107 protein-coding genes, 4 tRNA genes, 1 pseudogene and 1 riboswitch (1 of these 113 running past the window's edge) are annotated in these 115,343 nt (G+C 47.4%); of the genes and pseudogenes, 56 read left to right on the top strand and 56 right to left on the bottom strand.

Features of this window, described 5'->3' with window-relative positions; genetic code table 11:
* The 7 genes from MTO69_RS08105 to pspF form a co-directional block, all read right to left on the bottom strand.
* Window positions 1-439: the 5' portion of a DUF2927 domain-containing protein gene (locus MTO69_RS08105; protein WP_248328182.1), read on the bottom strand. Its footprint begins 344 nt before the window's first position; the window shows 439 of its 783 coding nt (coding positions 1-439); it begins with the start codon at window positions 437-439; its stop codon lies beyond the left edge, outside the window.
* 6 nt (window positions 440-445) lie between these two features.
* Window positions 446-1,231: a peptide ABC transporter ATP-binding protein gene (locus MTO69_RS08100; protein ID WP_248328180.1), complete on the bottom strand. Its 786-nt coding sequence runs from the start codon at window positions 1,229-1,231 to the stop codon at window positions 446-448.
* Window positions 1,228-2,226, bottom strand: a complete 999-nt coding sequence (locus MTO69_RS08095) for a peptide ABC transporter ATP-binding protein (protein WP_248328178.1) — start codon at window positions 2,224-2,226, stop codon at window positions 1,228-1,230. The genes MTO69_RS08100 and MTO69_RS08095 overlap by 4 nt, the downstream gene beginning before the upstream one ends.
* Window positions 2,226-3,113: a putrescine export ABC transporter permease SapC gene (gene sapC, locus MTO69_RS08090; RefSeq protein WP_248328176.1), complete on the bottom strand. Its 888-nt coding sequence runs from the start codon at window positions 3,111-3,113 to the stop codon at window positions 2,226-2,228. Before sapC ends, MTO69_RS08095 begins: the two co-directional genes overlap by 1 nt.
* Complete coding sequence (locus MTO69_RS08085; RefSeq protein ID WP_248328174.1) at window positions 3,100-4,062, bottom strand: ABC transporter permease; 963 nt, start codon at window positions 4,060-4,062, stop codon at window positions 3,100-3,102. Before MTO69_RS08085 ends, sapC begins: the two co-directional genes overlap by 14 nt.
* Entirely contained in the window at window positions 4,062-5,675 is a 1,614-nt protein-coding gene (gene sapA, locus MTO69_RS08080) for an ABC transporter substrate-binding protein SapA (RefSeq protein ID WP_248328172.1), read from the bottom strand. The genes MTO69_RS08085 and sapA overlap by 1 nt, the downstream gene beginning before the upstream one ends.
* A gap of 136 nt (window positions 5,676-5,811) precedes the next feature.
* Window positions 5,812-6,798, bottom strand: coding sequence for a phage shock protein operon transcriptional activator (pspF, locus tag MTO69_RS08075; protein WP_248328169.1), 987 nt, complete (start codon window positions 6,796-6,798; stop codon window positions 5,812-5,814).
* A gap of 201 nt (window positions 6,799-6,999) precedes the next feature.
* On the opposite strand from pspF, the gene pspA reads away from it, so the two are divergent.
* The 7 genes from pspA (at window position 7,000) to MTO69_RS08040 (ending at window position 14,397) form a co-directional block, all read left to right on the top strand.
* The gene (pspA, locus tag MTO69_RS08070; RefSeq protein ID WP_248328167.1) at window positions 7,000-7,668 is read left to right on the top strand and encodes a phage shock protein PspA; all 669 of its coding nucleotides are present in this window, start codon (window positions 7,000-7,002) and stop codon (window positions 7,666-7,668) included.
* A 136-nt stretch (window positions 7,669-7,804) separates the two neighbouring features.
* Window positions 7,805-8,038 (top strand): envelope stress response membrane protein PspB, encoded by a 234-nt coding sequence (gene pspB, locus MTO69_RS08065; protein ID WP_248328165.1) that lies wholly within the window; start codon window positions 7,805-7,807, stop codon window positions 8,036-8,038.
* Entirely contained in the window at window positions 8,031-8,420 is a 390-nt protein-coding gene (pspC, locus tag MTO69_RS08060) for an envelope stress response membrane protein PspC (protein WP_432715633.1), read from the top strand. The genes pspB and pspC overlap by 8 nt, the downstream gene beginning before the upstream one ends.
* A 139-nt stretch (window positions 8,421-8,559) precedes the next feature.
* On the top strand, window positions 8,560-9,591 hold the full coding sequence (locus MTO69_RS08055) for an efflux RND transporter periplasmic adaptor subunit (RefSeq protein ID WP_248328161.1): 1,032 nt from the start codon (window positions 8,560-8,562) through the stop codon (window positions 9,589-9,591).
* Window position 9,592: 1 nt separating this feature from the next.
* Window positions 9,593-10,681, top strand: coding sequence for an efflux RND transporter periplasmic adaptor subunit (locus tag MTO69_RS08050; protein ID WP_248328159.1), 1,089 nt, complete (start codon window positions 9,593-9,595; stop codon window positions 10,679-10,681).
* A complete protein-coding gene (locus MTO69_RS08045; RefSeq protein ID WP_248328157.1) occupies window positions 10,674-13,775 on the top strand; it encodes an efflux RND transporter permease subunit in 3,102 nt (1,033 codons plus the stop codon). The genes MTO69_RS08050 and MTO69_RS08045 overlap by 8 nt, the downstream gene beginning before the upstream one ends.
* Before the next feature lie 55 nt (window positions 13,776-13,830).
* On the top strand, window positions 13,831-14,397 hold the full coding sequence (locus MTO69_RS08040; protein WP_248328155.1) for a DNA-3-methyladenine glycosylase I: 567 nt from the start codon (window positions 13,831-13,833) through the stop codon (window positions 14,395-14,397).
* Here the strand turns inward: MTO69_RS08040 and MTO69_RS08035 are convergent.
* The 4 genes from MTO69_RS08035 to cls all read right to left on the bottom strand — a co-directional run bounded on the left by MTO69_RS08035 (window position 14,394) and on the right by cls (window position 19,106).
* A complete protein-coding gene (locus MTO69_RS08035) occupies window positions 14,394-15,260 on the bottom strand; it encodes a lipase secretion chaperone (RefSeq protein ID WP_248328154.1) in 867 nt (288 codons plus the stop codon). The genes MTO69_RS08040 and MTO69_RS08035 overlap by 4 nt on opposite strands.
* Before the next feature lie 5 nt (window positions 15,261-15,265).
* On the bottom strand, window positions 15,266-16,162 hold the full coding sequence (locus MTO69_RS08030; RefSeq protein WP_248334441.1) for an esterase/lipase family protein: 897 nt from the start codon (window positions 16,160-16,162) through the stop codon (window positions 15,266-15,268).
* Window positions 16,163-16,382: 220 nt separating this feature from the next.
* Complete coding sequence (locus tag MTO69_RS08025; RefSeq protein ID WP_248328152.1) at window positions 16,383-17,588, bottom strand: cystathionine beta-lyase; 1,206 nt, start codon at window positions 17,586-17,588, stop codon at window positions 16,383-16,385.
* Between the two features lie 63 nt (window positions 17,589-17,651).
* Entirely contained in the window at window positions 17,652-19,106 is a 1,455-nt protein-coding gene (gene cls / locus MTO69_RS08020; RefSeq protein ID WP_248328150.1) for a cardiolipin synthase, read from the bottom strand.
* 427 nt (window positions 19,107-19,533) lie between these two features.
* Here cls and MTO69_RS08015 point away from each other — a divergent pair, with 427 nt between their 5' ends.
* From MTO69_RS08015 to MTO69_RS08000, 4 genes are all read left to right on the top strand, one after another.
* On the top strand, window positions 19,534-20,904 hold the full coding sequence (locus tag MTO69_RS08015; protein ID WP_432715657.1) for a sodium-dependent transporter: 1,371 nt from the start codon (window positions 19,534-19,536) through the stop codon (window positions 20,902-20,904).
* 133 nt (window positions 20,905-21,037) lie between these two features.
* The gene (locus tag MTO69_RS08010) at window positions 21,038-22,651 is read left to right on the top strand and encodes a methyl-accepting chemotaxis protein (protein ID WP_248328146.1); all 1,614 of its coding nucleotides are present in this window, start codon (window positions 21,038-21,040) and stop codon (window positions 22,649-22,651) included.
* Between the two features lie 65 nt (window positions 22,652-22,716).
* Window positions 22,717-23,412, top strand: coding sequence for a TIGR01621 family pseudouridine synthase (locus MTO69_RS08005; protein WP_248328144.1), 696 nt, complete (start codon window positions 22,717-22,719; stop codon window positions 23,410-23,412).
* A gap of 14 nt (window positions 23,413-23,426) precedes the next feature.
* Window positions 23,427-24,359, top strand: a complete 933-nt coding sequence (locus MTO69_RS08000) for a class I SAM-dependent methyltransferase (RefSeq protein ID WP_248334440.1) — start codon at window positions 23,427-23,429, stop codon at window positions 24,357-24,359.
* Between the two features lie 39 nt (window positions 24,360-24,398).
* On the opposite strand, the gene MTO69_RS07995 is transcribed toward MTO69_RS08000, so the two are convergent.
* From MTO69_RS07995 to MTO69_RS07955, 9 genes are all read right to left on the bottom strand, one after another.
* Entirely contained in the window at window positions 24,399-24,794 is a 396-nt protein-coding gene (locus MTO69_RS07995) for a hypothetical protein (protein ID WP_248328142.1), read from the bottom strand.
* 6 nt (window positions 24,795-24,800) lie between these two features.
* Complete coding sequence (locus MTO69_RS07990; protein WP_248328140.1) at window positions 24,801-25,418, bottom strand: CDP-alcohol phosphatidyltransferase family protein; 618 nt, start codon at window positions 25,416-25,418, stop codon at window positions 24,801-24,803.
* On the bottom strand, window positions 25,408-26,058 hold the full coding sequence (locus tag MTO69_RS07985; RefSeq protein WP_248328138.1) for an ATP-binding cassette domain-containing protein: 651 nt from the start codon (window positions 26,056-26,058) through the stop codon (window positions 25,408-25,410). The genes MTO69_RS07990 and MTO69_RS07985 overlap by 11 nt, the downstream gene beginning before the upstream one ends.
* Window positions 26,024-27,733, bottom strand: coding sequence for an ABC transporter permease (locus MTO69_RS07980; RefSeq protein WP_248328136.1), 1,710 nt, complete (start codon window positions 27,731-27,733; stop codon window positions 26,024-26,026). Before MTO69_RS07980 ends, MTO69_RS07985 begins: the two co-directional genes overlap by 35 nt.
* A gap of 8 nt (window positions 27,734-27,741) precedes the next feature.
* Entirely contained in the window at window positions 27,742-28,890 is a 1,149-nt protein-coding gene (locus tag MTO69_RS07975; protein WP_248328134.1) for an ABC transporter substrate-binding protein, read from the bottom strand.
* A 211-nt stretch (window positions 28,891-29,101) separates the two neighbouring features.
* Window positions 29,102-29,779, bottom strand: coding sequence for a TVP38/TMEM64 family protein (locus MTO69_RS07970; protein ID WP_248328132.1), 678 nt, complete (start codon window positions 29,777-29,779; stop codon window positions 29,102-29,104).
* An 89-nt stretch (window positions 29,780-29,868) separates the two neighbouring features.
* The gene (locus MTO69_RS07965; RefSeq protein ID WP_248328130.1) at window positions 29,869-30,636 is read right to left on the bottom strand and encodes a (Fe-S)-binding protein; all 768 of its coding nucleotides are present in this window, start codon (window positions 30,634-30,636) and stop codon (window positions 29,869-29,871) included.
* A gap of 4 nt (window positions 30,637-30,640) precedes the next feature.
* A complete protein-coding gene (locus tag MTO69_RS07960) occupies window positions 30,641-32,434 on the bottom strand; it encodes an FAD-dependent oxidoreductase (RefSeq protein WP_248328128.1) in 1,794 nt (597 codons plus the stop codon).
* Window positions 32,435-32,451: 17 nt separating this feature from the next.
* Window positions 32,452-33,438, bottom strand: coding sequence for a sulfurtransferase (locus MTO69_RS07955; protein ID WP_248328126.1), 987 nt, complete (start codon window positions 33,436-33,438; stop codon window positions 32,452-32,454).
* A 341-nt stretch (window positions 33,439-33,779) separates the two neighbouring features.
* Between MTO69_RS07955 and MTO69_RS07950 the strand changes: the two genes are divergently transcribed.
* Together MTO69_RS07950 and MTO69_RS07945 are read left to right on the top strand one after the other, a co-directional pair.
* Window positions 33,780-35,522: a sensor histidine kinase gene (locus MTO69_RS07950; protein ID WP_248334439.1), complete on the top strand. Its 1,743-nt coding sequence runs from the start codon at window positions 33,780-33,782 to the stop codon at window positions 35,520-35,522.
* Window positions 35,512-36,108, top strand: coding sequence for a response regulator transcription factor (locus tag MTO69_RS07945; protein WP_248328124.1), 597 nt, complete (start codon window positions 35,512-35,514; stop codon window positions 36,106-36,108). The genes MTO69_RS07950 and MTO69_RS07945 overlap by 11 nt, the downstream gene beginning before the upstream one ends.
* A gap of 48 nt (window positions 36,109-36,156) precedes the next feature.
* Here MTO69_RS07945 and MTO69_RS07940 read toward each other — a convergent pair whose 3' ends face one another.
* Window positions 36,157-36,603 carry an META domain-containing protein gene (locus MTO69_RS07940; RefSeq protein WP_248328122.1) on the bottom strand — a complete coding sequence of 149 codons (447 nt, stop codon included), beginning with the start codon at window positions 36,601-36,603 and terminating at the stop codon, window positions 36,157-36,159.
* 241 nt (window positions 36,604-36,844) lie between these two features.
* Between MTO69_RS07940 and MTO69_RS07935 the strand changes: the two genes are divergently transcribed.
* The gene (locus tag MTO69_RS07935) at window positions 36,845-37,093 is read left to right on the top strand and encodes a DUF1289 domain-containing protein (RefSeq protein ID WP_248328120.1); all 249 of its coding nucleotides are present in this window, start codon (window positions 36,845-36,847) and stop codon (window positions 37,091-37,093) included.
* A 120-nt stretch (window positions 37,094-37,213) separates the two neighbouring features.
* On the opposite strand, the gene MTO69_RS07930 is transcribed toward MTO69_RS07935, so the two are convergent.
* The 8 genes from MTO69_RS07930 to MTO69_RS07895 form a co-directional block, all read right to left on the bottom strand.
* Complete coding sequence (locus MTO69_RS07930) at window positions 37,214-37,438, bottom strand: hypothetical protein (RefSeq protein ID WP_248328118.1); 225 nt, start codon at window positions 37,436-37,438, stop codon at window positions 37,214-37,216.
* A 248-nt stretch (window positions 37,439-37,686) separates the two neighbouring features.
* Window positions 37,687-38,247, bottom strand: coding sequence for a VC2662 family protein (locus MTO69_RS07925; RefSeq protein ID WP_248328116.1), 561 nt, complete (start codon window positions 38,245-38,247; stop codon window positions 37,687-37,689).
* Between the two features lie 188 nt (window positions 38,248-38,435).
* Complete coding sequence (locus MTO69_RS07920) at window positions 38,436-38,843, bottom strand: GspS/AspS pilotin family protein (protein WP_248328114.1); 408 nt, start codon at window positions 38,841-38,843, stop codon at window positions 38,436-38,438.
* 2 nt (window positions 38,844-38,845) lie between these two features.
* Complete coding sequence (locus MTO69_RS07915; RefSeq protein WP_248328112.1) at window positions 38,846-39,142, bottom strand: YciI family protein; 297 nt, start codon at window positions 39,140-39,142, stop codon at window positions 38,846-38,848.
* A gap of 105 nt (window positions 39,143-39,247) precedes the next feature.
* A complete protein-coding gene (gene yciA / locus MTO69_RS07910) occupies window positions 39,248-39,640 on the bottom strand; it encodes an acyl-CoA thioester hydrolase YciA (RefSeq protein ID WP_248328110.1) in 393 nt (130 codons plus the stop codon).
* A gap of 170 nt (window positions 39,641-39,810) precedes the next feature.
* Window positions 39,811-40,038 carry a hypothetical protein gene (locus tag MTO69_RS07905; protein ID WP_248328108.1) on the bottom strand — a complete coding sequence of 76 codons (228 nt, stop codon included), beginning with the start codon at window positions 40,036-40,038 and terminating at the stop codon, window positions 39,811-39,813.
* A gap of 233 nt (window positions 40,039-40,271) precedes the next feature.
* The gene (locus tag MTO69_RS07900; RefSeq protein ID WP_248328106.1) at window positions 40,272-42,803 is read right to left on the bottom strand and encodes a hybrid sensor histidine kinase/response regulator; all 2,532 of its coding nucleotides are present in this window, start codon (window positions 42,801-42,803) and stop codon (window positions 40,272-40,274) included.
* Entirely contained in the window at window positions 42,796-43,989 is a 1,194-nt protein-coding gene (locus MTO69_RS07895) for an acyl-homoserine-lactone synthase (protein ID WP_248328104.1), read from the bottom strand. Before MTO69_RS07895 ends, MTO69_RS07900 begins: the two co-directional genes overlap by 8 nt.
* A 532-nt stretch (window positions 43,990-44,521) precedes the next feature.
* On the opposite strand from MTO69_RS07895, the gene ihfA reads away from it, so the two are divergent.
* Window positions 44,522-44,818, top strand: coding sequence for an integration host factor subunit alpha (gene ihfA / locus MTO69_RS07890; RefSeq protein WP_004413569.1), 297 nt, complete (start codon window positions 44,522-44,524; stop codon window positions 44,816-44,818).
* Between the two features lie 127 nt (window positions 44,819-44,945).
* Here the strand turns inward: ihfA and MTO69_RS07885 are convergent, their stop codons facing one another.
* Together MTO69_RS07885 and efpL are read right to left on the bottom strand one after the other, a co-directional pair.
* Complete coding sequence (locus tag MTO69_RS07885) at window positions 44,946-45,266, bottom strand: HI1450 family dsDNA-mimic protein (protein ID WP_248328102.1); 321 nt, start codon at window positions 45,264-45,266, stop codon at window positions 44,946-44,948.
* Between the two features lie 2 nt (window positions 45,267-45,268).
* The gene (gene efpL, locus MTO69_RS07880) at window positions 45,269-45,835 is read right to left on the bottom strand and encodes an elongation factor P-like protein EfpL (protein ID WP_248328100.1); all 567 of its coding nucleotides are present in this window, start codon (window positions 45,833-45,835) and stop codon (window positions 45,269-45,271) included.
* Window positions 45,836-45,968: 133 nt separating this feature from the next.
* Between efpL and MTO69_RS07875 the strand changes: the two genes are divergently transcribed.
* Window positions 45,969-46,736, top strand: coding sequence for a nucleotidyltransferase domain-containing protein (locus tag MTO69_RS07875; RefSeq protein WP_248328098.1), 768 nt, complete (start codon window positions 45,969-45,971; stop codon window positions 46,734-46,736).
* A gap of 93 nt (window positions 46,737-46,829) precedes the next feature.
* Window positions 46,830-48,896, top strand: a complete 2,067-nt coding sequence (locus MTO69_RS07870) for a PTS sugar transporter subunit IIC/EAL domain-containing protein (protein ID WP_248328096.1) — start codon at window positions 46,830-46,832, stop codon at window positions 48,894-48,896.
* Here the strand turns inward: MTO69_RS07870 and MTO69_RS07865 are convergent.
* On the bottom strand, window positions 48,893-51,256 hold the full coding sequence (locus MTO69_RS07865) for a DNA polymerase II (protein WP_248328094.1): 2,364 nt from the start codon (window positions 51,254-51,256) through the stop codon (window positions 48,893-48,895). The genes MTO69_RS07870 and MTO69_RS07865 overlap by 4 nt on opposite strands.
* A 308-nt stretch (window positions 51,257-51,564) precedes the next feature.
* Between MTO69_RS07865 and uvrY the strand changes: the two genes are divergently transcribed.
* From uvrY to MTO69_RS07820, 9 genes are all read left to right on the top strand, one after another.
* On the top strand, window positions 51,565-52,209 hold the full coding sequence (uvrY, locus tag MTO69_RS07860; RefSeq protein WP_248328092.1) for a UvrY/SirA/GacA family response regulator transcription factor: 645 nt from the start codon (window positions 51,565-51,567) through the stop codon (window positions 52,207-52,209).
* Between the two features lie 43 nt (window positions 52,210-52,252).
* Complete coding sequence (uvrC, locus tag MTO69_RS07855; protein WP_248334438.1) at window positions 52,253-54,085, top strand: excinuclease ABC subunit UvrC; 1,833 nt, start codon at window positions 52,253-52,255, stop codon at window positions 54,083-54,085.
* A 77-nt stretch (window positions 54,086-54,162) separates the two neighbouring features.
* Window positions 54,163-54,720, top strand: a complete 558-nt coding sequence (gene pgsA, locus MTO69_RS07850; RefSeq protein ID WP_248328090.1) for a CDP-diacylglycerol--glycerol-3-phosphate 3-phosphatidyltransferase — start codon at window positions 54,163-54,165, stop codon at window positions 54,718-54,720.
* Between the two features lie 348 nt (window positions 54,721-55,068).
* Window positions 55,069-55,142: transfer RNA gene (locus MTO69_RS07845), tRNA-Cys, on the top strand.
* A gap of 3 nt (window positions 55,143-55,145) precedes the next feature.
* Window positions 55,146-55,221, top strand: a tRNA-Gly gene (locus MTO69_RS07840).
* Window positions 55,222-55,289: 68 nt separating this feature from the next.
* Window positions 55,290-55,376 (top strand) — tRNA-Leu (locus MTO69_RS07835).
* Between the two features lie 18 nt (window positions 55,377-55,394).
* Window positions 55,395-55,470 (top strand) — tRNA-Gly (locus MTO69_RS07830).
* 299 nt (window positions 55,471-55,769) lie between these two features.
* The gene (locus MTO69_RS07825) at window positions 55,770-56,270 is read left to right on the top strand and encodes a hypothetical protein (protein WP_248334437.1); all 501 of its coding nucleotides are present in this window, start codon (window positions 55,770-55,772) and stop codon (window positions 56,268-56,270) included.
* Window positions 56,271-56,272: 2 nt separating this feature from the next.
* Window positions 56,273-57,760: a sensor domain-containing diguanylate cyclase gene (locus tag MTO69_RS07820; RefSeq protein WP_248328088.1), complete on the top strand. Its 1,488-nt coding sequence runs from the start codon at window positions 56,273-56,275 to the stop codon at window positions 57,758-57,760.
* Between the two features lie 28 nt (window positions 57,761-57,788).
* Here the strand turns inward: MTO69_RS07820 and MTO69_RS07815 are convergent, their stop codons facing one another.
* A complete protein-coding gene (locus MTO69_RS07815) occupies window positions 57,789-58,865 on the bottom strand; it encodes a PQQ-dependent sugar dehydrogenase (RefSeq protein WP_248328086.1) in 1,077 nt (358 codons plus the stop codon).
* 341 nt (window positions 58,866-59,206) lie between these two features.
* On the opposite strand from MTO69_RS07815, the gene MTO69_RS07810 reads away from it, so the two are divergent.
* A complete protein-coding gene (locus tag MTO69_RS07810; protein WP_248328084.1) occupies window positions 59,207-60,337 on the top strand; it encodes a GGDEF domain-containing protein in 1,131 nt (376 codons plus the stop codon).
* Here the strand turns inward: MTO69_RS07810 and MTO69_RS07805 are convergent.
* Window positions 60,323-60,805, bottom strand: a complete 483-nt coding sequence (locus MTO69_RS07805) for a GNAT family N-acetyltransferase (protein ID WP_248328082.1) — start codon at window positions 60,803-60,805, stop codon at window positions 60,323-60,325. The two genes, MTO69_RS07810 and MTO69_RS07805, sit on opposite strands and share 15 nt — an antisense overlap.
* Before the next feature lie 257 nt (window positions 60,806-61,062).
* On the opposite strand from MTO69_RS07805, the gene pheS reads away from it, so the two are divergent.
* Both pheS and pheT read left to right on the top strand, forming a co-directional pair.
* Window positions 61,063-62,046: a phenylalanine--tRNA ligase subunit alpha gene (gene pheS, locus MTO69_RS07800; RefSeq protein WP_004413586.1), complete on the top strand. Its 984-nt coding sequence runs from the start codon at window positions 61,063-61,065 to the stop codon at window positions 62,044-62,046.
* Between the two features lie 18 nt (window positions 62,047-62,064).
* Window positions 62,065-64,470: a phenylalanine--tRNA ligase subunit beta gene (gene pheT, locus MTO69_RS07795; RefSeq protein WP_248328080.1), complete on the top strand. Its 2,406-nt coding sequence runs from the start codon at window positions 62,065-62,067 to the stop codon at window positions 64,468-64,470.
* Between the two features lie 156 nt (window positions 64,471-64,626).
* On the opposite strand, the gene MTO69_RS07790 is transcribed toward pheT, so the two are convergent.
* On the bottom strand, window positions 64,627-66,066 hold the full coding sequence (locus MTO69_RS07790) for a sucrose-specific PTS transporter subunit IIBC (RefSeq protein ID WP_248328078.1): 1,440 nt from the start codon (window positions 66,064-66,066) through the stop codon (window positions 64,627-64,629).
* Between the two features lie 220 nt (window positions 66,067-66,286).
* Here MTO69_RS07790 and MTO69_RS07785 point away from each other — a divergent pair, with 220 nt between their 5' ends.
* The 3 genes from MTO69_RS07785 to MTO69_RS07775 all read left to right on the top strand — a co-directional run bounded on the left by MTO69_RS07785 (window position 66,287) and on the right by MTO69_RS07775 (window position 70,343).
* Entirely contained in the window at window positions 66,287-67,276 is a 990-nt protein-coding gene (locus MTO69_RS07785) for a LacI family DNA-binding transcriptional regulator (RefSeq protein WP_248328076.1), read from the top strand.
* A gap of 152 nt (window positions 67,277-67,428) precedes the next feature.
* Entirely contained in the window at window positions 67,429-69,060 is a 1,632-nt protein-coding gene (locus tag MTO69_RS07780) for a glycoside hydrolase family 32 protein (RefSeq protein ID WP_248328074.1), read from the top strand.
* 26 nt (window positions 69,061-69,086) lie between these two features.
* Window positions 69,087-70,343 (top strand): EAL and HDOD domain-containing protein, encoded by a 1,257-nt coding sequence (locus MTO69_RS07775; RefSeq protein ID WP_248328072.1) that lies wholly within the window; start codon window positions 69,087-69,089, stop codon window positions 70,341-70,343.
* A 73-nt stretch (window positions 70,344-70,416) separates the two neighbouring features.
* Here the strand turns inward: MTO69_RS07775 and MTO69_RS07770 are convergent, their stop codons facing one another.
* Window positions 70,417-71,340, bottom strand: coding sequence for an aminoimidazole riboside kinase (locus MTO69_RS07770; RefSeq protein ID WP_248328070.1), 924 nt, complete (start codon window positions 71,338-71,340; stop codon window positions 70,417-70,419).
* A gap of 249 nt (window positions 71,341-71,589) precedes the next feature.
* On the opposite strand from MTO69_RS07770, the gene MTO69_RS07765 reads away from it, so the two are divergent.
* Window positions 71,590-72,597: a substrate-binding domain-containing protein gene (locus MTO69_RS07765; protein ID WP_248328068.1), complete on the top strand. Its 1,008-nt coding sequence runs from the start codon at window positions 71,590-71,592 to the stop codon at window positions 72,595-72,597.
* Here MTO69_RS07765 and MTO69_RS07760 read toward each other — a convergent pair.
* A complete protein-coding gene (locus MTO69_RS07760; RefSeq protein WP_248328066.1) occupies window positions 72,542-73,030 on the bottom strand; it encodes a hypothetical protein in 489 nt (162 codons plus the stop codon). The genes MTO69_RS07765 and MTO69_RS07760 overlap by 56 nt on opposite strands.
* Before the next feature lie 254 nt (window positions 73,031-73,284).
* Between MTO69_RS07760 and MTO69_RS07755 the strand changes: the two genes are divergently transcribed.
* The 3 genes from MTO69_RS07755 (at window position 73,285) to MTO69_RS07745 (ending at window position 77,088) form a co-directional block, all read left to right on the top strand.
* Window positions 73,285-74,913 (top strand): methyl-accepting chemotaxis protein, encoded by a 1,629-nt coding sequence (locus MTO69_RS07755; RefSeq protein WP_248328064.1) that lies wholly within the window; start codon window positions 73,285-73,287, stop codon window positions 74,911-74,913.
* Window positions 74,914-75,063: 150 nt separating this feature from the next.
* Entirely contained in the window at window positions 75,064-75,408 is a 345-nt protein-coding gene (locus MTO69_RS07750) for a YajD family HNH nuclease (RefSeq protein WP_248328062.1), read from the top strand.
* A 114-nt stretch (window positions 75,409-75,522) separates the two neighbouring features.
* Window positions 75,523-77,088 carry a sensor domain-containing diguanylate cyclase gene (locus MTO69_RS07745; RefSeq protein ID WP_248328060.1) on the top strand — a complete coding sequence of 522 codons (1,566 nt, stop codon included), beginning with the start codon at window positions 75,523-75,525 and terminating at the stop codon, window positions 77,086-77,088.
* A gap of 15 nt (window positions 77,089-77,103) precedes the next feature.
* Here the strand turns inward: MTO69_RS07745 and MTO69_RS07740 are convergent, their stop codons facing one another.
* The gene (locus MTO69_RS07740) at window positions 77,104-78,444 is read right to left on the bottom strand and encodes an MATE family efflux transporter (protein WP_248328058.1); all 1,341 of its coding nucleotides are present in this window, start codon (window positions 78,442-78,444) and stop codon (window positions 77,104-77,106) included.
* 103 nt (window positions 78,445-78,547) lie between these two features.
* Here MTO69_RS07740 and MTO69_RS07735 point away from each other — a divergent pair, with 103 nt between their 5' ends.
* Complete coding sequence (locus MTO69_RS07735) at window positions 78,548-79,501, top strand: LysR family transcriptional regulator (RefSeq protein WP_248328056.1); 954 nt, start codon at window positions 78,548-78,550, stop codon at window positions 79,499-79,501.
* 48 nt (window positions 79,502-79,549) lie between these two features.
* On the opposite strand, the gene MTO69_RS07730 is transcribed toward MTO69_RS07735, so the two are convergent.
* The gene (locus MTO69_RS07730; protein WP_248328054.1) at window positions 79,550-80,452 is read right to left on the bottom strand and encodes a LysR family transcriptional regulator; all 903 of its coding nucleotides are present in this window, start codon (window positions 80,450-80,452) and stop codon (window positions 79,550-79,552) included.
* Between the two features lie 219 nt (window positions 80,453-80,671).
* Here MTO69_RS07730 and MTO69_RS07725 point away from each other — a divergent pair, with 219 nt between their 5' ends.
* The gene (locus tag MTO69_RS07725; RefSeq protein WP_248328052.1) at window positions 80,672-81,880 is read left to right on the top strand and encodes a YadA C-terminal domain-containing protein; all 1,209 of its coding nucleotides are present in this window, start codon (window positions 80,672-80,674) and stop codon (window positions 81,878-81,880) included.
* 742 nt (window positions 81,881-82,622) lie between these two features.
* Here the strand turns inward: MTO69_RS07725 and MTO69_RS07720 are convergent.
* Window positions 82,623-83,516, bottom strand: coding sequence for a LysR family transcriptional regulator (locus tag MTO69_RS07720; protein ID WP_248328050.1), 894 nt, complete (start codon window positions 83,514-83,516; stop codon window positions 82,623-82,625).
* 87 nt (window positions 83,517-83,603) lie between these two features.
* Between MTO69_RS07720 and MTO69_RS07715 the strand changes: the two genes are divergently transcribed.
* Window positions 83,604-84,506, top strand: coding sequence for a PhzF family phenazine biosynthesis protein (locus MTO69_RS07715; protein ID WP_248328048.1), 903 nt, complete (start codon window positions 83,604-83,606; stop codon window positions 84,504-84,506).
* 13 nt (window positions 84,507-84,519) lie between these two features.
* Window positions 84,520-85,059, top strand: coding sequence for an isochorismatase family protein (locus tag MTO69_RS07710; protein ID WP_248328046.1), 540 nt, complete (start codon window positions 84,520-84,522; stop codon window positions 85,057-85,059).
* A 26-nt stretch (window positions 85,060-85,085) separates the two neighbouring features.
* On the opposite strand, the gene MTO69_RS07705 is transcribed toward MTO69_RS07710, so the two are convergent.
* Window positions 85,086-86,114, bottom strand: coding sequence for a metal-dependent hydrolase (locus MTO69_RS07705; protein WP_248328044.1), 1,029 nt, complete (start codon window positions 86,112-86,114; stop codon window positions 85,086-85,088).
* A 225-nt stretch (window positions 86,115-86,339) separates the two neighbouring features.
* On the opposite strand from MTO69_RS07705, the gene MTO69_RS07700 reads away from it, so the two are divergent.
* A complete protein-coding gene (locus MTO69_RS07700; RefSeq protein WP_248328042.1) occupies window positions 86,340-87,245 on the top strand; it encodes a sensor domain-containing diguanylate cyclase in 906 nt (301 codons plus the stop codon).
* Window positions 87,246-87,399: 154 nt separating this feature from the next.
* Here MTO69_RS07700 and MTO69_RS07695 read toward each other — a convergent pair whose 3' ends face one another.
* Window positions 87,400-87,867: a hypothetical protein gene (locus tag MTO69_RS07695; protein ID WP_248328040.1), complete on the bottom strand. Its 468-nt coding sequence runs from the start codon at window positions 87,865-87,867 to the stop codon at window positions 87,400-87,402.
* A gap of 279 nt (window positions 87,868-88,146) precedes the next feature.
* On the opposite strand from MTO69_RS07695, the gene MTO69_RS07690 reads away from it, so the two are divergent.
* On the top strand, window positions 88,147-88,521 hold the full coding sequence (locus tag MTO69_RS07690) for a hypothetical protein (RefSeq protein ID WP_248328038.1): 375 nt from the start codon (window positions 88,147-88,149) through the stop codon (window positions 88,519-88,521).
* A 98-nt stretch (window positions 88,522-88,619) separates the two neighbouring features.
* Entirely contained in the window at window positions 88,620-89,183 is a 564-nt protein-coding gene (locus MTO69_RS07685) for a porin family protein (RefSeq protein ID WP_248328036.1), read from the top strand.
* A gap of 114 nt (window positions 89,184-89,297) precedes the next feature.
* Here MTO69_RS07685 and MTO69_RS07680 read toward each other — a convergent pair.
* Window positions 89,298-89,567: pseudogene (locus MTO69_RS07680) on the bottom strand (carboxypeptidase M32); the annotation flags it as partial.
* 94 nt (window positions 89,568-89,661) lie between these two features.
* Here MTO69_RS07680 and MTO69_RS07675 point away from each other — a divergent pair.
* Together MTO69_RS07675 and MTO69_RS07670 are read left to right on the top strand one after the other, a co-directional pair.
* The gene (locus MTO69_RS07675) at window positions 89,662-89,937 is read left to right on the top strand and encodes a hypothetical protein (RefSeq protein WP_248328035.1); all 276 of its coding nucleotides are present in this window, start codon (window positions 89,662-89,664) and stop codon (window positions 89,935-89,937) included.
* A gap of 3 nt (window positions 89,938-89,940) precedes the next feature.
* Entirely contained in the window at window positions 89,941-90,270 is a 330-nt protein-coding gene (locus MTO69_RS07670; protein WP_248328033.1) for a type II toxin-antitoxin system RelE/ParE family toxin, read from the top strand.
* 47 nt (window positions 90,271-90,317) lie between these two features.
* Here MTO69_RS07670 and MTO69_RS07665 read toward each other — a convergent pair whose 3' ends face one another.
* Window positions 90,318-91,799 carry a carboxypeptidase M32 gene (locus tag MTO69_RS07665; protein ID WP_248328031.1) on the bottom strand — a complete coding sequence of 494 codons (1,482 nt, stop codon included), beginning with the start codon at window positions 91,797-91,799 and terminating at the stop codon, window positions 90,318-90,320.
* Between the two features lie 144 nt (window positions 91,800-91,943).
* Here MTO69_RS07665 and MTO69_RS07660 point away from each other — a divergent pair, with 144 nt between their 5' ends.
* Window positions 91,944-92,612, top strand: coding sequence for a LysE family translocator (locus tag MTO69_RS07660; RefSeq protein WP_248328029.1), 669 nt, complete (start codon window positions 91,944-91,946; stop codon window positions 92,610-92,612).
* A gap of 59 nt (window positions 92,613-92,671) precedes the next feature.
* On the opposite strand, the gene MTO69_RS07655 is transcribed toward MTO69_RS07660, so the two are convergent.
* Both MTO69_RS07655 and MTO69_RS07650 read right to left on the bottom strand, forming a co-directional pair.
* Window positions 92,672-94,045, bottom strand: a complete 1,374-nt coding sequence (locus tag MTO69_RS07655) for an alanine/glycine:cation symporter family protein (protein WP_248328027.1) — start codon at window positions 94,043-94,045, stop codon at window positions 92,672-92,674.
* 103 nt (window positions 94,046-94,148) lie between these two features.
* Window positions 94,149-94,242, bottom strand: a riboswitch (glycine riboswitch).
* 270 nt (window positions 94,243-94,512) lie between these two features.
* The gene (locus MTO69_RS07650) at window positions 94,513-94,851 is read right to left on the bottom strand and encodes a 50S ribosome-binding protein YggL (RefSeq protein ID WP_248328025.1); all 339 of its coding nucleotides are present in this window, start codon (window positions 94,849-94,851) and stop codon (window positions 94,513-94,515) included.
* Between the two features lie 229 nt (window positions 94,852-95,080).
* Here MTO69_RS07650 and MTO69_RS07645 point away from each other — a divergent pair, with 229 nt between their 5' ends.
* The 3 genes from MTO69_RS07645 to MTO69_RS07635 all read left to right on the top strand — a co-directional run bounded on the left by MTO69_RS07645 (window position 95,081) and on the right by MTO69_RS07635 (window position 97,921).
* Window positions 95,081-95,239, top strand: coding sequence for a hypothetical protein (locus MTO69_RS07645; protein WP_176287706.1), 159 nt, complete (start codon window positions 95,081-95,083; stop codon window positions 95,237-95,239).
* Between the two features lie 16 nt (window positions 95,240-95,255).
* A complete protein-coding gene (locus MTO69_RS07640) occupies window positions 95,256-95,990 on the top strand; it encodes a chromosome partitioning protein ParA (protein WP_248328023.1) in 735 nt (244 codons plus the stop codon).
* Between the two features lie 140 nt (window positions 95,991-96,130).
* On the top strand, window positions 96,131-97,921 hold the full coding sequence (locus MTO69_RS07635) for a putative bifunctional diguanylate cyclase/phosphodiesterase (protein ID WP_248328021.1): 1,791 nt from the start codon (window positions 96,131-96,133) through the stop codon (window positions 97,919-97,921).
* 65 nt (window positions 97,922-97,986) lie between these two features.
* Here MTO69_RS07635 and MTO69_RS07630 read toward each other — a convergent pair whose 3' ends face one another.
* Window positions 97,987-99,093 carry a M20/M25/M40 family metallo-hydrolase gene (locus tag MTO69_RS07630; RefSeq protein WP_248328019.1) on the bottom strand — a complete coding sequence of 369 codons (1,107 nt, stop codon included), beginning with the start codon at window positions 99,091-99,093 and terminating at the stop codon, window positions 97,987-97,989.
* A gap of 396 nt (window positions 99,094-99,489) precedes the next feature.
* On the opposite strand from MTO69_RS07630, the gene hppD reads away from it, so the two are divergent.
* The 4 genes from hppD to maiA are packed head-to-tail and all read left to right on the top strand — an operon-like array spanning window position 99,490 to window position 103,356.
* Entirely contained in the window at window positions 99,490-100,563 is a 1,074-nt protein-coding gene (gene hppD, locus MTO69_RS07625) for a 4-hydroxyphenylpyruvate dioxygenase (protein WP_248328017.1), read from the top strand.
* Window positions 100,556-101,686 carry a homogentisate 1,2-dioxygenase gene (locus MTO69_RS07620; RefSeq protein ID WP_248328015.1) on the top strand — a complete coding sequence of 377 codons (1,131 nt, stop codon included), beginning with the start codon at window positions 100,556-100,558 and terminating at the stop codon, window positions 101,684-101,686. The genes hppD and MTO69_RS07620 overlap by 8 nt, the downstream gene beginning before the upstream one ends.
* A 13-nt stretch (window positions 101,687-101,699) precedes the next feature.
* Window positions 101,700-102,713, top strand: coding sequence for a fumarylacetoacetate hydrolase family protein (locus MTO69_RS07615; RefSeq protein WP_248328013.1), 1,014 nt, complete (start codon window positions 101,700-101,702; stop codon window positions 102,711-102,713).
* Window positions 102,706-103,356: a maleylacetoacetate isomerase gene (gene maiA / locus MTO69_RS07610; RefSeq protein ID WP_248328011.1), complete on the top strand. Its 651-nt coding sequence runs from the start codon at window positions 102,706-102,708 to the stop codon at window positions 103,354-103,356. The genes MTO69_RS07615 and maiA overlap by 8 nt, the downstream gene beginning before the upstream one ends.
* A gap of 64 nt (window positions 103,357-103,420) precedes the next feature.
* Here the strand turns inward: maiA and MTO69_RS07605 are convergent, their stop codons facing one another.
* The 5 genes from MTO69_RS07605 to MTO69_RS07585 all read right to left on the bottom strand — a co-directional run bounded on the left by MTO69_RS07605 (window position 103,421) and on the right by MTO69_RS07585 (window position 107,243).
* On the bottom strand, window positions 103,421-103,606 hold the full coding sequence (locus MTO69_RS07605) for a hypothetical protein (protein WP_248328009.1): 186 nt from the start codon (window positions 103,604-103,606) through the stop codon (window positions 103,421-103,423).
* Window positions 103,607-103,776: 170 nt separating this feature from the next.
* The gene (locus tag MTO69_RS07600; protein WP_248328007.1) at window positions 103,777-104,766 is read right to left on the bottom strand and encodes a J domain-containing protein; all 990 of its coding nucleotides are present in this window, start codon (window positions 104,764-104,766) and stop codon (window positions 103,777-103,779) included.
* A 162-nt stretch (window positions 104,767-104,928) separates the two neighbouring features.
* On the bottom strand, window positions 104,929-105,597 hold the full coding sequence (locus MTO69_RS07595) for an OmpA family protein (protein ID WP_248328005.1): 669 nt from the start codon (window positions 105,595-105,597) through the stop codon (window positions 104,929-104,931).
* A gap of 142 nt (window positions 105,598-105,739) precedes the next feature.
* Window positions 105,740-106,423, bottom strand: a complete 684-nt coding sequence (locus MTO69_RS07590; RefSeq protein WP_248328003.1) for a DUF2786 domain-containing protein — start codon at window positions 106,421-106,423, stop codon at window positions 105,740-105,742.
* Between the two features lie 139 nt (window positions 106,424-106,562).
* Window positions 106,563-107,243, bottom strand: a complete 681-nt coding sequence (locus tag MTO69_RS07585; protein ID WP_248328001.1) for a DUF3334 family protein — start codon at window positions 107,241-107,243, stop codon at window positions 106,563-106,565.
* A gap of 203 nt (window positions 107,244-107,446) precedes the next feature.
* Here MTO69_RS07585 and ydiJ point away from each other — a divergent pair, with 203 nt between their 5' ends.
* Window positions 107,447-110,479 (top strand): D-2-hydroxyglutarate dehydrogenase YdiJ, encoded by a 3,033-nt coding sequence (gene ydiJ, locus MTO69_RS07580; RefSeq protein ID WP_248327999.1) that lies wholly within the window; start codon window positions 107,447-107,449, stop codon window positions 110,477-110,479.
* A 76-nt stretch (window positions 110,480-110,555) separates the two neighbouring features.
* Window positions 110,556-111,017 (top strand): methyltransferase family protein, encoded by a 462-nt coding sequence (locus tag MTO69_RS07575; RefSeq protein ID WP_248327997.1) that lies wholly within the window; start codon window positions 110,556-110,558, stop codon window positions 111,015-111,017.
* A 46-nt stretch (window positions 111,018-111,063) separates the two neighbouring features.
* Here the strand turns inward: MTO69_RS07575 and manA are convergent, their stop codons facing one another.
* Together manA and MTO69_RS07565 are read right to left on the bottom strand one after the other, a co-directional pair.
* Window positions 111,064-112,251, bottom strand: a complete 1,188-nt coding sequence (gene manA / locus MTO69_RS07570) for a mannose-6-phosphate isomerase, class I (RefSeq protein ID WP_248327995.1) — start codon at window positions 112,249-112,251, stop codon at window positions 111,064-111,066.
* Window positions 112,252-112,313: 62 nt separating this feature from the next.
* Window positions 112,314-113,081 (bottom strand): phytanoyl-CoA dioxygenase family protein, encoded by a 768-nt coding sequence (locus MTO69_RS07565; RefSeq protein WP_248327993.1) that lies wholly within the window; start codon window positions 113,079-113,081, stop codon window positions 112,314-112,316.
* A gap of 247 nt (window positions 113,082-113,328) precedes the next feature.
* Here MTO69_RS07565 and MTO69_RS07560 point away from each other — a divergent pair, with 247 nt between their 5' ends.
* Complete coding sequence (locus MTO69_RS07560) at window positions 113,329-114,198, top strand: helix-turn-helix domain-containing protein (protein WP_248327991.1); 870 nt, start codon at window positions 113,329-113,331, stop codon at window positions 114,196-114,198.
* Here MTO69_RS07560 and MTO69_RS07555 read toward each other — a convergent pair.
* Together MTO69_RS07555 and MTO69_RS07550 are read right to left on the bottom strand one after the other, a co-directional pair.
* Window positions 114,195-114,530 carry a PTS fructose transporter subunit IIB gene (locus MTO69_RS07555; RefSeq protein WP_348983330.1) on the bottom strand — a complete coding sequence of 112 codons (336 nt, stop codon included), beginning with the start codon at window positions 114,528-114,530 and terminating at the stop codon, window positions 114,195-114,197. The two genes, MTO69_RS07560 and MTO69_RS07555, sit on opposite strands and share 4 nt — an antisense overlap.
* Window positions 114,531-114,650: 120 nt before the next feature.
* Complete coding sequence (locus MTO69_RS07550) at window positions 114,651-115,328, bottom strand: transaldolase family protein (protein WP_248327989.1); 678 nt, start codon at window positions 115,326-115,328, stop codon at window positions 114,651-114,653.
* Window positions 115,329-115,343 lie beyond the last annotated feature (15 nt).

Below are 115,343 nucleotides of genomic sequence, written 5' to 3'. Positions count from 1 at the left end.
TAGCTCCATCGTTGCCGACCTGATAGCCTGCCTTGCATATCGCCCCATAGACGTGTTTCAGTGCGCCAGCGCCAAAATGTGCTTCGATGTCTTCGCGCCATTTTGATTCACGAGTATAAATCCAGGTGACGTTGGCTTGATCGGCAGAGTTGACTCGTCGTATCAGGTGCCCGGTGACTTGTTCGAGGTGACGAATATGGGCGTTGGTCAACTCATCGTGCAAATCGCTATCGCCGACCTTATGTTCTACCCATATTTTGACTGGTTGCTGCCATTTCACCAGAGGCTTACTGCCGCGTGAGTATTCATTACGCAGCGCGACGTTGATAAAAGCGGTTTCGATAAACTTAGGATCACGCCAAGTCTGGGCAATTTGGTTGGCCAACAGCTCACTGCTGGTCACAAGCGAAACGAGAAATAGGGCGGCTATCCTTAGCATAACGATTTACCTAAAGCAGGTGGCTTTATTGAAATGACTCTCAACCAAACGCTGGGTGATTGGGTGCTCGGGACGTGACAGCACTTGATGAGTTTCACCACTTTCAACCACTTGACCTTCATGCATCACCATCACTTTGTCGGTGATGTGTTTAATGACGCCGATATGTTGAGACACATAGATAAACGACACCCCCATCTCTTCTTGGAGCTCAAGAAACAAGTTAATGATCTGCGAGCGCATCGCCATGTCTAACCCATTTAGCGCTTCATCGGCGACAATCACCGACGGCTGCAAAATTAAAGCTCTAGCCAAACAGACACGTTGCTTCTGACCGGTCGCCAGCATTTGCGGATAGAAGTAAGCGTGCTCAGGAAGAAGCCCGACCCGCAGCAGTGTCTCTTTAACCCGCTTGATACGCGCCTCTGGTGGCATGCTGGTGTTTCTTTTTAACGGCCCTTCGAGGATACGCCCAATTTGAATCCGCGGATTCAACGACGTGTTAGGGTCTTGGAAAATCATCCGAATCAGCTTACAGCGCGTCGAATAGTCTTGATGTTCAAGACGTTCGCCATTAACGCGAATTTCCCCGGATGTGGGCTCGACCACACCTGCCAGCATTCGCGCTAAGGTCGATTTACCCGAGCCATTTTGTCCGATAAAGCCAATGGTTTGGCCCGCCTCTAGGCTAAAGCTCACCGGTTTGACCGCTTCGTGGATCTTTTTGCGCAGTAGCCCCGAGCGCGTTACAAACGATTTAGATAAATCTTGAACTTCTAACAGCGCACTCATGCTTTTTTCTTCTCCGTATTGAGCGGGAAATGACAGGCGAACTTGTGGTTCTTGATTCTTCGGGTCATTGGGATCTCGACACATTGGCGCTGCGCATAGGGACAACGGGGCCCAAGTCGACAACCAATCGGTAAATGTTGTAACGGTGGAATCGAGCCCGGTAGCGACTGGAGCTTCTCTTTGTGAGGAATCCAATCATTAAAATCGGGCATCGCCTTCAATAGAGCAAACGTGTAAGGATGCTTAGGTTTAGTCAGGATCTTTTTCGTATCTGCAGACTCTACCGATTGGCCGCAATACATTACCGTAATGCGGGTTGCCCATTGGGTAATAGTTGTCAAGTCATGACCGATCAACAAGATTGACGTGTTGTTTAACTGATTCATACGGCTCAGTAGACGAAGGATCTGAGACTGAGTAATGGGATCGAGGTCGTTGGTTGGCTCGTCCGCGATCAGCAGTTTAGGCTTGGCGGCTATCGCCATCGCAATCATGATTTTTTGACACTCACCGTCAGTCAGCTCGTAAGGGTAGCTACTCATGATTTGTTGGTGATCTTTAATCCCAACCTTATGCAGCAAACCTACCGCTTGTTTCTTGCGCCATTTAAAACGTTGCCACCAACGGCCAGTAAACGAGTGTGCGGGAATCGACTCGATTAGCTGCTTACCTACCTCTTCAGATGGATCCAAGCAGGTTGATGGTTCTTGGAAAATCATCGCGATGTCGCGGGCAATGACGCGCCGACGCTCTTTGGGAGTTAACTGCAGTAAGTCGATATTGCCGAGACGCATTCGGTCAGCGGTGACTTTCCAGTTGTCTTTGCACACACCAACGATCGCTTTTGCCACCAAGCTTTTGCCCGAGCCTGATTCACCCACTAAGCCACGTATTTCACCTTCGTTTAAAGTTAAACTCATGCGGTCGACCGCTTTCACCAAGCCATGTGGTGTTTCAATCTCGATAGTTAAGTGGCGAATATCAAGTAACGGCATTATTCGATCCCCGCGTTGAGTGCTTGACGAACGCCTTCGCCAACAAGGTTAATCACAATCACGGTAAACATGATAGCCAGACCAGGTAAGGTGACCGTCCACGGAGCCAGATAAATCAGCTCAACAGAGTCGCCGAGAATCGCGCCCCACTCAGTGCTTGGCGCTTGAGCGCCCAAGCCAAGGAAGCCCAGCGCAGTAATATCGAGAATCGCAATCGAGAGTGCTAAGGTAACTTCTGAAGCGATCACCACCAAGATATTGGGAATGATAGAGTTCCACAGCAGGTAGAAATCATTGGCCCCGTCAAGTCGCGCGGCCATAATGTAGTCTTTTTCGACTTCGGTATGAACCGCGATATACACCGAGCGAACAAAACGTGGAATCAGCGCTAAGCAGATCGCGAGTAAAATATTGAACTCACCAAACCCGAGAAAGGCGACGAAGATAATCGCCAGCAGCAGTGACGGGATAGACATGACGGTATCAAGAAGGTGGTTGAGAGTACTGGACAGCAAACCTTTGGTCATCCCCGCCAGCACGCCAATCATACAGCCTATTATGGTCGCGACTAAGGTGATCAAAACCGCGGCACCAAAAGTGAGGCGTGAACCATCAATCAAACGTGACAAGATGTCGCGGCCCAAGTCATCGGTGCCAAGAAAGTATTCCACCGTTCCTTGAGGGTTCCATGAGGGCGGCAGTAGTAACGCGCCGGTTTGTGCTTGTGGGTCATGGGGTATTAACCAAGGAGACACTAAGGTGAGTATTACGATCAGCACCAAACACCATAAGCCGAACATGGCGAGGTTATTGGCGCGATAACTGCGCCAAAAGCGTTCAATCTGAGTTGGAATGCGATCTTCTTGATAGACGTTATCGGTTAGCATACCACTCTTTCCTTACCAATGGGTTGACCATAGCACCTATTAGATCAGACAAAATATTCGCCGTCAGCACCAAAGACGCCACCACAATAACACCGGCTTGAATCGCCACGTAGTCTTGATTGGATAGGGCATCAATTAACCAACGGCCAATACCTGGCCAGTTAAAGATGGACTCAGTAATAATCACCAGCGTCAACATACTCGACAACTGAACACCAATTTTGGGGATGATCGGCGGAATCGCGTTACGCAAAACATGCTGAGTGACGATTTCATGGGTGGACAGGCCTTTAATTCGTGCCGCACGAATATAGTTTTGTCCCATCACTTCAGAGACAGAGGCTCGCATTAGACCGATAACTTGGGTGGTCGGTGCTAGGGCTAATACGATACAGGGCAGAATGAGGTGCTCAATGACACTTTGCAGTGCGTGTGCACGGTACTCACCACTAGCAAAAAAAGCGTCGATCAGAGCGAAACCCGTCACGTGATCAATTTGATACAGCAAATCGTAACGACCGGCCACTGGCACGACTTCGAAGTGAAGAGAAAAGACCATGATCATCAGCAGCGCTATCCAGTAAATAGGTGCTGAGTAGCCAGACATCGAAGTAAAAGATATCGCCGTATCGATCCATTTGCCCTGTTTCATCCCGGCTAAGGTGCCAATCGGGATACCAATCAGCAGTGATATGATAAAGGCGATTAAACACAGCTCGAGTGACGCTGGGAACACCACTTTTAACTCATCCACTATCGCCACGCCTGATTTACTGACGCCGAAGTTGAGTTGCATCAACTCACCAATGTAGGTGAGCCAACCACTCCAAAAGTCTTGCAGAGCCCAAGGGGAGTTCGGTTCGAGGCGCAGAATGCTAAAACCGACCATGGTTAAGATAAGCAAGGTAATAATAAACAGATTGAGTCTGCGGACACTATACAACAGCACTATTTTACCCTCTCTACTTGATCAAATGGTTGGGCATTAAAGGGGCTCACCTTAAATCCTGTCAAAGAGCGATGCTGCGCCTGCAGTTGCATGCCATGATTGAGTGGGATGATCGGAAACTCCTCATTGAGAATGTTTTGTGCCTGTTTGTACAAGTTGATGCGATAGCGCGGCTTGTCGACTTCCAGTGCCAGATCTAGCAGAAAGTCAAAGTCAGGATTACACCAGCTTGATACGTTGAGACCAACCCGATTCGAGCCACAAGAGAGTAACGGTCTAAGAAAGTTATCCGGGTCACCCGTGCTGGCTATCCAGCCTGTGAGGTACAGGTCGAGATTACTGTCTACGTCGCCTCGGTCAAAGCGGTCTTCGGTGACCAGATTCAATGTGATCCCCACATCGGCGAAATTGGCTTGGATGAGTTCGGCCGTCTTACGTGGGCTCGGGTTGTAAGCGCGAGGTTCAAGCGGCACAGACATGCTGAGCTCTAAACCTTGACTGAATCCTGCATCACGCAATAAGGCTAGAGCATAGTTGCGATCGTAGCGCAGTTGCACGGCATCTTTTTGATAGGCCCACGATGAAGGAGGAAGAACGGAATAGGCTTGGCTACCGGTACCGTAGTAGACAGAATCAAGGATGTTTTGCCGATTGATAGCGTAATTGAGCGCTTTTCTGACTCGAGCATCATTTAAAGCGGGGTGTGAAGTGTTCACTGCAACAAAGGAGATATTCATCGCAGGCTTGGCCATCACCTCAATATCGCTGTCTTTGGTGATCACTTGCAACTGGCTAGAAAGCGGAGAGTTGAGTACATCGCATTCATTGCGCAGCAGTTTGGCCAGTGTGCCTGTGCCGCGCTGGGAGATATCAAACACCACTTGATTCATGTTTGGAACGTGTTTCCAGTATGCGTTGTGGCGCTTGAGGCGAATAAAATCGTTGAACTGGTATTCAGCGAGATAAAACGGCCCTGTTCCCACAGGATGAGTATCGAGCATACCTTTGTCGTCACGAAGCTCTAGCTGATTGGCGTACTCTTTGGAGTGTATTACTGCGTGGCTGGTAGCGATGTTGGATAAAAATGTGTTGTCAGGGCGACTAAGAATAAAAGTCACTTGATGATTATTGAGTGCCACAACGTCAGTGACTAGATTTTGGAAATCAATACCGCTAAACCAAGGATACAGGCCGCTACCGACATAATGAAACGGGTGAGTGGTGTCTAGGATGCGACGAAAACTGAACACAACATCAGAGGCGTTCAACGCTCTCGATGGCGTAAACCAAGCGGTGGTTTGAAACTGGACATTTTGCCGCAAGGTAAAGGTATATTCAGTGCCAGCTTCATTGACGCTCCATTCGGACGCTAAGTTTGGAACCGGGCGGTAGTTGTCTGAGTCGAGGGTCAGTAAAGTGTCAAATATCTGTGGGCTGAGCGTCTCAGTGGTGATGCCGCTGTCGACCAACTGTGGGTTAAATGTCGCAGGAGTTCCCTGACCACAATAGACAAATCCCTTTTGACGAATTTTGTCGTGGTCGAGCTCTTCACCACATCCGGTCAACAAAGCGATGCCGACCAAGCTTAATGTAAACTGTATCAATGCTTTCATAGAAAGAACAATTGTCCGAGACAAAGCGGAAATGAACTGATCATTATGCCTTAAGATCCTAATAATTTACCACTAAATCTCTGTGGTCACCAAAGTAAAACCTTAGATTTTATAGGTTAGCGAAATAGAGCAAGATTCAACTCAAGTTGTTGAGTTCGTATTTCCTTACCATTCCTCTAAATTGATGGTAGCTGAGGTTGAGCAGCTCTGCGGCCTTGCGTTGATTATATTGCCCCTGCTTTAACGCTTGCTTAAGTATCACTTGATCTTGCTGCTCTTGCCATCGCTTGTAATCGATAGGCAGTTCGATGCTCGTAGACTGAGGAGTGTCAGAGCTTGCTTCAGGCTGTTGACTCCAGCTAGAAACGAAAGGGTCAAATACTAACTGTTCTATCGGGCTAGACTGCGCACCATGTTGATAGACAGCCCGCTCAATAACATTCTTGAGTTCGCGCACGTTACCGGGCCATTGGTATTCGAGTAAACTCTGCTCGGCCTGCTTGCTGAAACCAGAGAAATAATCCAGTCCGAGTTCGCGACACATTTTAATCGCGTAGTACTCGGCCAAGAGCACAATGTCTTCCTGTCTTTCTCTCAATGGGGGAAGGTGAATGACATCAAAAGCGAGCCTATCGAGTAGATCTGCGCGAAAATCGCCTTGCCTTGCCATTGCGGGTAGGTCGGCGTTGGTGGCACACACTAGGCGCACATTGGCGTTAAGTTGTTGATGCCCCCCAACGCGCTCATACTGACCATATTCAATGACACGCAACAGCTTTTCTTGTACCAGCAGCGGCGCGGTAGCCAGTTCATCGAGAAATAGAGTGCCGTTCTCTGCACGCTCAAAGCGCCCTTTATGCCTACCTTTGGATCCAGTAAAGGCACCTTGTTCATGGCCGAACAGTTCAGAGTCAATCAGCCCCTCACTAAGGCTCGAACAATTCAGTGAGATTAGCGGCTGATCCCAACGTTTGGATAAGTAGTGTAAACGCTGAGCAATGAGCTCTTTACCTGTACCGCGCTCACCAATAATCAATACCGGACGTTCAATCGCAGCGAGTTTAGAGACTTTATCCAGTACAGACAGGAATAGAGGGGACTCGCCAATCAGATTTTGTTGCATGTGGCACTCCTTGGTGAAATTTACCAAACCTTGGTTAAATTCATCATACCTTAATCTTGATCTCAATACTGATTAATTTAATCTATTGATTTATATGGGTTAAAAACTTGGCATGTAAATTGGAATAGCAATAATCAAAGGTAACATGATTCATCAGAGTGGCTTAGCTTCACTCTCAGCTAGAAGATAAAGGAGCTCATTATGGGTATTTTTTCGCGATTTGCAGACATCGTTAATTCCAACATCAGTGCTCTACTCGATAAAGCCGAAGATCCAGAGAAAATGATCCGTCTGATTATCCAAGAAATGGAAGATACTTTGGTTGAAGTCCGTACCAATTCAGCCAAAGCAATTGCAGACAAAAAAGAATTGGCGCGTAAGGTGGAGTCGATTGAACATGCCATTGAAGAGTGGCAGCAAAAGGCAACCTTGGCACTCACCAAGCAGCGTGAAGATCTTGCGCGCTCGGCATTAATTGAGAAGCAAAAACTGCAAGAAGTATTGAAAGGTCTTCACACCGAGCAGACCTTGGTGGAAGAGACTATCGACAAGTTAACCGGCGAAATCAGTAAACTTGAAACCAAGATTTCCGAGACTCGCGCCAAGCAGCAAGCGTTAGCCATTCGTAGCCAAAGTGCTTCAAATCGTCGCGATGTGCAAAAGCATTTGCATACGTCACGAACTCACGAGGCGATGGCTAAATTCGAGCAGTATTCACGTAAGATTGATGAAATGGAAGCTGAGGCAGACATCTATGCGCAAAGCGGTCAAGCCAAGTCATTGGAGCAAGAGTTTGTAGAGCTGCAAGCTGAAGATGAAATCGAAAAAGAGCTCGCCAAACTCAAGCAGCAGATGGAAGAGAAGAAATAGCCATCAGTTCATCTTTGCAGCTATACCAAATGGGATAAATAGTTGAGTAGATATTTATGCTGTTTGGTATGGTTATTGTTCAGTCGGGCAGTGAGGGGCTTAATGCCTTGCTCACTGCCTAGTTAAGGAGTTCTCTATGTCATCATTTCTGATCGCCGGCCCGTTGATGGTCTTTCTGATTTTCGTCGCGCCACTGTGGGTGTTTCTACACTATCGCAGTAAGAAACATGCCAGCAGTGGTTTGTCTCAAGACGATCTTCAGCGGCTACAAGCCTTGTCGCAAAAAGCCGAACAAATGCAGCAGCGTGTCGATACCTTGGAACGCATCCTAGATGCAGAGACACCGAGTTGGAGACGACGTTATGAATAGGTCTGAGCTTTATCGTGATACGGTGAACGGTAAGATAACGGGCGTGTGTGCTGGCCTCGCCAATTACTTTGCATTAGAGGTGTGGTTGGTTCGCATCTTGGTAATTTCGGCGGCATTACTCGGCGGGAGCTTTCTGGTTCTACTGGCGTATGTGGCGATGACCTTGATGATTGAAAAACAGCCCGACAACTATGTGGAATCGATACGCGCTCAACAAGAGCACAAGTTGAAAAACAAGCCTTGGCAGCAAGGTCAAACGCCAGATTCACTATTGAATACCATCGAAAAAGACTTCGCTCTGCTTGAAGGCAAGGTGCGTGATATCGAAGCGTACGTGACCTCGGATCGATTTAAGGTAGACCGAGAGTTTAAGTCGCTGTAACCTCCTGACGCGAAATGCGACTTTTGACTCAAAATCAAGGCAAATGATTAATTTACATAGTAATTTGAACTAAGGCTGGTGGAAGTCCAGCGTCCCTTCATCTATCTTGTATCTAATTGATGCAATTGGATGATCTATTATGTACAAGCTTGCCTTGTTACTTGCCATAGGCGCAGTTCTAAGCGGTTGTGGCAAGGAACTCCCTCCTATTCCTGAACCCGAATCACGACCCGCCAAGCTGTTCACCGTTTCTCTCGGCAACTCAAAGTTTGAGCGTAGTTTCCCTGCCATCACAGAAGCCGGAGACAAAGTCATTTTGACCTTTCGTGTTCCCGGCCAAATGCAATCTATTGATGTCGTCGCTGGGCAATCAGTCACCAAGGGCCAAGTACTAGCAAAACTCAACCCAGACGAATATTCACTGCTCGAAAAACAAGCTCGAGCTCAATTTCGCTTGGCCGACGTTCAGTATCAGCGCTACAAAAAGCTGCGCGAGGACCAAGTGGTATCGGAACAGGATTTTGACCAAGCAAAAGCCAATCACAACTCTGCAAAAGCGACGTTGGAGCAAGCTCAAGCCAATCTAAGATACACTCAGCTTGTCGCTCCTTATGATGGGACAATCTCGTTAGTACCCGCGGAAAATCATGAATACATTACTGCCAAGCAGGCGGTGATGAACATTCAAACCAATCGGCTACTGAAAGTCATGTTCTTGTTACCTGATCACTTACTTAACCGTTTTTCAAGTGGCGTCAATGTTAGCGCCAAAATGGTCTTCGATGCTTTCCCCAATAATCAATATGATTTGACCTTCCAAGAAGTCGACACGGAAGCAGACCCTAAAACCGGTTCCTATAAAGTGACCATGGTGATGGAGCGTCCCTTGGATGTGGGTATTTTACCTGGCATGGCAGGGACGGTGAATGTGCAGGTCGAGTCGACCGGGGCAACCAAGATCCCATCTTCAGCATTAATGGAACAAGATGGCCAGTATTATGTTTGGCATGTGAATGAGGAAGGTGTGGTTAGCCAAGCAGAAATAGAGCTCAATCAGCAAGGCCAGGTGATCAGTGGCCTCAATGACGGTGACCAGATCATCATTTCAGGGGTTAATGGCATTACATCAGGCATTAAAGTGCGTGAGTGGATCAAGGAGCGAGGGCTGTAAGATGAAGCAATGGTTAAAGTTGTGCGCTCTGTCGGCCAGCGCAGTTTTACTTGGCTGTAGCGGTGAACCTGAGTATGTGGATTTTGGGTTACCAAAGGTCAAAGTAGTGGATTTATCAACTAAGGATGAAACCGTTGATAAGCTCTATTTCCCAGCAGTTGCCAACGCAGCGCAGCGATCTCATTTGAGCTTTCGTGTCGCAGGAGAGGTGAGCAAAATCTATGTCAAAGAAGGCATGAGGCTTGAGAAAGGAGACATCATTGCTGAGCTGGATACCACCGACTATCAATTGGCGGTAGACAATGCCACCGCGCGCTTTAGCGTGGTAGACAGTCAGTTTAAGCGTTCAAAGCCTTTGGTCGACAAGGGGCTGTTGGCCAAGTCTCAGTTTGATGAAATCGCCGCCAACCGGCAAATTGCCTTGGCTGAACTAGAGCTGGCGGAGCTGCGCCTTTCGTTTACCAAATTGTATGCGCCGATGGATGGTCTGATCTCGCGAGTCAACATCGATCAGTTTGAGAACGTTCAGGTTGGTCAGCAAGTGGTCAATATTCATAGTGTTGAAAACGTAGAAGTGCTTATTCAGCTTCCAGATAGGCTATACACCAGTCAGCCAAGTCAACAAGAGTTGTCCAACATAGATACGCTGGTCAAGGTACCGAGTGGCAACGTATATGCAGCCAAGGTTAAGGAGTACACCACCGAACCGGATCCTGCAACCGGAACGTTTACCGTAACCCTATCACTACCCATGCCAAAACAAGAGTTTATTCTTGATGGCATGGCAGTGGAGGTGACAGCGAATACCGGTCAAGGTGGGCTAAAGATCAGCCAAGGTGTCCAGGTACCCATTGGTGCCATTTTTAATGATGATGGAACACCTATCGAGCGTGAAAATAAGTATGTGTGGTTGGTTAACCCAGATAACACAGTGACCAAACAGCGCGTGGTGACAGGCAAGGTTAGTCGCCAGCGAGTACAAATACTTGATGGATTGTCCAGCGATAAGCAGATCGTAATCGCGGGCGTCTCAGCATTGAGGGAAGGGATGAAAGTGCAAGTGGTTGAGCAGGAGGCGCACAATGAGTGAACAGTCAAATAACTCGCCTCAGAATGACGAAGATGTAACGGGCATCGCCGCCTACTTCATTCGCAATCGCGTAATAAGCTGGATGATCTCGCTGATCTTTTTAATTGGTGGAGCGGCGGCGTTTTTTGGGTTGGGCCGTTTAGAAGATCCCGCTTTTACTATCAAAGATGCCATGGTGGTCACCTCTTATCCAGGGGCGACGCCGCAACAAGTCGAAGAAGAGGTCACTTATCCCATCGAAAAAGCGATTCAACAGTTGACCTATGTCGATGAAATAAATTCGATTTCGAGTCGTGGCTTGTCACAAATCACCGTGACGATGAAGAATAATTATGGTCCAGACGATCTGCCACAAATTTGGGATGAGCTAAGACGCAAAGTCAACGACCTCAAAGGCCAACTGCCTCCAGGAGTCAATGACCCGCAAGTGATCGATGACTTTGGCGATGTATATGGCATTTTGCTGGCGGTGACCGGCGACGGTTATAGCTATAAAGAGTTGCTGGATTATGTTGATTATCTGCGTCGTGAGCTTGAACTGATCGATGGTGTAAGTAAAGTGTCGGTCTCTGGACAACAGCAAGAGCAAGTGTTTATCGAAATTTCGATGAAACGCTTAAGCAGCTTAGGTCTGGCTCCGAAAACTGTGTTTAACTTGCTTTCAACCCAAAACGTGGTGTCGAGTGCTGGGGCTATACGTATTGGGGATGAATACATTCGTATCCATCCAACGGGTGAGTTTCAAAGTGTCGACAAGCTGGGCGACCTCATTCTCACTGAAGCGGGTGCTCAAGGGCTGATTTACCTGCGAGATGTAGCAGAGATCAAACGTGGCTACGTAGAAGTGCCGAGCAACATCATCACTTTCAATCGAGAGCTTGCGTTAAACATCGGGGTGTCTTTTGCCCAAGGTGTTAACGTAGTGGAAGTGGGGCAACGTTTTGATCGCCGTCTAGCTGAACTCAAATACCAGCAACCTGTCGGTGTCGAGATAGCAGAGATATACAGTCAGCCTAAAGAGGTCGATAAGTCCGTGAGCGGATTTGTTGTCAGCCTTGGTCAGGCGGTGGCGATTGTAATTATTGTACTGCTGTTCTTTATGGGGTTGCGTTCGGGGCTACTAATCGGACTGATTTTGTTGTTGACTGTGTTGGGTACCTTCATCTTTATGAAGTACTTTGCCATCGACTTGCAACGGATCTCTCTTGGCGCTTTGGTTATTGCACTCGGGATGTTGGTCGACAACGCAATCGTGGTGGTCGAGGGGATCCTCATCGGCACCCAAAAAGGCCGAACGCGATTGCAGGCCGCCACAGATATCGTGACCCAGACAAAGTGGCCACTGCTAGGGGCGACAGTGATTGCGGTGACAGCATTTGCGCCCATTGGTCTGTCTGAGGATGCGACAGGTGAGTACTGTGGTACCTTGTTCACTGTGTTATTGATCTCTCTGATGTTGAGTTGGTTTACCGCGATATCACTGACCCCATTTTTCGCCGATATCTTCTTTAAAGGTCAAAAAATAAAGCAAGATGGTGCAGAGAGCGACCCGTACAACGGGATGATCTTTGTTGCCTACAAAGGCTTTCTCGAGTTTTGTATGAAACGCGCCTGGATGACGGTGATCGTGTTGATTTTAGGATTGGCAGCAAGCATCGTAGGATTTACTCATGTGAAGCAGTCCTTTTTCCCATCGTCCACAACACCGATTTTCCAGACCGATATCTGGTTACCGGAAGGCACTGATATTCGTGCGACCAATACTAAACTGAAAGCCTTGGCCTCTTGGCTGTCTGAGCAAGACGGTGTTGAGCACATCACGACCACCGCGGGTAAGGGTTTGCAGCGCTTTATGCTGACTTATGCGCCAGAAAAAAGTTACGCTGCGTATGGCGAAATTACCACGCGAGTCTCTAGTTACGAACAACTTCATCAGTTGATGGGTGATTTCAGAGCTCACCTTGAACAAGGTTTCCCAGAACTCAACTACAAACTCAAACAGATAGAACTTGGGCCTGGGGGAGGAGCAAAAATAGAAGCGCGCCTTATCGGATCAGATCCAACGGTACTGCGCGGTATTGCTCGTCAAGTTGAGGACATTATGCGCGCCGACCCGGCTGCGACCAATATTCGTCATGATTGGCGCGAGCGAACTAAAGTGTTGGAGCCGCAATTCAACGAAAGCCAGGCGCGACGTTACGGGATCACCAAAGCCGATGTGGACGAGTTTTTGGCGATGTCTTTCTCTGGTAAGACAGTGGGTGTTTATCGTGATGGTACAACCTTAATGCCGATTGTTGCGCGGTTACCTGAAGAGGAGCGAGTGGACATTCGTAACATTGAAGGGATGAAAATTTGGAGTCCTGCTCTTAGTGAGTATATTCCTCTGCAACAAGTGACACTGGGCTACGACTTACGTTGGGAAGACCCCATTATTGTGCGTAAGGATCGTAAGCGGATGCTGACCGTGATGGCTGACCCTGACATTCTTGGCGAAGAAACTGGGGCTACGTTGCAAAAGAGGTTGATGCCGTTAATTGAAGCGATTGAGCTACCTCCTGGTTATTCACTTGAGTGGGGCGGGGAGTACGAGTCGTCTGGAGATGCGCAAGAGTCACTGTTTACCACCATGCCAATGGGATATTTGTTTATGTTCTTGGTCACGGTATTCCTATTTAATTCGGTCAAGGAGCCTTTGATTATTTGGCTAACCGTGCCACTGGCGATTATTGGTGTGACCACGGGACTTCTCGCGCTCAATACTCCGTTTGGGTTTATGGCGTTGCTCGGTTTCTTGAGTTTATCGGGCATGTTACTCAAGAACGGGATTGTATTGCTCGATCAGATAGAGATTGAGATGCAGTCAGGCAAAGACCCTTATATTGCAGTTGTTGACGCAGCGCTAAGTCGTGTTAGACCTGTGTGCATGGCGGCGATTACCACTATTCTGGGGATGATCCCATTGCTGCCAGACATTTTTTTCAAGCCAATGGCGGTAACGATTATGTTTGGTCTAGGGTTTGCCACGGTACTGACACTTATTGTCGTACCTGTGCTTTATCGTCTATTCCACAAAGTAAAAGTGCCAAACTAATCGCAGGAGCGCCCCGAACTCTGTTGGGGGCGCTCATTGTTAAAGGAGAACAATGATGAGTAAGGATACAACCTGCGCTTGGGCGATGAACCATGAACTAGAGCGTGAATACCATGACACCGAGTGGGGCGTGCCCGTTTATGACGATACCGTTTTGTTCGAGTTCATCACTCTAGAAGGCGCGCAAGCGGGCCTCAGTTGGATAACGATTCTTAAAAAGCGAGAGGGTTATCGAGCAGCATTTGAAGGTTATGACTTAGCCAAATTGGCCAACTACGACCAGTCAAATGTAGAGCGCATCATCGAAAACTTCGATGTCGTGAAGCATCGCGGCAAAATTGCTTCTGTATTCAGTAATGCCCGAGCTGCTTTAGCATTGATTGACGAGTACGGCAGTTTGTCCAATGCATTGTGGCAGTTTGTCGACGGGTCACCTGTGATCAATCAGTGGCAAGAGATGAGCGATGTGCCCGTGGCAACCGAACAGTCGAAAGCGATGAGCAAGTTTCTGAAAAAACGCGGCTTTAAGTTTGTCGGCGAAACCATCTGCTATGCCTTTATGCAGGCAGTCGGTATGGTGGATGATCATCTAATGATGTGCCCCAAAAAGCGCACGATTTAGCTGTCATTGCCAACAGTGATGCCTTGATCATGTAGCCGCTCTAATGCTTCAACCCGCTTTAACTGTTTAACCTCAAAATACTCAGCTTTGAGCTCGGCGAGTTGCTGTTCGAGCTCGGAATCTAATCCATCATTAAGCAGTTGGTCGCGCTTGGACAAATACGCCATAAGATTTTTCTGGAATGTTGCGCGTTGCTGGTCAAGTTCGCTCAAGCGCTGCGCCCCCTGCTCTCCAACGAGCTCAACTCGCCGAGCGTAGCGTTGCTGCTCATTCAGTGACGTCACGCGGTGTAACTCATTTACAAACTTGGCGTTTTTCTCTGCGTCTTGAATATAGTCTGGCATTTGCATGAGTTTGTCATCAACTAAGTATTGCTTTTGCATCGGGTCTAACTGACTTTGCGCTGCCCAGGCTTTTTCTATCGCAAGCTCACGCAGTAGGTTGTCGTCATTAAATAGCAACGCTATCTGTTGCGGAGTGAAAAACTGCTGTTGTAACTGGCTGATATCGAGGTGAAGCTGCTCAAGATCGAGCGGGCTAATCTGCCCTGAGGGTAATGCGGGTAACTCCGCTAGGGCCGCCTTATATTGGATATAGAGATCGAACAACTCGGCAGAGAGTGTCAGTTCGGTTTGCTGCTGGGCTTGCTGACTGACGTTTTGCTGGATTTGTTCTAGATTGGCTTCGCCAAGAGCAGACAAGGCAAAATCATAATAGCTCTTGGTCGAGCTGAGGTCGGGAGCAACATCTTGCTGTGAAGACGCGGAGCTTGTGTCTGGGAGCGCCTTTGATGAGTGCAACCAGAACGCACCAACAGCGATGAGTGACAGGGTTATGCATGTTAGTGCGATTCTGTGTAGCATGTGGTTTACAGTCCTTGTCGTTTCAAACGGTTTGCATGTTGACGATAGAGCGTCACCGGATCGGTCTCAAACAGGTGATGGATGCCTAACAGTCCATTGATCTCATCCAAATGATTCATTTTGTAGTCGTCGCGAATCACTTTCCCCAAATGGGTGCTGCACGTGCCGACTAAGCCATCGTTGGGTTCATCAAAGGCAAGACCCAGCACCATCATCGCACCATCGGTCGGATCGAGTACGTTGCTAAAGTTCGATGACCCTGTCCATGAGTAATAGTAAACCCCATTGCTGGCGAGCCATTCTCCATCGCCACACGCGCTGGTGGGGACGCCTTCAGGATAATACTGGTTAAACGCCAATGAGCCTTCGGTGGTGAGCGCGTCGAGTGAGGCGAGGGCATCTTGTTCGAGATCGCGACCTCCTGACAACAGACCAATTAAGGAAGTCAGCCCATCTGCCAACTTAACCGCAAGACTTTCTAACCCAGAACCTTGCTCGACATTACCGCGAACAAGATCCGCCACTTTAGAGCCCTTATGTACGCCGCCAACACTGGTTACTGAAGCCACCAAATCTGGACGAACCGAAGCCACGTATCGCGCGGTAGGCCCGCCATGACTGTGCCCGATTAGGTTGACCTTCTGCGCGCCTGTTGCGGCAACCAAGGTTTCCACTTGAGCGAGTAACTGCTCTCCCCGTGCTTCGCTGCTATTGGTGGCGGAGACTTGGGCTACATACACTTTGGCACCGTCTTTGGTGAGCGCATGAGGAATGCCGTAGAAGTAATCAATACCCGCGAGCTTATCAAAGCCAAATAAACCGTGTACCAATACGATCGGGTAGTGCGTTTGGGTGTAGTTCGCTGCATGAGCGGTCAATGAAAATAGTGGTTGAGCGAGGATTAATGCGCCGCCGAGTACAAATGAGTAGATGCGTTTCAAGTTAAGTTCCTTCTGGTTAGACCTCTTATTAGATGTTTAACACTAGAAGAAAACGATGCACTGGAAAAATTGAGGAGAGCAATGAAATGTTAAACAATGATTTTGTGCCGAAATTAAACAAAAATCATAAACATAACAGCAAGATAAGCAATTAAGCCCCGAACGGCGGGGCTTATTTGTGTTACGCGGTGGCGGCTTTTTCTGCAATCAAGGCGTTGTAGCGTTCAAAGCCTGCTTGTAGGTCTGCAATGAGATCGTCAACGTTCTCTAGGCCGATGTGAAGACGAATCAGTGTGCCAGAAAAGTTCGGGTTAGCCACAGTGCGTAGGCTGTTAAAACTCTTCGGCTCGTTGGCTAAAATGAGGCTTTCAAATCCGCCCCATGAATAGCCCATGCTAAAATGTTTCATCCCATCAAGCAGTGCGGTAGTCGCTCTTGGGTAACTGGTTTTCAGCACGAATGAGAACAGCCCGTTCCCTCCAGTGAAGTCTCGCTCAAAGTACTCATGTCCCGGGCAGGTTTCCAGTGCCGGGTGGCGAACATGATCGACTTCTGGGCGATTCTTTAGCCACTCGGCCACCTTCAAGCTGTTTTCAGCGTGCTGGCGAAGCCTAACATCTAAGGTGCGAATGCCTCGTAAACCTAAGTACGCATCGTCAGGGGAAATACATTGGCCCATCAAGTAGCTGTGTTCACGCAGTTGATCCCAATACGCTTCACTTGCGACTGCGGTGCCAAGCATGACATCAGAATGGCCGACAATGTATTTGGTCGCCGCTTGAATAGAGATATCGACCCCGTGTTCAAACGGTGAGAAGTTGACGCCCGCCGCCCAAGTGTTATCAAGCATGACGACAATGTCGTGTTGGTGCGCCGCGGCGGCCATGGCTGGGACATCTTGAACTTCCATGGTAATCGAGCCCGGCGACTCTAAAAACAACACCTTGGTATTGTCTTGGATTAGGTCACCAATACCTGCGCCAATCGTTGGGTCGTAATAGGTGGTTTCCACCCCCATTTTCTTTAGTACTTTTTCACAGAAGTCGCGTGTTGGTTCGTAACAGGTGTCGACCATCAAAATATGATCACCCGTGGCAACGAAAGCCAAGATGGCGTTAGAGATAGCGGCCGTACCACAAGGGTAAAGGGCGCAGCCTGCACCGCCCTCGATTTCGGTCATTGCATCCTGGAAGGCAAAATGAGTATGGGTACCACGGCGACCGTAAAAGAGGGTTTTGTTGGCTCGGTTGACCGTCGCGTGATGCTTTTCTGCGACTGTCTCAAATACGACGGTGGACGCTCTTTGTACCGGAGGGTTAACCACTCCATTGGTCCATTTTTTATCACGACCAGCGGTCACATACTTAGTCTGCTTACTTTCTGACATTGGAAATCCTTATCTATTACCTTGCCTTATTTAAAACATGGCAAGGTTGGAATAGCAAGGGCTTCAGAGCAGTGGGTTGAACAGATAGAACACTCGCTCTAAAAAGCGCGAATAGATCGAGCGCTGTTTCCAAACGTCTAGCTTTACTGGATGGGCTTGGTCGATATAACTTTGTTGCAGCCAGTACATCTCTTTGGTGAACGCTTGGTCATCAATCGCTAAGGTAAGTTCGAAGTTGAGCCATAAACTTCTCATGTCCATGTTGACGGTGCCCACCAAGCAGAACTCTTTATCGATGACCACCGACTTGGTATGAAGAAGCCCACCATAAAATTCATAGATTTTTACCCCCGCGGCAAGCAGTTCACTATAAAAAGCGCGAGATGCCCACTGCACCATTATTGAGTCATTTTTGTGTGGGATGATGAGCTCGACCTCGATACCACGTTGAGCCGTCATTTTTAGTGTTTCTAACAGATCGGAGCTAGGTACGAAATACGGGGTGGTGATCCGAACCGAGTGGTTAGCCTGATTAATGGCCAAGGTCAGCACTTGCGAGATCAAGTGTTCAGGCATACCAGGGCCTGAGGGGACCACTTGCACTGGATGTTGCGGCTGGTTCGGGTCTATCCGACACTCTGGTAGCTTAGGAAAGGTGCGTGAACCGGTTTCTACTTCCCAGTCCCAACAGTGTATCGCCGATAACACGTTCACCGTTGGTCCGGTAATTCTGACCATGATATCAATCCATTGACCTACGCCTGAGTCTTGTTTGAAAAAGGCCGGGTCGACCAAATTCATCGATCCGGTGTAAGCTATTTTTTCATCAATGACGATAATCTTTCTATGTTGTCTTAGGTCGAGACGACGTAAAAAAATCCGCCATGGGCTCACTTCAAGCGCCTGAATGACATCGATGCCAGCATGACGCATCATTTTGTACCATTCACTACTGAAAAAACGCGGACTTCCGGCAGAGTCGAGCAATAGTTTGACACTGACACCTCGCTTGGCCGCACGAATCAGTGCTGAGGCGACGGAATCGGCCAAACCACCCGGGTGCCAGATGTAGAACACCATTCGAATGCTCGACTGAGCGTTTTCGATATCTTCAATAATTGAGTGCAGTATTTGTTCTGGGGAGCTCTGAAGAGACAGTGAATTACCCGAAAGTGCAGGTAGGCCAAGTCGATTGTTACACAACTCATCAATGCGATATATGTGGCGACCAAAACTCTCAGGAGAGTGGGCATGGCAGTCATTGAGATTGGAAAACCACTCGGCAAACGGCGCGAGCATTTCCTTGGCGCGTTCTGCGCGAGTTCGGCCTAGATTGAGTTCACCAAACAAGAAGTAACAGGCGACACCGACGATAGGAATGATATAGATGATCATTAGCCAAGCCAGAGAGACACTCACGGCGCGGCGCTTAAGCACCACGCGTATTGTCACCCCAGCGACCAAAATCCAATATAAGCCGATCCCAGCCAGTGTAAGAAAGTGATAAAACTTTTCCATTCAGTAACCTAGGTAAAAAACTGCTCTTCAATCTTAGAACTGACAGGCAGCAAGAACAAGCTCGATTTACCGGCTAAGGAGTACAGTGGCCAAATTGCTTAGAAAAAGCACAAATATGTTATGTAAATGTAAAAGGTGGAGTATAGTGGAAGTTAAAGGCTAAAAAAGCAGCATTTAAACATATTAATTACATTTTTGATGGGAAAATGTACTAATTGGGGCTTCCAATTTTAATCTTAAACTGCTTTACTTGCCATAACGTTAGCGTCACTGATAATTTTATTAAGTGTAAAAATAATTATACACCACTTTTGAAGACGCCTAACAGAAGCAAACACAACTTAAAAAACGATTTAATGGAGTAACCGTGGCTACTAGTTCAAGTGCACAGGCCCGTGATACGTGGGGGTCTAAATTAGGCTTCGTTATGGCTGCAGCAGGTTCTGCTGTTGGTCTGGGCAATATATGGAAATTTCCTTACACCGCAGGTGAGAGCGGCGGCGGTGCATTCGTTGCTATCTACCTTCTTTTTGTAATCTTTATCGGCTTTAGCGTCATGCTGACTGAGTTCGCTATTGGTCGTAAGACAGGTCTGTCAGCCGTTGGTGCGTTTAAGTCAACTGACCGTCGCTGGGCATTTACCGGTGTTTTAGGTGTGCTAAGTGGCCTACTCATCATGGGTTTCTACCCGGTTGTGGGTGGTTGGGCACTGGCTTACATCTTTAAAGTCGGTGGTGGTCTACTGAGCACACCAGAAGCAATTGGTGACAGCTTTGGTGGTTTCATCACCGATCCTGTACAGCCTTTGATGTGGATGGGTATTTACTTGGTGCTTAACATCGTTATCGTAATGAAAGGTATTTCTGGCGGTATCGAAAAAGCAGGTAAAGTACTGATGCCTATGCTATTCCTTATCCTGATTGTTGTATCAGTGAAAGGTCTAATGCTACCAGGCGCGATGGCAGGTCTAGAGTTCCTGTTCATGCCAGACTTCTCTAAAGTTGACAGCAGTGTCGTGTTAGCGGCGCTAGGACAAGCTTTCTTCTCGCTCAGTCTAGGTATGGGTTGTATGCTTACTTACGGTTCTTACTTGAAGAAGAAAGAGAACCTAGTTCAGACAACCGGCATGGTAACCGCAATGGATACAGGTGTTGCAATCCTTGCTGGTGTTGCAATGTTCCCAGCAATGTTCGCATTTGGTATGGAGCCAGCGGCAGGTCCTGGTCTGGTCTTCGTTGTTGTACCTCAGCTATTTGCCGAAATGGGCGGCGTGATTGGCCTTCTATTTGCGTTGATGTTCTTCCTAGGTCTAACGGTAGCGGCTCTGACTTCTTCAGTATCACTGCTTGAAGTTGTGGTGTCTTACCTGATTGATGAGAAGGGCCTGAAGCGTTCTACAGCAGTTATCGGCTCAAGTGTGGTAATGGCAACATTGTGTATCATCGCTTCACTATCTCTTGGTGGCGTAGGTCCAACTCTGTTCGGCACTGGTGCATTTGATATCTTCGACCTTCTAACAGATAAGATCTTCCTAGCTGTGGGTGGTATGTTGGTATGTATCTTTGCTGGCTGGCGTCTATCTCGCTCCGAGCTGGAGAAAGAAATCACTAACGATGGTGAAGTTTCTTTCCCACTATTTGGCCTATGGTACAACCTAGTTAAGTTTGTTATCCCAGTTGCTATCGCAATTGTTGCCTTCATGGGTATCAAATCTGGCTTTGATAGCGGCAAAGGTGAAATCATGCTACTTGGTATTGGTATCATCGCGCTAGCAGGTATCTTCTCTAAGAAGCTGTAATTTAAAGCTCGGAAATACAAAAAAAACCTCCCATTTGGGAGGTTTTGTTGTTTCTATCAGCTACTTTTATTAAAGGCTTTTATCAATAGACCGATACAAATGTATCTGGGTTCATATTATTGGAAGGTGCGATGTGAAATTGTCTGTGGGGAAGAAACTGTACGCGGGCTTTGGCTGTGTTATGGCCATTATGACTGTAATGTCCGGTTTGATTTGGCTCGAGGTTAATCAATCGCTGGATATTGCCACCGAAATCAAAGAAGACGATGTGCCTGAGTTGGTGGGTTATCTCGTGTTGGCCGATCAAGCTGCAGATGTCTATCGGGATGCAACAGGCGCTATCATTGGAACGCCTGGTTCACTCGAAGATTACCAAAGAAACAAGCAAGAGTTTGCTGATGCGATTGTTGTGGTTAAGAGTCTCGAAACTCCAGGAGGTGAAGACTACCGACGCATTGAACAAGTAGAACGCTACATGGCCTCTTTTGTTAGCGCATTCGAGCGCGATATTGTTCCCGCCATCGGTACCAGTAACATATCAGAGCAAGCTGCTGTACTCAGAGGTTTGTATGGGCAACATATCGAGCCGATAGAGATGCTTTTGGATGATGTATCTGATTCGGTGCAAGAAGGTGTCGATGTCGCGCTTGCGGACCTGACCAATTCGTTTGCTACGATAGAGACGACAATGCTATCGCTATTCGTCGTTGCTTTGCTGCTGACGTGTGGTATCGCATACTGGCTATCCAACTCTATCACTACCCGTTTGACTAAGCTTGATGAAGTGGCTCAGCGCGTGGCCGAGGGTGATTTGACGGCCAAAGACATCCAAGATGATTCAGGTGACGAGTTGGCGAACTTGGCTCTATCGATCAATAAGATGCAATCGTCGCTCAAAACCCTGATTGGTTCGATCTACTCTGTGTCAGAACAGGTCAAAACCGTGACCGGAACCCTTTCAGAAACCAGCCAAGACATAGTAGCGGGTGCGTCAGCTCAAGCAGACAAGGCTAACCTGATTGCCACCGCAGCTGAAGAGCTGAGCCTCACCATATCAGAAGTGGCCCAGCAAGGCTCTGCGACCTTCGAAGAGGCCAAAAGATCGGAACTCAGTGCGGAGTCTGGACGAAGCGTTATCACTGAAATGGTCAATTCTATCCAGCAAGTGAGTGTGCAAATGACAGAAATGTCGACTCAGATGAACGAGCTCGGCGCTCACAGCGAGCAGATAGGGTCAGTGATTCGTGTGATCGAAGGTATTGCAGAGCAAACCAATCTGCTAGCACTGAATGCTGCCATTGAGGCTGCCCGAGCTGGCGAGTTCGGCCGTGGGTTCGCTGTGGTCGCGGATGAGGTCCGCGCGCTGGCAGAGAGAACCACACAGGCGACCCAGGAAGTGGCCGGTATCATTCAGCAGATCCAATCGGGAACTCAAGATGCCGTCAACTATACCCAAGAAAACTGCAGGTTGGTCGAAGTGGGTGTTGAGCGCAGCTCTGGTGCGGTGTCTGCACTTGAAGAGATTGTGACTGGGGCTGCAAATGTTCAATCTATGGTCAACTCGATTGCCACTGCGGCGGAGGAGCAAACCGCGGTAACCAAAGAAATCGCAGCAGATATTACCTCCATCAGCGATATTTCTGAGCGTTCGTTGGCGCTCGCCAACAGCAGTTCGGAAGATGTTAACGGACTGAACATGAAAGTCGGCGAATTAGAAAGCCTCATCGGTCGATTCAAACTGAGTTAAGCTCAGCGAAACTGGCTTTCACTATGAGAATGGGTATACTCTCCCATCCATAGTGGAGCCAGCAAATGTTTGATATTCAATACACCTGTTCAGATTTTCTCGTCATCAATAAACACCCCAATGTATCCGTCCACAAAGATGACGGTGACACTATGTTGCTGCAAGAAGTGGCGAAAGTCAGTGGCGACAAACAGCTCTACTTAATTCACCGCCTCGACAAAATGACGTCGGGATTGTTGCTGCTCGGTCGCAATGCACAAGCCGCCCGTGAGTTGAGCGAGCAATTTGCCGAGCGTAAGGTCGACAAGTTCTACCTTGCGATCGGCAGCAAAAAGCCGAAAAAAAAGCAGGGCTTAATTCGTGGTGACATGGAGCGCTCACGCCGCTCTAGCTGGAAACTGATCAATCGTTATCAAAATCCAGCCGTGACTCAGTTTTTCTCTTCAGCGTCGGAGCCTGGGGAGCGCCTGTTTCTTTGCAAGCCCTTAACCGGAAAAACCCATCAGATTCGTGTGGCGTTAAAGTCGATAGGCTCCGCGATAGTTGGCGATCCTATTTACAACCCATCCAGCGATGCCGACCGAGGCTATTTGCACGCGTTTGCCCTTTGTATTGAATACCAATCTGATCATTACCGCTTTGTCTGTGATCCGCGCAAGCAGCATTCACTTGGTGACAAGTGGAACCAAGACACGACCAGCCAAGCGATCGATGCTTGGCTAAAACCATGGGAGCTATCATGGCCGACAATACACAATTGAATACAGAATATATGATGCAACTGTCTCAGTTACCTGTGTTTTTTGAACAGATCACTCAACAACTGGCTTTGGCACCGAATGAAGTGCGCCGCTTATTTCATGGTCGAGGACGACGCTTTGTCGGCCTTGAGCAGCTAACCTGTGATTGGATTCAAGGCCAACTGATTGTCAGCGTGTTTAAAGGGGTAGACCAAGCCTTTATCGACACCCTAAAAGAGGGGCTGGATCAATTGGCTCACTCACCTCTTTGGCAGCAGAAGAGCGGACGTTCGATTGTTTTACAGCATCGTTACGCACCAGGTGCACCATCAGAGCTCCTCTATGGTGAGCTAGAACAGCGGCCTGTGGTTGAAGAGTCGGGGTTGAAGTATCAACTCGATATTGGTCGCAATCAGAATTTTGGTTTGTTTCTCGACATGCGTTATGGCCGTGACTGGGTAAAGGCTAATGCGAGCAATAAAAACGTGCTCAACTTGTTCGCTTATACCTGCGGGTTTTCTGTGGCAGCCATCGAGGGTGGGGCAGACCAAGTGGTCAACGTCGACATGGCGCGCTCATCCCTCAATAAGGGGCGAGACAATCACAAGCTCAACAACCACAACCTCAATCAAGTGAAGTTTCTGGCTTACGACATTTTCCGTTCATGGGGAAAAATTAAGCGCTTAGGTCAGTACGATTTGGTGATTATCGATCCGCCTTCTTTTCAAAAAGGCAGCTTTGCTCTAACCAAGGACTACAAGCGTATTCTACGTAAGTTACCAGAGTTACTCGCGCAGGGCGGCGAAGTGATTGCCTGTGTTAATTCTCCGCAAGTGAGCTGCGAGTTTTTGATTGATGGTATGAAAGAAGAAGCGCCAACACTGAGCTTTGTTGAGCGCCTAGACAATCCGCCAGAGTTTGCGGATGTCGACAGCGAGGCCGCACTTAAGGTCCTTCGCTTTAAATAACAATTCTCAATGGGCGCTCTCTGCGCCCATTGCTGTTACTTATGGACGATAATAACGACTCTCGTTAAATACATCGCGCTCGCGCGGATCATTGGCAAGAAATAACCACACCTCTTTTTGCATTTGCTCGACGCTATCCGCCTCAAAAATAACCATAGACTCATGTGTCGATAGAGCATCGGCATAGTGCTCCAATCGGTCAAATCCTATCGCTTCGATATCGCTGACGTCGATCACCACTAAGCGTTTGTGGGCCTGTGCTAGTGTTTGTCCAAGCTTGGGCAGCGTTGCTTGCTCTAAGCAAGAAAAATCGAGCTCAACGCATAGCTCGGTACGATTATGACGTAACAGATAGGTCGAATGGAGTTGCGATACGATGGAATAGTTCAACTGGTCAAAATAGTTGAGCAAAGAAGCTTGAGCGATGGGATACATAGGAGGTTACTCGTGAGTTTGAGCGAGTGTTCTAAAGCCGAAGATAATGCGCATGGCGGTCGTAAGCCAACATGCCGCCCCAAACAGGTAGGCAATCACAGCGAAGTACTGTGGAAAAAGGCAAATGAGCACAAAGCAGGCAATGGTTTCAGTGCCTTCAGTTAGGCCACTCATGTAGTAAAGGGATTTGTGTTGATAAACCGGATTCTCGATTTGGCGTTTACTGGCCATGACAGCGAAAGCCAAGAAGCTTGAACCTGTGCCAACGAAGGAGAAAATCAAAAACGCACCCGCGATGGCATTGTGCTCCGGATTAGCGACAACAAATCCAAATGGAATCAGCGAGTAGAAAAGAAAGTCGAGGCTAATATCAAGAAAGCCACCGGCATCACTGATCCCTTGAATCCGAGCGATAGCGCCGTCTAGGCCGTCGAAAACGCGGTTGAGCAGAATAAAGCCTAACGCCCAGTCGTATTGTTGCATCGCCAGCGCTGGAAACGCGCCGCAGCCAAGCAAAAAACCCAACACAGTAACATGGTTGGCTCGTACGCCCAGTTTGTTTAGTTGGTTTGCCACTAAGGTCAGAGGCGGTCGGACGAGTTTTATACTCAGTTTATCTAGCATGAATACTCTCCCAAGGCCAAATAAGGCAGCGACTATCGGCGGGCACGTCATCTTCGTCGTGGGTCACCATTAATGCGGGGATGTTCGCTTGCTGCAATTGTTCGACGACCCAAGTGCGAAACTGAGCGCGAAGATCTTTGTCGAGCTTGCTGTAAGGTTCATCAAGCAGCGCGACTTTGGGCTGTGCTAATAGCATTCTTGTTAACGCAATTCGGGCGCGCTGCCCGCCTGAAATTTGATCAGGATAGGAATCGGCGAGCTTGGTCAGGCTAATATGCTTAAGCGCTTGCATCGCTTGTTGTCTGCGCTCACTCCCCTTGATGTTATCTGGCAGGGCAAACGCGAGGTTCTCCCAAACCGTTAGATGGGGAAAGAGCAAATCGTCCTGAAACAGGATACCCACCTGTCGCTGATGTGCCGGCAGGGCATCGATTCGTTGCTCATCGACCAAGATGTTGCCTGAATAGGTGAACTCATCAGACAGATGTCCTGCGATGGTATCCAATAGCGTCGATTTTCCGCATCCGCTTGGCCCCATAAGTGACACGATCTCGCCTTTTTCAACCTTGAGATCAACCGCAGGGACGAGGTTTTCACCGCTGGTTTTATGGATGGCGAGGTTTTTGAGATGGAGACTCATTAGGCAGTAAACCTTTTATTGTTAGTCGGCGATATTTAACGTGCAAACGACTGATGATCATTGCGAGTGAGAAAAATAGCAGCGGCAGTAGGGCTTGCCAAATCGCATAGATCGCGGTGACACGGCGATCAAAGCCACTCGATAGCGCTACCGCTTCTGTGGTGATAGTGCTGACACGCCCCGCCCCGAGCATCAAAGTCGGTAGATATTGCGCCAGACTGACACTAATCCCCACCGCCCAAGCAAAGGTAATTGCAGGCAGTAAAATAGGCAATTTCACTCTGGCCCATGCTTGCCACGGTGTTTTACCTAAGCTTAGCGCCACCCGAGTAAGACCCGGATCAAAGCTACGCCAAGGTCCGTCTAACGACAAATAGACAAAAGGAAAGGCAAAGAACACATGTGCCCAACATACCCAGAAAAAATAGCTACTGCTATCTAGGTAGAGGGTGGCCACCTGCATTCCAAAGAGCACCGAGAGTTGAGGAATCAGCATCGGGATAGCGATGATATAACCCGGAACCTGCCAACGATAGCGAAGGCGGTACTCGTGGGCTATCAATGCCAGTACTAGCGCTAAAGTTGCGCTGATCACAGCAATTAACATGCTGGTTTGTAAGGTGCCAGCAATACTCTGCCACTCATATTGCCAAAAGCGCAGGCTATATTGGCTCGGCATTAGATCGGGAAAGCGCCAACGTTGGGCAAAGCTCCACACAACCATCAAAGGCACCATAGTAAACGCGATGGTGGCGACGGTCAGAAACAGCGTCTTGCCGGGTAGGGCGATGCCCGAACGTCCTGAGTATTGCCAACGTTTGAAGCCTTTGGTGAAGGTCCACTCGACAACGCGCGCAAATACGATTAACCCACTGGCCAGTGCGAACAGTACCACGGCGCCGGCGGCGGCGCGGGGGAGCAAAGAGAGGTCGGGATCGTTAAACCATTGCCAAACTAACACGGCGAAAGTAGGCGGGTTAGTTGGGCCGATGATTAAAGCGACGTCTACGACCGATAAGCTGTAAGCGATCACAGCGAGCATCGGAAACCGCAATTTGGCAAACCATTGAGGAAAAATACACTTCCACCAGACTTGCGCGGAACTGTAGCCCATCGAATGGCTAATTGTATGCAGTTTCTCGACTTTGAGCTGCTGCAAAATAGGGATACTCATTAACAGCAGAAACGGCACCTCTTTTAGTGCCAGCATTATGATTAGCCCCAGGGCGTATGGGTCTTTAATCAAAAGGGCGGCATCTTGAGAAGTCGGTGCATTAACTTCAATACTGAACCACTGCTCAATAAAACGAACGCCGAGACCTGTTGGGGCGAACAGAAAAGCGAAGCCGATAGCAAACGCCACATGAGGCATGGCGAGCAGTGGCGCCAGGCTAACTTCGACTTTACGCCAGAATCGTAGCCCCCAGCTTGCTTGCAAAATCGCAAAGGTGATCGTGGCTGCCAGATAACTGCTGGCAATTGCCGATACTAGAGTGAGTCCCAGAGAAGTCCAAACGCCCTGCCATTCAAAAACGGCTCGAAAGCCGTCTAATGAAAATTGATAAAGGCCAATCGGAGGTACATAGCCAAATGCCGATAAAGCCACACCCATCACTCCAGGTACGGTTGGCAATATGCACACAACGATGATCAGTATATAGAGCGCTCTTAGCATAATTGGGACTAGTTTCCGTAACGTTTCAACCACTCTTGCTCAAGCGCAGCTTGCCAACTAGGGTGTGGTTCAGAAATCGATTTAAACTGCTGGGTATTCTTGGCACTTCCGCTCAAATATTGCCGACTCAGCACCGATGGATCGCCCCAAACGGTTAGGTCACCCTTACGAGATTGTGCCTCTGGGCTAAGCAAAAAGTTGATCGCCACTTGAGCGCCAGCTTTGGCATTGGCATTCCATGGAATGGCCAAGAAGTGGATATTAGACAGCGCGCCAGCTTGCATCGCGTACACATCTGTGGTGTTAGCCAGTTGGCCACTGGTTTGCGCCGAGAACACCGCGTTAGGGTTAAATGTAATGGCTAGGTCGAGTTGACCGTCGTCGAGCAACTGAATGCTTTCGGCTGTGCCCGCAGGGAACTGCTTGCCTGCACGCCAAGCCACACTGTGGAACTCGTCAAGATAGCGCCACAACGGGGTCGTTACAGCAGTAAATGATTGTTCAGAGACAGGCTCTTGCAGGGCAGGATCATTGTCGGTGAGTTCAATCAATAGGGCCTTGAGGAAACTGGTGCCATGAAACTCCGGTGGGCGAGGGTAGCTAAGACGATTTGGAAACGCTTTGGCATAACTGAGTAGCTCAGAGAATGATTGCGGCGGATTATTGAGGGTCAGTTTGTCGTGAATGAAAACCAGTTGTCCTACTCCCCAAGGTGCCTCTAAGCCTTCGGTTGGCTCAGAAAAATCGACCTCAACCGGCAAAGATTTATCAACGTATTGCCAGCTTGGTAGTTGGTCAACAAAAGGGCCAAATAGCAGTTGGTTATCTTTCATTGATTTGAAGTTTTCGCCATTGATCCAAACCATGTCTACGCTGCCGCCGCTCTCTTTGCCCGCGGCTTTTTCAGCCAATAGGCGAGTAGCGGTTTCAGAAATGTCACTCACCTTGACGTGATTGAGCGTCACATTGTAACGAGTTTTGAGCTCTTGGCCTGCCCATTGAATATAACGATTGATCTCTTGGCTTCCACCCCAAGCATGAAAGTAGACGGTTTGGCCGTCTGCCTGCTGCTCAATTTGTTGCCAGTCGTTGGCCATCGTGAGGCCTGATACTGATGTTGCCAGCAATGCCAGCGTGCTAAGTAACTTTGTTTTCATAATGATTCCGTGCACATTCATAAATACAAAAGTCGCTTTGGGCAAAAAAAGCGACTTTGTTCCTGTCTCAAGATAGTAATCCATGTCTGGTCAATATCAATGTCACATTGATAATAAATTCAGTGAATTAACCTGTTTTGAGCACTCATCAGATACGCGTCACGATAACCGTTCGATCGTTTCTATCTGTTAAGTTGATATAGAGACCGAGTTAGTTGGCCAATTCTTCCATGTTGATGCCTTTTTTCTTGGCAATGTATTTTGGAATAAGTGACATTCCAAACAGTACTAGGCCAGCACCCGCAAATTTAACCAGTAGCATCGCAGACACGCCGTTGGTAGCAATATCACCGGCCATGTAAGCAAAGATAAATGCGCCTGGCGCCATGGTGAGTAATGATACGCCAACATAGGTCCACAAGTTTAGGCCAGTAATACCGTAAGCGTAGTTCTGTAAGCTAAATGGGAACACAGGCACTAGACGTGTCAGAATCAGAAAGCTTGAGCCGTTTTGTGCAACGCCGTCATCGATCTTTTTGAAGATAGGGTTGTCGCCAAACTTGCTCAGGATAAGGTTACGGAACACAAAGCGAGCACACAGGAACGCAACGGTTGCGCCTAACGTGGCAGAGAACAGCGCCAACAGTGCCCCTTTTACTGGTCCAAACACGATGCCAGCCACGATAGTGAATGCACTGCCAGGTAACATGAAGACACAAGCAAATACGAATGCCAACACGAACACTAGGTAGCCCCAAACCCCAAAGCTCGCAATCCACGATTGAAGGCTGTTGATATCCGTAATGATCTCAAGCAAGCCTGTCTGCTTAGCACCAAAAATAACCGCCGCAATCGCCGCGATGGCTAGGAGTATTTTAACAAATTTCATAACAATGATTTCCAATTAGGGAACAAGCGTGGCTGAGCACGCCTGTTCGAATCGATTTATCTACTGGCAACACGCCAATCAGAGGATAACTACACGGTCATGCACTTAATTAGGCCCGCTTTCGATTTGTAGCGGTTGAACCAAGATTTAACCGGACTTGCCAATACGTTGGCTGGTGGCGCAGTGTCTTGCATAACGACAGGGCCAAACATCAAATCTAGGATGTGCCACGCTTTGGCCTCGACCCCCATCATTGATGCGCGACACGCCGCGCAATAAACCACTACGTGTTCAGTTTCAAACTCTTCTACACGGCGCTGGATAACACGGTTAGCGACATCTGGGTTGGCGGGCACCACCATGCCACCGAAACCACAGCAACGGGTGTTTTCTTTGGTGTACTTTGGCTCCACCGTTTTGTATCCCAGTTCGTTGAGGATCCAACGAATGCCCTCTTGCAGCTCACGCTCGTGACGTGTCGAACAAGAGTCGTGAATGGTAAACACCACATCACTGTGCTTGGCTTTGCCGACTAGCTCTTTTGGCAAGCCAATCTCAGGAAGCAATGTCCAAAGTGAACGAGGCTGCTGACCATCAGCGAACTTTTTGATCATGCCAAAACAGCTTTGGCACGCTACGATGACTTCTTCCGCTTTGACTTTGCTAAAGTCGCTTTGCAGCATGCCAAAGCGCTCTTTAAACAGCTCAGTTTGACCCAGAGCCGCGGTCGGTTTACCACAACACTTTTGTACCGCGCCCATCTCTGGGAACACTTGTTTAAGATAGTGAGCAATCCCTGCCACGCCTTCTGGTGAGTAAGATGGAAGGCTACATCCTGGCATAAATACTTTAGACATTTGATTACCCTTTAACCGCGCTTTTCGCCATAGTGAAGAACTTTGAGAAGCCAAGCTTCTGGTGCATATTGATGGCTTTGTGTCCTGCGATCGGCGAGTTGCCATCGTTCGCTTTGACAAAGTCAGCACGCGCGCCCATAAACACTTCTTTCATCGGGTAGTCTTTTGGACATACCAAGGTACATTGGTCACACGCATTACATGAGTATGAGAGCAGTGGATCCATGTCTTGGTTATCGATGAACTCTTTCATCAACGTCTTCGGACAGTCACCAAAGTCATTCATCATGATGCACTCGCTCATACACAGCTTACAGGTGCACTGTAGACAGCGAGTCGCTTCTGCTTTGATGTCTTCTGCTTTAAAGCCAAGGTCAACTTGTTTGAAATCGCGCTTACGTTCATCCGCATCACGCAGCTCGCCGTGTAGGCGAGGAAGGTCAACCGTGCCCTCTGGCAATGGAATCTCTAGGCGAGATGAGTAGCTATACTCAAGCGTAAAGTCACGTCCCTCGGTTAGAGGGCGTTTCGCCAACTGACGCTCGATACTCAGTGCCGCTTTATGGCCAAGGGCCATCGCCTCAACCACGATGTTGCCGCCACACGCATCGCCGGCTACGTAAACACCTTCGACTGAAGTTGCTAGGGTTTCTTTATCAACCACGTAACGACCGCCGCGAGTTTGCTCTAATGCGCCGTCTGTAATGTCCGCCACAACTTGACCGGTTGCAAATACCACGGTATCCACTTCGATGGTGCGAGTCTCGTCGGTGTATTGCGGTGCGAAGTTACCTTCAGCATCAAAAATAGAGGCCACTTTTTTCAGCGTGATAGCAACGACTTTGCCATCTTTTGCTTCGATAGACGCAGGACCCCAACCAGCATTGAATGAGACACCTTCTTCTTCAGACTCGTCTATCTCAATTTGGCTTGCTGGCAAGTTTTCCATTGACTCTAATGAGCATTGGTGAACTTCGTCAGCACCTATGCGCCATGAAGAGCGTGCACAGTCCATCGCAACATCACCGCCGCCGATAACCATGACGCGCTTGCCAGCGCGCGGAAATGCTTGAGTTTCAGAAATCTCTTTTAGGTATTCAACCGCAGAGAAAACGCCGTTTGACTCGTGACCCGGCAGTGGGATGATAGAGCCTACGTGCGCACCGTGTGCTAAAACCACGGCATCGTGTTGTTCGCGCAAGTCAGCAAAGGTAATGTCTTTGCCGATTTCAACGCCAAAGCGCGTCTCGATACCTAGCATATCTAAGTAGCTGTACTCCGAATCGATAACATCACGCGGTAGGCGGTATTCAGGAATACCGACGCGCATCATGCCGCCGTATACATTGAGTTTTTCAAAAATGGTAACGCTATGTCCTTGACGGCGCAGTTCGATAGCGGCTTGAGCGCCCGCAGGGCCCGCGCCAACGATGGCGATTTTCTTGTCTGTGTCAGGTGCGACCGTCAGATCCCACTCTTTAGCATTGTCTGTTTGCTCTGCGATAAAGCGCTTGATACCAGCTACACTGATTGGCTGTTGATATTCAGTGTTACGACGACAGGCTGCTTCACAAGGGTGGGCACAGATACGACCAAGCGTTTGCGGCAAGAAGAGTTTGCTGCGAACCACGTCGAGCGCTTGTTTATATTTGCCTTCGCCCGCTAAGCGAACGTACTGCTTAACATCTGTGTGCATCGGACATGCGGTTTGACATGCCGGATCGGCATCGCCCATACAACCATCCACAATATCTTGTGCGGTGTCGTAGAGCTTTTGACTAAAAATAACTTTGTTCATATCGGGCTCTACTCTTTTTAGCCTTTACCGTTGATGACATTCACTTGTGGGTGATTTTTCTCGTAATGTGCGTGACTGTATTCGATCCAAGAGCCGTCATAGTTGTAGACTTCTTCAGCGCCGAGTACTTCGGTTAACACCATGCTAGTGTGTGCCGAACGGACACCTGACTGACAGTAAGCGATAACTTTCTTACCTTGGATGACATCACCGTAAAGTGCTTTTAGTTCGCTAGCCGACTTTAGTGTCGTGTCGTCGTTGAGTGCTTGTGTCCAGTTGATGTGAACGCTACTCGCAATAGTGCCCGGACCGTAAGCGCCAGACTTGGTCGCACTGCCATCAAACTCATCGTTACCACGGGTATCGATGATCACCCATTCATCTGTGTGCTGCTGGGCATTCAGTACCATGTCAAGAGTCGCAAGTGCTTGCGACTCTTGTTGTGGTTGCGGGGCTTTATATTGAGTAGCGGTTACGACTGGCTCACTCTTGCCAGTTGGGAGACCGGCACCGATCCAAGCATTCAAACCACCGTCAAGGTAGCGTACGTCTTGGTGGCCTAAGTTTTTGATTTGCCAATACAGGCGCGCAGCATCATGGTGTGCGTTCGCTGCGTAGACCACGATCGTTGATTCTGGCGTAGCGCCATACTGGCTGAGAATAGATTCCATCTCTTCAGTGCTGTTACGCATGCCACCAAAATCGTACGCCCCATCTTTTGCTGAGTAGTCAGAGCGCCACATAGAGAAAGACCCCGCGATCGGCTGATCTGGTTTCAGCGGGTTCAACGCGCCAATCACAACCACATCTTGGCCCGAATGCATCATTTGGTTGAGTGATTGGGCGGTGATGAAACTGTCACTATGATGATACTCGGCAAACTTGTTTACTTGCGCAGACTCGCTCACCTGAACCGCTTTTGCGCCCAATAGACTATTGTATAGTGGGTAGCCGATTGCCACTGAAGCAGCGAGAACGCCGAGTGCAAGGGTGGATTTTTTCATGTTTATGCTTCCATAACGATTTTAAAAGTTTGCTACTCAGTGCAACACTGCGCAGCTTGAATTTGGTTTGGGTCGAGGCGCGGTAAGGTTGTTGTTTATTGTTCTACCCGCTTCTTACATAGCGTGTTGTCGGCCTAGCCCTTTATGGGTATGGCATTTTGGGGAAATTGGAATTGGTGCTCTATTGTGGTTTTCCACAATAATGATGTGTGATTGATCTAACGCAACAAAGCCAAGGGACGCCACGGTGGAAAATAGTTGATGAGAGCAGTCGAGCTCTAAAATGAATACAGCGGGTAAAACGAGTGCGAGTGAGTCTAATAGTTCTAGTATTAACCTTGATGACCAGTAGTGTCTTTGCTCAACGCACTGATGAGCGTCGAGAGTTTGATGTTGGTATCTTAGCGTTGCGGGGCCACCACCATACCCAGCAGCAGTGGCAGCCCACTATTGATTGGCTCAATGACCACCCTGAATACCATTTCAACTTGCATACCTACGATTTCAAGCAATTGGATGAGGCATTTCGACAGCAAAAGCTCGACTTTATACTCACGAGTCCGGGGCAAGCGACCAAACTGGCCCGTGAATTTCCCGTGAGTTGGCTGGCGACGCAAAAGACCGCATTTAGCGATATTCCTAACAAATCCATTGCGTCGGTCGTGATCGTTGCAAATAACTCGCGTTTTAAGCAATTGGCCGATATTGACCGTGCGAAGATTGCGGCGGTCTCTGAACAGGCTTTTGGTGGCTTTTTGGTGTTGCGTTATGAGCTTGACCGACTCGGGTTATTCCACAATAAGTTTTTCAATAATATTCAATGTACTGGCCCGCCCACAGACAACATCATTCTTGACATGCTTGCGGGGCGTTTTGAAGTGGCGATCGTGCCAGCCTGTACGCTCGAAAGCCTAGTCTCTGAAGGCAAAGTCTCGCTCGACCAGGTTCGGGTGCTCAATGAAAAACGACCCGCCAATTCGGTATGTCGAGTTAGTACGCCCTTATATGCAAATTGGACCTTTGCGATGAGTGAACGTTGTTCGACCGAAGTGGGACAGTATGTGATGCAACGTTTATTTAGCCTTGAAGCCGATAGTCCGGCTGCGTTGGCGGCAGGTAACCTTGGTTGGATGCTTCCGGTGCCGAGCGTGAGTGTTGACAATGTATACAAACATCTCGACTTACATCCATTGCAAAAAACACTTCAACAAAAGATTTATCATTGGTTAGATCATAATCGGCCGATGGCACTGTCGTTTATTTTGTTGCTGCTGCTGGTGACGCTTTACCACTTTTGGTTGCAGTGGCGCTTTAAGCGCAACCAAGCGAGGTTGACTAAAGTCGATGACGATTTACGCCGCAAAAGTGCGTTATTAGAGCATGCACAACGGGTGACAATTGTCGGTGAATTGGGTAGCAGTCTCGCTCATGAACTAAATCAGCCGTTGGCGGTCATTAAAAACTATAGCCAAGGGGCGAGCAAGCAGTTAGAGCAAGGGATCGCCCCTGAACAGTTAGAGGTGGTACTGCAAAAGATCCAGCAGCAAGTAAACTCAGCGAGTGATATTGTTCAGCGCTTGAGAGGGCTGATCAATAAAAAGCCCACTCAGAAACGGAATGTAGATATGATCGCTCTGATCAATGAGTCGATTGCGCTAGTGAGTTATGAGTATGATAGGGCGGGTGTCGAAATTCACTTTGAATACTCAGGATTGCCGAAAGCGGTGTTTGGCGATGCGATAGGTCTGCAGCAGGTAGTGATTAACCTTTTAACCAATGCCAAAGACGCTTGTGTGAGTCGTCAGCCGCTATCGCAACGACTTATTGTTGAAGTTCATCTGATCTATACCCAAGAGACGGTTTACGTCGAAATCATTGATAATGGGATCGGTTTTGATAGCAGTGCTATCCCACTCGAAACGGCTTTCTATACCACCAAGCCCCATGGGATCGGTTTGGGCTTAGCCATCTGCCGTGACGTTATCGAAAGTCATCATGGTTCTATTCGTTATCGGCCTATACAGCCATCGGGTTGTCAAGTGTCAGTCGAACTGCCATACAAGGAGCAGAACAATGCAAAATAGTGGTCGCTGTGTGTACCTAGTTGATGATCAGCCGTCAGTGCTCGAATCGATGGAGTTTATGCTTAATAGCTATGGCTATCGTATTGTTTCGTTTGAACGTGGTGAAGACTTTCTTAAGCAAGCCAAACTGGATCAAGCTGGCTGTGTCATTTTGGACAGCAGAATGCCTGGCTTACGAGGTCAAGAGGTTCATCAATTATTGAATGAGCAAGCCAGCCCACTTAGTGTGATCTATTTGACTGGCCATGGTGATGTACCGATGGCAGTTGATGCCTTAAAAGCTGGAGCCTACGATTTTTTCCAAAAACCGGTTAATGGCGATCAACTTGTTGCAGCCATTGATAAAGCCTTGGCCGAGTCGGAGCGCAGGATGGAAGAAATCGCGCAGCGCCAGATATTGGAAGTGCTAACGAACCGCGAGAAACAAGTTTTGGCGGTGATTGGTCAAGGATTAAAAAATCAACAGATCGCAGATAAGCTGTGTGTATCGTTAAGAACCGTGGAAGTGCATCGGTCAAATATCATGAAGAAGCTTGAAGTCACTAGTGTGGCCAGCTTAATGGTCAAAGTCGGCCATTTATTATAGAAAAAGCAGCCGACTCGACTGCTTTTTGCATCTACTGAACGGGTAGTATTAGTACTTCCAGTCGTTAAGTTTGAACGTGAGTGTATGAACGTCGTTCTTCAACACCATAGTGTCCTTGGTCAAAGACATGTCGCTCCAGTCAGAGAGCGTTTGAGAAAATGCTTGCTCAATGTCCATGATGTCGCCGACACACATCTTCATCGTCATGCCCATCTTTTCGATGCGGAACTGATTGTCTTTGAGCTCTGCTTGACCAAAGAAGTTATTGCACCCTGCGTTACCGTTGGCCGTCATTTTTTCACCTACTTCAAGACGCGGGGCCTTTTGCTTCTCAGATAACTCAAGCGCTTTACCATCGATGCTCACCAACTCCCAGTTGTGATGCTGTAAATCTTGAGCGGTTATTGCTTTCATATCGTCACCATTACTTGCACATGCTGTAACGATCAAAGGAAGGGAAATTGCGGCAAATAGCGTTTTTAGGCTAAGCTTCATATAGTTCAACTCCAATGGATGAATAAGTAAGTCAAGCTGCGACTTTGATGGGTGCAGTATAGTTAAATGGCACGCTCATTTGTCAATATTAAGTCATAGTTTGCTACTAGTCACATAATGGAATTCATTGATAAGCCAAGCAATAAAATGCGCGTAGAGTAATGGCAATTAGAAGAACTCGGTGTTTTGATAACTAGTCTGATTGGGATAGCACTTGGGGTTGGTATTTGAGGGAGAGAGTTTGGAGCAACTAGAGTTTTTTACCGTTCCCAGTCCTTGTGTTGGCGTTTGTACCGTTGACGACAAAGGTTACTGCCAGGGTTGTATGCGCAAAAGAGAAGAGCGCTTCAACTGGCTAAACATGACTCCAGCCCAGCAATTGCACGTGATAAAACTATGTCGTCAGCGCTACTTGCGAAAAATCAGAAAAAATCAAACCCCGAGTGATGAGTCAACGACAACCAGCGATCCGCAGCAAACTTTGTTCTAGAGCAGAGTTTCGTTTTGGTCAGAACAATACTCGGTCATTCTGGATAGTTTAAATCCCTAGTGGCGTGATTTAAATTGTCGTCGACACAGTCGTTTTGTGGCCAAAGTGGATGGCTTTCAGCTACTTCATTCCCCAGCGATCACTGATCCAGCCGCCTGCACTTTCATCAAAATGCGTACCCGCAAAGCGATGATTGACTTCGTTATTACTGCGCTCATTTTTCGGTTTATCATCAAGTAGATGCTGAATATAGTTCGCCATCGGATCACCGCTGTGCAGTCGTTGCTGACGAGTTGCTACTTCTTTGATTAGTTGCAGACGGTATGAGTTGCTTGCGCGTTTCATGCGGTGATCCTCCTTGTTATGACACTAATATGAAAAGTTAGAAGTTGAACTACAAAGCGTCAATGAAAGTTGGTTAAAAAGTGCTCGTTTTTAACAGGTGAGACTGAGGGATAGGGTCTACAAGTGGAGCGGGGGCAACGTAGGTCGCTGATTTTATGTTGGTCAAGGTATAAAGAAGAGGAACTAGGCGTTCATAAAAAATTCATAAAAACAAAAAGCCTCGTAAGGCTTTTTGTTTTTTAGCGAGGTTACATACCGAAGTTGATAATCGGGAAGCAGGGCAGAAAGCCGTTGTCGGCGCAGTTAATCAAGCCAACTTGAACCCCTTCAATCTTTGAGGTTTTATTGAAAATGCCCACTTGGACTGCCGACTCGCTCGACATATTTACAGCGCCCACATCTACCATGGTATTGCCTTCAGAGTAGTTAACAACACTAATATTGGCACCTTTCACGTCGTTAGTTAGGTTGACTGCGCCTAGGTTTAGACCAGTGGTTAAACCTTCATTCCAGTTCAATAAACCAAGAGATGCTCCGGTCATCTCCTGATTCACTTTTGATGCGCCAAGAAACAGACCAAAATTCACCCCTGTCGTTGTGTTGGTTTCAGACATACCCACAACTGAGAAATCGACACCTTTCACGCTGTCTACTTTGCCGTGAAGGGCAGACAGGCGTACGCCAGAAACTTGGCTATTATCTGGTGCGTTGAACTCATTGATCGATGAAAACATCACTGGTGAGGCTGCAAAAGCCAGAGAGGAGCTCAATGCGGAGGTTATTGCCACTGCGGTTAATACTTTTTTCATAGTTACTCCAAGATTAGTGATTAACATTTATTATGTCAGCATATGCTCACGATAGCTTACGCAAACAGTATAGATGCATTGTTAAAACGCGGTGAGAATAGCGGTAAAAATCTGATTGCTTAGTGAGTTAATCGCAAACTTGAAGCAAAAAACCTTGCGGCTGCAAGGTTTTTATCTATGAGGCGTGTTTAGTTGATCGAACCACAGCGTTGTTTGGTGATGAGTTCATCTGCCATCAATTGGCCGCGGCTATTGCGCATTTTTACACGGTAGCTCAGCCCTACATCGAGATTTTTTTGGGTATCAGGATGGGTGCAGTAGGTACGAATACTACTATTGAGCACCTGTTTAATCGGCTTGGCCCCTTTAGCATCTTGATTGTAAACCATCATAATTTCGATAGTGGTTTGGTTGGCGTTGGCGCGCAAAATGGACAAAGGACCTGCTTCAATCGGCAGCTCTGCCGCCAACAGGTTAGCGCGGCTCTCTGCTACCATCGCTAAGTGGCGTTGCCTCTCTGCATCGGCGCTGGAACAGCCAGCCAGTAACATACTCGCTAATGCTATGCAGGCAACAGGGCGGAGGGAGAAACGCATGGTTAGAACACTTTCTTAAACGGTTTGACGATCACGTTCTGATAGACCCCTGCGGCGACGTATGGGTCGGCATCAGCCCAAGCTTGTGCTTGTTGCAATGATTCAAACTCGGCGATCACGGTTGAACCAGTAAAACCGGCTGTGCCTGGATCATTAGAGTCGATGGCTGGCATTGGGCCTGCAGTGAGCAAACGTCCTTCATCTTGGAGTTTTTGTAAGCGTTCTAGATGTGCTGGGCGCACGCTAAGGCGTTTCTCCAGAGAGTTTTCTACGTCTTGAGAGAAAATGACATACCACATGATCTGCTGTCCTTTTTGCAATGATGTTCACAGTGACTACACTCTACCCGAATCGCGACGATTTGAAAGCACAGAGTTGTAGATAATTTGATGAACTTCATTGCCTTACTTAATCGGACGCGGTTTACCGTCCCCATCAATGGCCACATAGTTGAAAGTCGCATCGCAGACCATGTATCGATCCTCTAAACCATGTTCTTTTACTGGCTTGACCCAAACCTCCAAATCAATACTCATCGATGTACGACCGATTTTAGTGCACTCACCATAACAGCAAACGACGTCACCCACTCTCACTGGTTTTTTAAAGGTGATACCGGAAACCGAGACTGTGACAATGCGCCCAGATGAAATCTCTTTAGCCAAAATGCCGCCCGCCAGATCGAGCTGTGACATAATCCAGCCGCCAAAAATATCACCATTAGCGTTGGTATCGGCTGGCATAGCAAGGGTTCTTAGTAGAAGTTGTCCTTTCGGGGTATGGTTTTCTTGACTCATATTGACATCCGCAACAAACAAAACAGCGACCAATAGGGTCGCTGAAAAGGGGCAATTGTAGCAAAACTTGTCTGTGAATCGCTAGAGGCAAGCAGATAGCAAAGATGTGGTGATAAGCTCAGGCTGGTTATGTTGCTCGAGTGATAACAAATCCCCAGTCACCTAAACGGTTACAACTGCATGATGCGCTTGTAATCTTCCAAGTAGCCTTCATCACGGAGACTCTCTACAGTAAAAAGCAGTTCCTCATCGCTCATTGAAAAACAACTCGATTTTCCGGTCATGCCGTTTAAATATTGATGGTATTCGAGCTCAGTGAAGTGGCCAACACGGTCAACCAGCAGGCTTTTAATACCAGCGTGAATCAGTCTGTAGTAGGTGTGACGTTGAACTTCCATAACGTACCTCTCTAGGCGCAGCATAGTGGCCCATGCCGCTCTTGTTGCATTGCTAATGTTGAAGCATATTTGATGCCATTCTGGTTGAGACTTAATTACAATGATGCGACATTTGTGTTTCTTGTTGGATTACAACAGCTTGAAAAATGAAAGGACGCAACATTGCGTCCTTTGATAGCGATAAGCTTCATTATGAGTGGCAAAATGGGAATGAGTCTGCCACCTTTTTGACTTTAATTTGGTTCGAAAGTAAAGATGGAGTCGAGCATGGTACTAAGCGCCTCCTTGGTGGTCGGTTTAGTCAAGCGACCGTCCATCAGTTCGCTCATTCTTTGAATATCTTTGACGCCCGATTCTCCAGAAAGCGCAATGATAGGGATGGTAGGGTAGTGCTGCTTGATAATGCTCGCGGCTTCGAAACCATCCATCACTGGCATTTGGATGTCCATAAACACCAAGTCAATCGGGTTACTGTGGATAATTTCAATCGCAACTTTGCCGTTATTGGCCAGAACCACGCCATAGCCTAGCTGCTCTAAGTAGAGTTTGACTAGCGCGCGCTGTATTTCCTTGTCGTCGACAACCAAAATGAGCGGCAGTGCCTTTCGGTTCGAGTTTGGCTCTGCTGGTGTTAGATTAACCTGCGCCTGGTTCGCCTGAGGTGCAACACCGATATCGGCCGCTGGGTTGTGCATCACCACTTGCTCTAAACTCAAATTGGTTGCGGGGAAGGAGAGAGTGAATTCGGTGTAGCGATTTGGCTCGGACTCACAACTGATGCTGCCACCAAACGCGTTCATTACTCGTTGACAATAGCCCAATCCGAGGCCACTTCCCCCACTCTTGTTGTGGCTGAAAAAGTCATCAAATACCCGATTGATTAAATTGGGTGGAATACCAGGGCCACTATCGCGAAATATTAGGTAGTTTTCATAGCGCCCTTTTTGGGTGCGGATTTCGATGCGGCTATTCGGATAGGAATCAAAGTAGTAGATGGCGTTGCGCAGCAGGTTGAACAGCACAAAACTAAATAGGGTATCGTTGATCGATACGACAAAGTCTTCGTCAAGGTGCAAAGAGACTCTCTGACGGTGACCGCCTTGCTCAAAGCCATACTGCTCAACAGTTGTACGAATGATCGGCGCTATAGCGGTGGGCTCTGCCGGTTCGAGTGCCAGCGAGGCGTCGTTGACTTCACGCAGAATAATATCAATCAGCTGTTTACCGCGCTCAATCGCTTGTTTGCCTTTGTCTACATGTTCGGATAATGCATGATGACCACTTTTTTGCTCGATAAGCTGATTGATGTACTCAAATTCTAGTTGTGCTTGTGCCAAAGGATTACGCATTTCGTGTGCGATAGAGTTCGCCAGTGCTTGAGATTGCTTTATTTTCAGGCCCGCATTGATATATCCCTGGGCCTTTTTGACCACTAGCTGCAGCGCCTCTATCTCTTCTCCGTAGAACAGGCGACCATTGTGCTTGCGATGGGCAATCAGCAGATGAGAGACATGGTGGGTGCGATCAAAGATAGGCAGCACCATGGCGACATTGTCGTTGTCCATTTTTTGGTACAACTGACGCATTGAAAGAATCTCTTTGCGATTTTGGATTTGTGGCAGGCTCTCTTCAATCTCTTCCAACACCAATACGCTGGTTCGATTTTTTAGATGTTTAGTGTACAAGGGTTCATCTTGCACATTAGAAATAAGCTGAATGGCGTCTTGATCAATTTTTAAGATACTGGCTACTTTACGCAGCGGTTCATCGATTGATGTTTGAAACTCTTCGGCAAGTCGATAGATTTTCTGTTGTGGCGGCAGGCTTTCACCGAATATCAATCGGCTGGCTAATCGCTCACTGTAGTGGTTCAACCCTCGCCAAAATAGGCCAGTCAACAAGGTAGCGATTATAGTAGCAAACAGCAGTTGCTCGGATTCTGTCGCCGTTAAAACAATAAACAGTGGCAGGGCTATCGCAGTGACTGACAATGCCACACTCAACATACGAAACAGTATGTGTCGATTACTGTAAAATCTTGAGGTGACTAAGGCATAGCCCATCAGCATCATTTCTGAAATAGAAAGCGCTGGTGGTAACCAAGCTAACGAGAAGTCATCGTAGATCATCGGTATCACAACATGGATCAACAGTGTCGAGACCATAAAAATACTCATGCCAAATAGCATATAGAGCGACTTAATATGCTGAAGAGGCTTGGCACTGCGCGAGTATTGAACGACACATTCAAACGTCAGCAAAATCAGACACAGTACGATAGCGAAGAAATAGCTGGTTGAGCCGCCAAATTGCAGCCCGAACACGCCAGCTTTTTCGATAGAAATACTGGTGATCATCTCGTAGTTGAACAGGTTTGCTAACACTACACCGGTTGAAATCACCCCAAGCACACCAAGTTTTACTTTGGTGGAGCGGCGATTTCCTTTAGCCAGCATTAAACAGACAATATATGCATTGGCAAAGGCGGAGTAGGAGAACAGGTTAGCGACGATCGCGGCCACGATTGCAGCATTGTCACCCCATGCGACCAGTAAAGGTGAGAAGAAGTAGGCGTTACTCAACACCCAGCCAAGAATCGACAAACAGTACAATAAATATGGGGCTCTAATGTGCTTGAGCCGCGACTGCGGTCGGCGCCTGACCGAACGAATGAAGTAGAGGTTCCATTGTAAAATCACAAATGAAACCAGCATTAAGAGCACAAACACTGGGTGCAGTTCAACGCTTGTGATGGAATCAAGCATCGTGTACCTCTAGGTTGCGTTGTGTTGTTCTAACCATTTGCTGATATTGTTTGAAATCGATACAGGTGTACTGCTGATGGAAAGACTCCACCAACCAAACGCCGCGATAAGTTGGGTAGCCTAAATGGTCGATGCAGTATCGTCCAGTGTTGATGTAAGCACAATCACTAAGCTGTGCGTAAAAATTGAGCAACCAAGGGTTCTCAATAATGGTATAGGCGCATTGATAACCAGCCCGATAAAGCGCCTTGGCCATCTCCTTTTGCGCCAGATAAAGCAGATAGAGCCGTTGTCGCGCGCTGCCAGCGGTTGTTAATCGCAGTATTTCACAAAGCTTTGCGCTTGAATTGACATTTTCTCGACACTGATGGTCAAAATCAGCCAAAGAGCCAATATTTGGAACAAGGTTAACAAAAGCGCCGCTTTGATTGAGTAGCTTTGAGGTGCGTTCTTCGATTAAAGGTTGCCAGTGTTGATGTTGAAAGAAGGGGCTGAAACTTAACCAACGCTTATGTTGTGCCCAGTCGGTGATCATGGCACTGGCTGCCAAACAAGGTGGTGTATCTGGGATGGGTTGATGCAGTAGCACAAAATGACACCCCTTAGCGGAGTGGTGTAGCAAGGGGAGCAGTTCATACCAAGATTGTTCCAACACAAACAGCTTCAGGTTAGCGAGACAAATGGCTTGAGCGATGGTAAATAAGCCCTCACTGTGTGGAGAGGTGACGAACAAATCGCTGCGCGCAACATCGTCAACCAATAGCCCATGGTAGTCATCATCCATGTAGCTTAATCCTGGCGCCAACTGTGTGGTTAATTGCTTATCGTGCTGGATTTTACTGATCTCTAGCCAGGCCCACATTTTCCCCAGAGAGTGAAAATGTTTCAGTGCGACTTTCTCTAGTGCCCAGTTGAGTTCACGTCTGGCAGTGCTACTCGCCGTTGGGCCTTCATCCACCAACTGTAAATATTCGGCTGAGTGGAAAATCGTGCTCAGACTGGAATGAACAAACTTAGGATGCCGGTCGAGCACCATTTGTTTACGCTTGTTGATTAAGCTGGTGAACCAGTCTCGGTAAAAAACAAAACAAGAATCTTGAGTGAGTTGTCGATACAGCTCGTGGCGAGCAGCATCGTCGAGCGTTTCGCGCTGCAAGCAAGCCGAAAGTGTGGAGAGTAAAGTCATACGAATTAGCCAACATATTGTTATTGAGTATTTAGCGAATTATTAACGCTTAATTATTATTTTTTATACATCGGTGATTATTAGTAGATATGCCGTTGATATGCAACCGAGGAAGTAGCAATGTTGTGGTCAGATCTCACTATCGTTACTGAGATCAAGGGAATCTGGCTTATCCTTGCACCGCACAAAACTGGGTATGGTTGAGATCGTCATTGAACGTTTTAATATCAACGAGTTATTTTGTTAAATGGCTCAATTTAGAGACTTTATCTGACTAAATTGTCAGTAATGGGCTAATGTGCTGATGTTTAACAATATTTTTTGACGAAGCTTAGTGGAAATACTGTAAGATCGACACGCTATGTTGTTGTATTTTCAGATTAAAACACTTCGGGTAATAAAAAAGTTGGCGAAAATCATAAGCTTGTCATACACTTTCCTGTGTAGAGCCGATATGTTGTTGATTGGCTTAGCGAAAGTTAGGGTGCTGCCTTGAGGTAGCAATGTTTAACACAGCTTTGAGGAAAGTTTTATGGCGCTCACAAAGGCCGATTTGGCTGAGAACCTGTTTGAAAAGCTTGGATACAGTAAACGGGATGCCAAGGAAACGGTTGAGGCGTTTTTCGAAGAAATTCGTAAAGCACTTGAAAGTGGCGAACAGGTAAAACTGTCTGGTTTCGGCAATTTTGATCTTCGCGACAAAAATGAACGTCCAGGTCGAAATCCCAAGACCGGTGAAGACATTCCAATCAGTGCTCGTCGCGTTGTGACCTTTCGCCCAGGTCAAAAACTGAAAGCTCGCGTAGAGAACATCAAAATAGATGATTAGCGCTTAGCGCGAGATTGTACCAAACGCGACCGGTTTACTCGATAAACTATCGGCTGTAAACCGCTAGATATATAAACGCCCCAGTCAATGCTGGGGCGTTTTCGTATCTGAGCTTAACTAGCAAGTGTTAGTCGCGTTTCCACAATGCGTGACAGAACTTATGTTCAGGGTCTCGGCTAATCAACAGCCTTGCGAACACATCGTCAAGCACATCATCCTGTTCGTTGACTAAACCCACTCGAACTTCCGCATAGGTCTCTTTATCGACGTCAAATCCAACATGAGCTGCCCAATCATCGCCAGTTTCAACTAGCTCGGCGGCGCCGCGTTCGTCGAACTGAGCGGTGAATAGAATGACATCCGCAGGCTCTAGGTTATCTGGGGCCATTTCGAGAAAAATATCGTAGGCCGTATCAATGGCTTCGTCGTAAGAGATTAGCTCGCTCATAGTTACGCTCGGCTCATGTATTTGCGTTCAGTGGTGTTGATAACCACGCGATCACCTGTTGCTATGTACTCAGGTACTTGGATTGTCAGACCGGTAGCAAAGCGAGCTGGTTTAGTGCGAGCAGAAGCTGAGGCCCCTTTAATAGAAGGATCGGTCTCTTCAATGACAAGCTCAACAGAGGCTGGAAGTTCTAGACCTACCGCGTTGCCATTCACCAGAATAACGTGCAAACCTTGGATCTCTTCGTTGATGAACATCAACTCGTCTTGGATGTCGTCTTGCTTAAAGGTGTACTGAGTAAAGTCTTCATTGTCCATGAAGATGTATTCATCACCATCAACATAAGAGAAAGAGGAAGCGCGCTTGAACATGTCCACTGTCTCTAGCACATCGTCAGACTTGAAACGCTCATCCACGCGAGCGCCTGTCGTCAGGTCGGTACAGCGAAGTTTGTAAATTTTTGCGCCGCCACGGCCACCAGGGGTTGTGACTTCGATATCTTTGATCAGTAGCGTTTTGCCGTTCGATTCAATCGCAAAACCTTTTTTCAGTTCACTCGCCTTTGGCATGAACAATTTCCTTCGTATGTGAATTAGTCGCTGCATTATATATCGAGACAATTGCGGAAGGAATATCTTGATTGATCAATCATGCTGAGCGAACATAGCTCTATTACCACCTGATTAATCCGTTATCAATCAAATGCATCTATCCACCATAGACCCAAATGAAGCGTTTCAACCTCAGTATCAGCCAGCGATCGACGCGCTGGTGAGCTTCGTGAAGACCGGGCTAGGAGAGAACCTGCATAGTCTGTATTTATACGGCAGTGTTGCGCGTAAAACTGCCAAGCCGAACCAATCCAACCTTGATGTCATTGTGGTGACTCAGACCCCTTTCAGTGACGTCAAAACCACGTTGTTTAACTCGATTCGTTGGCGTTTTCAAAAAGCTTATCCGTTTATTACTGAAATCAACTTTAAAACTGCGCTGGTCAGTGAAGTGGCTAGTTTAGAGAGCATATTTTCGTGGGGATTTCAGTTGCGACATTGCGCGGTGTGCATCTACGGCGACGATTTGTCGGAGTGTTTTGGTGACTATGAGCCGAGTTGGGAGATAGCCAAACACTGGAATATGGATGTGGAAGATTGGGTAGCGGTGTATCGCAACCGCATCGCACGTGCCGATAAAGACTCTGACCAAATCCGCGCGCAAAAAATCATTGCCAAGAAGCTATTAAGGGCCAGCTACTCCTTGGTGATGTACAAAGACAAATGTTGGTATGATGACCCCATTGAATGCGGTCAGGCCTTTTTGCGTTACCATCCCGAAAAGCGCGTTGAGATCGAGAGGCTGGGCATACTGCTCAGTGGGAGATTGATTGCCAAACGCTCGGTGATTGGTATTTTAGATGGGTTTGGTGAATGGCTAAGCAAGCAATATAAGAAGACTGAATTCAAGATTGGCTAACACGCTGTCGGATCGCATTATTTTGGTTTTTTAGTTATAGAAAGCTCATCTAGCTGCTAACTTTATACAAGGAGTAAAGGAGTTAGCAGAGCAATGGAAGCGTCAAGCTTAAACCGCGTCTCAACGACGCTATCAACGTGGTTTTCAAAGTTTATTATCCCTTCGTTTCAGGCGATACGAGAGGGGATGGTTTGGCTCATTCCCTGTTTGATGATTTCATCATTCTGTCTGTTACTCGCCTGTTTAGGTGAGTTTGTCCTTGGCTATCGGACCGCTTGGGTGAGTGCTCTGTACGGTCTTCATGATGGCATCGCGCTGTTTTTTCCTTATTTAATGACGGCTACCATCTCTTACGTACTTGCCATGCAGTGGCGACTGCCGCGCCCACCGATTGCATTGCTGTCGATTCTTTACTTGATCCTTGTGGCTAAACTGATGCCCGAACAGCAGACTGTGCTGACCTTTCAAATCATCATGGCCATTTTGACGCCACTCTATGCCATTCCGGTACTTGCACTGCTGCTGCGTTATCCGTCACTACAATTAACGAAAATTGATAGTGCCGGGCATATAGTGAAAGAGTCGCTGAATCTGGTCATGCCCGCGGTACTCACCAGTGCGCTGGTGGTGGTGGTCAATCTGCTGCTGTTTAGTGGTATGAGTGATTTGTCACTGCTGTCTCTAATGAACGTCGATTACGCTAATAGTCCCACTCTTTTTGGCGTCACCTTTAGTGTACTGAACTCGCTACTGTGGTTTGTCGGTGTGCATGGCTATTATGCGTTGTTGCCCTTGGTCGAGTTGCTGCAAGAAGCGAGTAACTTAAATTACTCTACCGTGTTGGCAGGAGGAGAGGGCGCGTATCCGATGAACCTCTCATTCATGGGCGCTTTCGTGTTTATTGGCGGCAGTGGTGCCACTTTATCGCTGGTGATCGCGCTACTATTGTTCACTAAACAGAAAAGCTTAAAACTGATCGCGATGGCGAGCATCCCGATTGGGCTGCTCAATATTAATGAGATATTGCTGTTTGGTTTGCCGATCATTTTAAATCCGCGTTTGTTGGTGCCATTTTTACTGGCTCCGATGGCGAATGTAGTCGTGAGCATGAGCGCCGTTTCTCTCGGGTTGGTCGCCTCGCCAAGTGTCTCGGTTCCCTTTAATAGTCCGATTTTTTTCAATGCGCTGGTGGCAACCAATGGTGATCTCTCGGCGGTACTGCTTCAAGCATTCAATCTCGTAGTTGGTATAGGGATTTACTATCCGGCAGTAAAAGCGATCGGTCATGCTTATGATAAGCAAGCCATACATCTGACCGCCCTCGATACTAGCTTTACCCGCCGTCAAGAGGAGGCGCAAACCCTGAGCTATGACCCAGTCGTAGAACTGGCGAAAAAGGAGCGTGAAGACCGAGCTATTGTCAGGGAGATGGAATTGCTTAGCCGACGAGACTTTTGCTTAGAGTACCAACCTCAGGTTTCTCCTACGCATCACAAAGTGGTGGGCTGTGAGGCGCTTATTCGGGCGGTTAACGATAAGGGCAACAAGTTACTGCCGCACCAATTTCTACCTTGGTTAGAAAAAGCCGGCTTAATGAAAGAGTTAGACTTATGGGTCGTTAAACAAGCGGTCAGTGATATTGGTGTCATGCAAGCGCACGGGATTTTTATCAATGTCAGTATTAACATTACCCCAGCCACCTTGCTTGATGAAGAGAGCTTAACCAAGCTTGAGACGATGATAAAACCTCACGCAAAGTTTGTAGACATTGAGATAACTGAGGAAACTTTGCTGGCTGACACTCAGCGTTTGACGCTGGCATTTAATCGGTTACACCAAATGGGTGTGAAGCTGCACATCGATGACTTTGGCACCGGGTACTCGTCGTTGAGTTATCTCAATCAGTTTGATATCGATTGCATCAAAATTGACCGTTCATTTGTGCTCGCCCTCGAATCAGAAAAAGGACGCCGCGTATTTAAAACCTTATTAACCATCGCCGACCAACTCGCGATGGATGTCATTGTTGAAGGGGTCGAAACCGAACAGCAGTTAGCGCATATTCCGAGTTCAAGCTCGGTGGCTGTGCAAGGTTGGTATTACGCTAAAGCGATGTCAGTCGAGGATCTTGTGGATTACAGTCGACGCTTTTCTAGCTAAAAGAGCCCTAACTGTGGTTCGCTTAAAGTGGCGAAGTCTAATCCGATAAACGGCAGAATAGCTTCAGCGACAGGCTTCAACTGCTTATCGATATAGTGCTGATAGTCAATAGCGCTTTTCTGGTACTCACGTGGCTCTGGCCCGGCAATAGTAATTAGATACTCAATGCGTCCGCGATTTTGGTATTGTAGGGGTCTGCCTAATTGGGCATTGATGTCATCAGCCATTCGAGCCGCGCGTACTTGTGGTGGAACGTTTTTTTGGTAGTCGTGCAGTTTGCGGCGTAAACGCTTCTGATAAACCAGCTTGTGGTCAAATTCGCCATTTTTGGTGCGCTCAACAAAGTCACGAATGTACTCACTTGGATCGTCACCGGCAAAGACTTTGGCATACAGGCTTTGCTGAAACTCCTGCGCCAGTGGCGTCCAATCGGTGCGTGCGCTCTCCAATCCCTTAAACACAATGCGCTCTGAGTCTCCCTCGCCAATCAGCCCCGCGTAGCGCTTCTTTGACCCTGTTTCTTGACCACGTATTGTTGGCATTAAAAACTTGCGGTAGTGGGTTTCATACTCAAGCTCTAGCATTGAGATGAGATTGTATTCTTGCTTGAGATGCGTTGCCCACCAGTGATTGATGTAATCCACCAGTTGCTGGCCGATGTTGTCTGCTTGTTGCTGCGAATGGGCTTTGCCAAGCGACACGAAGGTCGAATCGGTATCACCATAGATAACTTGATAACCCTGCTGCTCAATCAGCAGTTTGGTTTGCTTCATGATCTCATGGCCACGCATGGTAATGCTTGAGGCAAGGCGGGTATCAAAGAATCGACAACCCGAGGAGCCCAACACCCCATAAAACGAGTTCATGATGATTTTTATGGCTTGAGAAAACGCCTGTTCATTGTTCTTTTTCGCCACATCTCTCGCCGCCCAAAGGGTTTCAATCATTTGCGGTAAAAAGTGTTTGCTGCGATGAAATTGACCGCCGCGAAACCCCGCGACAGCCTGATCGTCACCTTTCCCAATCTGCTGCTGTAATCCTTCAATAAGGCCCATTGGATCAATAAGGAAGCTACGAATAATCGACGGGTACAGGCTCTTAAAATCGAGCACTAATACCGAGTCGTACAAATTTGGGATCGAGTCCATCACATAGCCACCTGGGCTGGCGATCCAGTTTTCTGGTTGCAAGTTTGGGGCGATGTAACCGGCTCGATGAAGTTGTGGCAGGTAAAGGTTGGTAAATGCAGCGACTGAGCCGCCGACGCGATCGAGCTCAACACCGGTTAACCTTGAGCGTTCAATGGCAAATTCGAGTAGGTGAGTGTGGGCAAAAATCTTGTTGACGAGCACACAATCCTGAAGGTTGTACTTGGCCAAAGCGGGCTTGTCATGCTTGAACATATGATTGATTTCGTCCATTCGGTCATGGACGTTGTGAATCTGTTTACCTTCACCCAGTAATTGTTGAGAAACAGACTCAAGAGACCAACTGCGAAAATGGTAAGTCGCAGTTTTGAGCGTGTCGATCCCGTCCATGACGACACGGCCCGGAATGCTAATAAACGCTTGCTGTGTGGTCTGGGAGGTGCGAAAAAAACAGGCTTGCTTGGCTCTACCGAGCGTCAGTCTGAGACGATTAAATTTAGCGCGTTTATGCAGCAGGCGAAAATCAAAGTCGATCACGTTCCAACCGATAATGACGTCTGGGTCAAACCGTTCAAACCAATCGAGCAATGCAACCAACAACGCTTTTTCGTTGTCGACCCACTGTATCGGCGTCTCTGCTTGCTGGGCTGGGCCTATCATTATCACTCGGCTATCCATTGGGCTATCAAGGCCAATTGAATAGAGCACCCCTTTCTGTGAACACTCGATATCGAGCGAGACGACTTTTAACTGTGGCGTATAGTCACCTTGGCGGCACTTAGCGCTGTTCACTCGCCGATAATTCGCTTTGGGTTGCTCTGAACCAGTGAAGGTGAGACTGCCTTTGATAAATCGCTCCATTAAGAAACGGTCGGCTAGGCGGATGTCATCTTCATAAACCTGAACGTCGTTTTGTTTGAGCCGCGTACTTAGCTGTTGCGAGTGTTGAATGGTGGTGCAATAACAAGCGGCTAATGGCTGTAAGTCAAAGGTTTTGAGCGGTAGCGGCTTCCATTGGATGTCGAAAGGGAACTCAGCTGCGAGCTGCTGTGCGTCATTGAGTTGATGTTGAGCAACAAAAAATACCGGTTTCTCCCCAGTAATGACGAGTTGTGTCGGACCTTGGTCTGTGGTTAGCCAGAGTTCAATTTGCGTTTGACCATTAACGTCACGTGCTTGACGAGTGAGTAAAAATCCGTTGTGAGTAGTCATGTAACGCGTGAAGTAAACCTAAGACGCCTATAGATTAGCATAAGCAAAAACACATAAATAGAAACACTGAGCTTTTATCTAAGGCCATTTTGATGGTTCGTTTTTTAAACAGTTTTATGTGCTAAGTTTCTGATTTTTAGATTATTAATGATTTAACTATCAGATATAAAAATAAGTACTTGCTAAAGTTTGCATTTCAGCACATATTCAGAGGAAGCAATTTTTTCATTTTCAGATAAACTAGGCAGCTATGCTGTTATCCACATTAAGTGGGTGCAGAGCCAAAGACAAAGTGTGGAGATACAAGTTTGATAAATGTTTTCCTTGTAGATGATCACGAGCTGGTTCGCACAGGGATACGACGTATTATTGAAGACGTCCGTGGAATGAACGTAGCAGGGGAAGCTGAAAGCGGTGAAGAAGCAGTAAAATGGTGTCGAAGCAATCATGCAGACGTCATTTTAATGGATATGAACATGCCAGGTATTGGCGGCTTAGAGGCCACCAAAAAGGTATTGCGCTTTAATCCAGATGTGAAAATTATCGTTTTGACTGTTCATACGGAAAATCCGTTTCCAACTAAAGTGATGCAAGCAGGCGCAGCCGGATATTTAACCAAGGGCGCAGGCCCAGATGAGATGGTCAATGCGATTCGCATGGTTAATAGTGGACAGCGCTACATTTCACCTGAAATTGCCCAACAGATGGCGTTAAGTCAATTCTCACCAGCTTCGGAAAACCCTTTTGCTGACCTATCTGAACGTGAATTACAAATCATGATGATGATCACCAAAGGTCAGAAAGTAACGGATATCTCCGAGCAGTTGAATTTGAGTCCTAAAACCGTCAACAGTTATCGTTACCGCTTGTTCAACAAGCTCGATATCAGCGGCGATGTTGAACTGACTCACCTTGCCATCCGGCATGGCATGATTGATACCGAGACACTGTAGGACGTTAATACCTTAATGACGTGGTTTGCGAGTTAAAGGTATAGTGATGTCCAAGTTTGACTCAGCCTCTTTTCTAAAAACAGTCACCAATCAGCCCGGCGTATACCGTATGTATAACGCTGACGCTGTGGTGATCTATGTAGGTAAAGCCAAAGACCTGAAAAAGCGCCTCTCCAGCTACTTTCGCACCAAAGTAGATAGTGAGAAAACTCGCGCGCTGGTAAGTAATATTGCCAAAATTGATGTGACGGTCACTCACACAGAAACCGAAGCCCTGATCCTCGAACACAACTACATCAAGCAGTATTTGCCTAAATACAATGTGTTGTTGCGTGATGATAAGTCTTATCCGTATATTTTCATCAGCGGTCATAAGCATCCAAGGCTCTCCATGCATCGTGGCGCGAAAAAACGCAAAGGAGAGTATTTTGGCCCCTATCCAGACTCTGGTGCGGTGCGCGAAACGCTGCACTTAATCCAGAAAATATTCCCAGTTCGACAATGTGAGGATACGGTATACAGCAACCGTACTCGTCCTTGTTTGATGTACCAAATTGGTCGATGTGCGGCCCCCTGCGTCAGCAGCATTATCTCAGACGGTGAATATGATGAGCTGGTGGGGTATGTGCGCCTGTTTTTGCAAGGCAAAGATAAGCAAGTCTTAGCAACGTTGGTCGAAAAAATGGAGCAAGCAAGCCAATCGCTAGAATTTGAGCAAGCGGCTAAATTTCGTGACCAGATCCAAGCCATCCGACGTGTACAAGAGCAACAGTTTGTGTCCGAAGATTCGATGGACGATATGGATGTGCTTGGTTTTGCCCAAGAGAGTGGCATCGCTTGTATTCATATCTTGATGATTCGCCAGGGCAAGGTGTTGGGGAGTCGCAGTCATTATCCCAAGATCCCTAGTAACACCGCCGCCCAAGAAGTTTTCTACAGTTTTCTTAGCCAATATTACTTGAGCCACAATGAGGCGCGTACGATTCCGACTCGGATCATTCTAAATCAGCCGTTGAACGAAGAGATGCAACCGGTCGCGCAGGCACTCAGTGAAATTGCAGGGCGCAAGGTGACGTTCCACGTTAATCCAACGGGGACGCGCGGACGCTATCTAAAGTTAGCGAATACCAATGCATTGACGGCGATTACCACCAAAATCAATCATAAGATGACCATTTCTCAGCGCTTTAAGGAGCTGAGAGAATTGTTGGGTTTAGACAGCATCCAACGCATGGAGTGTTTTGATATTTCTCACACTATGGGTGAGAACACGATCGCGTCTTGCGTGGTGTTTAATCAAGAAGGTCCGGTCAAACAAGAGTATCGTCGCTACAACATTAGCGGGATCACCGGTGGTGACGATTACGCAGCCATGGGGCAGGCACTTGAGCGTCGTTACTCGAAGCAACTCGATGTTGAGAAGATCCCTGATATTGTGTTTATCGATGGGGGCAAAGGTCAGCTCAATCGTGCTCATGAGATCATCAGTCGTTATTGGCATGACTGGCCAAAGCGGCCACTGTTGATAGGGATTGCCAAAGGTGTGACCCGTAAACCAGGATTGGAAACCCTAATGACGGTTGATGGAGAAGAGTTTAACCTCCCCAGTGATGCGCCAGCCTTGCACCTGATGCAACATATTCGCGATGAGAGTCACAATCATGCCATCGCCGGGCATAGAGCTAAGCGCGGAAAAGCACGCAGAACCAGCGCGTTAGAAGGCATTGAAGGAGTAGGGCCGAAACGTCGCCAAGCCCTACTTAAGTACTTGGGGGGCTTACAAGAACTGAAAAGAGCCAGTGTCGAAGAAATCGCCAAAGTGCCGGGAATCAGCGCCTCTTTAGCAGAAAACATCTATCAAGCATTGAAACAATAATAAAAATCCCGCACCATAAGGCGCTGCTTGGAAGCAGCCGCCCGAGCCATACGCAAACAAAAAGAGCCTTAAAAAATATGCGTTTAAACATTCCCAACATATTGTCTTTGTTGCGACTATTCTTGATACCAGTCTTTGTCGTTGTGTTTTATCTCCCTTATAGCTGGTCTCCTTTCGCAGCCGCAATGGTGTTTTGGGTAGCAGGTTTTACCGATTGGCTCGACGGTATGTTGGCCAGAAAATTGGGTCAAACTTCGCGTTTTGGCGCCTTTATCGATCCAGTGGCCGACAAAGTATTGGTCGCGACTGCGCTTATCTTAATTACCGAACACTACCACTCTATTTGGGTCACAATTCCTGCCGTGACCATGATAGCGCGTGAGATTATCATCTCTGCTTTGCGAGAGTGGATGGCCGAAATCGGTAAACGTGCCAGTGTGGCGGTCTCTTGGGTAGGCAAAGTCAAAACGGTGAGCCAGATGTTTGCCTTGTGGGTACTGATTTGGCGCTACGATGATTGGATGATTTGGCTAGGCTATGCAGCGCTCTATGTCGCCACAGTGTTAACTTACTGGTCGATGGCCCAATATTTATTGGCGGCCAAAGACGACTTGCTCGATAAACAGCATCACTAATAAAAAGCCCATAATTATGGGCTTTTTTATTGGCTAAATTTGCCCACGTTTATCCGCGATAGTCGTAAAAAATAGTGATTGATGGCTAGATAGGGCTGCGATTGCAATAATTGAAGTTTACATGGTGATGTCATCACAGCCTGACTCTGCTTTGTCATGTCGGTTTATTTTCAATAACTTGGTGGCAAACTCACCAGATGCTAATGAGAAATAACGATTTTTGCTCGTTTTGGCGGTAAATTAGACAAACGATTTAAAATTTTAAAAATAGTGTTGACGAACAAGTTCGAATCCGTAGAATGCATCCCGTACCCAAGACGAGTTGAGATTAACTCGAAGCGGTTTTGGGGCGCGTTGGCAGAGTGGCTATGCAGCGGATTGCAAATCCGTGGACCTCGGTTCGACTCCGGGACGCGCCTCCATTTGCGACACTAGCTCAGTTGGTAGAGCGCAACCTTGCCAAGGTTGAGGTCACGAGTTCGAACCTCGTGTGTCGCTCCAAATTTTACAGATAGTGATTAAACAATCGGTATCTAGATGGTGTCTCCATCACAGATTTAGATTTGTGTGCCCTGGTGGTGGAATTGGTAGACACAAGGGATTTAAAATCCCTCGGCGTTCGCGCTGTGCCGGTTCAAGTCCGGCCCGGGGCACCATCTAAACAAACGCATTACGCGACACTAGCTCAGTTGGTAGAGCGCAACCTTGCCAAGGTTGAGGTCACGAGTTCGAACCTCGTGTGTCGCTCCAAATTACAAGGCCCTAGCAGAAATGCTGGGGCTTTTTGGTTTCTGGTTTTCTGGAAATCGATTTAGCACTGTCGACCTCGGCAATAATTGTACTCCGTGCTTGCTGCTTCCATTGAGTCCGTCCGGATTGTGTTGTCGCTCTGATTTCAGAATCTAAATGAAAAAATGCTCATCGCGAGATCGCTTTTTGAGAAATCTTAAAGTGAATTTATTTATACAACGAATAAAATACAGCGAATTATTTATTTCTGCTCTCAAAGACGACACGGACGGAACCAAATGCTTAGATCAAAATGGTTAATGACGGGTGCTTGCTATCTAGCTGTTATGTTTGGCTTGGCAGCCAAAGCTGAATCGCTAGCCTCCTTCCCAGAGGATTTTCTCGAATGGCCAGTAGTAAAAGAATCGGTCAATTTACCCGCAGATACTGTATTACCACCAGAAACGTCTTTGTTTATTCAGGAATCGGTGCGAGCGTACAGTTGGATTAACGATGGACAAGGCTCGCCATTAACGATTCGTGTAAACCCTGCAAAGATTGAACAGTACAAAACACATGGGCCATACAGTGATGGTATAACTGCCGTTGCGGTATCGGAAGCTCAAGGGATTGTTTGGGTCACCGAGCATATTGCCGGAGAAGCCGTGTATGGCAGTTATAATCGTCAAGGTGAGGACATTAGTCATACCCACCCCAGTCTACAACCCAGCTTTTGCCAAAGTTGTCATAGTACCTACAAGGATATTTGTGTAAACGGTACTTGCGCAGAACCTGTGCTCGGCGTTTACAGCGAACAGTAATCTTGTCCACAAGTCTCCTCACGCCGAACAAACTGGCGGCCAAGCTTTCAATCAACCAGATGCTAGTGTTATCACATCTGTTTCTCGTGGTTATGTTGATCGCCGGTTTTAGCTATTCCCGCTATCAGAGTGAATGGAATCGTTACGTCGAAAACTCAGCATCTCTTGCTAAACTAAAGCTTGCCCCTCACATCTCATTTATATCGAGTTCAGTTGCTGGAATCAATTACGCCAACCTCACCATGCCCACCACAAAGCGAACATTGGCTTCTATCGAAGATCTTGAGTTTCTTGATATCGACGGACAATCAGATTATTCCGGGCAAAAGGTTAAAGTGCGCTTTTTTAAGCGCTTCGACTACCTATGGCGCGCGGATATCAAGAGTGATGAAGTAGAACATAACGAGCAAAAACTCAACACACTCGAAGCACAGATAGAGGCGACAGGTTCCGACAATACGATTAGGCTAAAGAAACTTAAAGCCATATATAATCGAGTAAAAAGTGAACATCAGTCGTTGGTTGAAGGTCTCTATGTAACCAACAATGTGATTATCCCATGGAGTAAACCCACTGCGCTTCGTGATAGCTATTATCTTGACCAAGAGTCATGCACTTTAAATCTTGCTCTACCACTGATTAATAAGAATGGTGGAGAAGTCTGGGCGGTGTTTGATGCCAGTGAACTCTCAGTGTTACAGAATTCGCTGATTGAAGAGATTGTTGCTGAGGCTTTGGTTGCTTTAGCTGTTTCGCTGATTTTGATTGGCTGGGTCTCTCACTGGATTGTTTCTCCACTTAAATCCCTCGCTAGTCATATGCGAAGCGCTGAAACGGATGCCGACATCAAACACATTGCTGAGCTTGAAAGAAGTGATGAAATTGGTCAACTTGCCAGCGCTTATCAGAGTTTGCTTACTAAGCTTGACAATCAAATGAATATTTTGCGCTCTAAATCGGATACTGATCCTTTGACCGGGCTGGGATCTCGGCACAAATATTCAAGAACCGCAGTTCCTTTTATAAGGCATCATTTAGCTAAAGGTCATTACGTTGCGTTGATGGTTTGTGATGTCGATAATTTCAAAGCGTTCAATGATATTTATGGTCATAGCGAAGGGGACAATGCGCTATCTCTGGTCGGAGCTAAGATAAGTGCGCTGACTCGAGATTGCGATTTGGCTTTTCGTTATGGTGGAGAAGAGTTTGTTATTTTCTGTGCTCGCTCAAGTGCAGAGCAACTGGTTAATTTTTCACAGCAGTTAAGACGTGAAATCGCGTCAGCCGCAGTCGTGCACCACGGCAATCAACCCCATGGCGTTATCACCATCTCTGTAGGCGGAGCAATCTGCGATAGTAGGGCGCTCCACAACAGATTTGTTAACCCTCAGGAGCTCAAGGAAGCGATGTTCGAAGTGGCTGACAAGGCCCTCTACACATGCAAACAGAGTGGACGAAACCAGGTCAACTGGGCTGACAACCTTCTTTAGTCAAGGCACTAACCCAGTATCATACCGATCAGTCTGATTTGATTAAGCGAAATATTTTGCCGCTGTCGGTGCTAAACAAAATCTCTCCGTTTGGCAGAGCTTCGATATTTCGAATCCGCTCTCCGAGATCCTCCAATAGTCGCTGTTCACTAATGATCGCCTCACCTTGCAAGGTAAGCACATTAATGTGGGTAAGCTTGAGCGCGCCCGCCAACAGCTTACCATTGAGCTGTGGGTGTTTCTCGCCGCGATAGAGAATCAATGAGCTGGGTGCGATTGAAGGGACGTACACTTTTGTCGGCGAGACAATTCCAGGTTTCTCTTCTGCTTCACCAACGTTGATTGGCCCCCAGTACTCTTTACCGTGTGAGGTAATCGGCCAGCCGTAGTTGCTCCCTTTGCTGATTAAGTTAATCTCGTCTCCGCCGCGCGGCCCATGTTCAATTGACCAAAGTTGATTAGATTGGCTGTCAAAGAATAGCCCTTGAGGATTGCGATGACCGTAGCTCCAAATCTCGCTGAGCACCTTATCATCATTGACATATGGATTGCTGTTTGGCACTTGACCATCGGGCGTTAAGCGAAGGATAGAGCCGGCATGGGTGGTGCGATCTTGTCCATTTTCTCGCTCACCACGGTCTCCGACGGAGAAGTACACCGAGTCCTGGTCAAAGGTGATGCGACTACCAAAGTGGCGGCCGCCATCCGACCCTGATTGTGTGACCAAGAGCTCACGCCAGCCACTGATGGCCTGCCCATCAAAGTCCGCTCTCGCCAGCGTTGTCTCAATCTCCTGACCAACCCGTTTAGCATAGGTCACATAGATATGGTTTGGATTGAAAGGGGAAACGGCAATGTCCAGTAGCCCGCCTTGTCCATATTCGATGGCATTGGGCACTTTAGTGAGTACTTGGTAATTGTTGGTTGAAAGGGTCAAAATCCCGATAGTCCCATTTTTTTCGCTCACTAACACTCGATCAGCGTCAACCGCACTCAAACCCCAAGGAATGTTTAATCCAGTGACAACGGGTTGGGCTTGCCACTTAGCAGCAGCAACAGCGGGGTAGACCAAGATGAGGAGTAGTCCAAAAAGCAGTTTGTTCATAGTTATTTCCTTATTTCGAGATATTCCTATTGTATGCAATAAATAGTGCAGCTGATCAATGTTGGCAATGGTAACAAGAGGCAACGGCTGATAGCGGCTGCCAATCAAAACCACGATAAGCGGTCGTTTACTTAGCATCAGAGTTGAATTAAGCGTTACGCAGATCACGCTTATTGAATGTGATATTGATTCCAAATGCTTAGGGGCCGATCTAGCTCCGCTTTTCAGCGTTTCATCACTTAGCATTCACTAATAAAGTATGTAAAATCCTTATCAATAAAATGGTGATTATAAACCGCCGCTATTTAACTAAAGTTGGCAGTGTACAAGGGCTAGAATTGATGAAGTCATTTGAATGGGATAGCTGTTACGAGACAGGTTTGGAAGATGTCGACGAGCAGCATCAATACCTGGTGGAGGTCATCAACCGTTATGGTGCGTTGATCGCACAAAATAACATCTCACTGCAAGATATCCGGATGGCGCTGTTCGAACTCTCTCGCTACGCAGAGTTTCACTTCAAAGAAGAAGAAAATTTGATGCGTCAGGCGGGAGTCTATCAGCTGCATATCGATGAACATATCAAAATACACCGCGCTTTTATGGCGGACATTATCAGCATGCAAGCGTTTATCAGTGAAGAGAACAAGAAATCATCAGAGCAGTTGCTCAATTTTCTTATTCACTGGTTGGCCTACCATATTCTTGGCATTGATCAGAATATGTCTCGCCAGATCAAACAGATAGAGCAGGGCGTGGATCCTAAACTAGCGTGGGAAAACGAGCAAACCAAACAAGATAAGTCGACCGAACCTCTTCTTAAGGCCCTGAATGGTCTGTTTGAGCAAGTCTCTGAACGCAACAAAGAGTTGCTGGAACTCAATCAGTGTCTAGAAGATAAGGTTCTTGAGCGGACTAAGCAGTTATCTCGGGTTAATAAACAGCTTGAAGAGCTCTCGCTGACAGACTCGTTGACCAAGCTGCCAAACCGCCGCTGCGCGATTCGTAAACTCAAAGTCTACTGGCAAGAGTCATTGCAGAATAACGAGCCGTTGGTTTGTATTATGATTGATGCCGATTACTTCAAGCAGGTCAATGACACCGCGGGCCATGATGCAGGGGACCGATTGCTGATTGAACTGTCTCAAGCCCTTAGTGACGCGTTTCGTAGTGACGACCTAGTGTGCCGCTTAGGAGGGGACGAATTTTTTGTGATTTGCCCAAATACCGATCTTGAAGGTGGAGTACATATCGCAGAGGTCACACGGCACAAAGTCAACCAGATGTTGATACCGGTCGGCGAGAGCGTTTGGCGCGGCAGCATTAGTGTTGGGGTCGCGGAGCGCAGTAGTGAGATGCTGGACTACAATGATTTGATAAAAGCGGCGGATAACTCGGTCTATAAAGCCAAATCTCTCGGCCGCAATCAGGTTGCAGTTACTCAACAGCACCTAATCTCAGAGAGTTTTTAACATCCATACATCGCATCCACCGTGCTCGGTGCCATCTAATGGTTTATCAAGGTGGTTGAACCCTAGCGATTCATATAACTTGATCGCTGAGGTCATGGTTTTTAACGTGTCGAGGTAGCATTGCGAAAAGCCTTGCGACTCGGCAAACGTTAAGCAACGCTCGGTTAACTGCTTACCTAGGCCGAAACCACGACTTTCTGGGAGCAAGAAGAGTTTTTTTAATTCACATATGCTCTCAGAGCCTTGAAACGGGGCAAGGCCACAGCCGCCAACAATTTTGCCATCGATGCTAGCCACTAAGTACAGGCTGTTTTTATCTAGGGTATAGTGGTCGCTCATCGCTTCCACCTCGGCATCGGATGGGCCAAATCCTTCGCCAATCGCGCCAAATTCCTTGCCGACCGACTTGATGATTTTACATATCTCTGAGTTATGTTGCGCTTGGATGGGCTCTATCAAAATTGTCATCTTAGATCCTTTAAAAACTATGCGTATGTTCAACGAGTTGGTGCGAAATCGTATTTTATCAAGCGTTGAGACGAAAATTTACTCAAAGACAGTAAATAAGGTGATTTCAGTTTGGATTTGATCTTGTCATTCGTTACTATGTAGGGCTATCTATAGACCAAAAATCCCCGTCGGGTAAGAGTAAACACTCTGCCTACAATGGACACTACCACTTATGCCTGTGGCTTGCATCATAGGTGTAGGTAGATGAGGAAACGATGCAACATCTAGAAGAGATCATTGCTAACGCGAACGCCGCTATTGAAGCCGCTGATTCGTTAGTCGCACTTGATGAAGTGCGTGTTCAGTATCTAGGTAAAAAAGGTGAGCTAACGGCTCAGCTTCAAAGCCTAGGTAAACTACCACCAGAAGAGCGCCGTGAAGCGGGTCAAGAGATCAACAAAGCGAAGGGCGTTGTTCAACAAGCGATCGCAGCTCGTAAAGATGCACTACAACGTGCTGAACTTGAAGCGAAGCTTGCAGCAGAAACCATCGACGTGACTCTACCGGGTCGTCGTATCGAGAACGGTGGCTTACACCCAGTTACTCGTACTGTTGAGCGTATTGAACAGTTCTTTGGTGAGTTAGGCTTTAACACTGAGTCTGGTCCTGAGATTGAAGATGCATTCCATAACTTTGATGCACTAAACATCGCAGAAGATCACCCAGCGCGTACTGACCACGACACCTTCTTCTTTAATCCAGATCTGATGCTGCGTACGCACACATCTGGTGTTCAGATTCGTACGATGGAAAATGGCAAACCACCATTCCGTTTCATCGCACCAGGCCGTGTTTACCGCAACGACTACGACCAAACGCACACGCCAATGTTCCACCAAGTGGAAGGCATGTTAGTCGACGAGAACGTAAACTTCGCACAGCTTAAAGGCATCCTGCATGACTTCCTATGTAACTTCTTCGAAGAAGAAGTGGAAGTTCGTTTCCGACCTTCTTACTTCCCATTCACTGAGCCTTCAGCAGAAGTAGACGTGAAAGGTAAGAACGGCAAATGGCTTGAAGTTCTAGGCTGTGGCATGGTTCACCCGAACGTACTGCGTAGCGTAGGCATCGATCCTGAGAAATACTCTGGCTTCGCATTTGGTATGGGCGTTGAGCGTCTAACTATGCTTCGTTACGGCGTAAACGATCTTCGTGCGTTCTTCGAGAACGACCTTCGTTTCCTAAAACAGTTCAAGTAATCCAGGGGAACCATCACTATGAAATTTAGCGAATCTTGGCTTCGTGAGTGGGTAAACCCTGCGGTATCGACTGACGAACTTACACACCAAATCACCATGGCGGGTCTAGAAGTCGACGACGTACTACCTGTTGCTGGCTCTTTCACTGGCGTTAAAGTCGGTAAAGTGGTTGAGTGTGGTCAACACCCAGACGCAGACAAACTACGCGTAACTAAAGTTGATGTTGGCGCAGAAGAACTGCTAGACATCGTTTGTGGCGCGCCTAACTGCCGCCTAGGTATCAAAGTTGCGGTAGCGACTGTTGGTGCTGTGCTACCCGGCGATTTCAAAATCAAAAAAGCAAAACTACGTGGTCAACCATCACACGGCATGCTGTGTTCATTCTCTGAACTAGGTATCGATGTTGAATCTGATGGCATCATGGAACTAGCAGAAGACGCCGTAATCGGTACGGATTTCCGCGAATTCATAGGTCTGGACGACGTAACAGTAGACGTTGACCTAACGGCTAACCGCGCTGACTGTTTCAGCATCCGTGGTATGGCGCGTGAAGTGGGCGTGCTAAACCGTGCTGACGTGACTGAGCCTGCGGTTAATCCAGTTGCTCCTGCGATTGATGACACGGTTTCTATCGAAGTGAAAGCGCCTGCAGCATGTCCACGTTACCTTGGCCGTGTGGTTAAGAACGTCAACGTTCAAGCTGAAACACCACTATGGATGCAAGAGAAGCTGCGTCGTTGTGGTATCCGCTCTATCGACCCAGTTGTCGACATCACTAACTTTGTTCTTCTAGAGCAAGGCCAGCCAATGCACGCATTCGATCTTGCTAAGATTGAAGGTGGCATCGTAGTTCGTATGGCAGAGCAGGGCGAGAAGCTGACGCTTCTAGACGGCAGCGAAGCGGAGCTAAACGCAGATACTCTCGTTGTCGCAGACCACAACAAAGCTCTTGCTATCGCAGGTATCTTTGGTGGTGAAGAGTCTGGTGTAACCACCGAGACTAAAGATGTACTACTTGAGTGTGCCTTCTTTGCACCAGACCACATCCGTGGCCGCGCGCGTAGCTACGGTCTACATACGGATTCTTCAATGCGTTTTGAGCGTGGTGTCGATTTCGCACTACAAACCAGCGCAATGGAGCGTGCAACCGAACTTCTCGTTGACATCTGTGGCGGAGAAGTAGCCCCTGTTGTTGCAGTAGAGTCAGAAGCTGACCTGCCAAAAGCAAACACAGTTGCGCTTCGTCGTACTAAGCTAGACAGCCTACTAGGTCATCACATTGCAGATAGCGATGTGGTTGAAATCCTAGAGCGTCTTGGTCTAACGGTAGAAGTGACAGAGTCAGGTTGGATTGCGACAGCACCAACATGGCGTTTTGATATCGCAATCGAGCAAGATCTCATCGAAGAAGTCGGTCGCATCTACGGTTACGATAATATCCCTAACCAAAACCCAGCGGCAGCACTTAAGATGCACGACCACGTTGAAGCGAACATTCCGCTAAAACGCGTTCGTAACCTACTTGTTGACCGTGGTTACCAAGAAGCGATCACTTACAGCTTCGTTGAGCCAGAGCAGCAAAAGCTGGTTGTTCCAGATGTTGAGCCGCTAATTCTGCCATTCCCAATCTCTGCGGATATGTCAGCAATGCGCCTAGGTCTAATCCAAGGTCTACTGAACACTGTGGTTCACAACCAGAAACGTCAACAGCCGCGCGTTCGTCTATTCGAATACGGTCTACGTTTCATCCCATGTGAGTCGGCTGAAAACGGTATGCGCCAAGAGCCTATGCTTGCAGGTGTTATCGCAGGTACTCGCAGCGAAGAGCACTGGGACATCGAAACCAACACAGTTGATTTCTTTGACCTTAAAGGTGACCTAGAAGCGGTGCTTGAGCTAACAGCAAACGAAGCCGCTTACTCTTTCGCAGCGCTTACTGCTGAAGACAAAGCAGCGAACCCAGCGCTTCACCCAGGTCAATCTGCAGCAATTATTGTTGATGGCAAGCAGGTAGGTGTGATTGGTACCGTTCACCCAGAGCTTGAGCGTAAGTTTGGTCTAAACGGCCGTACTATCGTATTCGAAGTGGAATGGTCTGCAATCAACACTAAAGTGATTCCTGAAGCAGTGCAGCTTTCTAAGTTCCCATCAAACCGTCGTGACATCGCGGTCGTTGTTGACGAAGCCGTGGCTTCTGGCGACATCGTTGCAGCATGTGTTGAGCAAGGTGGCGAGTTCCTGAAAGATGCGAAACTGTTCGACGTTTACGTCGGTAAAGGCGTTGAAGAAGGTAAGAAGAGCTTAGCAATCGCGCTAACACTACAATCTGTAGAGCGTACGCTTGAAGATGCAGATATCGCTGGCGCGGTTGACGCTATCGTTGCTCACGTATCTGATAAGTTTGGCGCAGCGCTGCGCGACTAATCATCGCAAAAATCAATAGCAACAAACCCTGTCCAAGTGACAGGGTTTTTTATGCGGCAAGTTCGTTGAACCGCAATAATTAAAAAAGCCCCACAAGTGTGGGGCCAGCAAGTCAATCTATTCAAGTAGTGGGGGAGTGACTTACTAAATCCTAACCTAGGCGGTAACGGCTTGGCTGGTTTTCATTTTATGTCGTGCACCTAGTACTAGAGTTAGCGCAAATGCAACGATGAACGAGAGGGCCATGCCTGCTACATAGTAGAAGATTTTCTCTGGGTTAATCGAGATAACACCAGGGAGACCAGCCGCGCCCAAAGCCTGAGCTTTTACATTGAATAGGGTGATAAACGCACTTGCCGTTGCTGCACCGATGATCGCGGCAATGAATGGATAACGTAGCTTGAGGTTAACACCAAACATAGCCGGTTCAGTGATGCCAAGTAGCGCAGTGATTCCCGATGGCATGGCAACCCCTTTCAGCTTAACGTCTTTAGTGGTAAAGCCGACGGCTAAAGCGGCCGCACCTTGGGCAACGTTCGACATCGCGGCGATAGGGAATATGAAGGTACCACCAGTAATGGCAATATCCGCCAGTAGTTGAGTTTCGATAGCAATAAAGCTGTGGTGCATACCGGTAATAACAAACGGCGCGTAGATAAAGCCAAACAGTGCCCCACCGATAAAGCCAGCAGAATCGTAAAGCCAGTTTAGGCCATCACCCAGTAGGAAGCCGATATCGCGAGTGATAGGTCCTACTAAAGTAAAGGTTAGGAAGCCAGTGATAAATATCGCCAGCATTGGGGTCAGTAAGTTATCCAACACCGATGGCACAATTTTACGTAGGCCATTTTCTACTTTGGCGAGGATGAAGGCAGAGACTAACACTGGCAGGACAGAGCCTTGGTAACCGACTTTTTGAATTTCAAAGCCAAAGATGTTCCAGGTCGGGATAGTACCAGCAACACTAGCGCCACCGAAGCCCCAGCCGTTAAGTAGGTCTGGGTGAACCATCAACATACCCAGAGCAGCGCCGAGGAATGGGTTACCACCAAATTTCTTACTGGCAGAAAACGCTAACAGAACAGGCAGATAAACAAAAGGCGCGTTAGCAAAGGTATTGATCATACTTGCCAAATCAGCAAGACCAGGGTTGGCTTCGATCAATGATTGACCTTCAATGAACAGACCTTGTGCGGTCAGCAGATTGAAGATCCCCATTAACAGGCCGCCTGCAACGATGGCTGGAATGATAGGTACAAAAATATCCGACAACCCTTTGACCGCACGTTGCACGATGTTTTGTTTCTGTGCACCTGCGCTAGCAACATCATTGGTCGACATCTCGCTCATACCGGTGAGTTTTGCCATTTCCGCGTGAACTTGGTTGACGATGCCAGAGCCGAAAATAATTTGGTATTGGCCTGCAACTTTAAATTGTCCTTTGACCCCATCTAAGTTCGAAATCGCTTCTTCATCGACCATTGTGTCATCTTTCAATGCCAGCCTAAGCCGCGTTGCGCAGTGGGCGAGCGCTTGTAGGTTATCTCGTCCTCCAAGTAGCTCCAGCAGCTCTTTTGCAATTATTGGATAATTCATTCCAGACCCCGTTATTATGTTTGATAATGGTTTGCAAAACGCTTTGGGAACGTTTGCAATTTGATTTTTTTCCATTCCAACCATTCAGTCAAAGAATAGCCGGTGTTTATGTGAGTTGGATCGGCTAAAATTTTTTGCTAAACCGATTGAGCAGGGTGGCTTTTACTGAGAATTCTGCTAATTTTGCAAACATTCCCAATTACTTACATGAGTTTTCACTATGGCGAGTCTGCATGACGTAGCGAAACTGGCCGGAGTCTCCAAGTCAACCGTCTCTCGGGTTATCAATGATGAATATGGCGTTAAAGCGTCGACTAAGCTGAAAGTAATGAAAGCGGTTGAAGAGGTCGGGTACGTCGTCAACCAAGTGGCCAAGGACTTGAAATCGCAAAAAACCAATTTGGTTGGTGTTATCGTTCCTCGAGTGTCATCCAATGCGACCGCGCAAGGGGTTGATGGATTGAGTCGCATCTTCGATCAAGCAAGTAAACAAGTCTTACTTGCCAGTACTCAGCAATCTAACGAAAAAGAAATCGAATATATTCAATTATTTAACCAGAAACGGGTCGAAGGGATTGTGTTATATGCCACCCATATCGATGCCGAGTTGGTCAAAGCGATTCATCAGTCAAAAAGTCCTGTCATCTTGGTTGGACAAGATGGCTCTCTGTTTAACATTCCAAGTGTGGTACACGATGATTTGCGCGTTGGGTTTGAAGCGGGAAATCGTTTGTTACAAGCAGGCTGCCGGCAGATTGGTTTTATCGGCGTGAGTGATTCAGACTTGGCGGTTGACAAGTTGCGTTCGGATGGACTCAGGCAAGCGCTAGCAATGAATGGGTCGAGTGAGTTGCTGTTCCATTGTCATGGCGAGTTTAGTATTGAGTCTGGCTATACCAATATGCGCCAGCTACTTAAAGATTTCCCGAATATGGATGGCGTGTTTTGTGCGACAGATCGTATCGCGGTCGGTGCGATTAAAGCGCTAAAAGAGTCCGAGATTGTGGCTGGGCAACAAGTGAAGGTGTTGGGGGTCGGTAATGATGAGCTCGGATATATCAGTGCTCCCAGCCTGTCTACCTTTAGCTATGCATTTGATAAAGCGGGAGAAAGTGCAGCCAAAATGCTACTTGATTTGATTGAAGGTGCACCAGCTGTGATGAGCAAAGTCGTACTCAGCTTTCAAAATATTGATCGAGAAACCTGCTAATTTCTCTCGTATCCCACTAAAAAACACCTGGCTCGGTCCAGGTGTTTTTGCACCGTTTTACTTGCCTTAGGTTTGATGTTCGACTGTGAAGACTTGTAGTTTGAGTTCATTTACGCTATTTTGCAAACGTTCCCGAAAATAGGTGAGTTGAAATGACCATAGAGAATTACATCGCGATCTGCGGCGGCGAGAGCAACATTCGTCGAGTCTTAACCGCTCAGGGTAAGTTAATCTTTGCCGTCAAAGATTGGCAACTGGTCGGGGATTATCATTCTATGGCCGATGCCGAGCTGGTTCTTGATGAATGGCAGTTAATCTTTATGCGTCCGAAAACGTTAGGGGATGATGAACTCTATCAATTGGGCCGCAGTATCGAACGTCAGCAGCAAACGCAAATCGAGGGTGTGCAGCAACCGACAAGTTGCCCTTATCGTCCTCACTGGCACATTTCGCCGCCGCGCGGTCTGTTAAACGATCCGAACGGTTTCATCTACCACCAAGGTCAGTATCATCTTTTCTATCAATGGTACCCGTTCGCCTGCCAACACAAAGACAAATATTGGGCGCATCTAACCAGTAAAGACCTAGTCAATTGGGAATGGCAGCCTATTGCGATCACGCCAAGTGACTACTTCGACTCGCATGGTGCGTTTTCTGGGCATGCACTGAGCCATGGGGAGGAACTGCTGCTGTTTTACACCGGCAACGTGCGAATTGGTGCGCAGCGTGAGCGTCAAACCATGCAGTGTCTCGCTACATCAGCAGATGGTATCCACTTCGAAAAACTGGGCCCTGTGATTGATGCTTTGCCTCCGGGAGTCACCGCCCATATTCGCGATCCTAAGGTGGTTCGCCATCAAGATCACTGGCTAATGCTGCTAGGAGCACAAACCTCAGAGTTAATGGGTCGACTCGCCATTTATCGCTCCGCTGACCTCAAGCATTGGGATTTTCTTGGTTTGTTTGGGGAAGAGCTGGGCCAGTTTGGTTACATGTGGGAATGCCCTGATGCCTTTGAGCTAAATGGCCAACATTTTGTCGTCCTTGGGCCACAAGGTATTCAATCTCGCTCGCCTCATCACACTGTGCCTCATCATAACGGTATTGCCGTTGCAAACTGGAGTGAAGAAGGGGGTGTACGCTTAAGTGGCTTTCAACATCTCGATCACGGCTTTGATTTTTATGCCCCTCAGACGTTGCAGACTCCGGATGGAAGGCGCGTGATATGTGCTTGGATGGGGCTGCCGGATGAGGTTGAGCAGCCGACGGTAGAAAACGGGTGGATTCATCAGCTTACCTCGATGCGCGAGTTGAGCCATCAAGATGGAAAGCTTTACCAACAACCCGCGCGTGAGATGGATCAGCTGTTCGGACCTATCCAAGAAATCGAGCTCAATGAGACTGAGTATACCCTAGTCAATAACGCCTACGAGCTGAGCGTCGAGCTAGAGTGGGGGGAGCAACTGACGCTGTTTGCCGGAGAGAAACATCGACTCGTTATTGAGGCAAGCGCTGGCTCACAGACTTTACTGTTGGATCGCTCGCAAACCTTGATCCAAACCGGTGACAAAGTGCGTGAATTGAAATTGACCAGTGATCGTGTTCAACTACGTATATTAGCGGATGCTTCATCAGTCGAGGTGTTTGTCAATGGCGGAGAAGCAGTGATGACCTCGAGAGTGTTTGTGGAGCAGTCTTCCACGGGGATCGCATTGGTGGGTCAGTCGAAATTGGCTCAAGTACGAATGATCACTAAGCCCCGTGAACCATTTCTTTACCAGTAATGTGATAACCAGAGGGAAAGGGAAGAATGCAGACAGCAAGTTTTAATCCGTCTGTCGACCAAGATAAGGTGGCGTACTCTTTTGTTGCGCGCCAACCCATTTTAGATCAAGAACGTAGTATTGTTGCATTTGAACTTTTGTACCGTGACGGTGAAAAAAACGCATTTCCGGTCAATGTAAGCAGTGGTCAGGCAACGAGAAAACTACTGGCAGAACATTTGCTCGGGTACAAATCTAAGGTGTTGGGAGAGTTTAAAGGGTTCGTGAACTTTGACTACGACTGTCTGATTGAAGGCGTTCCTTTAGATTTTCCTAGTGAAGACATTGTCGTCGAGGTGTTAGAGACTTGTCCGCCAAGCGATGAACTGTTGGCAGCTCTGACTGAGTTGAAGCAAGCGGGCTATACTATCGCTTTAGATGATCATCTTGAAAGCGCCGAATGGCATCGCTTCTACCCGCTGGTTGATATTATTAAGGTTGATATTCAACAGACATCGCTACTTAAAGCGCGTGCGCTGATGGATAAACTAGAAGAGTACCAAATTGCGTTTTTGGCCGAGAAAGTCGAAACCAATCAAGAGTTTCAACGCGCAAAAGACTTCGGGTTTGAACTGTTCCAAGGTTATTTCTTCACTAAGCCTGAGATCATAAAAAATCGGAAAATAAACACATCATTTGACGATCTAGTTCGCTTAACCCAGTGCTTGTCGGGACCCAAAGTTAACTTTGATCAAGTGAGCATCATAGTGTCACGCAATCCGGTGTTGTCCCATCAGCTACTGAGCTTTGTTAACGCAAGCAGTTCATTGAACGCGACAATAAAATCGCTAAAACAGGCTGTGGCATACTTAGGAGAGGACAAATTAAAGAAATTTGCATCGTATGCTGTGATTTCTTCGTTTGCACCGGGTAAGCCCAGTGCGCTCTACTTGCTGTCACTGCATAGAGCTAGAATGTTTCAACTCATCATGTCTTACTTGAATCACCCTCAGTTGGCGCAAAGTGCCTACCTAGTGGGCTTGCTCTCTCTCATTGATGCGATTCTTGACGTGGATATTAACACCGCACTAGGTGAACTGACATTAGACGCCGAGATCAAACGGGCTCTGCTCGAAGGAGAGGGGGTTCTGGGGACTTTGCTGTCATTGAGTCAATCAATAGAGGCGTCACAATGGGACGAGATTGACCAGATACGCAGTGAACTAGGTGTAAACGAGCAAGTGGTTATTGCGTGTAACGTTGAAGCCGCAGTTTGGCTGGCGGAGTTGCCCATCGACCTATAAGTTGCATCAGTTCTATTGCTTGTAAAACGAAACAGCCCAGCTTGATGCTGAGCTGTTTTTTTAGCGTTTGCCGCTAGTTTGACAGATAAGCCTGCAAATCTTCGCTCGTTGGCAGGGCGGTCATTGCGCCTTTTTGTGTCGTAGCGAGGGCGCCACAAGCGTTGGCCCACTGTACCGCCGACTCAATCACCGCCATATCTGCCCAAGACTCTGATTGAGACAGTTTCGCTAGCAACCCGCCAACAAACGCATCGCCTGCGCCTGTTGTGTCTACCGGCTGGATAGCTTTGCCTGACAGTAACTGCTGTTGGTGATTGTGAACCACTAAGGCACCTTTCGCCCCTTGAGTCACTAAAACTAAAGTGTTGCTATACTGCTCAATCGCCGCAAGCCCTTGTTCAATCGAATCGCAATCGGTTAAAAAAGTCAGTTCATCATCAGAGAACTTAACCACATCAGCTAAGGCAATCGCTTGATGAACCACAGGTTTTAGCTCACTTGGATTGGCCCACACCTCGTCACGTAAGTTCGGGTCAAAGCTAACAAAACCACCTGCAGCTTTAATTTGGCGCATCGCTGACAGCGTGGCACTGCGGCTTGGTTCGTTAGCAAGAGCTATCGAGCAAACATGTAGCCATTGTCCTGCCTCAAAGCTGGGAATATCTGCTTCGCTAAAGAATTGGTCTGCACTGGGCTTCACCATAAAAGTAAAACTGCGCTCACCCTGGTCGTCGAGATCGACGATCACGGTAGAGGTTCTCTGCGCAGGGTCGAGTAGTAAATATTGAGTATCGACTTGCTCGTTATTGAGAGTTTGTCGCATAAACTGCCCTAGGGGATCGTCACCCACTCGACCAAAAAATCCAGTCTCACCACCCAATCGTGCAATCGCGACGGCGACATTGGCGGGCGCGCCACCTGGGCATTTTAAATATGTGGTCTCTGACTCTGGAATTAAGTCGACGACGGCATCTCCCGTGACCCAAACTTTGCTCATTTCAATACCTATCTCTGTGATTAGCTAAACAAGATAAGTATATAGCTAAAACGTTTTAGCTATCCACTTTAGCCTCGCAAATGTGCGGGAATTCGATCGTTTCTGTGATCTGTCACTTTGTTTGAACTTTTGCTTTCTGACTCACGCGTTATTTTTGTGTCCTAGCGTAGAATTCTGACGCGAGACGATTAAGATAACGGCATGATCACGGCGTAAAGTTTGGTCGTGCAAACGTTCTACAGGTAGTTCATGGCAGCTAAAAAAATGAGGCTGGCGGATATCGCTAAGTTAGCCGGTGTGTCTAAGTCCACAGTGAGTTTTGTGCTCAACGGTCACGCACAAAAACATCGTATTAACGAACAGACGGTAAAAAAGGTACAAGCGATTGCCGAGGCCAACAATTACTCGCCCAGCATTTACGCTCGCGCGTTAAAATCGAAGCAGACCTATACGGTTGGATTAGTGATTCCTGACTTGACCAACATGGGCTTTGCCACCATTGCTAAACATCTGGAGTCCCATTGTCGCCGGGTAGGGTATCAGTTGCTGATTGCCTCTTCAGATGATGATCTGCAGATGGAGCAGCAGGTCATTGAAGGATTGGTTGAACGACAGGTTGACTTTCTCTTCGTCGCGAGTGCTGCCAGTGATGACCAGTATTTACAACAGGTGGTGAAACATACGCCAGTGATACTGTTTGACCGAGTGATTGATGATACTGAGCTAATCAGTGTAAAAACCGATGCCGTTCAGGCCACACAGCAAGTGGTTGCCCGTTTAGCCGAGGGGCTTGATGAGTGCGTGTATATCGGCGGGCAATTGGAGTTATCGCCGAGTAAAGAGCGCTTGGCTGGTTATCGAGCGGCGTTGAATTCACTTGGAATACACTACCAACCTCAGTTGGTATTGAATAAAGATTATCAATCTGAATCTGGTTACCAGATGATGGCGGCTGTGATTGATGAGTTGGGCCGCCCGCCGAAAGCGCTATTCACGGCTTCATACACTCTGCTTGAGGGTGTGTTGAGGTACTTAACGGAGCATAACTTGCTGGCCAGCCCAATTCGTTTGGCTACGTTTGATAACTCCGATATTCTCGACTGTTTGCCAATTAAAGTGGACTCAATCGAGCAAGATTGTCCGCTGATCGCACAGGTCTTGTACGACACTGCTGCACAACTGCTTAGTTCGCCGAATCAATCTATTGCGCCTCAAATACTGAAGGCCAAGATTCACTGGCGTCGCCATTCAACTTGATACTTAGCTGTTGAAAACGCGTCAATGGAAGTTTGTCTGTCGATTGATACCAGTATGCAGGCATCGCATTGGCTAAGCCAGCTTGCTTGAGCGCTGTTAGCTCGTGCTTAGAGATGTTGGCATAGTGGAGTAGGCCATCAAGAATGCGTTGCAGCGAGCTTGGTGTTAGCTGCCCATCTCGCCAATAACGTTTGATTTCCCCGATTACCACTTGCAGCGGAACTATGGGCTCTAACACTCCGTCGCCCGAGCTTGTCACTTCTACCGAATGAGGAGTACGGCTGCGAGCGGCTTCCCAGTCTGGTTTGCCTTTGTGGGTCACGAAACCTTCTCGATAGCAGAAATAACTAAAAAAAAATCGCTCTAGCTGCGGCCAGCGCTGCGCGTTTATCTCAAGCAACATATGTTCAAGTTCGATGTCGAGGTCTGTCATGGGGCAAATAGTCACTAAAACGGTATCGAGAGCTGAGAGTATAAGAGCGTTATCACTTGGGCTTCAACTCGGAGTGGTTTGTAGAACGCTGAAAAGCATGGCTTCAACGAGTAGGGCTAATAATGCTTCATTTCTACTCTTAATTGAAGTTTTTATCAATCCACTCCCAAGCTCAGTAATCCTTATGATTACGGTGTAAACGGTCACGTATGCACTATAGTCTTTACAGGGATACAGTTTGAGGAAGGTTGCCTATGTTATCGGTCATCAACAAAAGTATTCGGGTTCGATTATCGCTGACAATCGGCCTTACAACCGTGTTGCTACTTATTGTCTATTTGGCTTTCGATGCGTTAGCCGTGAAGCTGAACAATGCTGTCGGTCACTATGGCCATCGCTATCTTCCTTCTATATCAGCCATCATTAATGCAGACAGAGATCTCTATCAGGCCTATGTGGCGCAACTGAAATATCAAGACTCTCCCGCCAAGGCGCTCAGAGAAGATTTTGAAGAGAATGCACAACAAGCGCTTGATAGAATGAATACCTACCGGGAGTTAATGAGCCAGTATTCAGAAGTGCAAGGCAAGTTATCGTCGTTCGATAGCCGCTTCAATAGCTGGAAGTCTGAATCGGATACCTTCTTTGCACTGGTCGACAGTGGTCAGCAGCAGCAAGCGATTTCTTTGCTGTCGGGGCCGGTAAGTGAAAAATTTGACGCGCTGAGGGATTTGTACGATATCGCTGGAGAATTTTTAGATACTCACGCGGTCGCGCAAATGAATGACCTTGACCAAGAGACCCGGCAAAGCGAGCGTTGGCTTCTTATACTGGTCGTCGTTTCTGTGTTCATAAGTGCTTTGGTGACCTATTTTGTCCCTAAAGCGACGGTTCAGGGCATCAATGAGCTTGTGCAACGCATCAAGGAAATCAGCAGTGGCGATGGCGATTTAACCCAAAGAATCAACTCGAAACGAGCCGACGAGCTGGGCAACTTAGCCAATCAGTTCGATGCTTTTATCATTCAGCTACAAGGTTTGATAAAAGCGATCAGTGACAGTGCGATTTCTCTTGGTGAGAACTCATCAAACTTGAAATCTACTTATGCCAATCGTCAAAAACTCAATGAACAACAGAGTCATAACTTGGAAATGGTCGCTAGCTCTGTTCATGAATTTAGTCACTCCATTCGAGATGTGGCGGAAAATGCGGCGACGACCTCGCAGGTGACGACGGACACGGTTGAGACAACGACAAACGGTGTAGACATTATTTTACAATCGGTCCAACACATCAACGCACTTTCCGACTCGATTGAAAACGCCAATCAATCCATCGCCAGTTTGGCTGAGGACTCTGACAATATCGCATCTGTGCTTGATGTTATCCGCAATATCGCTGAGCAAACTAACCTGCTGGCACTGAATGCGGCGATTGAGGCCGCGAGGGCGGGGGAGCATGGACGAGGCTTTGCTGTGGTCGCCGATGAAGTGCGCTCATTGGCAAGTAAAACCCAGAAGTCGACGGAAGAGATCCAAGACATGATTGATAAGCTTCAAGCAGGGGTGAAAAACGCAGTAGCATCGATTAAAGATGGCTCAGATAAAGTGCAGATGAATGTTGAGTTAACGACGTCGACTCAATCAATACTAGAAACAATTCAGGCATCGACTCAACATATCAATGACATGGCTACTCAGATTGCGACAGCGACTGAGCAGCAGAGCAGTACATCAGAAGAGATCAATTCAAATTTGATTGAACTCAACGATAACAACAAGAAAAGTCAGGAGATTTCTGAGCAGGTGTACCAGATCACCCAAGAACTGGACAAACGCACCAGTAAACTGGCCAGTGACGTCAAGCAATTCAAAGTTCTGTAGTGTGGCTGCTAGACTTCTATTGCATTGGAACTAGCAGTTAACTCGACTTTAAAATGCGCAGATGAAATAACTCAGCTTTCATCACGGTCACTTTGTTCTTGAGAGGGGTTATGATAGCCTCTGCTAACTTTGATTTTATGAGAGATAACAATGTCTTCTGATTACTACGGAACCAGCAAAGCGTATGCGCGAAAAGAATCGGATTATCGAGAAAAGGCGCTGAAGCTTTACCCTTGGGTGTGTGGGCGTTGCGCTCGTGAGTTTGTTTATTCCAATTTGCGAGAGCTTACCGTGCATCATATCGATCATGATCATACCAATAATCCAGAAGACGGCAGCAATTGGGAGCTATTATGCTTGTACTGTCATGATCATGAGCACAGCAAGTATCTAGAGCACGAACGTTACGGAAGCGAAGTTAAACCGGGTGAAGATGAGCACCAGAGCGCAACCTATAACCCCTTTGCCGACTTAGCCAATATGATGAAAAAATGATGATCACCTAGAGATTCAGTCAATGCCAAGCGCTTTAGATTTACCAAACCTCTGGGGCTGCTTGTATTCGAGCGAAAAGTAATAGCATTTTAATAAAGTAAGTAGTCGATATTAATGACATTCAAAATCAGGGTTGATCTAAGAACTCTTATTCTCATGTTATGTGTGGTGACATTGACGTTCACCATCGCGAATACATTTCAATCTGTGTATCAGGTGCAACGCGACCTGATGATGCGTAACACCTTAGAAGCGAACAGGGTCTACGCACAAAAAACCGCCGAGACAGCGGATGCTTTTCTTCGCCATGCGATGTTGCAGCTTAAGTACAGCGCCAACCATTTGAGTTCTATTGCCGACAAGGCGGGTCAAGTGGACATAGAAATTGAGCGCTTATTTCAGCAAAGTGACTCGTTCAACTCCACCTATTTTGTCAGTGAACAAGCGCAGATTCTCTCGATTTCATCGAACCAATCAAAGCTCAAATATCATACGCTTTCCAGCGAAGGCGCAACGGCACCCATCGCTAAGCAGCAGCCCATGATCACCGAGCCGCTTGTGTCTCCCGTTGGAAATTACATGATAAATATGACATACCCAGTGTTCAGTCCTGTGGGTGATTATCTTGGCTATGTCGGCGGGAGTATCTACCTAAATCAAGACAGCATTCTTAGTGAGTTGTTGGGTAAACACAATTATCGGTCAGGCTCCTACTTGTATGTGGTTGATCGCAGCAAAACGCTTATTTATCACCCCTTACCTGAGCGTATTGGTGAAGTGATCACCAATAACTTGGCTATCAATGCCGTCACCTCAGGGGAGAGTGGCGATATGGACATTGTTAACTCAAAAGGGGTGGCGATGCTTGCGGGCTTCTATCCGGTCTCTGAAGCAAGGTGGGGCGTGGTTGCTCAAACCTCAAAACAGAGTGTATTGGAAGAACTCGAGTCACAGATGTGGCAGGTAGTGGCTAAATCGGCCCCGTTAGGTGCAGCGACCCTAATCTTTATCTGGTTTGCCGCGTCTTATATCTCTAAACCGCTATCAAAACTAGCCAATGCCGTGCAGCATTATGATTCTCGTTCCCCAAAAGCTGCTGAGGCGTTAGACAAGATTCAACCGTGGTACTTTGAGGCGCATCAACTCAAGTCGCGACTTTCCGATACTTTTAGCGCCGTCAGTCGCACAGTACAAAAGCTCAATTCTGAAAGCTTAACTGATCCCATGACAGGGATGTCCAATCGGCGAGGGTTAACGCAAGCGATCAATGAGTTTTATCAAAGGCAGGTGCCTTTTACCGTGTTAGCGCTTGATATTGACCATTTTAAACAAGTCAACGATCAGTACGGCCACACCCAGGGTGATGCGTTGCTAAAGCAGGTGGCGGAGCTCATCAAACGTGAGGTGCGGCTACAAGATATGACATGTCGCTCTGGGGGTGAGGAGTTCATTGTTTTCCTTTCGGGGGTGGATGTGGAGCGAGCGAGGATAATTGCTGAGCGGATTCGCTTGGCGGTTGAGTCACACAGCTTTGCTGGCTTAGGACAAATCACCATTTCAATCGGCATTGCTCAGTGGCAGAGTCAAGAGGTGGCGGTAGGAAAAATCATCAAAGAAGCCGATGATGCGCTCTACCGCGCCAAACGGAACGGTAGAAATCGCACAGAAGTGTACTGCTAACAATCAGCCACAAGGTTAACTTGTGGCTACCTCCAGCATGCTCAGGCTGCGCTGTTTGTTGATGGCGAACAACAGTTGTACTAACAATAGTATGCCCGTTACCCCCAGGCCGATTCCGATCCCGCCCCAGATCCCAGCCAGCTCAAAATGAGGCATTAGCCACCACGCAGCAGGCAGGCCAAACATCCAGTAGCCAATCGCCGTCATCAAGGTAGGACCGACCACGATTTTCATCCCGCGTAGTAGGTTAATCGCCAATAGCTGCCAGGCATCAACCACAAAGGATAAAGCCACAACCCAGAGCACTGCCGTTAGTAGCTGAGTCAACTCTCCATCGAGATTAAACATGCCTGCGATGAAATCCGGCCATAGGATAAAGCCCCCTGCTAACAATAGACTGAGAAGTGTGGTGAGTGCGAAGCTGCGCACGGCAGTACGCTTGATCCCTTGATAGTTCTCAGCCCCAAAGTCTTGTCCAACCAAAATCGCGGCCGCCTGAGAGAAACCGAAGTTAATGTTCCAGGTAAAGCTCAAGCATTGCAGCAGGATCTGATGCAGCGCTAGCGCGGCGATACTGATCGTTCCTGCCATCAAGGTGCCGCCATAAATCAGCCCGTGCTCTAACAGAGCCGCAAGGGCGATAGGCAGACCCATAGCCAGCAATGGTGTCAGTAGTGACAGCGAATACTCATGGCGATTTAACCAAGGGGCGAAGGGAGCATACTCTGGGCGTCTGAACACCCAAACGCCATAGCCGAGCATCACGACAAAGGCGGCCAACGCGGTCCCGGCGCCTAAGCCTGCCAAACCAAAACCAAAGGTGAATGCCAATAAATAGCTGATTGGTACATTAAGGATCACCGTAAGCAACGACATAACCATAATCGATCGGACATTGCCAAATGCGCTGGTTAAACCGCGCAGAACCAGTAGCAACAGAGAAGGAAGCATCGCCCACTTCAACGTATCAACGTAATGCATTGCCTGCGAAGCAAGCTCTGGTGGCTGATTGGCTAACGTGAGTAGCTGGGGAACAAAGGCAAAGCTCAGGGTTAAAACTACGCTCAGTACCAAGGACAACAGAACAGCGCCTTTGACCGCCAAACGAACTTGCTGATTGCCGAATTCTGGCCGAGCCACACGCTGACCATAAGCAATAGCAATGAGGTTTGCGACACAGCCTACCGTACTCCCTGCGACGATAAAGACGAAAGAGTATACCGACGCACCTAATCCACCCGCTGCAATGGCCGAGACACTCAGTCTCGACATCATCCATACATCGGTTAGAACCAGTGCCATTGATATCATTTGCGAAATAATCAGTGGAATCGCCAGTGTTAGTATGTTGCGCATGTTATTCCTCGTGATCGTTATCACACTAAGGTAAGGGTTATTACACTGGCGTTCAAATGACATTTATGCCAATCTGCTATGACTTCAAGTTATGGGAGGTGATATGACGCCCTATAGCAATCTACCTTATTCACACAACAGTCTTAAAGTGTTTGAAGCGGTCGCTCGACTACTGAGTTTTACCAAAGCGGCTGATGAGTTGAACGTTACTCAGAGCGCTGTAAGTCGGCAAATTAAGCAGTTGGAGCAAGAGTGCCAAGTGACCTTGCTCGTGCGCAAACACCGCACCGTCGAACTGACCGAGCAAGGACGGGACCTGTTCGATGTGTTGCGGCAAAACTACCATAACTTAAACTCATTAATTGGCCAGTGGAAAGCGCCGACTAAGAATCGTATTGTGATAAAGAGTGCGCTGAGTTACGCCACTCGTGTTTTGCTGCCCAAAGTCGCTCAGCTCAACGAGAAATATCCCGATCACGAAATCGTGATCATTCCTTCCATAGAGGAAGATCCGATTTTGGAACAGGAGGATTGCGATCTACTGATTATTAACTCACGTAAACACGAGCGTTATATCAATAAACCAGGCGTCAGTTTTTTACGGGCTGAGTATATGGCGCCCGTCTACTCTGAGCTAATGTCTGCGAGTCGAATTCAAATCCAAGATGTGCTCAATTTGCCTCATCTACACGCTACGCTAGACCATCAAGACTGGAAGTTATGGTTGGCCAATACCGCCTTGAGAGGCCCAAAACGCGGCCGAGATACGGTGTTTTTTAGTCTCGATCTCGCGTTGAGTGCGTGCTTGTCTGGACAAGGGGTGACGGTGACTGACTTATTGTTGGTGTTGCCGGAGCTGGAGCGCCAATTTCTTAAGTGCCCTGAAGGGATTGCCTTACAGCACAGTGATTGGCACTACTACTGCTATCAACGTAGTCATACGCCGATGATCAATGACATTAAGCAGTGGTTGGAGAATCAAACTCACGCTGATCGAACGCAGCTACAACGACTGTGCGACAAGTTTGGATGGAGTGTCGCCGACGTGGTGTTTTAGTTCGCTAGCATTCTGGTAAAAGGCAAGGCTTGGTGCCTTTAATTTCTGTTAGTTGGCTCCAATCGATTGCATTATCCTCGCGTACTCTGATTTTAGGTTGGCGAGAAACTTATTAATATTACTTTCGTTTTGGTGTGACGGCAGAATAATGCTATCAATCGTCCACGGCTCTGCTACTAATCCATTGATAGATATTTTAGCTATACAATCGTTGTCTAACGTGGCGAAAGTAAAGCTAGGAATTCTTGCCCATCCCATCCCCAACTCAACCATTTGAAGAAGCGTATCCCTGTCATTTGTGAATATTATTTCTCGACTGAGATTGTGCCATTTTTCATCTGCACTATCTTTAAGCGATGCATAGCTGATTTGTGTAATACGATGTAGTTCCCGGCGAGTCATGTCTTTTTTGAATTGTTTGTGATTAATTGACATAACATTGACGATGTCAAAAATAAGCACATTCTGAATGATAGTTTTGGTGAATGAGTTGGTGCTGCCTGCGACAGAAAGTGCTAAATCCGCTCGTCCGTTTATCACCCAGTTCACAACATCTATAGGTTCACCAGTTAGAATGCTGAAGTCGAGAATCTCTTTATTGTTATAAAGTGGTTGTATCGCCTGAGCCAGAGGTAAAGATTTAATACTATTGTCACAGGCAATAGTTAACGACCCTTTAGTGTTATTCAATAGAGATTTGGCTTTATTTTCTAGGCGGTACTTATCTTCAACTAAGGTAAGTGTATAGTCATATAACTCGTGCCCAGCCTTGGTTAAGGCCAGCTTTCTTACACTTCTGGTAAATAGTTCTAACCCAAGTTCGAGCTCTAAATTTTTCACCAAATCTGCCACTGTGGACGGATGCTTATTAAGTATCTGTGCGGCGCGTTTAAAACTCAATTCATCTGCTGAATGAACAAATGCCGTCGCTTGGTCAATCGATATGTTCACTTATTTCTCCAGCCAAAGATTTGTCATCGCAATGTCATGGCACAAGTATAAACGGAGTAAGTCCGCTTATTGGAATTTTTTTTGAAATGCACACTAAGTTACTTTTCGAGTCGCGACGGAGGCCAGCTGAATGATTACTCAGAATTGCCTCTTACTTTTCATCTTTGTACATGAAGAACAAATTGATGAGCCAAGGTGGCCAACACTGAGATAAGTAACATGAAAAAACGAACTATTGCTTTGTCACTGTTAGTGATGCTTTCAACTGGAACAGTATTTGCGTCAGGACTAGAAACTAGAACCGATGGAAATACTCGCACTCCAGTTGAGCTGAACAAAACGGAGCAAGATCAAGTAAACAAAGAACAAAATCACCGTATCAATCGGAACGAAGGTAATATCACGAACAACAAAACTGAAATTGATGCCACTAAAGGCCGTGTAGATGAGTTGGAGAAAGGCTCTAAGGTTGCTGACCAAGAGCGTGCAGGCAATCGTCGAGACATCGACAACAATGGTCAGAATATTGAAGACAACCGTAAAGCAATTGAGCAGAACAAAACGGCGCAAGATCAAGTAAACAAAGAACAGAATCACCGTATCAATCGGAACGAAGGCAATATCACGAACAACAAAACTGAAATTGATGCCACTAAAGGCCGTGTAGATGAGTTGGAGAAAGGCTCAAAGGTTGCTGACCAAGAACGTGCAGGCAATCGTCGAGACATCGACAAAAATGGTCAGAATATTGAAGACAACCGTAAAGCAATTGAGCAGAACAAAACGGCGCAAGATCAAGTAAACAAAGAACAGAATCACCGTATCAATCGGAACGAAGGCAATATCACGAACAACAAAACTGAAATTGATGCCACTAAAGGCCGTGTAGATGAGTTGGAGAAAGGCTCTAAGGTTGCTGACCAAGAACGTGCAGGTAATCGTCGAGACATCGACAATAACAAAGATGCGATCAAGCGTATTGATAGTGAAAACCAAGCCGCGGAAAGAGTTATTGTGGAAGCGTCTGCTGAACAAGAACAATTCAATGGCGCCATTGAACGAGCTGCTGGTCAGCAAGAAATTTTCAACAAAAATGTAGAGGCATATGCCGTAAGTAATAACGCACGTATTGATAGCCTTGAGCAGAGCTTCAACCAACAAGCGCAACGCATCAACGAAAACGAAGGCAAAATGTCGAATGGTATCGCAGGCGTTGCCGCTATGGCTAACTTACCTCTAGTACCGGGCAGAACAACAGTTGGTGCAGCCATGGGCCACTTCAATGGATCAAATGCACTTGCTATCGGTGTAACTTCATCGTTCGGAGAGAACAACCAGTGGTCTCTCAAAGCGAGTGGCTCTTACGCACAAGGGAAACATAATCAAAAAGACTTTGTTGCTGGTGCAGGCATTGGCTACAGCTTTTAAATCATCCACAAAGTGAAAAGAGCAATTAGTGGCTTTGGCAAGAATGTCTCCAAGTGCTTTTTGAAAATGGTCAGGTATTGTTTTTTTGCTTTTAGAGAGAAATGGCCTAGCTATTTGGTTAGGTCATTTTTATAGGAACCAGTGTTACTGTTGATAGAAACTCCACAGGGAAAATTGAGTAACGGCATACGGCAGTTAAAGGGGGGTTCTGCTGAAAGATTAAATCGTAAATTATTGGAGAGATTATCTGCTTTAAGGGAGGTATAAAGCTGCCTTGGTCATTAGTGCTGAAGAATACCAATAGGGAAGTTGTCACGTAATCATTGTTTAAGAAGAAGATACTCAAGTGTGTTTGGCAGTTAGTCAAACACTTGCACTATTTGATAGCGAACAACTAAGTATACCTAGATAGAAATATCAGGATTTTTTACTATTTGGCCTATGCAAACCGTTTTGGGATAATCTAAAGCAATATGTGATTTGAGGCAATGAAGACTTCATCAACGGGCTTGTAGAAAGTTGAAACGTGGTTGAGGGTGATATTGAAGGAATCCTTGTAGCGCAGTGGTTGGAGAGTCAAACTCACGCTGATCGAACGCAGCTACAACGACTGTGCGACAAGTTTGGATGGAGTGTCGCCGACGTGGTGTTTTAGTTCGCTATCATCGAAAACGCTTTAAAGTGCTAAGGGTCAACTCGTGATGAGTTGACTCAAGCTCTGGCTACAGATATAGCGCCAATGCTAACTTAGCAAAGACTTTAACCAATGCCTCAGTTGAGCGTGGCGTTCGGTTTGAGCAAAGTCTGGTGTACTGACTAACCAATAGCTGGCGTCTGTCTTGACCTTCGGGCCGACACAAGAAAGAAACCCTGACTTAAGATCTTCTTCAATCAGCAAGGTGCGACCCAGCCCAATGCCTAACCCGTTAATCGCGGCTTGGAGCATAAGGTCGGCGCGGTCAAAAAACACCTGCTCAGGTGAGTGTTTGGTGCCTAAATTTATTTGTTCGAAATAGTGACCCCAGTAGAACTGAGTTCCGTCGCGTTCACCTCGTCGATCTGAAAGCAACGCAAAGTGGCTAAAGATCTCTTCGCTCTGGGCGCTAGGTTGCTCAATTAGACGTGGGCTGATGACAGGCTGCATCTGACTATGACACAAATGAACTGTATGTAAGCCGGGATAAGGCCCAGTACCAAACCGGATTGCGGCATCGATGTTTCCGAGCGAAAAGTCGCTGTGCTGATCTTCAACATTAAGCGCTATCGATAGGCCAAATTGTGCACAACTGCTAAGTTGTGGGATCAGCCATTTCATTGCTAATGAAGAAGATACCGATAGGCGAATTTGCTCTTGTGCATCTAAGCGTGTGAGCTGCTCAAGAGCCTTAGGCCAAATCGCGACTGCTTGCTGGGCTGCATCACACACGATTTTTCCAGCTGGCGTTAACCGCAACTCACGAGTCGTACGCTCAAACAGGCGCAGTCCAAGTGTTTGCTCGAGCGTACGTATTCGATGGCTCACCGCAGATTGCTGTATCCCCAGTTGTTCGGCCGCGCGAGTAAAGCTCAGCTCACGCGCGATCGCAGCCAACATGGGCGCTGCTTGTGTGAGTCGATTAAGTTGGCTCTCATTCATGAATTAAACTCATTTGTATATGAGTGGATAATGATAGTTTGATCTCTTTATTATTGGCAAGTGGCAACTAAACAAGGAATAGTAGAGATGAAAAATAATCATTTAATTGTCGATGTCAACGTGGTGAATGGGTTTGTCGCACACAACCAAGGCGGTAACCCGGCAGGGGTGGTGCTCAACGCCGATCAATACAGCGAACAGCAGATGTTATCGATCGCAGCAAAGGTCGGGTTGTCTGAGACCGCCTTTGTTTCTTCATCGTTAAGTGAAGGGTTCAAACTCGATTTCTTTACGCCCAATCGTCGCATTGCGCATTGCGGCCACGCGACGATAGCTGCGTTTTCCTATCTTGCTTCGAAAGGCTTAGTCGAAGATGGCGAGACCAGTAAGGAGACGGTCGACGGACCGCGTAAAGTCATAGTCAAGCAAGGGGCCGCTTACATGGAACAACTTGCCCCAAGCTACTCGTTTGCCAATGAATGGCAGGTACAAGGTGTATCTGATCAGGATGTATTACGCGCCTTAAACCTGACCTGCGATGATTTGCTATCCGAAGCCCCAATGGCAAAAGTGAACACCGGCAACAGTTTTATCGTGGTTGCCGTGGATAGCGCTGAGGCTTTAGCTTCTATTGAACCAGATTTTGCCCAAATCGAGCAGATCAGTCATCAATTAGACTTGGTGGGGGTTTATGTCTTTACTCCAGATATCACCTATGCTGATGCGACAACACGTATGTTCGCTCCACGTTTCGCCATCGAGGAAGAGGCTGCAACAGGTATGGCGGCAGGACCGCTCGCTTGTTACCTGTTTGATGTGCTCAAGCTAAAAAAATCCAAGTTGGATATTCGTCAAGGTGAGCACATGCAGCCTGCTTCACCAAGTATTATCAACGTCGAGTTGACCCTTAAGAACGGCGAAATAACTGGTTTGATGGCTGGTGGCTATGGCAAAGTGATGGAACGACGCCAGGTAGAACTGTTGGAGTAATTAAGGAGAAGATATGCTCAAGCGCAGCAAAACAGGGTTAGTGATTGTCGATGTTCAGGGCAAGCTGGCACGCTTAGTCGAAGATAGTGAGCAGGTGATTGCTAACTGCGCTAACTTGATTCAGGGAGCTAAGCACTTGTCACTGCCGATAGTTTGGTTGGAGCAAAATCCAGACAAACTCGGGAATACGGACCAAAGATTGACTCAACACCTTGACGGTTACTCGCCGATTAAAAAGTTCGCGTTTAACGCTGGTGCTGAGCCTGAATTTGTTCAAACGGTTAAAAGTATCGAGGTTGAGACCTGGCTGGTGTGTGGTGTTGAAGCGCATATCTGTGTGTATCAAACGGCGCTTGGCCTGCGTGAACTGGGCTATCGAGTAGAAGTGGTACAAGATTGTGTGTCGTCACGCTCACTCCATCACAAACAGTGGGCGTTGGATAAGCTAGCGCAGTTAGGCGTATTGTCGACCTGTGTTGAAATGGCGTTGTATGAGTTGGTGGAGGATTGCCGCGATCCCGCGTTTAAGCCAATCCTCCGACTTATCAAGTAAACCACGCTTTTATGCGAAAACCGCAACTATTGGCTGATTGGACTCGCCACTTTTTGCAGATTTGCGTTGATACTTTGATCGCCTTTCAACCTTTGCCACAAGGTGGCTAGCTGGGCAAAACTACGCTCGCTCGGGTAGCGCTCTGGGGCCTCAAGCAACTGCCATTCGCCCTGTTGATCCTTGCGGGCGAACACAAACTCAAACGCTAAGTTGTTGGCCATACCTAAGCGAAGATCCGAGACAATCAATTGCCCTTGCTGCTCTTTAACGTCGAGGTATTGATGAGAAAAGGCTCTAAGGCCGACTAAGGTTTCGGGCTCTTCCTCAAGAGGCCAGTGACCGACAGGTCGACTGACAAACTCTATGTTAGGATCGCGGTCAAGCAGCGACACCAAGCCTTCCCAATATTGGTTATCTCCCATTACCACAACGCGCCACAACACAGTATTAAATGGTGTCGGCGTGATCAGTATCTTTTGGCTGGGCAGGTTTTGAGTGGCGAGGTTACTCTCGACCTGCTTGGCGACCACTTGTTGTGCGCCATAGCCCCAACCTAAGTAGAGGGTCGAAATCAGCACCATGGTTTGGCACCATCGACCGGCATGGTGCCTCGATAGCAAAGCAACGATCAAAGCGGCCAGTAGGGGGAGGGTATAAAGCGGATCAATAATGAAGATATTGCTCACTTCAAAGTACCCTTCAATTGGCCACAGCAGCTGGGTGCCGTAAGTGGTCATTGCATCGAGTAAAGGATGGGTAATCAATACCCCAGCGATAAGTGCAAACACCCGTCTAAAAGACCAGTAGTGGTCGGGGCGAAGCTTGCAGTACAGCCACGAAAGTAGCAGTGCAAAGGGTGGCAGCACCAGTAGAGAGTGACTAAAGCCTCGATGCTTTATGGTGTTGCTCACCGCGTCGCCATAATCGAGCACAACGTCTAAGTCGGGCAGCGTACCAAGCGCAGCGCCTGTTAACAGTACTTTGGCATTACAATTTTTGCCCGCAATCGCACCTGCGATGGTCGCGCCGAGTGCGGCTTGAGTCACTGAGTCCATATCGTTCCATATTGATGGGCTTAAGTATCAGTTTAACGTCACGGTGGTACCTGTGACCACTGTTAACCCGTATTCGTTTTTACTCTACAAAGCAACAGTGCGATCATTTCAGCCCTGAGAGACGAGAATTAGTCCGAATAGGTGAGTTATTTGACCTCTGTCTAATGTTAATCTGAATTTAAGCGATATGCTTATCAGTATGAAAGTTCAGTCAGAGGTGGTGGGATGGACTTAAAGCAGCGGTATTATACGGTTCTCGATGCTCTGCCCGATTACGTGTTCGTCTTCTCGAAATCTGGGGTTTACTTGGATGTGTTTGGTGGCGAAGAGAGCGCCACCGGCTTTGACTGCAAGCCTTTCATTGGTCGTTCTTTGTATGATGTCGCCCCACCTGATATGGCCAAACAATTCCATCACTACATTCAAGCCGCACTGGATAGCAATCAAACCCAAGTGGTGCGCTATAAGTTTGATATCGATAATATGATTGAATTGCCAGAGGGGATGGCCATTGTCGATGAACTTTGGTTTGAAGGCGTGATTAAACCTCTGCCTTTACAGCAAAGTGGCGAGCGTACAGTGGTCTGGACCGCGAAAAATATCACTGAAAGACATTTGCTTGAGCAGCGGCTAAAAAAGCTCTCTGAGAAAGATGATTTAACCGGCATATCAAATCGACGCGTATTCACAGAGTCACTCATTACGGCGCTAGACAACTTTCGCGAGGGCGGCCGTCATTTCTCGGTACTGATGATCGACATTGATCGCTTTAAAGCGGTTAACGATACCATGGGGCATAATGTTGGCGATGAGGCGATTCGAATGGTCGCCCAGCGGCTATTTGGCCAACTCAAACATAGTGATGGTTTTGGACGGATTGGCGGTGAAGAATTTGCTGCAATTTTGTTTGATATCGATACCCAAACAGCACGGCTGGTGGCAGAAAAGCTACGATTGAGCCTGGCCGACAGCCCGTTGAAAATCGAACAGTATCGCGTCCCACTCACGGTTAGCATCGGCGTGACAGAAGTCACCCCTGACGACACTGACATCAAAAGTATCCTCTCAAGAGCGGACGAAGCTATGTACCGCTCCAAGAGATTGGGTCGCGATCGGGTGACTTGTGGTTAAACTAAGTGGTTTGGTGGTTGAAGCCGAAAGCGAGATCGAATCTTCATCTATTAAGCAGAGATAATGGAATAGAGACGTCACTCCATGTGCTCCGAGAAGAGCAGCGGACTAAGATCACGTTTAATGTGAGCTTGGTTAGCGCACGCTTAGAATGCTACTTCTGGCATGTTGTGAGAACTTCTCGAATCGCTGCGCGGACACCAACCAAACTAAATGTGTGTTGCGCATACATATTATCGCGGCCATCAACTCTTAGAACCATCCAATTTCCGTCCATCATCTCGTCTGCCAGTAAACCTTCGTCATCTAGTAAATATGCTCTATTTCCCCCCTCTGCTCCAGAGCCAACCAGCCGATTGACAACTCCTCCATCTATGTTCGCCTCAACGTGTATTTGTTTATCCAATGGAAGTTTAGAGTGGTCTACGATGACAGAGTGTACTTTTTCATGAGCACAGTAGTGAAAAAGAGACGCTGTATTTTTTATAGAGTGCAACACGAAAACAGCATTTGGTTCATCGGTGAAAGGGTCAATAGAGGCTCTAACTGTAAAGCTGTTCGCGTATACCAGGCTTGAAGTTAGGCATAGAAACACTAAAAGTGATGCGTGTTTGCTAGTCACAGAACTCTCCTCCGTAGTCATTGTAAACAGTTTCTGCTTGTTCGCGAAAATATCGATCTTGGTACATCTTACGATGTAGAAAATGAGCCGCTATTAATATTTTTGAAAATAGTGTTTGCAAAAACAGCGATAATTGAACGCTGTTTTTTATTTTGATAATGAATTAGATTGTAACGAGAAAAGCTTGTCGACTTGCTGACATCTGTGCGAACTGTGGTTCTGACATGGTGGTTTATAGCTCAACGATTAGCTAGCGCCTTCAACTAAGAGGAAAATGAAATGAAAAAATATCTCAAGCTATTGATATTAGGTGGGTTTGTGATGCTGCAAGCATGCTCATCATTGCCTTCGCAAAATAGTTTAACGAGTGTCGTTGGAGTCGAGAACATGAGCCAAGCTGTTGCAGACTTGCAAAATCCGCAGAAACAAGATGAGTTCTCCGATGCGATGAGACGCGTCGCTGATGAAGTGTCAAAAGATCCATCGTATGAGCGTATTCCTTTAGATAGTTCAGAAGACATGGAGTGGTTTACTGCTCGAGCATTTTTACTATGGGATGGTCAACTATCGAAACAAGATTTTATAGCCCTTGGGACTCAGCGCTTTCCAAATTTAAGGGTATCTTTCGAAAAAGTCGCTTCAATATTGGTTTAAACCAAAGCGAGTGAACAAGATTGCACAAGGGTCAAACATAGCCACAACAAGCTTTCCATCAAGCTCTTAGCCACATAAATAAATTGGGAATATTACGAATGAGATATAAATTAATTTTAACAGCAGTCATTAGTGCAGCGTTTTCAATGCAAGTTTATGCTGCGTCATCGCAATCATATATTGGTGGTGCATATGGCGTTAAACAGAGTGAAGATTTAGATGGGATTACCGCTAATTCAAGTCATTCTGGAATAGCGTACAGTATTTATGGCGGTTATAGGTTCAACCGGGTAGTTGGTATTGAGACATCATATACAGACTACGGAGATATATCGGCCGATGGACATACCGCCTTTTCACCTACATCTCTCTCTGCGTCAGCAAATTTAGGGTACTCATTTGACAATGGTCTTCGACCGTTTGCTCTAGTCGGCTTGAGCTATGTTGATACCAATGCAAGCTCTGAAATGCCTCTAGCGAGTGACTCTGAAGCTGGATTTCACCTAGGGATCGGTTTGGAATACAGTCCAATTGAGCAAATGTCACTAAGAGTAATGAGTGTGGCAGACAGTCTAAATGTCGATAAGGTCACCAGCAAAGAAGTGAAAGAGCACACTATTGCGCTTAATTCAGTCCAGCTTGGTGTGTCATATAATTTCTGAACAAACCACGCTTTGACTTATCAGTAAGCCAGCCATCGATACTAAAAATATCGATGGCTGGCTTATATTGACCAACGCCAATCGTAGCAAGGCTTGAGCTTAGTCCAACATCAATTACAAATAGCGATTGCGTAGGTGATGCTGAAAATGCTCAGCATTGAGCGTCTCACCCGTCGCGGCCTTGACCAATTCATCAGTCGTCAGCAAGCTACCTTTGCTCCAGATGTTGTCTGACCGCCAAGTGAAGATAGGGGATAAGTCGCCGTTTTGAATCGCGCTATCCACATCAACCGATTGCTTCATTGAAGCCATAAACTGCGCCGCATACATTGCGCCGAGTGTGTAGCTTGGGAAGCAACCAAAGGCGACATCGGTCCGGTGAATAATGATAACTAACGTGTGTGGGCAAATTGAGGCCGTATTTGACCACGGACTAATTTTGACATAGTGTTTCGGTATAACTTTTAGTGAGGTCACTATGAACAAGACTCGTACAATGTCGCAACGTGCAGCAAAGGACTGCCTTGGTACTCCTGAAGCCTTTAAAGGCGGCTGTGTGGTTACAAAAAATGGTTCGGCTGAGTTGTATATTCAAACTGCGGACGAAAGAGAGCAGGAACAAAGAGTTATTGACGCTGAACGGCAAGCTAATGCCCTATTGAAGTTGGCTATGATGGCTAAACAAGATGTTGCTACAGATAGAGTTCATTCTAAAGAAGCAGTATTAGAACGCCTTCGCGCCGCAAGGAGCTAAATCTTGGAAGTCATTTTTACTGAAATGGCTGTTAACTGTTTATTGGAAATCGAATCTCTTGCTGGCGAAAACTATTCCGCAGGAAAGGTGGCTGCATTTACTGATGGACTCGTTAATCGAAACCATGATGCCATTTCAGAGAACCCGGAACGTTATAGGTATAACGCTACGTTGCTGGACTTTGGAATCAAGTTTCAGGAAAGGCTAGATAGCTCGTATCGGTGTCTATATGAAGTCATTGATAATAAAGCCTATGTGATGCTGATTTTACATACTAAACAAGACTTAATTAGCGCTCTGTACCGCCATCAGATACTAAGAAACCTCAATTAAATAACAAGTGATGCGAGAACAGCCCATTAGACTGTTCTCGCAGTCGATTATAGATAGCGACTTCTTAAATGTTCTTGGAAGAACTTAGCATTGAGCGTCTCACCCGTTGCCGCCTTGACCAATTCATCGGTGGTCAGCAAGCTACCTTTGCTCCAGATGTTGTCTGACAGCCAAGTGAAGATAGGGGATAAGTCGCCGCTTTGAATCGCGCTATCCACATCAACCGATTGCTTCATTGAAGCCATAAACTGCGCCGCATACATTGCGCCGAGTGTGTAACTTGGGAAGTAACCAAAGGCGCCATCTGTCCAGTGAATATCTTGCATGCAGCCATTTTTATAGTTGCCTTGAGTCGACAGACCAAGGTATTGCTGCATTTTAAGATCCCACAGTTCGGGCACATCGGTGTGTTTAATATCGCCGTTAATCAGATCTCGCTCAATCTCATAGCGCAGAATGACGTGGGCCGGGTAGGTCAGTTCGTCGGCGTCGACGCGAATAAAGTCTTTCTTAACCCGCGTATAAAGCTTTTGGAAGTTGTGTTGAGAAAACAGCTCTGGATTATGTTCGGTAAAGTGTTTGTTCGCCAAGCGCGAAAGGTGGCCAATAAAGGCGTCACTGCGGCCAACTTGCATCTCAAAGAACAGCGATTGTGATTCATGAATCCCCATCGAGCGAGCTTCACCAGAAGGCAGACCTGCCAACGCTTTTGGCAGCCCTTGTTCATAACGAGCATGACCGGTTTCATGTACGATGCCCATTAAAGACTGAACGAACTCGCTTTCATCATAACGTGTGGTGATACGCACATCGGTAGGCACGCCGCCACAAAACGGGTGCACGCTTTCATCTAAACGGCCGTGCTCAAAGTCGAATTGCAGCAGTTGCATCACCTCTAGGCCGAGGGCTTTTTGCTTGCTGGTGGCAAACTGGCCTTGTGGAGCCAAGTACTGCTCGCTGGATTGCTTGTCGATCACTTGATCAATCAAGTCAGGTATCCAAGTTTTGACTTCACCAAACGTCGCATCAAGAGAGGCAGAGCTTGTGCCGGGCTCGTAGATGTCTAACATCGCGTCGTAGGCCGATAAACCGTTCGCTTCGGCGCGGATTTGCGCTTCTTCCTGAGAGAGCTTGACCACTTCAGCCCAGTTTTTTTCAAAACCGTGCCAGTCGTTGTTGCCGCGTTGAGTGCGCCAAGCGTGTTCACATTTCGAGCCGGCAAGAGACTTGGCTTGTACCAGAGATTCAGGCAGCACATTGGCTTGTTGCCACTGGCGTTTTAGCTCGCGCAGGGTGGCGCGGTCGGTGGCGTCGAGTGATTCATTTTCTGCGTCGGCAAACCACTCTTCGAGTTGTGGTTGGGTTTGCAGCCCATGAATGTGAACCGAAAGCTCTGCCATTGCTTCGCTGCGAGCTTGATTACCGCCAGCGGGCATGACTGCTGCTTGGTCCCAGCCACAAATGGCTGCTAAATGATTAAAATGAGAGACTTTTTGTGCGTGTGCTTTTAGTTTATTGAATGCGCTCATAAGCCGCCTTCCGTGACTGTATAAAACGCTGAGTCTATCAATCAAAGCGGCTGAGACCAAGTTGTTAGCTCGCGTTATTGGGTTGAGTTATTGATGGCTTGCGTGCTAGTGAAATGCCAGAAGGATTGACGCTGCTTAAGAAGTATGACAATAAAGAGGAAAACAAATAAACGGCAGTGGGCAGTTGTGATAGAGAACTTTGAAGCATTTTTAATAGCGATTACCATTTTAACTTTAACCCCTGGACTTGATACCGCCTTGGTGCTGCGCAACTCCTCGCGAGGCGGGTTCAGTGATGGTGCGACCACCAGTTTAGGGATATGTCTTGGCCTGTTTGTCCATGCCAGCTTCTCGGCCATCGGTATTTCTGCGATTCTTGCTCAGTCTGCACAGCTATTTAACGCAGTAAAAATGGTCGGTGCGGCCTACTTGATTTGGTTAGGTGTGACGACGCTGCGCAGTGTGTGGCAAGGCCAGCTGGGAAGTGTCAATGTTGGAGCTCAGCATCGCCAATTAAAGCTCTCTCGCTCTTTGCGAGAAGGGTTCTTGTCTAATGTGTTAAATCCAAAAACAGCGGTGTTTTATTTGGCGTTTTTGCCTCAATTCATTAACCCAGAAGGCTCAGCGCTGTGGCAGTCGATGCTTATGGCTTCGATTCATTTTGTCATCGCTATGGTGTGGCAATGTGGATTGGCTGGGGTGTTGAATTCAGCGAAAAACCTTCTCAAGAGCGCCAAGTTTATGCGCCGGATGGAAGCCACCACTGGCGCAGTATTAGTTGGCCTAGGCGTTAAGTTAATGGTTGAAGAGTAGGTGCAACATTTACTCTAAACATATAAAAACAGCGACTTAAGTCGCTGTTTTTTTTGAATTTAGTTTTGCCACTGTGGCTGCTTGTAGCCATTTACCGTTGCAGCAAAGTATTGCTTGGTCTCTTCAATCACCACACTTCGGAGAGCGATGAGGCCGATCAGGTTCGGAATCGCCATCAAGCCATTCACGATATCGGCAATCACCCAAATCATATCCAAGTGTAGGAAAGCACCTGATGCCACTAAACCAACGAAAATCAGCTTATAAGGCAATACTGCTTTGGTGCCCAATAAGTACACCACGCAGCGCTCACCGTAATAGTTCCAACCTAAGATGGTGGTGAAAGCAAAGAACATCAGACCAATCGACACCAGCATAGGCCCCAAGGTATCTGAGCTTAGTCCGACGGCGAAGGCATGAGTGGTCATAGCTGCACCCGCAAAATCACTCTGCCATGCCCCAGTTAGTATCAGCGCCAAGCCCGTCATGGTACAGATGATGATGGTGTCAAAGAAGGTGCCTGTCATTGAAATTAGGCCCTGTTTGACGCACGAATCGGTTTTGGCCGCCGCTGCTGCCATTGGCGCACTGCCTAATCCCGATTCGTTTGAGAACACGCCGCGTGCAATGCCTGACTGAATCGCCAACATGATACTCGCGCCAAGGAAACCACCTGTCGCAGCGGTAGAGGTAAAGGCAGAAACAATCACTAACTCGACCGCTGCAAGTAGCTGGTCGGCATTCATGATGATCACGCTTAAACACGCCATGACATAGAACAGCGCCATGGTCGGCACAACTTTACCCGCCACTTTGGCGATCGACTGGATGCCACCTAAGGTAACAAAGGTGACTAAAAGCGTGAGCACAGTAGCGGAGATTTCGCGTGACACACCAAAAGAGATCTCACTGGCATCAAGGATGGCATTCACTTGCGGGAAGGTACCGATACCAAAACAGGCGACACCAAGGGCGAAAATAGCAAACATCACTGCGAGCGCTTTTGAGCCGACACCGTATTGCAGGTAGTACATTGGGCCGCCAATCATTTGGCCTTTGTCGTCCATTTTACGGTATTTCACCGCCAGCAAACACTCGGCGTATTTAGTGGCCATGCCGAATAGGGCAGCAAGCCACATCCAAAAAAGAGCACCAGGGCCGCCCAATTTGATGGCCGTTGCCACCCCGACGATGTTACCCGTACCTATGGTCGCTGACAGTGCGGTACATAAAGCAGCAAAGCTTGATACGTCGCCTTGCTTATTAGAATCGCTCTTACTGAACACCATTTTTAGTGCTGTGGGAAGGTGTCGAAACTGAAGTAAGCCTAAGCGAAAAGTGAAATAGACACCGGTCCCGACCAACAGTATTAACAGTGGTGGTCCCCAGACAAAATTGTCGATAGTAACGAGTAGAGCGTGTAGGTTATCCATGATTTCCCCTTAATTAATAAAACTATAAGGAGAAGAGGGAAAGGGCAGAGATCAAGGATCTCCTATGGCTATAGGCAGAAAAGCAATACAGCTGATTAAGTCTTTCCACTCCTCTGTCCTTTTGCCTGAGAGTTTCACCTAACATTAGGTTTGCTCCTTCGGCGACCGATTAAACGGTTCTCTCCAGAGGTTCCTCCAACAACAGTCCCCGCTACCTAGGTAGCACCTGAAAGATTTACTTCTTCGGTAGGTTATTTTTCCAAAATGTTAAATTTTGGTTAATAACCGCTCTCCTGCTGTCTTCATCGGAACAATTGCTCAGTAAGTTGAGCAAAAGCTAGTCAATAGCACTGGTGGCTACTGATGTGTGAACTCTATCATTATATTGGTGTAATTCAATAGAAATTTTGCATGCTAGCGCAAAAAAATAGCGCCGTTTGGCGCTATGAGTTTTTTGTAACCATGGTTCAGAAGTAGTTAGCGTCAACCAGCTCGCTAGTTTGTACAGATTTCACTTCATCTCGAGCTTCAAGCCAAGCGGTGACTTGTGCTTTTTGCTCTTCCGTTACATCAACGTAGCGCTCGGTTGCGCACAAGAAGCCTTCAAACAGCTCTAGGCCGCCGCCACCAAAGCAAAGACCGAGTGTGTCGATGTAATCAATGAAGTCATCGACAAAGGCATCATAGCGATCAAAGTCGTCGATGTTGGTTTCACAGCTGAGCTCAAACCCCAGCATGGCAAACTCGCCCAAAAAGAGTTTCTTTTGAATACGACGTTTTTTGTTGTCAACTTTGAATGGTTTCATTTGCTTGTCTCTCTGTTATTTCGCGGCTATTTAACCATGATGTGAATCTATTCGCCAAACAAAATGCGGCATGCTGATGGCTTTTTGCTTATGACTGGTAAGAGTGGAGTAATAAGTAACCGTTTGATCCAATTAATTTAATAATCATGCAGAGTAAAACTACGCGCCTCTGACTATTCCTGCGTAAAATGGTATAAAGTATGTCATCAAACCTTGCTAAGGAGAGATTATGACTAGGTTGCTGGCCATCGTGTTTTTAGCGGCTATTGCGTTTGTCTTGATCCGTTATCGCACCAGTGAAAAACTACAAAAGTATGTGGTCATTACCCTCATCTCTGGCTTTTTAATTTATACCGCAACATTAATGATTACCGAGTTGATGCGTTAGTATCAGGAGTGTTTAAGTGAACCAACAGACAGACAACCAAGACAACGAAGACGTGGTGGTGATTGAGGAGCGAGACAACAAGACGCTTCTTTATATTGTGATTGCTGGCGTTCTCGGTGTTGCGCTGGGTGGCTTACTGGGCTCGACGTTAACGGCGCAAAAATGGCAATCGACCTATTTGGAACTGGAGCAGCAGTATCAGACACTGACCAAAGATAAGCAGCAATTGGTGGTCAAGGTCGAACAAAAGGTTGCTGAGGTCGACAATGAGATAGAGCAAAAGTTACAACAGGCGATCGTCGATCAGCAAGCTGAACATAAAAGCGAGATTGAAGCGTTGCAGCAGCAGTTGCAAGAGTTAGAAAAGGTCAACTTGTCACTCGAACAACAGCTAGGCGAGCAAAAACAGCAGCTTGAATCGGCCACTGCACAGAATAGCCGTTTGAACCGACAAGCAGACATGCAAGCAACCATGTTTGAACGTTCACGAGAGCTGTTTCAGCAGGAACTCAAAGTCAAGCAACAGCTCGAAGCTTTAGAGCAAGAGCGTGAAGAGCTCGGGCCTCGTATCGAGGAACTCAAAAAGGCCTGTGACCTCTACCTAGAGGGCACTTCATGGGAGGCGAAGTCGGACTCTTGTGATAAGCAAGATGAAGCCTCATCGCGCTTAAGCCAAGTAGAGCAGATGATACGCGTGCATCAACTCGATTTGAAACAGATAGATGCTCTTTCTGAAGAACTCGGTCTGTAACTGACACGCCAAAAAACATTAAGCGTCTCACTTTTGAGGCGTTTTTTGTCGTTAAAACGCAGTCAAATCACCGCCGGAGCAGGACAAAGCGAAATTTTGCGCTACTGTTTATAGTAATAAGCGGGGAAGCAAGGTTAGTGATGCAACTGTTTAAAGTATCGCAAGGAGTGCAAGTGATTGCCTATATCGCCTATCTACTGGCGGTGGGGGCAATGACACACACTTTAATGGGTCAGACGCATCCCTGGCAGTTGAGTTTTTACCTGTTTCCGCTACTGTTGCTCCTTGCCCTCTACGTCACCAATCGCTCCCTTAAACACGTTTTTGCTTTTGCTGCACTGTCACTGTTTATGCTCGGTGGGCTGATCCAGCCGTTTCAGCTTGACGCAGTTCGAGTGTGCTTGTTCTTACTTCCTTTGTGTTACATCGTGTTGTTTCCGGGCTCATTGTGGCCAATTGCAGTGTGTGCGGCGTTGATTAATGTTCTGCTTTATCAGCTACCTATTTCTGACTTCAAATTGTTCGTTTCAACCTCGATTGAAGTGACGGCACTGACGGTGTTTTCTACTTTAATGACTTACTTTTATGTCAAAACACGTCAACAGGCAGAGAAGTTTAAAACAGAAAGCCAGACCGATTTTCTGACCAAATTGCCCAATATCAATGCGTTTATGGAGGATGTTGAGCGAGTCAACCAAGAGAATGCCGCACGTTTTGCACTGATTTACATTGGTCTGGAAGGGTTTAAAAGTGTTAATGACCGATTAGGCTACCGTTATGGCGATGATTTACTTATTGAGTTTTCACGCTACATAAAAGATATCGTGGCAGAAAATGGCAAGGTCTATCGTTTTGGTGGTGATGAGTTTGTCGCTTTAATTGAACACAAGGAGCTCGCTCTCAAGCTCAATCATGTGGTGGATGAGCTTACTCGGTTTAAGCGAGTGATGTTTAAGGTCGATAATACCTCACACCGTCTGTCGTATTGTGTGGGGGTGGCGCTTGGCAAAGATGCCCAAGGTAACCATGAGGTCTGGATAAAAAATGCTGACTTTGCGCTGTTTAAAGCGCGCTCTGAGGGCGCCGGATCAGTCTGCTGGTTTAACGATGAGCTGCTCAGCGAAACCATCCGCCAACATCAAATCGAAACCGAGATCAAATCAGCGCTGCTGAGTAAGCAGTTCGTATTGTTGTTTCAACCAAAAGTCTCGATTGAGACAGCAAACATCGTCGGCGCAGAAGCGCTGCTGCGTTGGAACCATCCGTATTTGGGGCCAATCTCGCCCGCTGAGTTTATCCCCATTGCTGAAAAAACCACTCAGATTGTGCCAGTGGGGCATTGGATTATCTTTGAAGCGTGTCGCCAAGCGAAGCAGTACCACGATCAGGGGCTGGAGGTATGCGTCGCGGTAAATGTCTCGACGGTCCAGTTTGCCCATAGTGACTTGTTTGAAGTGGTTTGTAAGGCATTGAGAGAAACCGAATTACCCTCTCATTTGCTGCAAATGGAAATTACTGAGTCAGCATTGATGAGCGACCCTGAACACATCACTGATATCTGTCGTCAACTACGCGCTATTGGGGTATCGATCGCCATCGATGACTTCGGGGTAGAATACTCCAGCCTTAAATATCTCAAACAGCTTCCGGTTGATGTGATTAAAATTGACAAATGTTTCGTCGACGGCTGTGCGACCAATCATTCTGACCGCGTCCTACTGCGCACCATTATTCAAATGGGTCGAAGCTTGGGGATTAAGTTGGTCGCTGAAGGGGTCGAGCATCAGCAGCAACTTGACGTGCTTCGCGAAGAGCAATGTGACCAATATCAGGGCTATCTGTTCTCGCGTCCGCTCACCCACGATGAATTTGCCTCTATGATGCAAGAGGAACAGCGGGAAAAACGGCGAGTGAAATTAGTCAAAGAGTAGAGCCGCGCCTTGAGTGCGGCTCTTGTCTTTTAATAGGAGGAAAGGCCCAGTCGGATCAACGTCCTTTAGTGCGTCAGGTAGTGCTCAACGAAGCGGGCAATGTCGACCATATCTTCGACTGCAATGTACTCATCGGTGGTGTGCACTTTGGCCATGCCAGTGGATAGATTAACGGTAGTCAGACCTTTCGCATTAAAGTTATTAGCATCACTGCCACCACCAGTCGCTTGAGTCAAAGGCGTCGCGCCGATAGCGTCAAATGAGGTCTTGATTTGCTCGATATGCGGGTCGTTTTCAGCAATCACAAACGCGTCGTAAGCGCGAGTTGATTCTATCTCAACCGACGCACCATGCTTGTCTGCTGCCGCTCGGAAAGTCTCTAGCATGTGATCCACTTGTTTGGCGAGTTTATCACCATTGAGTGAGCGGGCCTCTGCAACCACTTTAAGCGCCGGCATAACAATATTGGTCGCATTGCCACCTTCGACAATACCGATGTTCGCGGTGGTCTCTGAGTCAATACGCAGCAGCTTCATTTGGCTAATCGCCTCCGCAGCCACTTGAATTGCGCTAATACCTTCTTCTGGCGCTAACCCAGCATGGGCTGGTTTGCCGATGAAGTTAGCCACGATATGCTGTTGTCCTGGCGCCGCGTTAATAATGGTGCCAATCGGGCCGCCGGAATCTAACACAATCGCTTTGCTGGACTGGATGTAACTCATATCAAAGTGCTCAGAGCCGCGCAGTCCGCCTTCTTCATGAACGGTAAAGGCTATCTCGATGGTTTTGTGCGCCAGTTTCTGCGCTTGAATCGTGCGAACGGCTTCTAAAATGGCGGCAATGCCAGATTTGTCGTCGCCACCCAAAATCGTGTTGCCTTTTGAACGTATGATGCCATCGTCGATGATAGGTTCGATGCCAACTCCTGGCGTCACTGTATCCATGTGACAACTAAACACTACGCCGTCGTCCAATTCGCCTGCTAGTCGTGCATATAAGTTGAAGCCATTGGAGACATTTTCAGGCACTGGCAGCTTATGCACAACAAAACCTAGTTCGCCCAACTGCTCGGCTAAACGTTCACTGATTTGCTTTTCATTGCCCGATTCGCTGTCAATTTTGACCAACTCACAGAAGTGGTTGACGAGACGATCGCGATTGATAGTGGTCATTGTTTTACCTCATTTAGGAACAGAGGCCACTACCTTAGCGGCCACGGTATGAGCTTGGCCTGAGCTACATCAAGCTATCTCCCGATTGACGAAACAATGGCCTAAGTGATGTGCGCATGTTGCAGTCCATAGATTTGGCCACAGGTAACAGGTTGAGGGCTCGAACTAAACGATGCTTGTTACCATTCTGGTTTGGATGTAAAAAATATGTTACCTAGAGTTTTGGTTTTATGTGATTGTATTTAAATGCTAAATTAGTATTTGGTCGGTCTGGTTTACACTTTTTTATTACACCCTGTTAACCTTGAATTAAACGTAAGAGGTTCATTTTTTTACTCACTTAAGCCAAGTTATTGATAGTGACACGGTAGTGATATCAATAATGAGGGAACAAAAATGAACGAAGTGTATAACCCACTAGGTACGGATGGCTTTGAGTTTGTCGAATACACGGCAGCCGATGAAAAGGGTATCCAAGATCTTAAGCAGTTGTTTAGCTCTCTTGGGTTCGCTGAAGTCGCCAAACATCGTTCAAAAGAGGCGTGGCTATACCGCCAAGGGGATGTCAACTTTATTGTCAACGCGCAGCCACACAGCCAAGCGCACGAATTTGCCAAGATTCATGGCCCTTCGGTATGTGGTATGGCTTTTCGCGTCGCGGACTCTGCCAAAGCAATGGAGCACGCAATCGCGCACGGTGGCGAGCAGTATGTTACCCAAATTGGTCCAATGGAGCTGAGTATTCCTGCCATCTATGGCATCGGGGAGAGTCTGCTGTACTTTGTTGATCGCTACCAAGATGGCAGCATTTATGAGGTCGATTTCCGTTTCTATCCTGATGCTAAGGAGCGACTCGCCAAGATGGATGTGGGCCTATACGAGATCGACCACCTTACTCACAATGTTCGCCAAGGGAACATGGATGTTTGGTCGGGTTTCTATGAGCGCATCGGTAACTTTAGAGAGATTCGTTACTTTGACATTGAGGGTAAACTGACAGGCCTTGTCAGCCGAGCGATGACGGCACCGTGTGGCAAAATCCGCATTCCAATCAATGAATCGTCAGACGACAAGTCGCAAATTGAAGAGTTCATTCGCGAATATAACGGCGAAGGCATTCAGCACATTGCCCTAACGACTGATGATATTTACACCACAGTACAAACACTTCGCGACCGTGGCATGGACTTTATGCCGACGCCAGATACGTACTATGAGAAAGTTGATAGTCGAGTGGAGGGGCACAGTGAAGATGTCGACAAGCTGCGCGATCTGCAAATCCTGATCGATGGCGCGCCAATGAAAGACGGTATTTTGCTGCAGATTTTTACCCAAACGGTAATTGGCCCTGTGTTCTTTGAAATCATTCAGCGCAAAGGTAACGAAGGCTTCGGTGAAGGTAACTTCAAAGCGCTGTTCGAATCGATAGAAGAAGATCAAATTCGTCGTGGAGTGCTCGACAATGCATAAGTGGATTACATTCCCTCATCGGGAGGGAGTGTGCTCCAAGCAGGCGCACGCCGACTTTCCCGAAGAGGCGATTTATGAACGAGAAGCGGGACGCAGTGGCTTTTTTGGTCCGGCGTCTCACTTCCATCATCAACATGCTCCAACCGCTTGGAGTGAGTGGCAGGGCGATCTCAAGCCTCGCGCGTTCAACTTCAATTTGGTTGAGCAAGCGGTTCAGACTTCACCTTGGTCGGTGCCGCATTTGCTGCATAACGCCAATTGTAAAGTTCGAGTGTGGAAGCTGGACAGCGCAATGGAGCACTTAGTGCGTAACGCCGATGGTGACGAGCTGTTGTTTATCCATCAAGGCAAAGCCGATCTTTACTGCGACTACGGACACTTAGAGGTTGTCGAAGGGGATTATGTGATGATCCCGCGCTCAACCAACTGGCGTTTAGAGCCTGCTGAACCGATGTTTGTATTGATGATAGAAAACACCGACGCGGCGTACACCTTGCCTGAGAAAGGTATGGTCGGCAATCACGCTGTGTTTGATCCTGCCGTTTTGGATGTGCCTAGTATTGATCAAGCGTTTAAAGACCAGTACAGCGAGCAGGCAACTCAAGTTCACATCAAACGTCATGAGCAAGTGAGTGTGGTCACATACCCGTTCAACCCACTGGATGCAATTGGATGGCATGGCGATTTGTCGGTGGTGCGAGTTAACTGGCGGGATATCAGACCCTTGATGTCGCATCGCTACCATCTTCCTCCTTCGGCACACACCACTTTTGTTGGGCAGGGGTTTGTGATTTGTACCTTTGTGCCTCGCCCAATTGAGAGCGATCCAGGCGCGCTAAAAGTGCCGTTTTATCACAACAACGACGATTACGATGAAGTGCTGTTCTACCATGCAGGTGACTTCTTTAGCCGTGACAACATTGAAGCGGGCATGGTGACTTTCCATCCCGCTGGTTTTACTCACGGTCCGCACCCCAAAGCGTTTAAGGCAGGGCGAGAGTACAAGAAGAAATTCACTGATGAAGTGGCGGTGATGATTGATACGCGCCATGCGCTCAATTTCAGTGAGCAAGCACAGCAGGTCGAGAACCCAGAGTACGTGTACAGCTGGCAAGAAAAATAACAAGGGATCCCATATGAAGTTAGCTACCCTAAAAAACAACAGTCGCGATGGTCTGCTGGTCGTCGTTAGCAAAGATCTCAGCAAATGTGTCGCGGTACCTGAAATCGCGCAAACGATGCAGTATGCACTCGACAATTGGAGCGATGTCGAACCACAACTGCACGAAATCTCGGTGGCACTCAACAGTGGTGAGTTGACCAACGAAATGGCCTTTACCGCGCAAAGCTGCGAATCGCCGCTGCCGCGCGCCTACCAATGGGCGGATGGCTCTGCCTACGTGAATCACGTTGAGTTAGTGCGTAAAGCGCGCGGCGCTGAAATGCCGCCGAGTTTTTGGACAGATCCCTTGATGTATCAAGGTGGGTCAGACGCCTTTATTGGCCCTTGCGATGATATTCCGGTTGCCAGTGAAGAGTGGGGCATCGATTTCGAAGGTGAAGTTGCGGTAGTCACTGGTGATGTGCCGATGGGCGCTTCGGAGCAAGAGGCGGCGAAAGCGATTCGTTTGGTGATGTTGGTCAATGATGTCTCACTGCGTGGTTTGATTCCTAATGAGTTGGCGAAAGGCTTTGGCTTTTTCCAATCAAAACCGTCATCAGTATTCTCTCCAGTGGCGGTCACCCCAGATGAACTGGGTGAAGATTGGGATGGGGGTAAACTGAATTTGCCTCTGCTCAGCTTCTACAATGATCAGCCGTTTGGTTGCCCCAACGCCGGTGTTGATATGACGTTTGAGTTCCCACAGTTGGTTGCTCATGCGGCTAAAACCAGGCCGCTTTCAGCGGGTGCCATCATTGGCTCAGGGACGGTATCCAATAAACAAGGTACCGACTATGGGACCGCGATTGCCGAGGGTGGTGTCGGCTACTCCTGCATCGCCGAAGTGCGAATGATCGAAACCATTCGTGATGGCCAACCTTCGACCAGTTTTATGAAATTTGGTGACCGTATTCGCATCGAAATGAAAGACTCAGATGGACACTCCATTTTCGGAGCGATTGATCAGCAAGTGGTGAAGTATGCCTGATCGCATTCTTTACGGTTACTGGCGCTCGTCGGCGGCCTATCGTGTGCGTATTGCCCTCAACCTCAAGGGGCTCGAGTACCAACAGCGCAGCATCCACCTAGTCAAAGCGGGTGGGGAGCAACACACTGCGGCATTTCAGCAGTTGAACCCCAACCAGTTGGTGCCTGTGCTGGTGGATGGCGATATGACGCTAAACCAATCATTAGCGATTATCGACTACCTCGACGAAACGTATCCACAGCAACTGCTGACACCAACAGACAGAGAGCAGCGTTATCTGGTGAAAGCGCTGGCTCAGGATATCGCGATTGATATCCATCCACTCAATAACTTAAGGGTGCTACAGTATCTTTCCAACTCGTTGGATGTGGCAGACACCGATAAAATGCGTTGGTACGCGCATTGGATTGAGCATGGATTTAGTGCGCTTGAGCAGCGATTAAGTCAAACCCATGGGCGGTATTGTGTTGGCGATCAGGTGAGCTTGGTTGATGTGTGCTTAGTGCCACAGGTATACAATGCGAAGCGTTTCAATGTCGATATGTCACCTTATCCGATTATTGAAAGTGTGACGGCGTCACTTAATCACCTCGATGCTTTTCAGCAAGCCATGCCAGAAAAGCAGCCTGACGCAGAGCGCTAGTCCTTAAAACGCAAAAAGCCACCGACTCGGTGGCTTTCTTATCTTCCTTTCAAAACATAGCAAGTTAGCGTAGCGTGTTTGATTGACGCTCTCTGTGTTGTAACTCAGCAATGTTAAACTGGCGCACATCCAGTGCAGCCAAGTCGTGACACTCTTTACATGAGTGGTGGCTCTTGCCGTCGACGTAATCATGTTTGGTTAGCATGCTTGGTTTTTTACACCAATCACATACGCCTTCAATGGTAAACATAGTGTTCTCCCCACCTTTATTGCTTAGGTGTTATTATCGCGCGGCATTATGACATGATCAGGACTATTAAGTTAATTGTTTGTTACTGGTAATGGGAGGGTGATCGATTGCGCAGCCCTGTATTTTCGAGCGTGATTGAAAAACTCGGAACAATAAAGTGGATTTTGTAACTATTTGTTAACTTGTTTCAAGATCACTTTTAACGCCTGATTTAAGCGTTTCATCTCTTCTTCACTGCCTTTTAAGTCAGGATGATAAATTTTGCTCAACTGCTTGTACCTTAGCTTGATGCTTTTTTCGTCGGGGATGTGATTTGGGCTAAAGCCAAATAGGGCGCAGGCAAGGTTGAGAGGGTTATCTTTGTAGCTGACCGAAGGCGTCGATGTTTTACTGCTGGCTTGCAGTTTCTTCACATGCCGATAGAGGGTCTCTAGCTGGCGTTTTTGCTGCTTCAAGGTGTCATCTTTGCGTTTGATTTCGCGTTCAAGCTTGAGCTGTTGGCGCTGTTGGTCGCTATCATTCGAGTGGACACTCATCTTTAGTTGCTGCTGGCGACGAAGCAGAAATAGGCTCGCAAGCACGCTTGCGACCAGAGCCGTGACTAAAGAGTAGATGACGGTGTTTTGATCCTGTTGACTAACAGAACGCGACTTTGCGCTGGGACTGAGCTCTATTTGTTCGGCATCAAACGCTTCTTCCAATTGATCGAGCGTGGCGACTTGTTCGGCGCGGCGATTGTTAAACTGCTGCTCAAGTACTCGAGCGTACGCTTGTTCAGCGTCAGGATTGTTTCGCGCTGCTTCTTGATACCAAAGCTGTGCTAAGTCGAGGTTGTCAGTGGGTTGGTTGAGCTGTTCATACACTTCACCGAGCAAACGTGGCGCTTGCTCATCACCAAGGATAGCCGCTTTGGTTAGCCAAAACAGGGCAGTCTCGATATCTTTGTTCGTGCCTGTGCCAGTGAGATAAGCGTTCGCCGTTGCGACAGCGGCGACATGACTGCCGTTTTGCGCGGCTTGCTGATACCAATACAGCGCTTCACTGTGTGATTGCTCTACCTCATTGCCTCGTGCGTATTTTTCTGCGAGTTCGAGCTGGGCATGAACACTGTTGTTTTGCGCACTTTGTATAAGTTCCTCAACCGTTTGTGCGGCAGTCATAAATGAACAACTCAGTAGCAATAACAGCAGTAGGCGCAAAATAATCTCACATCAATCGAAACACTATTGGCTAAGTATATCAATTCACCGCATAAATTAGACCCATAGGGCAAAAAAAATGGCTTCCGAAGAAGCCATTGTCAATTAAGTTGACCCGCCCCGTTATTTGAGTGGCAAGATCTGAATTTCGACTCGGCGGTTACACGCTCGACCCTCGGCGGTGCTGTTGCTGCATAGTGGGTAGCGTTCGCCGTTGCCGCGAGCGATCGCGCGTCCAGCAGCAACACCTTGACCAACGAGATATCCGCGTACGGATTCGGCGCGGCGTTCAGACAGAATTTGGTTGGTCGTATCACTGCCGGTGCTGTCGGTGTGACCATCGATCACTAAACTGGTGTCTGGGTATTCAACCAATATCCGCGCTACACCGCGCAGAGTTTTGTGAATGCTTGGGTCGAGCTGGTAGGAGTTAGTTTGAAAGCCAATACCGTTTTCTAGGCGCAGCAAGAGTTGATTTTCGCCCACGCGTTCAACTTGAACCCCTGAGTCTAGCAGCTCTTTGCGTAGCGCTGCTTCTTGTTGATCGAAGTAGTAGCCGATACCACCACCGACCGCAGCCCCGCCGGCAGCGCCAACGAGTGCGCGTTGTCGGCGCTCTTTGGCATCATCACCGGTTGCTAAGCCGACAGCGGCACCCGCAATGGCGCCAATCAGCGCGCCTTGGGTTGCAGAGTTGGTCTCTGTTTCGCCAGTAGTAGCGTTTTGTCGCTGTGTGGCCTGACAGCCAGAGAGGGCGATAGCGACTGCAAGCGCAAGCGTAATTTTCTTCACGATAACTTCTCCGTGTATCATTATATTTTGACCAGATTGTTCTGGTGAATGTGTACCATGAATAAAGCCGATACCATGCACACTGTCAATTGATGAATAGATTAATTGACTGAATATTAACGATAGCTGAATAAGCTTTGTGCTATCGCAGCATTTTGGGGGCTTGTGCGCCGTCGATTGGGCGATTCACTGAAACGGTGCGGCCTTTTTTTAGCCCGACTTCATAATCTTCAGTCAGGTTCTTCATCGCCTCACGCAGCTGCTGTTTGAACGTCTCACGGTCGATGTTTTGAAACTCTTTGTCGATGTAATCGTCGATTTTTTTTGCTGATTCTTCGTCAGGACTGATGATAGGCAGCTTTTCGAGTGCGCCTTCGACCCAACCGGAAAGAAAGGAGTTAACGCGTCGAGTCACTTCTGCGGTTGGTGTACCTGTACCGGCAAAGCTATTACGAAAACGGCCAGTTTGTTCATTCATCTCACGATAAATGATGTCGAACGCGAAGGCGGCAAAGATGGCGCGATCGGCTTCACCGATAAATTCGACTCGTTTTAGCCCTTTGTGATTGAGCAGCACCGCTTCGACGCCGAATTTGGTATTGATGCCGCGAATGATACGCAGCAGGTTGGAGCTGACATCAGCAGGTAATAAGTGAGTGGATTGGGTTTTGCCCATTTTAATGAACTCGATGTCATCTTTATCGAGGCCGTATTTCAGCATCAAACGGTGCGCCATTTTTATCGCATTAGCCGCTTCGTTGACGTTAGCTGAATTACCGAGCTCTAGACATTTCGCAATTTTTTTGAGGGCTTTTTGTTTATCCATCGACCGCATCAAATCTCACTAAATTGACAAAGTCGGACATTTTACCGTTTTCAGCGCCAAAACGGAAATCGGATCGAGTAAAAATGACAAAGGCTAACCCCGATGGAGTTAGCCTAAGCTGAATAGAAAGAGAGAAGGATTAGATGCCTAATTCATCAAGCAAGTCGTCGGAATTGCCTTTCTCAGCCGCCGGTTGCGACTGCTTCTGTTTCATTTGTTGCTGAGCTTGCTCAAGAATATCATCTGGACACTCGTCTTCTGCCACTTCGAATTCTTCAAGTTGAATGAACTCGGTTTTATCCATGGCTAACTCAAGATAGAAGATATTGCCTTTTTCCGTTGAGAAGGTGACTCGGCGAGCTTGTGGGCGATCCAAATTGGTGTCGACAGACAAGTTTACCTGCTTGTTGAGTGACAACATTTTGGGTTGGTTTTGAGTGATGTGCGTTTGCAGCTCTTTGCGCACTTGGTTGGTAAAGTGACCCACCAACTGGTTCATCAGTTCGCCCAACACATCGGCCACTTCATCTGAGGTATGAAGCACTGCCAACTCATCTTCCGGCATTCCCATGTTGCGCATGTAGTTGGTGTAGAGTTCTAACGCTGCCTTAGACGTGAAGTTGATCACCACCAAACCTGAGAATCCACCGTCGAATAGCACGAAGCAACCGAAGTCAGGCTTTAAGCTGGTTTTTGTGATTTTTTGTACCATGGCTGAATAGGTCACATTCGAGCTGGTGGCAGAGGTGAGAACGCCAGAAACAGACTGACACAATTTCAATAGAATATCTTCGGTAGTTACGACTTTGTTTCTTTTCATTGATGATTCGCTCATAAAGACACTTACAATTTAGAAAGGCTAGATATAAGTGTGGGAAAAAAATGCGATTTTTACCATTCTGACACTGCATTTCTGTTTTGATCACCCTTTTAAATGTTGTAAAGTGACCTAATTCAAAAAATAGTTAAAAACCAGATGACCCCAGTGCTGATAGGATCGGCGTCGTAGGGGGCAGGAAGCAAATGTTACCAAGATTACATTCACAGTCGGATGTTGATCCGATCGTTCTCACCTTTCTCGAAGCGCTCAAAAACGCCGGTTTTAGCGGCGATATCGAGAGCCAATATTCAAACCGATTGGCCGTAGCCACCGACAACAGTGTTTATCAGCAACTGCCTCAAGCCGTAGTGCACCCGAAAAGCACTCAAGACGTGATGCTGATTGGCAAACTCGCCACTAAACCTGAATACGAACGCGTGACCTTTTCGCCTCGTGGTGGCGGTACGGGCACCAATGGTCAATCACTGACCAAAGGGATTGTGGTCGATTTGTCTCGCCACATGAACAAAGTGCTAGAGATCAACGCTGAAGAGGGTTGGGTACGAGTTCAAACCGGTGTCGTGAAAGATCAACTTAATGATGCGGTACGCCCTTACGGCTATTTTTTCTCGCCCGATTTGTCGACCAGTAATCGCGCCACACTCGGTGGCATGATTAACACTGATGCCTCGGGACAAGGGTCGCTAAAATACGGTAAAACTTCCGACCATGTTCTCTCTTTGCAAGCGGTGTTTGCCGATGGTTCGGTCCTTGAGTCTGACCTATCTCATGGTATGCCAACCGAGGGCGAGTTTGCTTATCAGGCTTATCATCAAACTGAGCGAGTTTGTCGTGACAAGCGTCAGCAAATTGAAGATAAATTTCCTCCACTCAATCGCTTTCTCACCGGCTATGACCTAAAAAATGCGCTCGATACCGACAATGACTGCTTCGATCTAACGCGGGTGCTTTGCGGTGCAGAGGGTTCACTGGCGTTTATCACCGAAGCAAAGCTCAATCTCACTCCGATTCCGAAAGCTCGTACTTTGGTCAACATCAAGTACAACAGCTTTGACTCAGCGCTGCGCAATGCGCCTTTCATGGTCGAAGCCAGCGCGTTGTCGGTAGAAACGGTCGATTCCAAAGTGCTCAATCTCGCCAAACAAGACATCGTTTGGCACACCGTCAGTGACTTGTTGACCGATGTTCCTGGCAAAGAGATGCAAGGGATCAATATGGTGGAGTTTGCTGGTCAAGACGAACAAGAGGTCGCGCAGCAAGTGAGCTCACTGTGTCAACGTCTTGATAGCATGATGGAAGACAATCAAGCCGGAATTATCGGCTATCAAGTGTGTGATGATCTAGCCAGTATCGGCCGTATCTACAACATGCGTAAAAAAGCTGTGGGGCTGCTGGGCGCGGCAAAAGGTCGAGCGAAGCCCGTCGCCTTTGCCGAAGATACCTGTGTACCGCCAGAGAATCTGGCGGACTTTATCGCAGAGTTTAGAGAGTTGCTAGACGCCAAATCGCTCAACTACGGAATGTTTGGTCACGTTGATGCGGGCGTATTGCACGTACGGCCGGCTTTGGATTTGTGCGATCCCAAACAAGAAGCCCTGATGCACGAAATCTCTGACGAAGTCGTCAAGCTTGTCGCCAAGTATGGTGGTTTGATGTGGGGCGAGCATGGCAAAGGGTTTCGCTCGGAATACGGTCCAGAGTTTTTTGGTGATGAGCTGTTCACCGAGCTTCGCCGCGTAAAAGCCGCATTTGACCCGCACAACAAAATGAACCCGGGTAAAATCTGTACGCCGCTTGAGAGCAACGAAACGTTGGTGAAAGTCACCGACACCAAGCGTGGTTACTATGATCGACAAATTGATGTTGAAGTGCGTGATAGCTTTAAACAGGCGATGGAGTGTAACGGCAACGGCTTATGTTTCAACTACGATACCTCTTCGCCGATGTGTCCTTCGATGAAAGTCACCGCCGACCGTCGTCATTCACCCAAAGGACGTGCGGGCCTAGTTAGAGAGTGGCTACGCCAATTGACAGAGCAGGGCGTGGATATACTTGATCTCGAGAAACAGACGCTTGAGAAAAACGCGTCAATTAAAACCATGATTGACCGGGTGCGTAATAACCTTAACAAGCGTCATGAGTATGACTTTTCGCATGAAGTGTATGAGGCGATGAATGGGTGTTTGGCGTGTAAAGCCTGTGCCAGTCAATGTCCGATCAAGGTCGATGTGCCGAGTTTTCGCTCACGATTCTTGAACATCTACTACTCTCGCTATCAACGTCCGGCAAAGGATTATCTGGTTGCCAACATTGAGACTATGCTGCCGCTGATGGCTAAAGCCCCTAAGCTGGTTAATGGGGCGTTAAAGCAACGTTGGGTGCAAGATTTAACAGCAAAAACCGTCGGTTATGTGGATGCACCACTGCTATCGACCCCCACCTTGAGTGAACGGCTTGCGCACTTACCGCGTTTCGATTTACAGCAGTTGGCTGCCCTATCGCAGCAGGATAAAGCTAACCATGTCGTGATCGTTCAAGACCCCTTTACCAGTTACTACGATGCAGAGGTGGTGGCCGACTTCGCTCAACTGGTAATGAAACTCGGCAAGACACCGATTCTGTTGCCGTTTAAGCCCAATGGCAAAGCGCAGCACATAAAAGGTTTTCTCAAACAATTCGCTGCGAATGCGGCGAACACTGCTGCCTTTTTGCAACAGGTCGCCGACATCAATATTCCATTAGTTGGGGTCGACCCTGCGCTAGTGCTGTGTTACCGCGATGAGTATCAAGAAGTGTTAGGTGACAAGCGTGGTGATTTTGAAGTGCTCACTGTTCACGAATGGTTACAGCCGCGATTGGCTGAATTTGAACAAGCTGAACAGAACGACGCCAAGCCTTGGTATCTGTTTGCTCACTGTACTGAGAAAACCAAGATGCCCAATGCCGAAAAAGAGTGGGGCGCAATTTTTGCCCACTTTGGCGCGAGCTTGCAGACTGTACCGGTAGGATGTTGTGGCATGGCGGGAACGTTCGGCCACGAAGTGGATAAACTGCAAATGTCGAAGGACATCTACGGCTTAAGTTGGAAACCACGCTTACAAGATTTGCCACAGGATCGCTGCCTGATCACCGGTTACTCTTGCCGAAGTCAAGTAAAGCGCTTTGAGCAGGTGAAGACCAAGCATCCGCTGCAAGCTTTGCTATCTATCATTTAGTGCGTTCGATAGCTCAACCGAAAAAGTTGAGCTATTTTTTTATTGGGTCAACAGACCCTAGTAAACAGGACTTATCATGCAAGCACTTGAGACAAAAATCCCGCCGGTGGCACTGTTTGTGTTGTTTATTGTCGCAATCAATCAAATTAGCCACGAATTCTTGGCATTTCGCTACCCGTTACCATTGAGCAATATGGTATTTCTGCTCTGCTTTGTCGCCTCCGGTGTGGTAGGGCTAGCAGGGATCATAGAGTTTCGCCGCGCCAAAACCACAGTGAATCCGGTGAAAGTCCACTCGGCCTCAACCGTCGTCGATAGCGGCATTTTTGCCTACTCACGTAATCCAATGTATTTGGGGCTATTTTTGCTTATTTTTGGCTTTGCGTACTGGCAACAGAATATCTTGTCGATTGCTTTCAGTTTTGGTTTTGTGCTGTACATGAACCGTTTCCAAATCCAACCCGAAGAGCGAGCGCTGGAAACGTTATTCGGTGTTGAGTACAAAGATTACAAACAGCGAGTGAGGCGCTGGATATAAAAGGGATTAGCTCGTCAGACTAATAACGTGTTAATCCCACTAGTGGTTAGTTATATGCTCTAGCAAGAGTCCCTGTTTGACTAAGTTTGTAACACAGAGAATCGTTAGAAATGAATGCAGACTCGCCTTTGATCAAAGATATGCTGCTCTGTGGAGTCTCTATCAGCACTTCGCCGTCAAGGCAAAAAAGAACTTCTGCACTTCTTACATAGAGAGTTTGGGCACTCTCAGTTGAACTGACAATATCGAAGCAAAAGTCATCGACTGGAACTGGATAGCTCAACCTTGATGCCTTTTCCACCGGCGCCAGAATCAAACTGGATGTTGGCGTGCTAGTAAAGGTTACATTGTTGAGTAACTCTACTGTATCTATGTGCTTGGAAGTCAATCCTGCGCGTAAAACGTTGTCTGAGTTAGCCATGATCTCTAATGCCGTGCCTGACAGATACGCATGTGGCGTTTCTGCATGAAGGAACATAGCTTCTCCTGGAGCGAGTTCGATTATGTTGAGCAGAAGCGGTGCGAACAAACCAACATCATCTTGGTAGTGCTCAGATAGTTTTTTGATGGTGTGAAATGCTTCTCTTGCCAGTCGACTTTTGGCGGGCCGTGTCAGGGCAGAGTTTAGTTCTGCTAATGCCTGTTGTTTATCCTGTCCCGACAATGTCATGATGTGCTTGAAGAAGCCTTTCAAACCGCTCTCATTTGGCTGAGCGAGCAATGATTGCAATATTGTATTAATCGAATGGAGGTTGAGCTCTTTAAACAAAGAGATGATCTCTGAAATCGGTCTAAACCCATTCAGGGCAAGAAAAAAGGTCAGTGCGTAAACCAACTCTGGTTTGTGGTTGTCATCTTTATAGTTTCGGTTGCTGGCATCGATAGGAATTCCTAGCTGTTCTTCGCGCTGAAAGCCCTGCTCTGCCTTTGTTTTGCTAGGATGAACTTGGATAGAGAGTGGTGAATCGGCCGCGATGACTTTAAGTAGATATGGCAATTCGCCAAAACGCATTGCGGTGTAGCGTCCAAGCATGTTCGGAGTGTCTTCGACCACTAACTCACTCAACGCGATACCTTTGTCTGCGACTTTTGAACACCCTCTAGGATGAGTTCCCATCCACATTTCTGCTTGCGGTGAGTGTTGGGGGTTTTCGATATTAAACATCTCATTGAGAGAAGTGAGGCTACCCCAATCATAGGTTTGAATGACGTTGCTAAGCTTATATATCGACATGTTAAGTCTCTCTATTTCAATCGGTTAACCATTCGTAGTGAACGGCTAACCCTTGGCTTTAATTACTCTACATCCAGTAGCCATTTTTGAGCTGGAGTTAAGCGGCTAGCGGTATGCTCCGTGAGCCATTTTTGCTGGTCTTGTTGTGCTGCATCATCACGGTCGATATACAAACCATGCAGCACTCTGCGGCGTGTTCCCGCATAGTTTATGGTTCCACCATGCCAGGTGTGAGCGTTGAAAATCATCACGCTGCCCGCTGGGCACTCTAGATAGATTTCGTCTGGATGGGCCCCTTCGACATCTTCCAAGACCTCTTCAGGTAACTCTGGTCGTAGGTGAGTGCCGGGGATAATTCGCGGTGCACCATTCTCACGAGTTAGGTCGTCAATCGCCCAAATAGAGTTAACTAAGTGAACTTTAGGAAAGTCAGGACGTGGTTTCTTCCAATCAGCATGCAGCGGTTGATGACCACAGTCAGGATGCGCTTCGCGCGCGTTGAGGCTAGATATTTTAAAAGCGCCACCAAAGATGTGTTTACAGGCAGCGAGAGCAAGCGGGTGTGCCCAGACCTTTTCCCACACGGTGCCTTTATTGATCAGGTTCGCGACTCTTGTTACGCCTTCCTCTTGGTGATGTTCGATCGCCAAGTTTTCGCCTTCTCGTTCAACGAGCATGTCGATAGTTCGACGCATCTCTTCAAGCCAATCTTCATCGACTACGTTGTGAATGACGGTGAAACCTAGGGTGTCTAGCTCGTAGATCATCTGTGGAGACAGTTCAAGATCTGCACCGAGCGCGTTTAAATGCGTTTGAGCGATTTGTGTCATGTAGGGTACCTTTTAATATTATTTTTAGTGCTGACTTCAACCACCAAAATAATGGACATTACGCGTTTTATAAGTAGGGGAATTGTTCGAAATACTGGATATTTGTTGACTATTGAACAAAGTGTGATTTAACACATATCCTTAAGGTTATTGCTCGAATATCTTGTTGGAGGTTAATAGCTACAATGCTTTAAGGCTCAATTACCCTATATTTGGGTGGAATGAAAACTCATACAGATAATCAACCATGCTAGACAAAACATATTTACTAGAAGCACTTGAATATTATGCGAAACAGACGGAAGCGATCAGCGATGTCTACTTTGCTGGCAATCTGCCCAAACCTCCGCCTTTGGCTTATCAGGTTCACTTTCCTCGTGTAGAAATGGTGTTGGTGGGCGAGTTGGATATGGAAGTAGGCAATAGCATGGGTGTTGATACTCAGTACACGCTAAAACAGGGTGGTGTGTTGTACCTACCCGCAGAAAGCTGGAATAAGCCTTTGTGGAACAAGCCTGTCGTGACTCTAACGGTAATGGCGGGCAAGCAGAGCTTTGGTATGAGTTTATTGAGTTGGGATGGTGAACAATTTGACTCAGCGATCAAAGAGAGTGTCCTTCGTCGCGGCCCTCGTATCGGTACCTTTATCCTTAATGCTATCGAAGAGTTGATCAAGCAACCCGAAAGTCAGGGCACTAAGCGTTTATTGGTGGGTTCACTGTTTAGCCATATTCTTGATCTGATTGAACGCCCGGTTGAGACACCATCTAAAAGCCATGCGCTATTTGAAGCGGTGAGGGAACATCTTGAGCAACACTATCATGAGTCTTTGACGCGTGAGTCGGTGGCTCAGCATTTTTATGTCTCACCGAACTATTTGTCTCAGTTGTTTCAGAAAGAGGGGCAACTTAAGTTCAACGAATATTTAAACCATGTCCGTTTAGAGCGCGCCAAGTACTTGTTGATTGAATACGATATGAAGGTGAAAGAGGTCGCGCATCGCTGCGGGTTTAAGGATAGTAACTATTTTTGTCGAGTGTTTAGAAATCAAACTGCACGCTCACCGTCGGAGTATCGCGCGCAGTATCTAAGTACAAGTCCCACGCCTGCAGATTAGAGGATAAGCTCTGCATTAGGTGGTGCGTTGCGTATTTTTTCAATCGCCTGAAGGACTTCGATGCTATTTTTCAAAAAATGCGCAATGGAACAACGCACAATCCGTGTTTGGCTGAATCGTTCGACACCGTCAATATTGATATCGGCAATAATGACCGCAACATCGGCTTCTGCGATATCAGACTCATCAAGTTGGTTCTCGCTACCCAGTGCTCCTTGAGTTTCAACTGAGATCTTATATCCCGCTTTTTTACAGGCTTTTTCTAGTGCTTCGGCAGCCATGTAGGTGTGTGCTACGCCACTGATGCACGCAGTAACTCCAACGATTTTCATAATGCGGTCTGTTTTCTAGTGATAAGGTAATGCCCAGTGATTGTAATATCATTGGGCATGCGATTGGTTTTAATTTTTGGGTTTTGATATCCAGCGACCAAAACTAAGAACTAGATCACACTATAGTACGTCTAGCACCGTGGTATCTTTCCCATAAACCTCTTCCCAATCTGCAACAAAGCCTGCAACACCCGAGTCTGTCAGTGGATGAACCAACAGTTGGTCAAATACGTCTGGTGCAATCGTTACAGAGTGTGCGCCTACTAGAGACAATTGATGAACTTGCTGCACGTTTTTAAATGATGCACCGAGAACTTTGGCATTCAAGTCATAAGTGTCGATCAGTGCCACCATCTCAGCCGCGACATTCACACCATCGCTACAGATGTTGTCTAGACGGTTTACGTAAGGAGCTAGAAACTCTGCGCCAGCAACCGCTGCCATTAGCGCTTGCTGAGGCGTAAGAATAGCCGTTGCGGTGATACGAATGCCCTCTGCGTGGATAAGTTTCATCGCTTTGATGCCCTGAGGAGTTGCTGGCACTTTTACGATGATGTTGTTATCAAACGTTTTCAGAGCTTTAGCTTCTTCAAGCATTGTCTCTGCGTCTTTACCCATCACCTGGGCATGTAGCATACGCTCTTCACCAATACACTCACGGATATCCAAAAGGATCTCTTTGAGAGGGCGGTTCTCTTTAGCGATAATGGATGGGTTAGTCGTTACCCCAGCCAAAGGGTAAAGATCGACCGCTTTGCGAATTGCTTTAAGGTCTGCGGTATCTAGCATGTAAATCATGGTATTGCTCCTAAA

It is taken from the genome of Vibrio sinaloensis (assembly GCF_023195835.1).
GTDB classification, from domain to species: domain Bacteria; phylum Pseudomonadota; class Gammaproteobacteria; order Enterobacterales; family Vibrionaceae; genus Vibrio; species Vibrio sinaloensis_C.
The sequence above is the reverse complement of the archived record's forward strand: the minus strand, read 5'-3'. Positions and strand labels throughout refer to the sequence as shown.

Coding starts and splice junctions, on each gene's coding strand:
- MTO69_RS08100 (WP_248328180.1), bottom strand. CDS start 1,231: ATGAGTGCGCTGTTAGAAGTTCAAGATTTATCTAAATCGTTTGTAACG.
- MTO69_RS08095 (WP_248328178.1), bottom strand. CDS start 2,226: ATGCCGTTACTTGATATTCGCCACTTAACTATCGAGATTGAAACACCA.
- sapC (WP_248328176.1), bottom strand. CDS start 3,113: ATGCTAACCGATAACGTCTATCAAGAAGATCGCATTCCAACTCAGATT.
- sapA (WP_248328172.1), bottom strand. CDS start 5,675: ATGAAAGCATTGATACAGTTTACATTAAGCTTGGTCGGCATCGCTTTG.
- pspF (WP_248328169.1), bottom strand. CDS start 6,798: ATGCAACAAAATCTGATTGGCGAGTCCCCTCTATTCCTGTCTGTACTG.
- pspA (WP_248328167.1), top strand. CDS start 7,000: ATGGGTATTTTTTCGCGATTTGCAGACATCGTTAATTCCAACATCAGT.
- pspB (WP_248328165.1), top strand. CDS start 7,805: ATGTCATCATTTCTGATCGCCGGCCCGTTGATGGTCTTTCTGATTTTC.
- pspC (WP_432715633.1), top strand. CDS start 8,031: ATGAATAGGTCTGAGCTTTATCGTGATACGGTGAACGGTAAGATAACG.
- MTO69_RS08055 (WP_248328161.1), top strand. CDS start 8,560: ATGTACAAGCTTGCCTTGTTACTTGCCATAGGCGCAGTTCTAAGCGGT.
- MTO69_RS08050 (WP_248328159.1), top strand. CDS start 9,593: ATGAAGCAATGGTTAAAGTTGTGCGCTCTGTCGGCCAGCGCAGTTTTA.
- MTO69_RS08045 (WP_248328157.1), top strand. CDS start 10,674: ATGAGTGAACAGTCAAATAACTCGCCTCAGAATGACGAAGATGTAACG.
- MTO69_RS08040 (WP_248328155.1), top strand. CDS start 13,831: ATGAGTAAGGATACAACCTGCGCTTGGGCGATGAACCATGAACTAGAG.
- MTO69_RS08035 (WP_248328154.1), bottom strand. CDS start 15,260: ATGCTACACAGAATCGCACTAACATGCATAACCCTGTCACTCATCGCT.
- MTO69_RS08025 (WP_248328152.1), bottom strand. CDS start 17,588: ATGTCAGAAAGTAAGCAGACTAAGTATGTGACCGCTGGTCGTGATAAA.
- cls (WP_248328150.1), bottom strand. CDS start 19,106: ATGGAAAAGTTTTATCACTTTCTTACACTGGCTGGGATCGGCTTATAT.
- MTO69_RS08015 (WP_432715657.1), top strand. CDS start 19,534: ATGGCTGCAGCAGGTTCTGCTGTTGGTCTGGGCAATATATGGAAATTT.
- MTO69_RS08005 (WP_248328144.1), top strand. CDS start 22,717: ATGTTTGATATTCAATACACCTGTTCAGATTTTCTCGTCATCAATAAA.
- MTO69_RS08000 (WP_248334440.1), top strand. CDS start 23,427: ATGCAACTGTCTCAGTTACCTGTGTTTTTTGAACAGATCACTCAACAA.
- MTO69_RS07995 (WP_248328142.1), bottom strand. CDS start 24,794: ATGTATCCCATCGCTCAAGCTTCTTTGCTCAACTATTTTGACCAGTTG.
- MTO69_RS07990 (WP_248328140.1), bottom strand. CDS start 25,418: ATGCTAGATAAACTGAGTATAAAACTCGTCCGACCGCCTCTGACCTTA.
- MTO69_RS07985 (WP_248328138.1), bottom strand. CDS start 26,058: ATGAGTCTCCATCTCAAAAACCTCGCCATCCATAAAACCAGCGGTGAA.
- MTO69_RS07980 (WP_248328136.1), bottom strand. CDS start 27,733: ATGCTAAGAGCGCTCTATATACTGATCATCGTTGTGTGCATATTGCCA.
- MTO69_RS07975 (WP_248328134.1), bottom strand. CDS start 28,890: ATGAAAACAAAGTTACTTAGCACGCTGGCATTGCTGGCAACATCAGTA.
- MTO69_RS07970 (WP_248328132.1), bottom strand. CDS start 29,779: ATGAAATTTGTTAAAATACTCCTAGCCATCGCGGCGATTGCGGCGGTT.
- MTO69_RS07965 (WP_248328130.1), bottom strand. CDS start 30,636: ATGTCTAAAGTATTTATGCCAGGATGTAGCCTTCCATCTTACTCACCA.
- MTO69_RS07960 (WP_248328128.1), bottom strand. CDS start 32,434: ATGAACAAAGTTATTTTTAGTCAAAAGCTCTACGACACCGCACAAGAT.
- MTO69_RS07955 (WP_248328126.1), bottom strand. CDS start 33,438: ATGAAAAAATCCACCCTTGCACTCGGCGTTCTCGCTGCTTCAGTGGCA.
- MTO69_RS07950 (WP_248334439.1), top strand. CDS start 33,780: ATGACCAGTAGTGTCTTTGCTCAACGCACTGATGAGCGTCGAGAGTTT.
- MTO69_RS07945 (WP_248328124.1), top strand. CDS start 35,512: ATGCAAAATAGTGGTCGCTGTGTGTACCTAGTTGATGATCAGCCGTCA.
- MTO69_RS07940 (WP_248328122.1), bottom strand. CDS start 36,603: ATGAAGCTTAGCCTAAAAACGCTATTTGCCGCAATTTCCCTTCCTTTG.
- MTO69_RS07930 (WP_248328118.1), bottom strand. CDS start 37,438: ATGAAACGCGCAAGCAACTCATACCGTCTGCAACTAATCAAAGAAGTA.
- MTO69_RS07925 (WP_248328116.1), bottom strand. CDS start 38,247: ATGAAAAAAGTATTAACCGCAGTGGCAATAACCTCCGCATTGAGCTCC.
- MTO69_RS07920 (WP_248328114.1), bottom strand. CDS start 38,843: ATGCGTTTCTCCCTCCGCCCTGTTGCCTGCATAGCATTAGCGAGTATG.
- MTO69_RS07915 (WP_248328112.1), bottom strand. CDS start 39,142: ATGTGGTATGTCATTTTCTCTCAAGACGTAGAAAACTCTCTGGAGAAA.
- yciA (WP_248328110.1), bottom strand. CDS start 39,640: ATGAGTCAAGAAAACCATACCCCGAAAGGACAACTTCTACTAAGAACC.
- MTO69_RS07905 (WP_248328108.1), bottom strand. CDS start 40,038: ATGGAAGTTCAACGTCACACCTACTACAGACTGATTCACGCTGGTATT.
- MTO69_RS07900 (WP_248328106.1), bottom strand. CDS start 42,803: ATGCTTGATTCCATCACAAGCGTTGAACTGCACCCAGTGTTTGTGCTC.
- MTO69_RS07895 (WP_248328104.1), bottom strand. CDS start 43,989: ATGACTTTACTCTCCACACTTTCGGCTTGCTTGCAGCGCGAAACGCTC.
- ihfA (WP_004413569.1), top strand. CDS start 44,522: ATGGCGCTCACAAAGGCCGATTTGGCTGAGAACCTGTTTGAAAAGCTT.
- MTO69_RS07885 (WP_248328102.1), bottom strand. CDS start 45,266: ATGAGCGAGCTAATCTCTTACGACGAAGCCATTGATACGGCCTACGAT.
- efpL (WP_248328100.1), bottom strand. CDS start 45,835: ATGCCAAAGGCGAGTGAACTGAAAAAAGGTTTTGCGATTGAATCGAAC.
- MTO69_RS07875 (WP_248328098.1), top strand. CDS start 45,969: ATGCATCTATCCACCATAGACCCAAATGAAGCGTTTCAACCTCAGTAT.
- MTO69_RS07870 (WP_248328096.1), top strand. CDS start 46,830: ATGGAAGCGTCAAGCTTAAACCGCGTCTCAACGACGCTATCAACGTGG.
- MTO69_RS07865 (WP_248328094.1), bottom strand. CDS start 51,256: ATGACTACTCACAACGGATTTTTACTCACTCGTCAAGCACGTGACGTT.
- pgsA (WP_248328090.1), top strand. CDS start 54,163: ATGCGTTTAAACATTCCCAACATATTGTCTTTGTTGCGACTATTCTTG.
- MTO69_RS07825 (WP_248334437.1), top strand. CDS start 55,770: ATGACGGGTGCTTGCTATCTAGCTGTTATGTTTGGCTTGGCAGCCAAA.
- MTO69_RS07815 (WP_248328086.1), bottom strand. CDS start 58,865: ATGAACAAACTGCTTTTTGGACTACTCCTCATCTTGGTCTACCCCGCT.
- MTO69_RS07810 (WP_248328084.1), top strand. CDS start 59,207: ATGAAGTCATTTGAATGGGATAGCTGTTACGAGACAGGTTTGGAAGAT.
- MTO69_RS07805 (WP_248328082.1), bottom strand. CDS start 60,805: ATGACAATTTTGATAGAGCCCATCCAAGCGCAACATAACTCAGAGATA.
- pheS (WP_004413586.1), top strand. CDS start 61,063: ATGCAACATCTAGAAGAGATCATTGCTAACGCGAACGCCGCTATTGAA.
- pheT (WP_248328080.1), top strand. CDS start 62,065: ATGAAATTTAGCGAATCTTGGCTTCGTGAGTGGGTAAACCCTGCGGTA.
- MTO69_RS07790 (WP_248328078.1), bottom strand. CDS start 66,066: ATGAATTATCCAATAATTGCAAAAGAGCTGCTGGAGCTACTTGGAGGA.
- MTO69_RS07785 (WP_248328076.1), top strand. CDS start 66,287: ATGGCGAGTCTGCATGACGTAGCGAAACTGGCCGGAGTCTCCAAGTCA.
- MTO69_RS07780 (WP_248328074.1), top strand. CDS start 67,429: ATGACCATAGAGAATTACATCGCGATCTGCGGCGGCGAGAGCAACATT.
- MTO69_RS07775 (WP_248328072.1), top strand. CDS start 69,087: ATGCAGACAGCAAGTTTTAATCCGTCTGTCGACCAAGATAAGGTGGCG.
- MTO69_RS07770 (WP_248328070.1), bottom strand. CDS start 71,340: ATGAGCAAAGTTTGGGTCACGGGAGATGCCGTCGTCGACTTAATTCCA.
- MTO69_RS07765 (WP_248328068.1), top strand. CDS start 71,590: ATGGCAGCTAAAAAAATGAGGCTGGCGGATATCGCTAAGTTAGCCGGT.
- MTO69_RS07760 (WP_248328066.1), bottom strand. CDS start 73,030: ATGACAGACCTCGACATCGAACTTGAACATATGTTGCTTGAGATAAAC.
- MTO69_RS07755 (WP_248328064.1), top strand. CDS start 73,285: ATGTTATCGGTCATCAACAAAAGTATTCGGGTTCGATTATCGCTGACA.
- MTO69_RS07750 (WP_248328062.1), top strand. CDS start 75,064: ATGTCTTCTGATTACTACGGAACCAGCAAAGCGTATGCGCGAAAAGAA.
- MTO69_RS07745 (WP_248328060.1), top strand. CDS start 75,523: ATGACATTCAAAATCAGGGTTGATCTAAGAACTCTTATTCTCATGTTA.
- MTO69_RS07740 (WP_248328058.1), bottom strand. CDS start 78,444: ATGCGCAACATACTAACACTGGCGATTCCACTGATTATTTCGCAAATG.
- MTO69_RS07735 (WP_248328056.1), top strand. CDS start 78,548: ATGACGCCCTATAGCAATCTACCTTATTCACACAACAGTCTTAAAGTG.
- MTO69_RS07725 (WP_248328052.1), top strand. CDS start 80,672: ATGAAAAAACGAACTATTGCTTTGTCACTGTTAGTGATGCTTTCAACT.
- MTO69_RS07720 (WP_248328050.1), bottom strand. CDS start 83,516: ATGAATGAGAGCCAACTTAATCGACTCACACAAGCAGCGCCCATGTTG.
- MTO69_RS07715 (WP_248328048.1), top strand. CDS start 83,604: ATGAAAAATAATCATTTAATTGTCGATGTCAACGTGGTGAATGGGTTT.
- MTO69_RS07710 (WP_248328046.1), top strand. CDS start 84,520: ATGCTCAAGCGCAGCAAAACAGGGTTAGTGATTGTCGATGTTCAGGGC.
- MTO69_RS07705 (WP_248328044.1), bottom strand. CDS start 86,114: ATGGACTCAGTGACTCAAGCCGCACTCGGCGCGACCATCGCAGGTGCG.
- MTO69_RS07700 (WP_248328042.1), top strand. CDS start 86,340: ATGGACTTAAAGCAGCGGTATTATACGGTTCTCGATGCTCTGCCCGAT.
- MTO69_RS07690 (WP_248328038.1), top strand. CDS start 88,147: ATGAAAAAATATCTCAAGCTATTGATATTAGGTGGGTTTGTGATGCTG.
- MTO69_RS07685 (WP_248328036.1), top strand. CDS start 88,620: ATGAGATATAAATTAATTTTAACAGCAGTCATTAGTGCAGCGTTTTCA.
- MTO69_RS07675 (WP_248328035.1), top strand. CDS start 89,662: ATGAACAAGACTCGTACAATGTCGCAACGTGCAGCAAAGGACTGCCTT.
- MTO69_RS07665 (WP_248328031.1), bottom strand. CDS start 91,799: ATGAGCGCATTCAATAAACTAAAAGCACACGCACAAAAAGTCTCTCAT.
- MTO69_RS07660 (WP_248328029.1), top strand. CDS start 91,944: ATGACAATAAAGAGGAAAACAAATAAACGGCAGTGGGCAGTTGTGATA.
- MTO69_RS07655 (WP_248328027.1), bottom strand. CDS start 94,045: ATGGATAACCTACACGCTCTACTCGTTACTATCGACAATTTTGTCTGG.
- MTO69_RS07650 (WP_248328025.1), bottom strand. CDS start 94,851: ATGAAACCATTCAAAGTTGACAACAAAAAACGTCGTATTCAAAAGAAA.
- MTO69_RS07645 (WP_176287706.1), top strand. CDS start 95,081: ATGACTAGGTTGCTGGCCATCGTGTTTTTAGCGGCTATTGCGTTTGTC.
- MTO69_RS07635 (WP_248328021.1), top strand. CDS start 96,131: ATGCAACTGTTTAAAGTATCGCAAGGAGTGCAAGTGATTGCCTATATC.
- MTO69_RS07630 (WP_248328019.1), bottom strand. CDS start 99,093: ATGACCACTATCAATCGCGATCGTCTCGTCAACCACTTCTGTGAGTTG.
- hppD (WP_248328017.1), top strand. CDS start 99,490: ATGAACGAAGTGTATAACCCACTAGGTACGGATGGCTTTGAGTTTGTC.
- MTO69_RS07620 (WP_248328015.1), top strand. CDS start 100,556: ATGCATAAGTGGATTACATTCCCTCATCGGGAGGGAGTGTGCTCCAAG.
- MTO69_RS07615 (WP_248328013.1), top strand. CDS start 101,700: ATGAAGTTAGCTACCCTAAAAAACAACAGTCGCGATGGTCTGCTGGTC.
- maiA (WP_248328011.1), top strand. CDS start 102,706: ATGCCTGATCGCATTCTTTACGGTTACTGGCGCTCGTCGGCGGCCTAT.
- MTO69_RS07605 (WP_248328009.1), bottom strand. CDS start 103,606: ATGTTTACCATTGAAGGCGTATGTGATTGGTGTAAAAAACCAAGCATG.
- MTO69_RS07600 (WP_248328007.1), bottom strand. CDS start 104,766: ATGACTGCCGCACAAACGGTTGAGGAACTTATACAAAGTGCGCAAAAC.
- MTO69_RS07590 (WP_248328003.1), bottom strand. CDS start 106,423: ATGGATAAACAAAAAGCCCTCAAAAAAATTGCGAAATGTCTAGAGCTC.
- MTO69_RS07585 (WP_248328001.1), bottom strand. CDS start 107,243: ATGAAAAGAAACAAAGTCGTAACTACCGAAGATATTCTATTGAAATTG.
- ydiJ (WP_248327999.1), top strand. CDS start 107,447: ATGTTACCAAGATTACATTCACAGTCGGATGTTGATCCGATCGTTCTC.
- MTO69_RS07575 (WP_248327997.1), top strand. CDS start 110,556: ATGCAAGCACTTGAGACAAAAATCCCGCCGGTGGCACTGTTTGTGTTG.
- manA (WP_248327995.1), bottom strand. CDS start 112,251: ATGTCGATATATAAGCTTAGCAACGTCATTCAAACCTATGATTGGGGT.
- MTO69_RS07565 (WP_248327993.1), bottom strand. CDS start 113,081: ATGACACAAATCGCTCAAACGCATTTAAACGCGCTCGGTGCAGATCTT.
- MTO69_RS07560 (WP_248327991.1), top strand. CDS start 113,329: ATGCTAGACAAAACATATTTACTAGAAGCACTTGAATATTATGCGAAA.
- MTO69_RS07555 (WP_348983330.1), bottom strand. CDS start 114,530: ATGAAAATCGTTGGAGTTACTGCGTGCATCAGTGGCGTAGCACACACC.
- MTO69_RS07550 (WP_248327989.1), bottom strand. CDS start 115,328: ATGATTTACATGCTAGATACCGCAGACCTTAAAGCAATTCGCAAAGCG.